The sequence below is a fragment of the Bacillota bacterium genome (assembly GCA_013178415.1).
Lineage (GTDB): Bacteria > Bacillota > SHA-98 > Ch115 > Ch115 > Ch115.
Genome location: JABLXA010000017.1, coordinates 1 through 115,343 on the forward strand (window position 1 = coordinate 1; position 115,343 = coordinate 115,343).

At 50.9% G+C, this 115,343-nt stretch carries 103 protein-coding genes, 1 tRNA gene, 1 pseudogene and 1 riboswitch (1 of these 106 running past the window's edge); of the genes and pseudogenes, 48 read left to right on the forward strand and 57 right to left on the reverse strand.

Going from position 1 to position 115,343, the window contains the following annotated elements:
• Positions 1–91: 91 nt before the first annotated feature.
• The 6 genes and pseudogenes from HPY52_12530 to HPY52_12555 all read left to right on the forward strand — a co-directional run bounded on the left by HPY52_12530 (position 92) and on the right by HPY52_12555 (position 5,139).
• Positions 92–1,719 (forward strand): annotated as a pseudogene (locus HPY52_12530) (polysaccharide biosynthesis protein).
• A 244-nt stretch (positions 1,720–1,963) separates the two neighbouring features.
• Positions 1,964–2,221 (forward strand): hypothetical protein, encoded by a 258-nt coding sequence (locus tag HPY52_12535; protein ID NPV81075.1) that lies wholly within the window; start codon positions 1,964–1,966, stop codon positions 2,219–2,221.
• A 171-nt stretch (positions 2,222–2,392) separates the two neighbouring features.
• Positions 2,393–2,845 carry a hypothetical protein gene (locus HPY52_12540; GenBank protein ID NPV81076.1) on the forward strand — a complete coding sequence of 151 codons (453 nt, stop codon included), beginning with the start codon at positions 2,393–2,395 and terminating at the stop codon, positions 2,843–2,845.
• Between the two features lie 757 nt (positions 2,846–3,602).
• Positions 3,603–3,842: a DUF4258 domain-containing protein gene (locus HPY52_12545; GenBank protein NPV81077.1), complete on the forward strand. Its 240-nt coding sequence runs from the start codon at positions 3,603–3,605 to the stop codon at positions 3,840–3,842.
• Between the two features lie 31 nt (positions 3,843–3,873).
• Positions 3,874–4,356 carry a helix-turn-helix domain-containing protein gene (locus HPY52_12550; protein ID NPV81078.1) on the forward strand — a complete coding sequence of 161 codons (483 nt, stop codon included), beginning with the start codon at positions 3,874–3,876 and terminating at the stop codon, positions 4,354–4,356.
• 12 nt (positions 4,357–4,368) lie between these two features.
• On the forward strand, positions 4,369–5,139 hold the full coding sequence (locus tag HPY52_12555; GenBank protein NPV81079.1) for an ImmA/IrrE family metallo-endopeptidase: 771 nt from the start codon (positions 4,369–4,371) through the stop codon (positions 5,137–5,139).
• Between the two features lie 371 nt (positions 5,140–5,510).
• On the opposite strand, the gene HPY52_12560 is transcribed toward HPY52_12555, so the two are convergent.
• Complete coding sequence (locus HPY52_12560; GenBank protein ID NPV81080.1) at positions 5,511–5,678, reverse strand: hypothetical protein; 168 nt, start codon at positions 5,676–5,678, stop codon at positions 5,511–5,513.
• Positions 5,679–5,869: 191 nt separating this feature from the next.
• Between HPY52_12560 and HPY52_12565 the strand changes: the two genes are divergently transcribed.
• The 4 genes from HPY52_12565 to HPY52_12580 all read left to right on the forward strand — a co-directional run bounded on the left by HPY52_12565 (position 5,870) and on the right by HPY52_12580 (position 9,744).
• Positions 5,870–7,390 carry an ATP-binding protein gene (locus HPY52_12565; protein NPV81081.1) on the forward strand — a complete coding sequence of 507 codons (1,521 nt, stop codon included), beginning with the start codon at positions 5,870–5,872 and terminating at the stop codon, positions 7,388–7,390.
• A 571-nt stretch (positions 7,391–7,961) separates the two neighbouring features.
• Positions 7,962–8,639, forward strand: a complete 678-nt coding sequence (locus tag HPY52_12570; protein ID NPV81082.1) for a DUF4351 domain-containing protein — start codon at positions 7,962–7,964, stop codon at positions 8,637–8,639.
• A 486-nt stretch (positions 8,640–9,125) separates the two neighbouring features.
• Positions 9,126–9,443: a hypothetical protein gene (locus tag HPY52_12575; protein ID NPV81083.1), complete on the forward strand. Its 318-nt coding sequence runs from the start codon at positions 9,126–9,128 to the stop codon at positions 9,441–9,443.
• Between the two features lie 13 nt (positions 9,444–9,456).
• Positions 9,457–9,744 carry a hypothetical protein gene (locus HPY52_12580; protein NPV81084.1) on the forward strand — a complete coding sequence of 96 codons (288 nt, stop codon included), beginning with the start codon at positions 9,457–9,459 and terminating at the stop codon, positions 9,742–9,744.
• A 107-nt stretch (positions 9,745–9,851) separates the two neighbouring features.
• Here HPY52_12580 and splB read toward each other — a convergent pair whose 3' ends face one another.
• A complete protein-coding gene (splB, locus tag HPY52_12585; GenBank protein NPV81085.1) occupies positions 9,852–10,865 on the reverse strand; it encodes a spore photoproduct lyase in 1,014 nt (337 codons plus the stop codon).
• Positions 10,866–11,081: 216 nt separating this feature from the next.
• Here splB and HPY52_12590 point away from each other — a divergent pair, with 216 nt between their 5' ends.
• Entirely contained in the window at positions 11,082–11,282 is a 201-nt protein-coding gene (locus tag HPY52_12590; protein NPV81086.1) for a hypothetical protein, read from the forward strand.
• Between the two features lie 17 nt (positions 11,283–11,299).
• Positions 11,300–12,157, forward strand: a complete 858-nt coding sequence (locus HPY52_12595) for a hypothetical protein (protein NPV81087.1) — start codon at positions 11,300–11,302, stop codon at positions 12,155–12,157.
• Between the two features lie 459 nt (positions 12,158–12,616).
• Here the strand turns inward: HPY52_12595 and HPY52_12600 are convergent, their stop codons facing one another.
• Together HPY52_12600 and HPY52_12605 are read right to left on the reverse strand one after the other, a co-directional pair.
• Positions 12,617–12,859 carry a hypothetical protein gene (locus HPY52_12600; GenBank protein ID NPV81088.1) on the reverse strand — a complete coding sequence of 81 codons (243 nt, stop codon included), beginning with the start codon at positions 12,857–12,859 and terminating at the stop codon, positions 12,617–12,619.
• 766 nt (positions 12,860–13,625) lie between these two features.
• The gene (locus tag HPY52_12605) at positions 13,626–14,546 is read right to left on the reverse strand and encodes a DUF4351 domain-containing protein (protein ID NPV81089.1); all 921 of its coding nucleotides are present in this window, start codon (positions 14,544–14,546) and stop codon (positions 13,626–13,628) included.
• A 528-nt stretch (positions 14,547–15,074) separates the two neighbouring features.
• Between HPY52_12605 and HPY52_12610 the strand changes: the two genes are divergently transcribed.
• The 11 genes from HPY52_12610 (at position 15,075) to HPY52_12660 (ending at position 24,729) form a co-directional block, all read left to right on the forward strand.
• Entirely contained in the window at positions 15,075–15,371 is a 297-nt protein-coding gene (locus HPY52_12610; protein NPV81090.1) for an AbrB/MazE/SpoVT family DNA-binding domain-containing protein, read from the forward strand.
• Complete coding sequence (locus HPY52_12615) at positions 15,368–15,826, forward strand: type II toxin-antitoxin system VapC family toxin (protein ID NPV81091.1); 459 nt, start codon at positions 15,368–15,370, stop codon at positions 15,824–15,826. Before HPY52_12610 ends, HPY52_12615 begins: the two co-directional genes overlap by 4 nt.
• 169 nt (positions 15,827–15,995) lie before the next feature.
• The gene (locus HPY52_12620; protein ID NPV81092.1) at positions 15,996–16,109 is read left to right on the forward strand and encodes a DUF3006 domain-containing protein; all 114 of its coding nucleotides are present in this window, start codon (positions 15,996–15,998) and stop codon (positions 16,107–16,109) included.
• A 914-nt stretch (positions 16,110–17,023) separates the two neighbouring features.
• Positions 17,024–17,467: a hemerythrin family protein gene (locus HPY52_12625; GenBank protein ID NPV81093.1), complete on the forward strand. Its 444-nt coding sequence runs from the start codon at positions 17,024–17,026 to the stop codon at positions 17,465–17,467.
• 1,272 nt (positions 17,468–18,739) lie between these two features.
• Positions 18,740–18,886: a hypothetical protein gene (locus HPY52_12630; GenBank protein ID NPV81094.1), complete on the forward strand. Its 147-nt coding sequence runs from the start codon at positions 18,740–18,742 to the stop codon at positions 18,884–18,886.
• 94 nt (positions 18,887–18,980) lie between these two features.
• Positions 18,981–19,580 (forward strand): hypothetical protein, encoded by a 600-nt coding sequence (locus HPY52_12635; protein NPV81095.1) that lies wholly within the window; start codon positions 18,981–18,983, stop codon positions 19,578–19,580.
• Positions 19,581–19,712: 132 nt separating this feature from the next.
• A complete protein-coding gene (locus HPY52_12640) occupies positions 19,713–20,258 on the forward strand; it encodes a nucleotidyl transferase AbiEii/AbiGii toxin family protein (GenBank protein NPV81096.1) in 546 nt (181 codons plus the stop codon).
• 649 nt (positions 20,259–20,907) lie between these two features.
• Entirely contained in the window at positions 20,908–21,540 is a 633-nt protein-coding gene (locus tag HPY52_12645) for a hypothetical protein (protein ID NPV81097.1), read from the forward strand.
• 25 nt (positions 21,541–21,565) lie between these two features.
• Positions 21,566–21,961, forward strand: a complete 396-nt coding sequence (locus HPY52_12650; GenBank protein ID NPV81098.1) for a PIN domain-containing protein — start codon at positions 21,566–21,568, stop codon at positions 21,959–21,961.
• Positions 21,962–23,179: 1,218 nt separating this feature from the next.
• Positions 23,180–23,782 (forward strand): Abortive infection protein AbiEi, encoded by a 603-nt coding sequence (locus tag HPY52_12655; GenBank protein ID NPV81099.1) that lies wholly within the window; start codon positions 23,180–23,182, stop codon positions 23,780–23,782.
• Positions 23,779–24,729 (forward strand): nucleotidyl transferase AbiEii/AbiGii toxin family protein, encoded by a 951-nt coding sequence (locus tag HPY52_12660; protein NPV81100.1) that lies wholly within the window; start codon positions 23,779–23,781, stop codon positions 24,727–24,729. Before HPY52_12655 ends, HPY52_12660 begins: the two co-directional genes overlap by 4 nt.
• A 1,138-nt stretch (positions 24,730–25,867) precedes the next feature.
• Here HPY52_12660 and arsM read toward each other — a convergent pair.
• Together arsM and HPY52_12670 are read right to left on the reverse strand one after the other, a co-directional pair.
• Complete coding sequence (arsM, locus tag HPY52_12665) at positions 25,868–26,671, reverse strand: arsenite methyltransferase (GenBank protein ID NPV81101.1); 804 nt, start codon at positions 26,669–26,671, stop codon at positions 25,868–25,870.
• Positions 26,668–27,114, reverse strand: coding sequence for a MarR family transcriptional regulator (locus HPY52_12670; GenBank protein ID NPV81102.1), 447 nt, complete (start codon positions 27,112–27,114; stop codon positions 26,668–26,670). The genes arsM and HPY52_12670 overlap by 4 nt, the downstream gene beginning before the upstream one ends.
• 149 nt (positions 27,115–27,263) lie before the next feature.
• Between HPY52_12670 and HPY52_12675 the strand changes: the two genes are divergently transcribed.
• Together HPY52_12675 and HPY52_12680 are read left to right on the forward strand one after the other, a co-directional pair.
• A complete protein-coding gene (locus tag HPY52_12675) occupies positions 27,264–27,437 on the forward strand; it encodes a hypothetical protein (protein NPV81103.1) in 174 nt (57 codons plus the stop codon).
• Positions 27,434–27,958, forward strand: coding sequence for a hypothetical protein (locus tag HPY52_12680; GenBank protein ID NPV81104.1), 525 nt, complete (start codon positions 27,434–27,436; stop codon positions 27,956–27,958). The genes HPY52_12675 and HPY52_12680 overlap by 4 nt, the downstream gene beginning before the upstream one ends.
• On the opposite strand, the gene HPY52_12685 is transcribed toward HPY52_12680, so the two are convergent.
• Entirely contained in the window at positions 27,947–29,236 is a 1,290-nt protein-coding gene (locus tag HPY52_12685; GenBank protein ID NPV81105.1) for a DUF2088 domain-containing protein, read from the reverse strand. The two genes, HPY52_12680 and HPY52_12685, sit on opposite strands and share 12 nt — an antisense overlap.
• Positions 29,237–29,587: 351 nt before the next feature.
• Between HPY52_12685 and HPY52_12690 the strand changes: the two genes are divergently transcribed.
• The 4 genes from HPY52_12690 (at position 29,588) to HPY52_12705 (ending at position 35,187) form a co-directional block, all read left to right on the forward strand.
• A complete protein-coding gene (locus HPY52_12690) occupies positions 29,588–30,406 on the forward strand; it encodes a carbon-phosphorus lyase (protein ID NPV81106.1) in 819 nt (272 codons plus the stop codon).
• Between the two features lie 107 nt (positions 30,407–30,513).
• Positions 30,514–31,749, forward strand: a complete 1,236-nt coding sequence (locus tag HPY52_12695; protein NPV81107.1) for an ROK family transcriptional regulator — start codon at positions 30,514–30,516, stop codon at positions 31,747–31,749.
• Positions 31,750–31,915: 166 nt separating this feature from the next.
• The gene (locus tag HPY52_12700) at positions 31,916–33,832 is read left to right on the forward strand and encodes an ABC transporter substrate-binding protein (GenBank protein ID NPV81108.1); all 1,917 of its coding nucleotides are present in this window, start codon (positions 31,916–31,918) and stop codon (positions 33,830–33,832) included.
• Between the two features lie 152 nt (positions 33,833–33,984).
• Complete coding sequence (locus HPY52_12705; GenBank protein NPV81109.1) at positions 33,985–35,187, forward strand: D-galactonate dehydratase family protein; 1,203 nt, start codon at positions 33,985–33,987, stop codon at positions 35,185–35,187.
• 847 nt (positions 35,188–36,034) lie between these two features.
• On the opposite strand, the gene HPY52_12710 is transcribed toward HPY52_12705, so the two are convergent.
• Positions 36,035–36,190 carry a hypothetical protein gene (locus HPY52_12710; GenBank protein ID NPV81110.1) on the reverse strand — a complete coding sequence of 52 codons (156 nt, stop codon included), beginning with the start codon at positions 36,188–36,190 and terminating at the stop codon, positions 36,035–36,037.
• Positions 36,191–36,464: 274 nt separating this feature from the next.
• Here HPY52_12710 and HPY52_12715 point away from each other — a divergent pair, with 274 nt between their 5' ends.
• From HPY52_12715 to HPY52_12735, 5 genes are all read left to right on the forward strand, one after another.
• Positions 36,465–37,820 carry a sugar ABC transporter substrate-binding protein gene (locus tag HPY52_12715; GenBank protein ID NPV81111.1) on the forward strand — a complete coding sequence of 452 codons (1,356 nt, stop codon included), beginning with the start codon at positions 36,465–36,467 and terminating at the stop codon, positions 37,818–37,820.
• 161 nt (positions 37,821–37,981) lie between these two features.
• Positions 37,982–38,893 carry a sugar ABC transporter permease gene (locus tag HPY52_12720; GenBank protein NPV81112.1) on the forward strand — a complete coding sequence of 304 codons (912 nt, stop codon included), beginning with the start codon at positions 37,982–37,984 and terminating at the stop codon, positions 38,891–38,893.
• Between the two features lie 58 nt (positions 38,894–38,951).
• Entirely contained in the window at positions 38,952–39,818 is an 867-nt protein-coding gene (locus HPY52_12725; GenBank protein ID NPV81113.1) for a carbohydrate ABC transporter permease, read from the forward strand.
• 48 nt (positions 39,819–39,866) lie between these two features.
• A complete protein-coding gene (locus HPY52_12730; GenBank protein ID NPV81114.1) occupies positions 39,867–40,964 on the forward strand; it encodes a uroporphyrinogen-III decarboxylase-like protein in 1,098 nt (365 codons plus the stop codon).
• Between the two features lie 387 nt (positions 40,965–41,351).
• Complete coding sequence (locus HPY52_12735; protein NPV81115.1) at positions 41,352–42,572, forward strand: amidohydrolase family protein; 1,221 nt, start codon at positions 41,352–41,354, stop codon at positions 42,570–42,572.
• Positions 42,573–42,674: 102 nt separating this feature from the next.
• Here the strand turns inward: HPY52_12735 and HPY52_12740 are convergent, their stop codons facing one another.
• Positions 42,675–43,613 (reverse strand): hypothetical protein, encoded by a 939-nt coding sequence (locus HPY52_12740; GenBank protein NPV81116.1) that lies wholly within the window; start codon positions 43,611–43,613, stop codon positions 42,675–42,677.
• A 449-nt stretch (positions 43,614–44,062) separates the two neighbouring features.
• On the opposite strand from HPY52_12740, the gene HPY52_12745 reads away from it, so the two are divergent.
• Positions 44,063–45,064, forward strand: coding sequence for an aldose 1-epimerase (locus HPY52_12745; protein ID NPV81117.1), 1,002 nt, complete (start codon positions 44,063–44,065; stop codon positions 45,062–45,064).
• A gap of 348 nt (positions 45,065–45,412) precedes the next feature.
• Here the strand turns inward: HPY52_12745 and HPY52_12750 are convergent, their stop codons facing one another.
• The gene (locus tag HPY52_12750; GenBank protein NPV81118.1) at positions 45,413–45,967 is read right to left on the reverse strand and encodes a hypothetical protein; all 555 of its coding nucleotides are present in this window, start codon (positions 45,965–45,967) and stop codon (positions 45,413–45,415) included.
• Between the two features lie 290 nt (positions 45,968–46,257).
• Between HPY52_12750 and HPY52_12755 the strand changes: the two genes are divergently transcribed.
• The 4 genes from HPY52_12755 (at position 46,258) to HPY52_12770 (ending at position 49,531) form a co-directional block, all read left to right on the forward strand.
• Positions 46,258–47,256 (forward strand): HD domain-containing protein, encoded by a 999-nt coding sequence (locus tag HPY52_12755; protein ID NPV81119.1) that lies wholly within the window; start codon positions 46,258–46,260, stop codon positions 47,254–47,256.
• 492 nt (positions 47,257–47,748) lie between these two features.
• Positions 47,749–48,120: a hypothetical protein gene (locus HPY52_12760; protein ID NPV81120.1), complete on the forward strand. Its 372-nt coding sequence runs from the start codon at positions 47,749–47,751 to the stop codon at positions 48,118–48,120.
• Positions 48,121–48,990, forward strand: a complete 870-nt coding sequence (locus HPY52_12765; protein ID NPV81121.1) for a CBS domain-containing protein — start codon at positions 48,121–48,123, stop codon at positions 48,988–48,990.
• A 145-nt stretch (positions 48,991–49,135) separates the two neighbouring features.
• Entirely contained in the window at positions 49,136–49,531 is a 396-nt protein-coding gene (locus HPY52_12770) for a tyrosine-type recombinase/integrase (GenBank protein ID NPV81122.1), read from the forward strand.
• Positions 49,532–49,676: 145 nt separating this feature from the next.
• Here the strand turns inward: HPY52_12770 and HPY52_12775 are convergent.
• The 6 genes from HPY52_12775 to HPY52_12800 form a co-directional block, all read right to left on the reverse strand.
• Positions 49,677–49,765 (reverse strand) — tRNA-Leu (locus tag HPY52_12775).
• 1,337 nt (positions 49,766–51,102) lie between these two features.
• A complete protein-coding gene (gene nifU, locus HPY52_12780; GenBank protein ID NPV81123.1) occupies positions 51,103–51,471 on the reverse strand; it encodes a Fe-S cluster assembly scaffold protein NifU in 369 nt (122 codons plus the stop codon).
• A gap of 26 nt (positions 51,472–51,497) precedes the next feature.
• Positions 51,498–52,655 (reverse strand): cysteine desulfurase NifS, encoded by a 1,158-nt coding sequence (nifS, locus tag HPY52_12785; GenBank protein ID NPV81124.1) that lies wholly within the window; start codon positions 52,653–52,655, stop codon positions 51,498–51,500.
• Positions 52,656–53,104: 449 nt separating this feature from the next.
• A complete protein-coding gene (locus HPY52_12790; protein ID NPV81125.1) occupies positions 53,105–54,490 on the reverse strand; it encodes a methanol--corrinoid methyltransferase in 1,386 nt (461 codons plus the stop codon).
• A 42-nt stretch (positions 54,491–54,532) separates the two neighbouring features.
• Positions 54,533–55,462 (reverse strand): cysteine synthase A, encoded by a 930-nt coding sequence (cysK, locus tag HPY52_12795; GenBank protein NPV81126.1) that lies wholly within the window; start codon positions 55,460–55,462, stop codon positions 54,533–54,535.
• Positions 55,452–55,925: an Rrf2 family transcriptional regulator gene (locus HPY52_12800; GenBank protein ID NPV81127.1), complete on the reverse strand. Its 474-nt coding sequence runs from the start codon at positions 55,923–55,925 to the stop codon at positions 55,452–55,454. The genes cysK and HPY52_12800 overlap by 11 nt, the downstream gene beginning before the upstream one ends.
• Positions 55,926–56,206: 281 nt before the next feature.
• Positions 56,207–56,314, forward strand: a riboswitch (SAM riboswitch).
• Positions 56,315–56,642: 328 nt separating this feature from the next.
• On the opposite strand from HPY52_12800, the gene HPY52_12805 reads away from it, so the two are divergent.
• On the forward strand, positions 56,643–57,446 hold the full coding sequence (locus HPY52_12805; GenBank protein NPV81128.1) for a MetQ/NlpA family ABC transporter substrate-binding protein: 804 nt from the start codon (positions 56,643–56,645) through the stop codon (positions 57,444–57,446).
• Between the two features lie 181 nt (positions 57,447–57,627).
• Here HPY52_12805 and HPY52_12810 read toward each other — a convergent pair whose 3' ends face one another.
• The 15 genes from HPY52_12810 to HPY52_12880 form a co-directional block, all read right to left on the reverse strand.
• Positions 57,628–58,881, reverse strand: a complete 1,254-nt coding sequence (locus tag HPY52_12810; protein NPV81129.1) for a glucuronate isomerase — start codon at positions 58,879–58,881, stop codon at positions 57,628–57,630.
• A 77-nt stretch (positions 58,882–58,958) separates the two neighbouring features.
• The gene (locus HPY52_12815; protein ID NPV81130.1) at positions 58,959–60,065 is read right to left on the reverse strand and encodes a Gfo/Idh/MocA family oxidoreductase; all 1,107 of its coding nucleotides are present in this window, start codon (positions 60,063–60,065) and stop codon (positions 58,959–58,961) included.
• A gap of 154 nt (positions 60,066–60,219) precedes the next feature.
• Positions 60,220–61,458 carry an adenosylhomocysteinase gene (locus HPY52_12820; protein NPV81131.1) on the reverse strand — a complete coding sequence of 413 codons (1,239 nt, stop codon included), beginning with the start codon at positions 61,456–61,458 and terminating at the stop codon, positions 60,220–60,222.
• A gap of 96 nt (positions 61,459–61,554) precedes the next feature.
• On the reverse strand, positions 61,555–62,109 hold the full coding sequence (locus HPY52_12825) for an NUDIX hydrolase (protein ID NPV81132.1): 555 nt from the start codon (positions 62,107–62,109) through the stop codon (positions 61,555–61,557).
• A gap of 429 nt (positions 62,110–62,538) precedes the next feature.
• Positions 62,539–65,124 (reverse strand): bifunctional acetaldehyde-CoA/alcohol dehydrogenase, encoded by a 2,586-nt coding sequence (gene adhE / locus HPY52_12830; protein ID NPV81133.1) that lies wholly within the window; start codon positions 65,122–65,124, stop codon positions 62,539–62,541.
• 281 nt (positions 65,125–65,405) lie between these two features.
• On the reverse strand, positions 65,406–66,074 hold the full coding sequence (locus tag HPY52_12835; protein ID NPV81134.1) for a redox-sensing transcriptional repressor Rex: 669 nt from the start codon (positions 66,072–66,074) through the stop codon (positions 65,406–65,408).
• Positions 66,058–67,545: a 4Fe-4S binding protein gene (locus HPY52_12840; protein ID NPV81135.1), complete on the reverse strand. Its 1,488-nt coding sequence runs from the start codon at positions 67,543–67,545 to the stop codon at positions 66,058–66,060. Before HPY52_12840 ends, HPY52_12835 begins: the two co-directional genes overlap by 17 nt.
• A complete protein-coding gene (locus HPY52_12845) occupies positions 67,542–67,805 on the reverse strand; it encodes an NAD(P)H-dependent oxidoreductase subunit E (protein ID NPV81136.1) in 264 nt (87 codons plus the stop codon). Before HPY52_12845 ends, HPY52_12840 begins: the two co-directional genes overlap by 4 nt.
• Positions 67,806–68,009: 204 nt before the next feature.
• Positions 68,010–69,665 carry an IS1634 family transposase gene (locus HPY52_12850; GenBank protein NPV81137.1) on the reverse strand — a complete coding sequence of 552 codons (1,656 nt, stop codon included), beginning with the start codon at positions 69,663–69,665 and terminating at the stop codon, positions 68,010–68,012.
• A 205-nt stretch (positions 69,666–69,870) separates the two neighbouring features.
• Positions 69,871–71,025, reverse strand: coding sequence for a SpoIIE family protein phosphatase (locus HPY52_12855; GenBank protein ID NPV81138.1), 1,155 nt, complete (start codon positions 71,023–71,025; stop codon positions 69,871–69,873).
• On the reverse strand, positions 71,022–72,740 hold the full coding sequence (locus HPY52_12860) for a 4Fe-4S binding protein (GenBank protein NPV81139.1): 1,719 nt from the start codon (positions 72,738–72,740) through the stop codon (positions 71,022–71,024). Before HPY52_12860 ends, HPY52_12855 begins: the two co-directional genes overlap by 4 nt.
• A complete protein-coding gene (locus HPY52_12865; protein NPV81140.1) occupies positions 72,718–72,984 on the reverse strand; it encodes a (2Fe-2S) ferredoxin domain-containing protein in 267 nt (88 codons plus the stop codon). The genes HPY52_12860 and HPY52_12865 overlap by 23 nt, the downstream gene beginning before the upstream one ends.
• Before the next feature lie 556 nt (positions 72,985–73,540).
• A complete protein-coding gene (locus HPY52_12870) occupies positions 73,541–74,467 on the reverse strand; it encodes an ABC transporter substrate-binding protein (GenBank protein ID NPV81141.1) in 927 nt (308 codons plus the stop codon).
• A gap of 240 nt (positions 74,468–74,707) precedes the next feature.
• Positions 74,708–75,697: an ABC transporter permease gene (locus HPY52_12875; protein NPV81142.1), complete on the reverse strand. Its 990-nt coding sequence runs from the start codon at positions 75,695–75,697 to the stop codon at positions 74,708–74,710.
• Between the two features lie 3 nt (positions 75,698–75,700).
• On the reverse strand, positions 75,701–77,248 hold the full coding sequence (locus HPY52_12880; protein NPV81143.1) for a sugar ABC transporter ATP-binding protein: 1,548 nt from the start codon (positions 77,246–77,248) through the stop codon (positions 75,701–75,703).
• Between the two features lie 348 nt (positions 77,249–77,596).
• Here HPY52_12880 and HPY52_12885 point away from each other — a divergent pair, with 348 nt between their 5' ends.
• Positions 77,597–78,067, forward strand: a complete 471-nt coding sequence (locus HPY52_12885) for a hypothetical protein (protein ID NPV81144.1) — start codon at positions 77,597–77,599, stop codon at positions 78,065–78,067.
• 138 nt (positions 78,068–78,205) lie between these two features.
• Here the strand turns inward: HPY52_12885 and HPY52_12890 are convergent, their stop codons facing one another.
• Positions 78,206–78,901 carry a type II toxin-antitoxin system VapC family toxin gene (locus HPY52_12890; GenBank protein ID NPV81145.1) on the reverse strand — a complete coding sequence of 232 codons (696 nt, stop codon included), beginning with the start codon at positions 78,899–78,901 and terminating at the stop codon, positions 78,206–78,208.
• Complete coding sequence (locus HPY52_12895) at positions 78,883–79,275, reverse strand: CopG family transcriptional regulator (protein NPV81146.1); 393 nt, start codon at positions 79,273–79,275, stop codon at positions 78,883–78,885. Before HPY52_12895 ends, HPY52_12890 begins: the two co-directional genes overlap by 19 nt.
• A gap of 229 nt (positions 79,276–79,504) precedes the next feature.
• On the opposite strand from HPY52_12895, the gene HPY52_12900 reads away from it, so the two are divergent.
• Positions 79,505–80,017, forward strand: a complete 513-nt coding sequence (locus HPY52_12900; protein NPV81147.1) for a flavin reductase family protein — start codon at positions 79,505–79,507, stop codon at positions 80,015–80,017.
• A gap of 79 nt (positions 80,018–80,096) precedes the next feature.
• Here HPY52_12900 and HPY52_12905 read toward each other — a convergent pair whose 3' ends face one another.
• The 8 genes from HPY52_12905 to HPY52_12940 form a co-directional block, all read right to left on the reverse strand.
• Entirely contained in the window at positions 80,097–80,711 is a 615-nt protein-coding gene (locus HPY52_12905; GenBank protein ID NPV81148.1) for a class II aldolase/adducin family protein, read from the reverse strand.
• 82 nt (positions 80,712–80,793) lie between these two features.
• Positions 80,794–82,116 carry a pyrimidine-nucleoside phosphorylase gene (locus tag HPY52_12910; protein NPV81149.1) on the reverse strand — a complete coding sequence of 441 codons (1,323 nt, stop codon included), beginning with the start codon at positions 82,114–82,116 and terminating at the stop codon, positions 80,794–80,796.
• 48 nt (positions 82,117–82,164) lie between these two features.
• Positions 82,165–83,214, reverse strand: a complete 1,050-nt coding sequence (gene mtnA, locus HPY52_12915) for an S-methyl-5-thioribose-1-phosphate isomerase (protein NPV81150.1) — start codon at positions 83,212–83,214, stop codon at positions 82,165–82,167.
• 113 nt (positions 83,215–83,327) lie between these two features.
• Complete coding sequence (locus tag HPY52_12920) at positions 83,328–84,251, reverse strand: ABC transporter permease (protein ID NPV81151.1); 924 nt, start codon at positions 84,249–84,251, stop codon at positions 83,328–83,330.
• On the reverse strand, positions 84,244–85,305 hold the full coding sequence (locus HPY52_12925) for an ABC transporter permease (protein NPV81152.1): 1,062 nt from the start codon (positions 85,303–85,305) through the stop codon (positions 84,244–84,246). The genes HPY52_12920 and HPY52_12925 overlap by 8 nt, the downstream gene beginning before the upstream one ends.
• Before the next feature lie 16 nt (positions 85,306–85,321).
• Positions 85,322–86,866 (reverse strand): ABC transporter ATP-binding protein, encoded by a 1,545-nt coding sequence (locus HPY52_12930; protein NPV81153.1) that lies wholly within the window; start codon positions 86,864–86,866, stop codon positions 85,322–85,324.
• Positions 86,867–86,884: 18 nt separating this feature from the next.
• Positions 86,885–87,916 carry a BMP family ABC transporter substrate-binding protein gene (locus tag HPY52_12935; protein NPV81154.1) on the reverse strand — a complete coding sequence of 344 codons (1,032 nt, stop codon included), beginning with the start codon at positions 87,914–87,916 and terminating at the stop codon, positions 86,885–86,887.
• 100 nt (positions 87,917–88,016) lie between these two features.
• Complete coding sequence (locus HPY52_12940; GenBank protein NPV81155.1) at positions 88,017–88,781, reverse strand: DeoR/GlpR transcriptional regulator; 765 nt, start codon at positions 88,779–88,781, stop codon at positions 88,017–88,019.
• Between the two features lie 358 nt (positions 88,782–89,139).
• On the opposite strand from HPY52_12940, the gene HPY52_12945 reads away from it, so the two are divergent.
• Entirely contained in the window at positions 89,140–89,385 is a 246-nt protein-coding gene (locus HPY52_12945; GenBank protein ID NPV81156.1) for a hypothetical protein, read from the forward strand.
• A gap of 386 nt (positions 89,386–89,771) precedes the next feature.
• On the opposite strand, the gene HPY52_12950 is transcribed toward HPY52_12945, so the two are convergent.
• The 11 genes from HPY52_12950 to HPY52_13000 form a co-directional block, all read right to left on the reverse strand.
• On the reverse strand, positions 89,772–90,494 hold the full coding sequence (locus tag HPY52_12950) for a GntR family transcriptional regulator (GenBank protein NPV81157.1): 723 nt from the start codon (positions 90,492–90,494) through the stop codon (positions 89,772–89,774).
• A 56-nt stretch (positions 90,495–90,550) separates the two neighbouring features.
• Positions 90,551–91,783, reverse strand: coding sequence for an SIS domain-containing protein (locus HPY52_12955; protein NPV81158.1), 1,233 nt, complete (start codon positions 91,781–91,783; stop codon positions 90,551–90,553).
• Between the two features lie 170 nt (positions 91,784–91,953).
• Positions 91,954–93,183 carry an MFS transporter gene (locus tag HPY52_12960; protein NPV81159.1) on the reverse strand — a complete coding sequence of 410 codons (1,230 nt, stop codon included), beginning with the start codon at positions 93,181–93,183 and terminating at the stop codon, positions 91,954–91,956.
• 20 nt (positions 93,184–93,203) lie between these two features.
• A complete protein-coding gene (locus HPY52_12965) occupies positions 93,204–94,328 on the reverse strand; it encodes a class I mannose-6-phosphate isomerase (GenBank protein ID NPV81160.1) in 1,125 nt (374 codons plus the stop codon).
• A 32-nt stretch (positions 94,329–94,360) separates the two neighbouring features.
• Positions 94,361–95,974: a xylulokinase gene (gene xylB / locus HPY52_12970; protein ID NPV81161.1), complete on the reverse strand. Its 1,614-nt coding sequence runs from the start codon at positions 95,972–95,974 to the stop codon at positions 94,361–94,363.
• A 563-nt stretch (positions 95,975–96,537) separates the two neighbouring features.
• Positions 96,538–98,067: an ABC transporter substrate-binding protein gene (locus tag HPY52_12975; protein NPV81162.1), complete on the reverse strand. Its 1,530-nt coding sequence runs from the start codon at positions 98,065–98,067 to the stop codon at positions 96,538–96,540.
• 308 nt (positions 98,068–98,375) lie between these two features.
• A complete protein-coding gene (locus HPY52_12980; GenBank protein ID NPV81163.1) occupies positions 98,376–98,570 on the reverse strand; it encodes a hypothetical protein in 195 nt (64 codons plus the stop codon).
• Positions 98,567–99,556 (reverse strand): ABC transporter ATP-binding protein, encoded by a 990-nt coding sequence (locus tag HPY52_12985; protein ID NPV81164.1) that lies wholly within the window; start codon positions 99,554–99,556, stop codon positions 98,567–98,569. The genes HPY52_12980 and HPY52_12985 overlap by 4 nt, the downstream gene beginning before the upstream one ends.
• Entirely contained in the window at positions 99,553–100,566 is a 1,014-nt protein-coding gene (locus HPY52_12990) for an ABC transporter ATP-binding protein (GenBank protein ID NPV81165.1), read from the reverse strand. Before HPY52_12990 ends, HPY52_12985 begins: the two co-directional genes overlap by 4 nt.
• A 28-nt stretch (positions 100,567–100,594) precedes the next feature.
• Complete coding sequence (locus tag HPY52_12995) at positions 100,595–101,461, reverse strand: ABC transporter permease (GenBank protein ID NPV81166.1); 867 nt, start codon at positions 101,459–101,461, stop codon at positions 100,595–100,597.
• Between the two features lie 67 nt (positions 101,462–101,528).
• Positions 101,529–102,620: an ABC transporter permease gene (locus HPY52_13000; GenBank protein NPV81167.1), complete on the reverse strand. Its 1,092-nt coding sequence runs from the start codon at positions 102,618–102,620 to the stop codon at positions 101,529–101,531.
• 361 nt (positions 102,621–102,981) lie between these two features.
• Here HPY52_13000 and HPY52_13005 point away from each other — a divergent pair, with 361 nt between their 5' ends.
• Together HPY52_13005 and HPY52_13010 are read left to right on the forward strand one after the other, a co-directional pair.
• Complete coding sequence (locus HPY52_13005) at positions 102,982–103,242, forward strand: hypothetical protein (GenBank protein ID NPV81168.1); 261 nt, start codon at positions 102,982–102,984, stop codon at positions 103,240–103,242.
• A gap of 72 nt (positions 103,243–103,314) precedes the next feature.
• Positions 103,315–104,319: a Gfo/Idh/MocA family oxidoreductase gene (locus HPY52_13010; protein ID NPV81169.1), complete on the forward strand. Its 1,005-nt coding sequence runs from the start codon at positions 103,315–103,317 to the stop codon at positions 104,317–104,319.
• Positions 104,320–104,370: 51 nt separating this feature from the next.
• Here the strand turns inward: HPY52_13010 and HPY52_13015 are convergent, their stop codons facing one another.
• The 4 genes from HPY52_13015 to HPY52_13030 form a co-directional block, all read right to left on the reverse strand.
• Positions 104,371–105,192, reverse strand: coding sequence for an HAD-IIA family hydrolase (locus HPY52_13015; protein ID NPV81170.1), 822 nt, complete (start codon positions 105,190–105,192; stop codon positions 104,371–104,373).
• Positions 105,193–105,260: 68 nt separating this feature from the next.
• Positions 105,261–107,426 (reverse strand): family 10 glycosylhydrolase, encoded by a 2,166-nt coding sequence (locus HPY52_13020; GenBank protein ID NPV81171.1) that lies wholly within the window; start codon positions 107,424–107,426, stop codon positions 105,261–105,263.
• A 35-nt stretch (positions 107,427–107,461) separates the two neighbouring features.
• Positions 107,462–108,064 (reverse strand): hypothetical protein, encoded by a 603-nt coding sequence (locus HPY52_13025; GenBank protein NPV81172.1) that lies wholly within the window; start codon positions 108,062–108,064, stop codon positions 107,462–107,464.
• A gap of 151 nt (positions 108,065–108,215) precedes the next feature.
• Entirely contained in the window at positions 108,216–110,177 is a 1,962-nt protein-coding gene (locus tag HPY52_13030) for an ADP-ribosylglycohydrolase family protein (GenBank protein NPV81173.1), read from the reverse strand.
• A 328-nt stretch (positions 110,178–110,505) separates the two neighbouring features.
• Between HPY52_13030 and HPY52_13035 the strand changes: the two genes are divergently transcribed.
• The 3 genes from HPY52_13035 to HPY52_13045 all read left to right on the forward strand — a co-directional run bounded on the left by HPY52_13035 (position 110,506) and on the right by HPY52_13045 (position 111,727).
• The gene (locus tag HPY52_13035; protein NPV81174.1) at positions 110,506–110,796 is read left to right on the forward strand and encodes a hypothetical protein; all 291 of its coding nucleotides are present in this window, start codon (positions 110,506–110,508) and stop codon (positions 110,794–110,796) included.
• Positions 110,793–111,332 carry a hypothetical protein gene (locus HPY52_13040; protein NPV81175.1) on the forward strand — a complete coding sequence of 180 codons (540 nt, stop codon included), beginning with the start codon at positions 110,793–110,795 and terminating at the stop codon, positions 111,330–111,332. Before HPY52_13035 ends, HPY52_13040 begins: the two co-directional genes overlap by 4 nt.
• A gap of 155 nt (positions 111,333–111,487) precedes the next feature.
• On the forward strand, positions 111,488–111,727 hold the full coding sequence (locus HPY52_13045; GenBank protein ID NPV81176.1) for a hypothetical protein: 240 nt from the start codon (positions 111,488–111,490) through the stop codon (positions 111,725–111,727).
• A 1,303-nt stretch (positions 111,728–113,030) separates the two neighbouring features.
• On the opposite strand, the gene HPY52_13050 is transcribed toward HPY52_13045, so the two are convergent.
• Positions 113,031–115,343, reverse strand: partial view of an alpha-mannosidase gene (locus tag HPY52_13050; GenBank protein ID NPV81177.1) — the 3' portion only. It continues 1,032 nt past the right edge of the window; 2,313 of the gene's 3,345 nt are visible here — the last part of the coding sequence; its start codon lies beyond the right edge, outside the window; its stop codon occupies positions 113,031–113,033.

Consider the following 115,343-nt stretch of genomic DNA (forward strand, 5'->3'; position numbering starts at 1 on the left):
GCTTGCAGGTTTCAGGTCGGATATATATGTGGTCGTCCGACCGAGCCCGTACCAGCGTGAATGAAGAGATAGAAAATGATTCCGAAGAAAAATAAGTAACATCAGGGGCAGGGGTGCGAAATGTAGGCTTCATTATTTCCAGAGGGCAGGGTTCCCGCGGAGCGTCACCCTTCTCATGTGGGTCTTCAATATTGCCCTTGCCGGTGGGCTCAGGTTCGTTATACGTTACTACCGCGAGTTGTTGTCCAGGAAGGGCCTTTGGCCGGGGCGGGGCGGGGTTCTGGCCCGGGGAGCAAAAGGCTTCCCCACCCTGATAATAGGCGCTGGTGAGGCCGGGAATATGGTGGCCCGGGAACTCCGATCCCACGGAGAGCTCCCTTACAAGCCTGTCGGGTTTATCGATGATGACCCTGCCAAGGTGGGCTACAGAGTGGCGGGTCTTCCTGTATTGGGCGGTAGGAAGGACCTCCCTCAGATTGTAAGGCGTTATTCCATCAAACAGGTCATAATAGCTATGCCTTCAGCACCTGGCACGGTAGTCAGGGAGATCGTGGACTTATGTAAGGGGCTGGATATTAGTCTAAAAACCCTCCCGGGGGTATATGAGCTCATCGATGGCAGGGTGAGCGTGAGGTCTATACGGGATGTCCAGATAGAAGACCTCCTGCGCCGTGAACAGGTGAAGGTGGACCTTGAAAGCATCGCAGGGTATCTGGGAGGCAAACGGGTGCTCATAACAGGGGCAGGGGAGTCTATAGGCTCTGAGCTTTCGAGGCAGGTGGCCAGGTTCAAGCCGGCAGAGCTTCTGCTCTTGGGTCATGGAGAGAATAGTATTACGAGATCGAAATGGAACTCCGGGCGAACCACCCTGATCTCGAGTTGGTCCCGATTATCGCCGATATAAGGGACCAGGACAAGATAGACCGCGTCTTTGAGCGATTCAGGCCGGAGGTGGTGTTCCACGCGGCGGCTCATAAGCATGTGCCGCTCATGGAGGCGAACCCCGACGAGGCCATTACCAATAACATCTTCGGCACCTAGAACGTGGCATCGGCCGCCGACAGATACGGGGCCGAGAGGTTTGTGCTTATCTCCACGGACAAGGCTGTAAACCCTACAAGCGTTATGGGCTCGAGCAAGCGGGCAGCCGAGATCCTGATCCAGGCCCTCAACTGGAGGAGCAAGACCAAGTTCGTTGCCGTAAGGTTCGGGAATGTCCTGGGAAGCCGTGGGAGCGTGATACCCCTTTTCACGAAGCAGATAGCCCGGGGAGGGCCTGTGACCGTGACCCACCCGGAGATGAGGCGATATTTTATGACCATCCCGGAGGCTGTCCAGCTTGTGATACAGGCTGCGGCCCTGGGTGAGGGCGGGGAGATCTTCGTCCTCGATATGGGAAAGCCTATCAGGATCCTGGATATGGCCCGGGACCTCATAAGACTTTCAGGGCTTGAACCGGGTAAGGATATAAAGATTGAGTTCACGGGTATACGCCCGGGGGAAAAGCTCTTCGAGGACCTCTTTACGAGCGATGAGAAGCTTCTTGTAACTAAGCACGAACGGATTTTTGTCGCCAGGGATTCATCTGCTTTCGACGGAGACCTTGAGCAGTTCTTCCGGACCTGCCGGGAGATGGCAGCTGCAGGGGAAAAGGGCGGGAACGCCTTCGTAAACTGGATAAAGGGGCTTTCAAACTATAACGCGAGGCAGGAGAATTAAAAGTAGCGGCTATATCCCAAGGGGGTCGATATGAATGGCGGATCCCGCAAAGGATTTTACTCACTCTATCGATCTTACCCAATATTGCTCTACATTTCAGAACAGTAGCTCCGGTATGGACAGGTGGTGTGAGCCTCAGTAAGGTAGATCGCCTCCACGAGACGGCCATCATCAGCAGTCAGCGCTCATGGCTAGAGGTGTTTGTGCGTGGGGTTGGCGGTCAGGTGAGAGGACCCTACCGGGAATGAACGTAGCGAGCGGCTTCGATAAAGAGAGATACGGGAAGACCGAAGCAACAGATGAACGAGTCCGCCTGTACGAAGCCGGCCTGTGCGATGTCTCCCAGATTTTCGGGGCTACCGGCTGGCGGCGGCGCTTCCGATTGGCTATTCAGGACCGTATGAGCCTTGACACTTCTGTTCCGTCGAGAATTCAGGCCGGGCGTTCCTATACTCCGGATTTCGCAAGGCAATCCAACGAAGTAAGCCTGGTAACGGTTTAGATGAGGTAGCTATTCACCTATTTGGTGAAGGCCATGAGAGAGCAAAAAGTGATAAATAGGACCCTGTTGCCCAGAGATGTGGACGTAATGAGCACTTCATTGCGATTTACGTTGTGAAATACATATGGCGACACGAATGCGGGATTGAAAGAAATGTAGAGGGGTGCGGGTATGGAAAAGTGGGGCCTAGATGAAGTGGTCGATGTATTGCGCGGACTTTATGATAGTGAAATCATCGTTGAGCTGTACTATATAGAGTGGACGGATCATGGGGAGGTGCTTGAGAAGATATTAATTACACGCACATTAATATGCCTTGACGAGGTTGCAATAGACTATAAACCAGGGGAAACTTCAACGGGTAATATTATCGAATTTCCTTACATCACATTGTTTGGCGAGATTATTGAGACCAGTAAAGGAACAACAACTACAGAGATAACTATCCCTATTGATGATGAGGACATGGTTGGAGTGGATATCGACCAGGATGGAGAACTTGATATATCGACAGGCCCTTTTTGGGAGTTTCATATAATCCCTACGCGCGAACCTCTCAGGCATCGCATCAGCGATTTAATCGATAAGGCCAACAAGCTACGGGAGCAAGGATTCGATGCTTAATAGGACATCGTCAAGCTGATCAGGACGAAATGGCAAGAAAGTAGGATCTTACAGCCTGCTAGCGAAGGATCTTTCTAATCTCCTAAAGGATAAGGATTCACTTGTTGGAGGTTTGAGGGGAACGTTGTCCCTTTGTAAAGGTTGAACTGATCCATGTGGGATGAATGATGCCGTGAAAACAGCAAATTAGCTCTAACCGACCTTCCCTGGCAGAAGCATGAACATTCTCATCCCATACACTCTCGTGGGTCTGAATATGAACGTGTCCGCGCCCTCCGCGCTGCTTCGACAACTTGGTGAGTACCTTTCTTGCTATAGAATCTCGACTTCTCATGGGCTGGTGTTCAACCGTATCAGGAGGACGGACAAGGCCTTGGGAGCCTTTTTGAAGGCGAAGGGGGTCTGATTAGCAGGTCGCCGCAAATCCCGTCATATCCGGATCTACGTGAGTGCATTCTCGAGACTGTCAACTGGGTCGAGCATGGTTGTGAGCGGATCGAGTTGGACGTATGGTATGTCGAACATTGGTCGCTATGGCCGGATTTCTATATTTTTAGGAAGAAATCGGCCTTTACTTGGAGATGACATCCAGGGAAGGCCTGGCTGATCTTAATCTTATCTTTTGATAACCTATTGCATATCACATTAACTTATAATATCTTATAAGGGGGCGGCGTGAGTGGGCCTCCGGGATGCCTATCTTCGTAGCGCTGCAAAAAGACGAATCTATACTATCAGCAGTCATGCCTTCCAAAGAATGGGCGAAAGGGCTATAACTGAAGAAGATATAGAAAAATGCGGCCTGGAGGGACAGGTCCTTGAGGAGCAAGATCATGAAGGGGATGTCAAGCTTCTTGTGCAGGGAATTGATAGTGAAGGCGAGTTCTTCTATATGGTGGTTGCCTTAGCTTATCCGCGCCCAGTTATAGTCACTGTCTGTCGTTTCCGAGAGGAAGCATGGGAGGACTTGGGCTCCACCAAAAAGAGAAAACGCTAGGCCATATTGAGATTGAGATGGGGGCGAGCCTATGAAATGCTATGTGTGCGGCGGGGAAATGAGGCGGACAAAGAAAGATGTGGAGGCAAACTGGAAGGGGCGACAGGTAGTCTTTCGTGGTATGGAGCCCTGGGTGTGTCAATCATGCGGTGAGGAGGTATATGAGCCAGATGATGTCCGGCTTATGCAGAGCCTTATCCGCGGCACTATGTCCCTCGAAGATTATCCTCAGATTATGAATGTTGAGGAGGTAGCCGACCTTCTGCGAGTAAGTAGTCAAACCGTTTATAATCTGGCTCGCGCTGGGAAGCTGCCAGCAGTTAAGGTAGGGCGTGAGTGGAGATTCGACCGCGAAAAGGTCCTGGAGGCGCTTAGCCGTAATACCTCTAAGGAGGATGCACCAACCGGAGAAAAAACGGTAGGGCTAGCCGCCCGGGGTGGTAGCCCCAAGGGCATTTCAGAAAGGGACCAGGAGATAATCAGAAAACATCTAGCAGAAATGAGTCTGGGTTAAGGGGGTGGACAAGTGGCTCTATCTCCTTCCCAATATGCCAGGAATCTCCGGTTCGAGCTTAAACTGTCTGGCCCTGTTGATGTTATGGCCGTGGCGAAAAGGCTTGACATCATGGTATTTGAAGAAGATCTCAGCGGTTTTGAGGGTTGCCTACTTCGGGCCAACGGGAACGTCCGAATTCTGGTGAGTTCCTCAGTTTCCTATCAAACCCGCAAGCATTTCACTATAGCTCACGAGTTCGGCCATTTCTATATGCCCCATCACCAGAGGGACATATTCTCATGTAAAGCCGAGGATATTGCCTCTTACCAAGGTAATGCGGAACAAGAGAACGAGGCTAATGAGTTCGCTGCCGAATTCCTTTTGCCGGCGAATGAAATCGAAGGGCACCTGAGATCGAGCCCAGATATGGCCATAATCCGCGAACTCAGTGAAAAATATGGTACTTCCCTGACGGCAACAGCGATACAGGTTGTGAAGACTACCTCTGAGCCTGTAACAGTGGTTCTTTCGGAATTAGGCGAGGTAAGATGGTTTGTGCGCTCTAAGAGCTTCCCGTTTCACATCAGGAGGGGCCGGCTTCACGAATGGACCTATGCATCCGATTATTTTAGCGGTAAAGAGCTCCCTGAAGCAGCACAAGATGTATTGGCGATCGCCTGGTGTGATGGTGTTCCACGAGATAGACTGATCATTGAGGAATCAGTTGCCTTTGGTCATCTGGGAATGGTAATGAGCATACTTCGAATTCCTGTAGATGAAACCATACTCGAAGAGGAATAGTTAAAGCTTCGGGAGTGCGATTTGCACATGTCAAAAGGCTATTTTCTTCCCTCCCGCCCGCAAACCCGCCGCCCGGTCCCCCTACGAGGGTACTCGCTGACAACAGAAGTTTCCACCGGTCGCCGAGAAGCATGCATGCCCCTGCGTTCAGGACGGCGCTGCGATCAATGAGGTTTGCGAGTACCGAGCCTAAGACGGATGTGAATTCGTCGTGCTGATATGTTAGCTGGTGAATGCATAGTGGCGAGCCAGGTAAGTGCGGTCGCCTGCGAGCCACGATACGTAATTGTAGGAATCTTCAACGACCGGTAGATGATCTATCGTAATGGGGATGAAAGGGAAGCGATACACTCCCTAAGCAGCCATAGATCCTATACCATATAGAGTATGGTGCCCTGCGGAAATGTCTTTTCAATCTGGGCGTGAAAGAACTCCTGGAGTTCTGCTGTGTCCAGGACGCAAGAGAGAAGTCGCTTTCTATATCTGGTAGAGGCGGCTATCCCGGACTTCACCAGCGCCGGCCCGTCCGCGACGCTCAACTATATGGGTTAGAACTCGACTTTGCTGTGATTCCAGACCAGTGGTTTAGAAAACTGGCTCCCAGTCCGAGTACCATGCGAGAGCTGTAAACGGTGCCGGCTGCTGCCACCACGGGCGAGGTGCTACCGGCAGGACTTGACAATATTCTATCTTTCGCTATGATAATTGTATACATTTTTATCATCATAATGTGGATACTGTTCATGAGAGTGCAGATTCTAGCGCTGGGGCCGCGCGTTCCCAGGACTTGATTGATCCCGGTGGTGTGTTCGGGAGGTGTATCTCAATGGACCTCTGGAAGAATAATCTCGATGTTTTCCGCGAGCAGAACCCATGGTGGGTGTCGGGAGCGGTTCCTGTTGACCTGGTCGGGTCCGTCCGCAGGTTGTACTATGACCATATCGCAGAGCACCTCGCCACCCAGCGGGAAGTCCTCCTTCTCGAGGGTCCCCGCCGTGTCGGTAAAACCACCCTCATCTACCAGGCAATCGCCCATCTTCTGGCGTCCGCAACACCGCCCAGCCGCATCCTGTATGTGTCCGTAGACGACCCATATCTCAACAGGGGGACTCTTTTCAAGGACATACAAGACTACTTCGAGCACTTCGCGGCGAAGCGGGACCTCCGTGGCGCTGAGGGAACATTCTACGTGTTCCTTGACGAGGTGACAGCCCTGGATGACTGGGAGCTTTATGTAAAGCGCTACTATGACCTGAAGTATCCACTCCGGTTCGTGTGCACGAGCTCGGCTGCGGCGTTCTTGAAAAAGCGCTCACGCGAGAGTCTGGCCGGACGGATATCCGCGGTCCAGGTCTATCCATTCTGCCTGTCTGAGGCCGCCAGTCTGAGGGGAATGGGGTCGAAGCTTGCTGAGGCACATGCATTGATTCGCGAGACCTGGGCGTCGTTTTACAAGCACCTTGATGTAACGCGACTCCATGCCGGACTGCAAGAGGTGGAGAAGGAGTTTGGGACGCTCCTTTTGGATGAGCTGCCGCTGAGGCTCTACCTCCTTGAGGGTGGCTTTCCCGAGTATATACTTGCCAAGTCGCCACGCTACAAGGACCATTACTTCCTGGAGAGTGTTGTGGACAGGACGCTCTTTCATGATATCGGGCCGGTTTTTGGCGCGACGGACTTGCACCTCCTGCAAAGGCTGTTTTTATATGCCAACAACCAGAGCGGCGCCCTCCTGAACGTTTCAGAGGCATCCAGGAACCTGGGAGCACCGTATTCGACAGTAGCCGGCTACCTTCGCTCCTTAAGCTCGGCTGGGCTGCTGTATCTTCTGTCGAAATTCGCAACCTCTGTGGAGGCTGAAGCGCGGTCCATCGAGCGCGTATACGCCATTGACCCGGGGCTTTACCTTTCACTCGCGCGCGTCGAGCCGACCGATCTGGACCAGACGGGTGGGTGGGGACGCCTCGCAGAGATCTGCGTGTTTGGCGAATTCAAGCGTCATGATCTGCGAGACATTCGTTATTGGAGGGACCGGGAGCGCGAGGTTGACTTCGTCGTGGATTGCGCTGGCGCCCTGCTGGCTATTGACGTGAAGTTCAGGGACGATCCCCTCGACCCACGCGGACTTCGCGGTCTCGAACAATTTACCCGCAGGTTCTCGCCGGCAGTCCGTATCATTGTGAGCAAGGATACGCACCGTCTTTGCGATGACCGGACGCTCGTGGTGCCGCTGCGACTTTTCCTGGGCTAGGAGATTGATCGAGAACTCCCTATGGATTTCGATTGCCTCGGTCAGACTCAGAAATCCGAGATATGGATGCAGATATTGTAAGTAATTCGGCATCCTTAAGGATGGGGGCAGTAGTTTAGCGGCCCCGAGTGAGATAGCATATGGTCGCCAGGGACAGTCACGCATCCACAGGTATGCGGACAATAGCATATTCCCGGCTCGCTGAAGATATTGATAGCTATCAGCATTGTCAACGGCGGATAGTGTTGGCCATCGGCATTGTTCGCTGAAGATGATGCTGGCCACCAGCACTGTCTATGGCGGATAGTGCCGGCTATTAGCATTATTCTCCGATGACATTGCTGTCCACCAGCATTGTTTCGGGCAGATAGTGCTGTCCACCAGCACAGTCCTCTCGAGACAATGCTAACCATCGGCATCATCTTTAACGGACAGTGCTAACTGTCAGCATCGTCTTCGGCGAACAGTGCTAATCGGCAGCATTATTTCCGATAAACAGTTCTAACCATCAGCACCGTTAATCTGTCACATGGAGTTTCAAAGCTCGGATGATCCAAGGATACTGTCAAGAATGCTGAGGTATGCGATAGAGATCCGTGATGCCCAGGGGGATTTCCCATATCAGGTTCTCCTTTACCTGGGTGATCGTCCAACCAATATGGAAAGCTGTATTATGTGCAAACGGGGAGATTTTGGAGGGATCGATTACTCACATAGACTGGTGGATATTGGTTTACTCACACGGGAATCACTCAAGTCAGCGGGGGTACCTGAATTATATGGGCTCTTGCCTCTTGCAGAAAGATCGACTCGGATGAAGGAGTCAGAGGGTTTTCTGAAGGATTGTGTAAATGATATTGTTAGCAGCCCTATAAGTGTTGAGGCAAAACAACAGATTCTTGTTCGAGCAGAGATTTTGGCAGGGTTAACGTTTGATGGGGAGACCATTGAGAGGATTTTCAGGGAGGTGGAGACTATGTTCGACATCGAGCGGTCGGCTGGGTACCAGCGGATTCTCAAAAAAGGCATCGAGCAGGGCAAGATAGAGGGCAAAATAGAAGGCAAGATAGAAGGCAAGAAGGAGTTGGCGATAGATGTAGCGATGAAACTGCTCAGGAGGAAATTCAAGCGGATTCCTTCTGGATATCTTGAGAGGATTAAATCTCAGGAATTATCCACTCTTGAGAGGATCACGGAAAACATATTCGACATCGAAAAGCCGGAAGACCTCGATCGGTATCTTTCGTAGAGCTTATCCGAATTCTATAACCTTGGTGAGGGTAGGAGAGTGCCCTGGGGTGCTCCAGGGCGTTTTTTAGGAATCTGGACTCACAGATACCCAAGACCGCAGCGCCGGGGCCGCAGGCGAGCTACCTTGTACAGCTTGCCTGGTCTAGGCTTCCAGCGAGAGGCTCACCGAATCCGCATCCTTCGTGCCATGTGACCGGGCCCCCGATAAGAAAGCAAACCTCAAATCAAGGGGAAGACTGCCACACTGTCTTGACACGTACGTTGTGCGGAACTTGGCTGGAGTGCCTTGGAATATGTGGTATAATAGCAACGGGAGGTTCACCCGGGGAGTGGGGTAAGATAGATCATGGCGCTAAGGTTAGAATTGATTGTTATAAATCCACGCGGGAAAGCCCGTGGTCTTAGCCGCGGGAGGACGTCAGTTTTGTATTTCGAGTCATTTTGTTAGGTTGCCACAAGGGAGTCAGTGCGGAGGTGGGATACCATGGAGCGTATAGAGCTACGTATACCACATGCTCTGAATATGCTGCCTAATAAAGAAAAGGGCATTTTCTCGAGGGCGATAGCATCTTCAGCCAAGCTGAGGATGGCAACCCTGGAGAAGAGGCTGAAGGATGCGCAAACCATGTTGCAGAGATTCGAGAATAAGTATGGCAAGTCTTATCGGGATTTCGAAAGCAGCTTCCCTGACGATGCCGATATGGAGATCCACGAGGATCTTGTGGAATGGGCCTTCTGGGATCGTGTGGCGGAGGATTGCTCTGCGGCCATAAATGGTTATAGACTTCTGACAGGTCGATGAGGGAGACTGCCAGATGGAATCTATTGAGGATTTGCTTACTGAATTTGGCGATATTGTATCGGATATAGATGTTGATTCGATTTCCACTGACAAAGATGACTATAGGCATATTAAAGTCATACTTAGGTTTATTGACGGAAGTAGCCTGAGGATAAGTGAATTTGCCACCCCCGGTAAAAACCCCATTAGGTATAGCTACTATTGGCTAGATAGCTGCAGTAACCTGATTATTGGCTGGGATAATGCGCCTCACCACAGGAGTATCTCGACATTCCCGCATCACCAGCATGTTCGTCACTAGAATAATGTGTCACCATCGGAGAAGCGGAACCTCAAGGATGTTTTGTATGAGATCCGGAGCCGCATAGGGGGAGAGGTCGACGGGTGTTGACGTAGTGCCTACCAATGCTATACCATATAGAGTATGGTGCCCTGCGGAAATGTCTTTTCAATCCGGGCGTGAAAGAACTCCCGGAGCTCCGCCATTAAATCGTCAGGATAGACATATTTACCATACCCGAATTGTCCGTACTTGAATCTGCGTTCCTTTTCGTCCAGCGGAACCTCTGTGCCGGGATATGCTTGCTGAATGATTCCCTTTGATCTTGTGGTGAAACGGTGAGTTATGAGTTCAAAAGTAACGGGGGTATCGCCCGGTATATACTCCTTTACTGTATCCAGCAGTCTTCCGTATTCCTCGCGCCACCCGCGAAACGCAAAGATGGGCCCGATTAGGAACCCGAGGGGGTATCCCGCTTCTAGTACCTTCTTGGCCGCCTCCAGCCTGAATCGGAGCCGCGGCGCTCCGGTTTCGAATCTCTTGATTACGGATTCACAGTTGATGCTAAACCTGATCTCGGTTTTTCCTCTGTGGTCGGCGCCTAACAGGCCGTCGATATCGGTATATTTAGTTACAAACCGGAACCTCGCATCATTCAGGAAAGCAAAGAATTTGACTGCCTTTTGTATGGAGCCCGTCCAGCTTTCCACAGAGATAGGGTCCGACGTAGCAGCGCCTTCAAATATCGTCGTTTCTGGTCGGCGTTCATCTACATACTCCCCGGCCCGATTCAGGATATCGTCGACGTTTACATAGACCTTAATATAGGGCCTTCTTCCAAGATTAGTATTGAGATAGCAGTACTGGCACAATCCAGGGCACCCGGAGGTCAATGGCAATTGGTAATGGGCAGATGGTTTGCAGGTCTGAAACTCCCGTCCCTGCCAGACTAGTACCACTATTGTCCGTTTGGCCGCTAAGAAACCCTCTCTGAATGTTTCATGCGAGGATACAGGGATCCTCTTTTCATAGACCAGCGTTCTTATCCCTCCGGCTTCGAACCGCTTCATGAGTTCGTTTCCCAGAGGATAAGAAAGGGCATTTCTCTGAATTAACGCCAGCTTCGGGATAAAAGGACTCATAACTATCACCCAATATACTATTTTGTCCAGGGCGCAAAGGAGAAATCGCTTCCCGTATTATATGGTGGAATACTAGACCCTTTGCGCCGCGGAAATCACCACAGGTTGCGAACTTCAACGTCACTGAAGGGATGTTCAAGACTATGGGAAATTCGCTGCCAAACTGATCAAACGACAAAGGAAAAGATCCTGGGATGGCGAAGATATAAGAAATTCATGAACCTAAAGGTGGAGGCGGCTATCCTGGACTTCACCAGCGCTGGCCTGTTCATGATGCTCAACTATAAAAATAACGTATCTTCCGGTGGGCAGGCAAACCGGCAGAAGAGAATACTCAGAATTGGCAAGCCAGAAGGGAGGCAGGCGGCTCTCCTCCCCGTCCTTACCGCCGGGGTCTCCAGTCCGCAGATTCCGTGATGAAGAGTCAGATCGAAATGGCATACAATGAGCTGATCCGGAGATTTATTTCCTGGGCCTGTAGCCGTGAGGATATCCGGACCGTTTTTATCGTTGGATCCCGGGCACGGGTAGATCATCCTGCTGACGAATGGTCGGATCTTGACTTAGTTATCGTCACGAGAGATCCAGAATACATTTTGTCCTCATCGGAATGGTTGAAAGAGATAGGCGAATCATGGATATCCTTCATCGAAGGCACTGCTGTGGGAGAAGGTAATGAGCGTCGCGTCCTATTTGAACATGGATTAGATGTAGACTTTGCTGTGATTCCAGACCAGCGGTTTAGAAAACTGGCTTCTAGTCCCGAGGTTGGAGATATATTTCAGCGTGGAATTCATGTGCTGCTGGATAAAGATAACCTCACGGTCGATTCGCCTTCTTCATCCGGAAAGGCTCCGGACATACCTTCATCTTTTCCACCGTCAGAAAGGGACTTCGTTAATCTCATAAACGACTTTTGGTACCACGCGGTGTGGACTGCGAAGAAGTTGTTGCGAGGGGAATTGTGGACGGCGGTATTCTGCCTGAATTGTTATATGCATAGTAAAGTGTTGCGTGTCTTGGAATGCCATGCAAGAGCCGTAAACGGTGCCGGCTATGATACCTGGCACAGGGGGCGTTTTCTTGAGGAGTGGGCGGATAGGCGCGCTCTGGAGGGATTACGGAGTTCTTTTGCCTATTATGATGAAGATGATGCCTGGCGTGCATTGATATCTATTATGGATCTATTCCGGTGGCTGGCTGTTGAGACCGCTGGAAGACTGGGTTTCCACTACCCGGTGTTTGAAGATGAGCGGGCGACGGAGTGGGTAAAAAGTCATTTGTTTCCCTGATAGTTATCGATTCCGGGCCCCGATGGCATCGCTGACACCGGAGAGAGTGGAAACTGGGTAAATGAGATTACCCCGGCCGGAGCCGGGGCAATGATAAGGTGAATCTGATTGGCTCGGATACAATCACGCATCCTCAAGGACGCGGACGCTGGCATACCTTATATGGTTCATGGCAGGGGAGCGACCATGCCTTCATTCTCCGGCGGACAGTGTTAGCTACTAACACTATTCCCGACTCCCGGCGGATAATGCTGGCCACTAGCATTGTCTGCGGTGGATAGTGCTGACCGCCAGCGCTGTTCCCTGGGGATAATGCTGGCCATTAACATCGTCCTCAACGTACAGTGCTAACCGCCAGCATCGTCCCCGGCGAACAGTGCTAACCGTTAACCCTATTCCGGATGGACGATGCTAATCATTAGCATTGTCCCCGTCGGACGGTGCTAAGTATCAGCACCATCATCGCCGCATGGTGCTGGCCACCAGCACTATCCCCGCTGCGTAGTGCTGGCCGCGAGCATTGCCCCGCTGGATAGTGCTGGCTACTGACACCGTTCCTGGCTGAAAGGCTGTGGATGCACTGGAGCTGATGCCGCCCGTTCTATTCCTCAGTTCGAAAGCGGCCGCCATCTCCAACAAGTCGAGGGTGGCCACTATCCCCAGCAAGTTTCTCTCGCCGAGGACCTTCAACATAGCCGACAAATGTGGATTTGACGGAGTATATTTAAGGTAGGCACCCATGCCGGTTTAACCAGCATCACCAGGGGGATGAAAACCGTCGCGCATATTTCAGGTTAGTCCCCCATGCCGGTCTAGCTGGCACCATCAGAGGCACCAGATTTGACGACATGGCGAGGGTCGTGGATATGACGCACTTGTGGACTTATGGATAACCCCTTCAGGGTTACCCACAGGGTCCACAACTGCTTGGACAACGCTTCGCGTTGCCCACATATCCACAACTCCGGAGGCTACATTGGTTTATAGATCTACAATGTCAATCTTAGAAGTTGCCTCGGGCAGGGAGGGCATGCATAAAAGGGCGCGGCCGTAGTATGCCCGGGCATTGCTTCAACTTCGGAGTTGGATATCTATAATTCATGGAGAACGGAGATAGGGCGAGACCGAGAAACCCGGCTTCAAGAGATTGAGATAGGGGTGGAGAGGTTGCTCAAATGGACCAGTGATCTTTCCACCGCGACATCGGAGTAATCAATGATCAGCACAGGGAGCTTTTCAAAAGGGTCAATAGTCTGATCTCATCTGTTGGCCAGGGTAAGGGGAAAGATTGGATAGCCGCGGTAGTTCCCCCATGGCGGTCTCCGGCCGTCGCCATCGAGAGGATGAAAATGGCAGCTGCCGGCTATTGTCAAGGTAGGCTTTCCCAGTGGCTATGTTGTAATGCATTTTGGCACTGATGAGTAGTATATTGGCAGTAGTATATCCCCCATCCATCTGTGGCGCAACATCAAGACAAGTATTGGTCGAGGTCTTCTAGCTTCTCGATCTCGAATATGTTCTCTGCAATCGTCTCAAGGGTAAACACATCCTGAGATTTGATTTTCTCAAGATATTCGGGTGGAAGCTTCTTAAACTTCTTACGAAGCTGCCGCAAAGTGAGTTCAGAAAGAGCTTCCCTCTTGCCTTTCTCTATACCCTTTTCTATACCCTTCTCTATACCTTTCTCTATACCCTCTTCCAGGATCAATTGATATCCGGCAGATTGTCTGATGTCAAACATATCCACTACCTCCCTGAAAATCCTCTCGATAATCACCTTACCAAATGCCAACCCAGCGAAAATCTCCGCCATAACCAGGGTCTTCTGTTTTTCCTCAAGCCCCATGGGACTGTTTATAATGTCATCCACACATTCCTTCAAAAACTCATCCGGCTTTTCCCTGCGAGTCTTCCTTTCAGCCAAAGGCAAGAGCGCATATACCTCTGGTATGCCTGCAGATTTAAGAGATTCCCGGGTTAGTGCACCAATATCCACAATCTTATACCGGTAATTTAGCCCGCCGAGATTTCCCCGGTCGCACGCAATGTTGTCTTTCATATGGGGCGGATAAGACCCAAGGTAGAGTAAAATCTGATACGGGAAGTCCCCGTATGAGTCATAGATTTCAGTCGCATACCGGAGCATCCTCACCTGCATTTTTGGGTCGTCTGTCGTTTGAAACTCCATATGACAAATGGCAGGCTCATTTCCACTTAAGCCCCTCACGACCAGGTCAGAGGACTTCATCTCGATCCGGTTAAACTCCACATTGAGAGGCCGGACATCCTCCAGAGTTATCCCGCCAAAATATTCTATTAATCCTTCCTCGCTGCCTGAGAATAAATTCTTGATGGTTACATCGTATTTCTGTCCCGTCTGTTCCGGCAAATTAACCCCTCCCGACCTGGTTCTAGTTTTAGTTTACCACATTTATGCAGGACTCTCAATCGGCATTGAGTAGCTGGCAGGGTTACATCAAAGCCGCGCCGGGAATCCTAGTGGGACCTTCCTAGTTAGTGCACAGACAAAAGCGAGAATCCAGGTACCGCAAAGGTTTCCGACCTTGTACTCCTGTTACTAACTGGCTAGCCGGTGCATCGCCTCCAGATTGAGAGGTTGGGCAAGCATGCATTATTGCGCCTCATTTTTTGGTCCGAATAAGCGGAAGAAATCAATTACCTTATTATTGCTATCTGTGGCGAGTGAAATTCCAACAAGAGCAACCACATACTGCCGGTAGATGGTTTTGAACCTGATTTTCCATGAGGTCGCCCATATCGTCCACGGGCGCGGAGCCTAGCTCCAGGTGCTGCCGCGTGTCGGCAGATAGGAAAGCCGATAGCATGCTGGATTGTGCCCTTGACTATTTGCTTCTTTTGTCTTACTCTAAAGTAAGAGGATGGGGAGGTGGTCAGCGTGGAAGGCACGTACGTATCATCGAAGGGGCAGGTTGTCATACCAAAGGCGGTCAGAGATGCAGCGGGCCTTAGAGTCGGAACAAGACTCAAAGTTACTCTGAAAGAGGACGGGATATTGCTGACTCCCGTGCGTGCGGAGACTGCCGATGTCCTGTATGGCCGTTTTAGGGGCCAGGATTTAATTGCCGATCTGGAAGCTGAACATCGGGCTGAGGTTCGACGGGATTCCGAGATTGGGGCTCCGCGAAAGGCATCCGGAAGGTCGACCAACACAAAGGGGGCCCGAAAACCTTGACCCTACATCGAGTTACCCTTGATTCCTGGGCCATCCTGGCATGGCTCCAAGGTGAACCTTCAGGCAGCATAGTGAGAGACCTTTTGATGTGGCGCATGGGACATGCCTCAGCTAGTGAGTCCCTTGAATCCATATTCCAGCGGGCCGGTGGGCCTCCAGAGGTATTTCTCAATATCATAAACCTTGGAGAGGTGTTTTATATCCTGGGGAGAAAGCTCGGGGAGCGGACCGCTTTCGAAACAATACGGCAGGTTCAAGCTATGCCTTTAGAGATCGTTCCAGCCGATGATAAGACAGTCTTTGATGCTGCGCGCATAAAGGTCAGAAACCGTGTATCATATGCTGATGCATTCGCCATAGTTACCGCCAAAAAGAAGGGTGCCATACTTTTGACAGGTGATCCTGAAATGCGGGATGTGGCAGATGTCAAGGTTCATTATATGCGGGGAGCGTAAGCAAGGCCACTTAGGCTTCATGTCAAGGATCGTCGAAGGAACACATCGAGACTCATGGAAAGGGTAATTGCGATATTCGTTGAATAATGCTAGTGGCCATGGGTGTAGTGATTGGGCCATGTCTTGCGGAAGGAATTTGCGCATGCCAATGTCCTTTTCGTAGAACATAATGCTTAACCTCCCGCGGGATATTCTTCCCGAAGGGGCCAGGCCAGGCGATGTTCTATCTATTATCGTCAGAGTTGATGAGGCGGCGACAAAGGAGAGGACAAGGCGGTCATAGAGACTCCTTGTACAGCCCGCCTGGTCTAGGCTTCCAGCGAGAGGCTCACCGAATCCGCATCCTTCGTGCCATGTGACCGGGCCCCCAATAGGAAAGCAAACCTCAAATCAAGGGAAAGACTGCCACACTGTTCTTGACACGTACTCCGTTTTTCATTTTGTAAAGCTGGCCGCGCGCAAGTTCTTTGGGCATAAGCCGGTATGGATCGGCGCCGATCAGGTTCAGGTAGCTACCACCGAAAAGCTTCTTGTCGACTGTCTCAATTTTCCCTAGTACGCCAGGGGGATCAGAGAGGTTGCCAAGCTACTGTGGCATGGCAGGCAAACTCACGTCCAGGCGGAAAAGGGCCTACCTGAGCGCTCTGTCGAGCACGACTATTGCCTAAGTAGTAGACAGGATTATCTCGATCCGTGGCGAATGAAATTGTAACAAGAGCAACCACATGCTACCGGTAGATGGTTTTGAAACAGCCTGGGAGAATAAAATATGGTGTGGATATCAAGTTCTCTTGACTATCATAGTCACGCCGAAGAGGATGATTTATGCTTTGGTTAGGTGGTAGCCATGGTTGAGCATGGGTTGCGAATGAGCACAGAAGGCGAAGAAGTAAGAGATGGGGTACCCCTCTCTGGTTGCGAATGTTTTTAAGGGTGTGCAGGAAACCCTCTGTTACATCGCGATGGCAGAGTTACGATATAATGGGCGGAGAAAGGTACGCGTACCGAGCGGGATTCTGGACTAATACCGGTTGATCAGGGTTACGGAACACAACAGCGTCTATACTGCCGATATTGCACCGGCAAGGCCCAGGCACATGCGTTTGCCGCTGGAGCGCCGGATTACCGGTCAGCCAGATCATCGGGTCACCGGCCCACTGGACCACTGGGTCACCAGCCGGGGCTGAGAGATAAGAAATGAGTCGATATAATAGAAATGATAGGGGGACGGGCGATTTGCTCAAATGGACTGAAGATCTTTCTACCGGTGTCGGTGTCATCGATGACCAGCACAAAGAGCTTTTTAAGAGAGTCAACAGCCTGCTTTCATCCATGAGTCAGGGAAAGGGGAAGGAACAGATAGGCGAGGTGCTGGGTTTTCTTAGTGATTACGTGGTGACGCACTTCGGCACTGAAGAAAAATCCATGGAATCCAATGGATATCCGGGGCTTAAAGCGCATAAAGGCGAACACACTTCGTATATCGAGAAGCTTTCAGGCCTCCGGAAGCGGTTCGACCGGGAAGGGCAGAATTCCCTTCTCGCCATTGAATCCCAGCGCCTTCTCGTAGATTGGTGGTTGAATCACATCGGCAAGACCGACAAGGCCCTGGGCGCGTTTTTGAAGGCGAAGGGGATCTGAGGTGCCCAGGTGCACCGATGCCCAGATGCTTGGGCGCCCAGCTACTCGGATGTCCGAGAGGCCTGGATGTCCGGGATGCCTTATTTAGAGTCCTTCTCTAAAAGATTTACACCATGCCATGTTGTATGCTCCCTGTTATACGATATGGTTAAGAAAGAAAGGTTGGAGCGGAAGGTGGGGAAAGGGTTCTACACCTATGGTGCGTGATTGAAGGGGCCGAGATGGCTGGCAGAGTAACCGGGCAGGTTGATGATAGATATCAACCTGCGCCCGGCCGGATCATCGCAAAGACACGGTAATGATAACGGGACCGCCCTAAGCGCAGCCAGCAGTAAACAGTTATCGGCGGCCCCCGTAACATGATGGTAGATGAATACAGAAATAGACCCAGTTATCCCGCAGCGCTAGGAGTCTTGGTCCTGAGTAGCCGCGGCTTCCACAACTGATTCAGATCGTAAACCCATGGCGCCTTCGAAGGCCTTCCTCCATTTTGTCGGCACATCTACTATGTTATTCCACTTACGACAGATTTGATACACATTGAATGGTTTATCATGAGCTGGAGGTTCATATCCTAATGCGTTCTCTAGGCATTCCTCCAGGACAAATATCCTGGAAGGATCGCCCACGCTGGCTACAATGGATTTATTCAATTCATATGCTTTTGTGTCTGAGCGTCCCGGTCGTGTATAACGGTAAAGGGGATATTTAGAGCATCTAGATACCTCGCCAGAGAGATTATAGTGGCTTTGCCCCGTGTACGGATGACTTGTACCGTCGATTTGATCGCGTTACGTTTTTCACACCTAACTCCGATGGGAGGGGGCCATTACATGTTCGCTTGATGAACCAGGGGCTTTTGTGAAGCATTATGTTTGATGGGTGCACGCGATCACGATCATACGCATGCCTTACCTTAAAGCAATGAGAGCATTCAAGACTGTGATCCGGACTTCGGTAGCATCGAGGGTTTCCGTCGGGTACCAAATCAAGGGAAAATCCTGAAGCGCTGACTGCATTCGGTATAGACAATACAGCCTCGCCGTGGAGAATCTGGAGAGAAAAGGGGGCTGATCTCAGTAGAACTCAGTTTATTCGGGTATGAGGCAGAACCAAGCACCATAGATTGGTCGATGTTTTGTGACGAGCGAAAGATTGCCAATAACAAGTATTCGCCGCGTGAGGAATGCATCTGTATCTGCACGATACTACCTATTCCTTACCGGCATTTTGAGGAAGTCCTGCAAAAGCCGCGGAAGGCAAGCGATCGGCATGAATATTAGCATGAGATTGCCTTCAAGAAGGTGGAAAACCCCTCTTGGCGACATCAAGGTGGGCGTATCCATGGATGAGGGGGCGCTAATTCAGCCCTACGCTCAGACGTTTTTTGTGGAGTATTTCGACAGCGTAATCCCGTAGGAGGCTTGCTTTTGAGGATCCGACATGGTATGATTTTGTTAGAATTATCTGCGACGTGATGCATGCCGCAGATATTTATAACAGGGTGGGTCGTATGGGGAAGTATGAAACAGCAAAGCGGATCTTTGAAGCTGGCGACAACATAGCTACAACGGGCGAAATGCTAAAGGAGGGCATTCACACCAGCTATATTGCAAATCTAGTCAAGACGAAACGGATCGCCCGTATCAAGCGTGGTGTATATGAGTGGATTGAAGACGGCCATAAGGATGATATCGAGATCATATTCCGGCTCCTTCCAGAGGCTATCCTCTGCATGGATAGCGCGCTGTATCACTACAGGTACACTGATCGAACTCCTGACAAATGGCACATTGCGGTTGACAAGCGAATCAATAGGCGGAAGGTCAAACTCGAATATCCCCCGATCAAAGCTTATTTCATTGAACCCCGCTGTCTCGAAATTGGCCTTACATGTTCCGAGGTAAATGGTATAAAGGTGCGCATCTATGACAGAGAGAGAACGATCTGCGATGTAATCCGACATTCAGCCAAGCTGGACGCAGAGACTGTGCGCATGGCAATTCAGGCTTACATTAGGGACGGGAGGAAGAATATACCGAAGCTCATGGAATGCGCGAGGATGTTCCGGATCCAAAGGAAGATCCATGATCTGATTGGAGTGTGGCTTTAATGCCGGACATTGCCCAATCGGTGATCGACAGGTTGAGGAGCAAGTCCAGGGCCTCTGGCAGGACCTTTCAACTAACCTTGCAGCTATTCTGCCAGGAGGAGTTTTTGAGGAGGCTGCAACGGTCAAGGCATTATGGCAATCTTATCCTCCAGGGTGGCCTGTTTCTATTACTCGCTGAGCGGCTTTACCGGCAGGCCCACTATGGATGTGGACTTTCTGGCCAAAAGGACGCCCACCGACCCGGTGATGATAGAGGGGATGGTGCGCGAGATAGTTGAGGCCAGCACAGGGTACGACTACATTAGTTTCGAAATCAAAGGCATTGAACCCATCACGGAGTTCAGGGAATATGGTGGAGTCAGGGTGAGTCTTGTCGGCTGTATCAAGAATACAAAAACGCCTTTTCATATCGACATAGGAATTGGGGATGTCATTGTGCCGAAGCCATCGGAAAGGTCCATCCCGACCCAGTTGGATGGATTTGAGGAGCCGATCATCCTGACATACTCGCTGGAGTCGACTGTAGCGGAGAAGCTAGATGCGACCATATCTCGAATGGAGCTAAACAGCAGGATGAAGGATTTCTACGATCTATATTATCTTGCGAGCACGTATAGTTTCGATGCCAGAATCCTCCAGGAGGCTATCTCCCAGCCTTTCGACAGCGCGATGGCGTAAATGGCCTGTTTTCGAGGATCCGATATGGCATAACTATTTCACTGGACGCTACACATAGAGGGGGCTTGATTCAATGTATATCATCGATCGGTTAGAGGGCGATTGGGCGGTTATTGAAGGACCAAAGAACATAATGCTTAACCTTCGGCGGGAGATTCTTTCCAAAGGGGCGAGGTCGAGCCCAGATAGGAGATAGATATCGTCAATCATTCGATACTTACCCAGTGGATGTAATCTCGCATCTATTGGTCATATACTCGGGTCGTCTAGTATAGTAAAATACCAATTGCAGGGACACTTATATCTTAAGAATGATCTGAAGTCCCCAAGTAGGTGATGAGCAGTGTTTGGCGAATCTCTAGGACAATTTAAGGCGCATCTCATTGGATCAGCCGTCCGGGAAGGCCGGATTGATGTCGAGGATCTGTTAGTGTTTGTGTCTTATTTGAAGACTGCCATCGAAAGGGTCGCCATAGTGCTCTCTGGAGCTCAAGCTAGCTTGACACGAGGGCGCCGACCTCAGGAAATCAAAAGGCAATGCCGGCTGCAGTTTTTGGGATTTGAGCCGGGTAGCGTGCAGTTGTCTTTCGGCCTGGCAACGCCGACCCAACTTCCATTTCCATTCTATGATAATTTAGGGGAACACGCTGTGAGAACTCTGCTGGAAGGTTTATCAGCATTCAAGGAAACGAACGATTCCATGCCTTTGGGATACGACATGGGTGTCCTACACGCCTGGATTGGGGTAGGGAAGATATTCAGCAGGGGGATTGACTGTGTGACATTTACCCTTTTGGGGACAGAGGCTCCAATAAGCTACGATTTTGATCCCCAGGTTTTCGAGAAAATCGAGGGCAAGATCCGATGTCCAATTCAAGGACAGGAGACACTTGTCGAGGGAAGATTGTTAATGGCCGATTTTAAGGAGTCCAATACTCGGTGCCGTATACATCCACCCGCGGGTGAACCTATAATGTGCTCTTTTGACGATGAAATCCGAGATGATGTACTGGCAGCATTAACCAAGCACGTTAGGGCAAGAGGTAAGGCCACTCTTGATGCCATAACAGGAAGAATAATGGATTTGGATCTTTCGGGTGTTGAAATAATTGAAGATGATGAAGCGGAGTCTATGGGTTTCTGGACTGTAGAGCCAGTCGAATCTCTTGCCAGAGCGCAGGGCTCTCCACTAAGCCCTCGATTCGATGACTTAAAGGGCCACTTTTGGCCAGAGGATGAGACTGTTGAGGAGTTCATCGAGTTTGTAAGGCATTTGAAATAGCTGGATGTCCGCAATGGAGGGTACTATGGGAAGTGTTGTTGTCGATACCGATGTAGTATCATATTTACTGAAATCGGACTCCCGGGCTGAAAGCTATCGTAAGATCCTCGATGGTCGCACGCTGCTTCTATCATTTATGACAGTGGCCGAGCTCTATCAATGGGCGTATTCACGTAATTGGGGAAGAGAGCGCATATTGAGCATGGAATCTGTGCTCCGGAATTATGTTATTGTGCCGTACAACTACCGAATTTGCCAGATATGGGCTAAGGTGATGACCCAGCGGAGGAAAGCGGGTTCGCAGATAAGCTGCAATGACGCATGGGTCGCGTCAACTGCGTTGCTTTACTCATGTCCTTTGATCACGAATAACAATAACGACTTCCAGGGCATAGACGGCCTTATTGTAATCTCAGCCTGACAAGCCCGTCGCAGGGGGTAGCGGTTCTTCCCATTCACTGGACTCATCTGTCCGAAAGGGCCTGATTGATAATGCCGGGCGTTATCAGATGGGCAGATGGTGCCCTGCACCACTCGCTGGAGGATCCACTTCCCATATCGTCCTTCGATACCGCATGCTCCTACGATCAAAGGCGGCTCAATGAGTAGACATAGAAGTGGTCGTCAAGACAATTATAGGCAAGCTTTGGAAGTCCATCCCAACACTCTATCTCCTCCCCCATGGTCGCGGTTCCTCCGTGGACTCTGACGTCTAGAATAGACCCTCTGCCAAGAACTGATATCTTCTCCATGATTATGACTTTAAACTTACGGAGACCCCAAGTAGGTCATCAAGGTCAGTCTCAAGACGTCGATAAGGTGGAAAGTATAGCGAGGGCATCCCGTACAAAAATTGTTCTGAGTCTTTGGCTACCTCTACTATATTCTAATCGCGCTTGGGGATGTCCATGAGTACCCTTCCCGAAGGTCGGTCCAAAATGGCCTAGTGACAGGCTCATCAGGCAGGCTCGCAGACTCGCCTACTTGTCGGCCACTAGATTGAAGAGATCCCCTTCCAAGCAGATATCTGCATACTCATGTCAAATATGGCATCCTATGGGAATGGCGTCCGTTCGCGCAGGTACCTTCGTAAGGGGAGGTGGGGACTTGATGAAGGCGACTTGCATCATACGACGTTTAGAGAGTGTGCCGGCAAGTTGGTGTGCGGGGTCTATAGGGTAGAGCTGTTGTGGAATCACAGCGACCTAATCAGACGATTTGATGGTATGCGCAGAACTCGTATACAGGAGGTGCAACCGTTGTGGCTCAACTCGAGAAAGAGGTCCTAAAGGGTAGAGTGTCCGAACTCATCGGGTATTGGGACGATGATGATCAGTACGTGGAGAAAGTCAATTCCTACAACCGCATGGACACGGACCTTGACGCCCGGTGATGACCCCCTGCCCGTGGGAGCACGAAGAGAGTTGCCGGTCTCGACCGGTGCCGGAAGGATTCGGCTCGTCAATCCCAGAGAATGGGACGGGCGGCTGGTTCGACCACGCCGCCCTGCTATGTCCTTGCGGTCGGTCCTAAATAAATATCCACCATCCACACTCTCCGCAATTGCCTTCTTCTCCTTGCTACAGATCTACGGTAGTTATATAATAATACCGTAGATTTGTATGTGCGAGGGATCAAAATGCTTTCGTCACAGAAACGTGCAGTAGCTGTGCTGCGTCAACATGCTGGCTTTGCGCAAACGCGTGATTTTGAACAAGCCGGGGTCGGACGATGGGTGCTTCCTGACCTTGTAAGAGCGGGCGTCATTGAGCGAGTCCGGCATGGCTTCTACCGGCTTCCGGACGTTCCTGCGCTGGATCATCGCGACATGGTCGAGGCATGCGCCATGGTACCACACGGGGTGGTCTTTCTTCTGTCAGCCCTTTCGTATTACGACCTGACAACTTACAATCCATGGCGTGTATCTCTCGCTGTTGGGAGTAAGGCTAAGGTAGTTCTGCCGCAATCGCCGCCAATTGAGCTGCACTACCTGAAGTCTCAGTATCATGAGCTTGGTGCGGTGGTTCTCGAACTCCCGGCGGGCCGGATACGAATCTACGACCGGGAGAAAACGGTGTGTGACTGTCTTCGCTATCGCAACCGGATCGGCCTTGATATTACTCTTGAGGGCCTCAAGAACTACCTCAAGTCTCCGTACAGGAATATCGATAAGCTCCTGAGGTACGCAGGGCAATGTCGAATAGAACATATTCTCCTTAGGTATCTGGAGGCCATGCTATGACCAGCGGACATAGGAATAAAGCCGCTTCCGTACGCGCCAGACTGACACGACTCGCGAGGCAGCATGGGCGCGAGGTGGATTCCATCTTTTTGCAGTACATGCAAGAAAGACTTCTCTTTCGGATCAGTAAATCGCAATACTCGAGTCACTTCGTGCTCAAAGGCGGAGTGTTCCTCTTTGCGCTCCACGGATTTGCCGCAAGGCCCACCCGGGACATCGATTTTCTTGCCCGTCACCTTAGTAACGACGACCATCGCCTCGTTGCTATATTTCGGGAGATTGCAGCAATAACGGATGACGACGGCGTCACCTTTGATCCCGAGTCTGTTTCCGATGAACGCATTACCGAGCTTGCAGCATATCCTGGCGTTAGCATCAATCTTGACTGTTCGCTGGAGCAGGCACGCAAGAGAGCACGCGTTGACATTGGATTCGGAGATGCTGTCGTACCAAAGGCGATCCAGATGGACTTCCCTATCTTGCTCGACGGCCAGCCTCCAAGAATATGGGCCTATTCTATTGAATCAGTAATCGCCGAGAAGTTTGAAGCGATGTTACGGTTCTCTACAGTGAATAGTCGGATGAAGGATTTCTACGATGTCTATTGGCTTTCCCTGCGTTATGATCTGGATGGCCGAATCCTGCAGGAGGCAATACAGGAGACCCTGGGTCGGCGAGGAACCCCGGTGGATAGGGAACCAGCTGCTCTATCGGTTTGTTTTGCCGAGGATCCTGGCAGGCTCAGACAGTGGTCAGCCTTTTTATCGCGCATTGGTTGCGCCCACAGCGGTCCCTCTTTAGCAGAGGTCATGGAACGCATTCGGTGTTTTCTCGGACCCGTCTTCGAAGCACTGTGCACGGAAGGAGAATTCTTTAGACTATGGGTCAGCTCGTCCGGCCAATGGGAAGCGTACGGAAAGTCCCGCGAGTTAATGTGTAAGCCCTAATGCTGTTCTCCTCCATTATTTGCCGGGGAGTCCGCGTCTGAAGACATGGCAAGTATTAGGGCCGTGCTTCCCGATCACTTTTGTATTTCTCCATAATCCCTGAGCATAAGGACTGTCGGAAGCTCGCAGATCTTATCGGGACAGATGATGCTGATCGGCGGCAGTGTCGCGGAGGCATTTGGGGTTCGCTCCGAAAAATGAACTTGCCTAAGTATCAAGACCGTCTTTTTATATAGGACGAGTAAGGATGACCAAGTCCAAAATCCACGGACGGGATGCCAGTGGGTGTTGGGCTTGACAACTTTCTTTCAATATGCCTAATGCTACGCTGCCACTTATGCAACTCCTGCCAATTCCGCCGCCCAGGCGCCTGTGCGAGGCTGTTCAAGTACAGACTGGTCCACCACTCGACGAGGGGAAATGGAGTGCTATTGCCTATGTGGCAAAGTAGTACTAATTGTAGGCATAGCCATCGTCAGTAATCCACGGCAACCGCGACGATTTGTTGAAGTCTCTGGTCATGTTCAAACCCTCCCTTTGGGTCCAATGACTTCGCGTATCAGCGGCGCCCGCTACCGGTCCGACTCGAGACACCCACCCTCCTATTGCGTCCGCTGGATACGCTTGTTACTTGTTAGACGGTACCTTCATGTCAACTGATCGGATAATCTCGTCGACGTCCTCTTTACTTCTGATACGCATAATATCCGTTGACCTTCTAGTGAGCTGGAGGACTCGACTCAATCTCAACTGGGAATATCCAAGAATCCTATGCTTAGCGTAGCGAATTAGTGACCGGTCTTTGTTTGGGCCCATCTGCAATCTAATAAAGACATTCTCATAGTTGGCGTATAACACCAATGTGTAGACCATGCCAGAAGTAGTACCAAGACGCGTCTCTGTTCCACCAGTGGCTGTTCGACCCGGACGACGTGGACCCGGAACTAAACGATTCACGAGATCTCTCGCCTCAACTGGCAGCTAGGCCATCATCCAAAACCCCTTCATTCCCGACTTCCGGGAATTTTGTCTGGCAGTCCATGATTTTGCCCCGCTATTCACGGCTGACGGAAAACCACTGAAATCCCAAAAGCAGATTTGGGGTAGCCCCTTATATTTTGTCCTGCCCACTGCGTCCTCACGGACATGACTTTTCAGGTTTGCGTGCCCGGATAAAGGCGCTGGCCAGAGACCCGGTGTAAGATGCCAGTTCTCCTTCCATTTCACTGTTTGAAAATCCCTCTGGCAGATCAGACCGGTCAAAGACACGGACTATCTCCAGTTCCACATCGATAAAACCCGCTTCTTCCAACAGCCGGCGGTATTCTGTCTCCGTCAGGGCGCCGGCAACGCAGCCTGTCCAAAGCTCAATGTTTTGCCGCAGCCGGTCAGGTATCTCTCGCCGCCATGCCATATCGGAAACGGCAAGGCGGCCGCCAGGTTTGAGCACACGGAAAGATTCCTTGAGCACCCTGGCTTTGTCCGCGGCCAGATTGATGACACAGTTCGAGATGACTACGTCCACGTGATTGTCCGGCAGCGGGATGTTTTCCATATCGCCCTTTAAGAACTCCACGTTGGTCAGCCCGCTCTGGCGTCGGTGTTCTTCGGCCAGGGCTAACATTTCGTCGGTCATGTCTAGGCCGTACACCTTCCCCTTTGGGCCTACCCGCCTGGCGCTCAATAAAACGTCCAGCCCAGCGCCACTACCTAGATCCAGGACTACCTCGCCCTTCTTTAAGTCCGCCAGGGCGGTGGGGTTACCGCAACCAAGAGAAGCATGAAGCAGTTCGCGGGGCAGGCCCACCGTTTCCCCCAGGGTATAGTTACAGGCACCGAAGCATCCTTCATAGGCACAGCAGCTTCCTGCCTTGCCCGATTGGACCATCCGGGCCGCCATGGCGTATTTTCCCTTTACGGCTTCTTTCAAAGAATCACTCATGGGCAACAACCTCCCTTTAATTTCCTCGTGGCTTCAACAAGCAGGTCCAGGCCCTCCAGGACGACCTGCCATTTTTCCGTGGGAATCTGCCGCAGAATCTCCTGGACGTACTCATTCATGCCCCGGTTGATAGCCTCAACCAGTTCACGGCCGGTGCTCGTCAAAAACAATGCCAACCGGCGGCGATCCCGGGGATCGACCTCTTTTTTCAAGAGTCCACGACGCACCAGGCCATCGGCCACCCGGCTGACGGTACTCAAATCCAGCTCTAATGCTGTGGTCAGCTCGCTCAGGGATGTCTCTCCTTCCTTTCGGCGGGAAATCTCCAGCAGCAAGTGGCATTGGGAAAGGGTTACCCCGCAGCAACCCACTTCACTTTTTTCCAGCAGCTGCACGGCCCGGACCAGCTCGACCAGCAACCGGCGCAGACAGACGGACGGCAATTCATGTTCCATGTCCTTTCACCCAGAATAATTGTATCATGCATGTGTTGTATCATGCAATTATTGTTGGCGGCGAATATCCTATTGACGTCCGGAGATCTGGTTGGTGTCCTAAATTCGTCTTTCATCGTTCCTTGTCGGAGATTTTCATGAAAGCATTCTATGTTGGTCTCGTGGCGGATGGTTTTGAAGAGCCTGCTTCCCCTGCCGGAGATCAATCAGGCAAAAAAGCCCTTAGATGGAGTGATATGCCGGAGATTCCGCCGGTCCTGGTGGTAAGAATGAGGATAGGCAATGTCAATGAAAGAGGACAGGCAACATGAGAAGTGAAAAGGAAATGCTTGGGCTAATACTCAATATGGCCGAGGAAGACGAGCGCGTGCGGGCGGTGATCATGAATGGCTCGCGGGTAAATCCGAATGCCCCTCGGGATTTTTTCCAGGATTACGACATTGTCTTTATTGTGACTGATGTCAGCCTATTTGTGCGCGACCGCAGTTGGATAAGCCGCTTTGGGGAATTGATGATAATGCAAACGCCCGAGGAGATGGACGATCCCCAGCCAGAGAATGATGGTAGATTCACATATCTAATGCAGTTTGTCGATGGTAACCGTATTGACCTCAGCCTCTATCCCGTCGCCAAAATAAAGGAGATGGAAAGAGATAGTCTGAGCTTGCTGCTTCTAGACAAAGATGGCATCGTAGAGCCATTCCCGCCGCCAAGCGAAATGGATTATATTCCCAAACCTTCAGGCGCAAAGCATTTTGGCTATAGCTACCCTTACAACGACGACGAACGGGTCACAGCCTATTTGAGACATATAAAGATCTTACCATGTTAGCTTCGCATCCCCACTTACTGTAAATGGAATTTCCGTGGGTGGAGACAGTATTTCAAACCTCTCTTTATCTGCCGCCTCTGGAAGCATAGGTTCAGAAATCCAGATTCTCTCTAGATCGAGCGTATTCTTTATCCAGACCACTTTCTGTTTTCCGGGTTCTACGCGAACGCAACTATGAAGAGCCACTCCGACAGCATCGCGATCCGTGGCCATAACCATTGGTATTCTGACAGGCGACAATGCTGTTGATGTGAATGCATTTACATAGCCTTTCAAGACGTCCATCTTTTCAACAACCCGGCGTGATATTACATCAGCCTGGCCGATGCCATTTGCGTTGCCCTGCGTCTCATCAGTAAGATCGAGCACCACTATTTTCTGGACGATGGGACCGCCGCTGGCGAATGGGGTAGGATACCTGCCAGTCACATTTGGGTCCATCCCATCTCCGCTTATATCCTTTCCAATTTCTTGAACGACGAGAACATCGAATGAAGGGAAGTATATCTGGGCCATCAATTCTTTGGCCCTTCTTAATAGTCTCTTTTCCTCAGGTTCGAACTCATCTTTTCCGATAGCCTTGATTATTGCGGGTCGATGCCTTGCATTTTCGACGATGCCGATGCCGAACAAAACCGGCATCCTTGCCAACAAGATCCTCCCCGCCTCAACTACATTGGATTCAAGTTTATCAAAGCCTGTGGAGTGCAAAGACGCTGCGCCTCTTTGTTTCCCGAGGCCTATGGCAAGGATCTTCATGAGCCCGCTTTCGATTTCACCATGAAATGCGGTATGGGGCTTTATTCGGTTGACGGCGATAATTCCATCGGCCTCATAGGCAAACCGGTCAATGAACACTTTGAGACCCCCAGATGTCCTTCCGAGTTCCACTACTTCCATGGTTGCTCGAATCGGGGCACCCATTCTCTCTTCAGTGATCCCCATCTGTTCAAGGACCTGTTTTTGCCCCTCTGCAGTCGCGCCACCATGACTTCCCATCGCCGGCACGATGAATGGATCAGCGCCACGATCTCTAAGGAGGCGAATGAGTGCGAATATCACTTCAGGAAGACCCTTTACGCCCCTGCTTCCTGCCGTAATTGCGATCCTTGCCCCGGGTTTTATTAAAGAACTGAATCGGTCGAACTCCCTTGCGACTTCTTGCGGAATGTCGGATACCTCTGGTAGGGCGAATATCTGTCTTATCTTAGCAAGCTTCGGAAAGATAATCTCGGAAAAGGGTAGGTCGCTGAGACCTATGAATGGAAACTCTCGCATGTCTCCCACCATCCTTATAAAAAAAACAGGCTCATCCGAGCTTGCTTGGTAAGAAGTGTATGTAAGCTTTGGGGATTAATAACTATCTATATGCGCCTTACTTCCACCGTCAGTATACTATAGCCGCTCTGCCGTGTCAATGCACAGGGGAGGAAAAAAGGAAAACATGCGAACGGAGGGGGGTCACGATACTCTACATATATAGTCTCAGGTCGTATATAATCTGAGCAGGCTCGGGTTTATGCCCGGTAGGCCTCAGGTGCTCTTAGATACATTGTCTTAAGTCGCCATCAGGGACTACCACGGTAATGAAAAGGCCATCGGGCTATTTTGGATATGGGGGCGAATGGAATGATAGACATATTGTTTCTTGGGACTGCTGCCGCGGAAGGATGGCCCGGAGTATTTTGTCAATGCGATTATTGTTCCCGTGCGAGAAAATTTAGTGGAAAGGATATACGAACGAGAAGCTCCATAATGATCGGCGATAAATACAAGATAGACTTTCCTCCGGACACCTATATGCACGTGCTCAAGTATGGCCTTGATCTCGGACAGCTTGAGCATCTCCTGATCACTCATTCTCACAGCGATCATTTCTACCCTGCGGACATCGGAATGCGCCTTGCCCCATTTGCCCATCTTAAGCAGGACAGACAGCTTCATATCTATGGCGATACTTATGTGAGAGAAGGCCTGGAAAAGGAAGAAGCGCTCGACCGCGAAGGAAAAGTGGTCTTTCACTTGATGGAGTCATTTGTGCCAGTCCAGATTGGGGAGATGCGGGTGGTTCCCTTAAAGGCGAACCATTTCCCCCGTAGAAATTGTTTCAACTACCTTCTAGAAGCTCAAGATAAGACTATTTTTTATGGCCTAGATACGGGATGGTTCCTGGATGAGACCTGGGATGTGCTCTCAAGAACACGTCTTCGGCTTGCCATTCTTGATTGCACCCTGGGTCCCAATTCAGGCTTTGAATATCATATGGGAATCGATGCAGTAATAGGGACCAAAGAGAAGCTCGTTGAGATGGGGACTGCCAATGAGGACACGATATTTGTTGCCACTCATTTTTCTCACAACGGCGGCCTTACACATTCTCAGCTAGAGGAGGCTTTTTCTGGAGCCGGGATTCTAGTTGCTTACGATGGCATGCAACTATCCATATAAAAAAAGAGGAAAATCTGAAACTATGGCGAAAGTTTTTTTAGGTATAAAAACAAAGAGCTATGTTGCTATGATGATGGCATGTTGTGGAAAGGCAAGGGGACGTGTTGATGAGTAACAGCCGTGATCTAAAGGTGCTTAATCGACTTCTAGTGAGGGACATAATTCGAAAACATGGCCCCATCCCGAGATATGAGGTAGCAAGAAAGGCGGGGTTGACTCCACCCACAGTGACGGTTATTGTCAATGATTTACTTAAAGCTGGTGTTGTCGAAGAGGTCGGCCATGGTGAATCAAGCGGGGGGAGGCGCCCTGTACTTCTTGAGTTGAACCCCCGGGCTGCTTTTGTTTTTGCAGTAAGGATACAGCGCGGTGAGGCCATGACAGCTTTACTGGATCTAGCCGGGAACGTCTTGGGTAGGGAATGTCTTAACCTGGATACATCATTGCCAGATGACGTGATCGAAGAGGTTGGTTCGTCTTTTGATTCCCTTCTCAAGAATTCTGTGGTCAAGAAAAATATGGTCTTGTGGTGCGGGGTTGCGACTCCAGGACTCATTGATTCGCGCCTTGGTGTTGTCACGCGGTCATCAAATCTGAGCTGGCAAGGGGTGCCTTTCAGTGAGATGCTATCCAGGAGGCTTGGAGGCATTCCTGTACATGTGGAAAACATTTCAAATGCTGCGGCGCTGGCCGAAAAGGTCTATGGAAGCGGCCAGGGGCGCCACAACCTGGTATATTTGAACCTCTCCGTTGGTGTAGGCGCTGGTGTCATAATTGATGATAAAGTATATGGCGGCGCCCGCGGTTATGCCGGTGAAATAGGGCATATGATACTAATCCCGGATGGGGGACCTATCTGCTCGTGCGGGCGGCATGGATGTTTTGAGGCAATTTGCGGGGTCAGGGCAGTATTGGAACAGATAAGAGCGTCCGTCCCCAAGGAGGAACTTTCCCGCCGTGGCCTGGAAGGGGCAATCGCCACGATAAATGATGTGACAAAACCACAAATAGCTGCCATTCCCCAGGTCCGGGAGACTCTTGAGCGCGTTGGGTACTTCGTAGGGGTTGCTGTGGCAAATTTGATGAATCTCTTCAATCCAGAAATAGTGATACTAGGCGGTGAATTGGCCAAAACTGGCGACCTATTTTCAGATACAGTTGAGCGGGTAGCCAAGGAGTGTGCGCTGCAGGAAATAGGGGAGGCCGTGCAGATCGTGAAGTCAAGTATGAAAGAAGACCCTCCTTTGATGGGCGCCTACGCACTCGCCCTCGAAAAAGTGTTTGAGATGGATGATTGGGAACGGCCATCCACTACTATTGCCGAAATGCCTGGGGCTATGTAGTGTAGATATCTATATTGAAGTGAAAGGATGTGATGTGGGGCCGCGGTATTTCCATATTTTATAAGCCAATCCATTCTAGATGGGATATTTGCATTGGACTCACACGCGTAGCAATGTTGACCAACTAATGGGGCATCGGACCCTGAAGCTGAAAAGGAGGAAGATTATGGCTCCTTCTCAAAGAGTATCATTCATCGCAATATCTTGTGTTATTGCTCTTATCATCGGCGTTACCTCTTTGTCCTTTGCAGCATCTAAAGTTTACCAGGAGGCTCCTATGCTTACGGAGTTAGTGAAGCAAGGGAAGCTTCCCAGCGTAGAGAAAAGGTTGCCGGATGATCCGATGGTGGTTACCCCTGTCAATGAAATCGGTCAGTATGGTGGAACATGGCGTAGAGCTGCCCTCAGCCCTGTAGATACCATGCTCCATGTCCGCCTTGGATATGAGCCCTTGATAAGGTGGGACAGAGATGGCAAGAGACTGATCCCCAATGTGGCCACATCATGGGATATATCGGATGGTGGGAAGACATTCACCCTTCACCTTAGGAAGGGCATCAAATGGTCAGATGGAGAACCTATGACTGCGGATGATATTGCTTTCTGGTATGAAGATGTGATTTGTAATAAGGAACTGACTCCCGTCTATCCAGACTGGCTGTTGGTAGACGGCAAACCTGCGAGATTTGAGAAGGTCGATGCTTACACTATTCGGTTCAGTTTTGCAAAGCCTCATTCCATGTTTCTGGAATATCTTGCTAGTCCAGATGCAGGACCGTCGGTGTTCAATTATCCTAAGCATTACCTGAAACAGTTCCATCCTAAATACGCCCAGAAGGCTCAGCTTGACGCGAAAGTTAAATCAGCCAAATTTGATAATTGGTACCAGCTATTCGCCGACAGGGCGCAGCCTTTCACCAATCCCGAACTGCCGAGCATAAGGCCCTGGATTCTGAAATCTAATCCCACAGCTACCAGGTTGATAGCAGAAAGAAACCCCTATTACTGGAAGGTGGACACCAAAGGCAATCAGCTGCCTTATATAGACCGGATTGCATGGGATGTGGTTCAGGATGTCCAGATGATCACCATGAAGGCCGTGTCCGGCGAAATCGACATGCAGGCAAGGAACCTGTCTTTCTCCGATTACCCGCTTCTCATGGAGAACAGAGATAAGGGCGGATATGAGGTGTACCTCTGGAATGCGGGGCAGGGTGCCAGCGCCATATTCCCGAATCAGAATTTCCAGGGCGATCAGGTGATACGCGGTCTCATAAGGAACGTCAAATTCAGAAAGGCGCTTTCCATGGCCATCAACAGGGATGAGGTCAACGAACTAAATTACCTTGGCCAGGCCACCCCAGCTTATACTGCGTTCCCATATGATTCTCTTCAGAATGATCCTGGGATACGTAAGCTCTTTGAGTATAACCCCAAGGAGGCAAATAAGCTGCTTGACGAGCTTGGTCTCAATAAACGAGACAAAGATGGATACAGGCTGCGTCCTGATGGCAAACCCCTTACACTGACCATCATGACCAACCTGGGCTATTCTATCCACGCTGATGTCATGCAGGCGATCCAAAGATACTGGAGTGCAGTTGGGATCAGGACAGTCCTGGATACCGTATCAGGAGCGCTCTGGTGGGAACGAATCGATGCGAATAACTACCAGTTCGCAGGATATACCATGGAATTCGGGACAGATTATTATGTTCCTAGCTACTCGCTGATAAGCCTTGTTCCGAAGCAAGGTCGCGTGTACTGGGCTCCTCTTTATGGTCGCTGGTATATAACCGGAGGCAAAGAAGGTGAGAAGCCAACAGGCGCTGTGTTGCAGATAATAGAGGATTACCGCAAGCTTCTGGTAAGCGCGAGTGAAAAGGAGCGGGATAAGCTGACTGAAGATATATTCAGGCTATGGGCTGAAAACCTGTATGGGATACCTGTGCTCGGCGGTTACAACATGCCTGTGGTGGTCAAGAAGAATTTCGAGAATGTGCCGCGCAAAGGCAACCTGGCTTACGCGTATTCCAGCCCTGGTTATCTTATGCCGGAGCAATTCTTTATCAAACAAAAGTAGTCCCTCATGTCACTATCATCGCTTAACCAAGGGATAAAATCATCAGGCAGGAGGGGTGGGCCCCTCCTGTCATATTTCGATGTAGGAAATAGACAGCTCGTGGCGAATTCACCTAGGAAAGGAGTGACAAAAGTCGTTAAGGGGGCATACGAATGGGCAATTTGACTATCACCGATGTGCGTGCCATCCTCACCGCTCCCGCAGGTATTGCGCTAGTAGTGGTGAAGGTCGAGACGTCCGAACCAGGCTTGTATGGGCTGGGGTGTGCTACTTTCACCCAGCGTCCCCTGGCAGTTCGTTCGGTGGTGGAAGATTATGTAAAGCCATTTTTGGTGGGCAAAGACCCTCATAGAATCGAAGATATCTGGCAATCCCTCATGGTCAGCGCTTATTGGCGAAATGGACCAGTATTGAATAATGCTGTTTCTGGGGCGGATATTGCTCTATGGGACATAAAGGGAAAGATTGCGGGGATGCCACTATATCAATTGTTTGGCGGCAAATGCCGGGAAGGGGCTGCTGTCTACCGTCATGCCGATGGGCGCGACGTGAATGAGGTTGAGGATAATGTCCGCGCCTATATGGAACAGGGGTATCGGTATATTCGATGCCAGATGGGCGGCTATGGCGGACCGGCGCACAAGCTCTTTCGTCCAGAGAATTCCCCTCCAGGCGCGTATTTCGATCCCGACGCTTATGCCCGCAGTGTGCCCGTTTTGTTTGAACATTTGCGGGAGAAGATCGGATTTGATGTAGAGCTTCTGCATGATGTCCATGAACGAATAGCGCCCATCGAGGCGGTGCGCCTGGCAAAAGCACTCGAGCCATATCGCCTGTTCTTTCTAGAAGACCCGCTGCCGCCTGAACAGGTTGACTGGTTCCGCATGATCCGCCAACAGAGCGCCACCCCCATCGCTATGGGGGAGCTATTCAATAATCCCAATGAATGGACTTCCCTGATTGCAAATCGACTTATAGACTTCATTCGCATCCATATTAGCCAGATCGGCGGTTTGACCCCTGCCAGGAAGCTGGCAGCTTTTTGTGAACAGTTCGGCATAAGGACAGCCTGGCATGGGCCAGGGGATGTTTCTCCTGTGGGGCATGCCGCGAATGTCCACCTGGATGTCAGCTGCCCCAACTTTGGCATTCAAGAATGGTCTGGGTTTAATGACGAAACCCTGGAGGTTTTCCCTGGATGCCCTGAAATAAGGGACGGCTATGTTTATCCCAATGACAAACCCGGGCTGGGAATTGATATCGATGAAGCCAAGGCAGCGCGGTATCCTTGTTCTAATGAACTGCCAGAGTGGACATTAGCTAGGCTGCCTGATGGTACGTCCGTCCGACCGTAGTGGCCACATGGGGCATCTAACGAAGTGGATTGGCCCCGGCGCCCCGGGGCCCCACATTGCACTTCTCAACCGCCTTTTAATCGATTTCTCCTTCCTTTCTCGAATGCTCATCTTTTTATCTCCCCATGTATTAATCCTGGCATAGTTGGCTCTTGATACAGCCCGATGAATTCAACCGGCCAGGAGCCGCGTTTTGCCCTCAAATGCTACAGATATAACTGGTCATATTTGCTGAGGACACCAATAGCTCTCTCACCGATTGATAGTCTTCTTCCCGTTAATCTGGGTCGACAATTTAAGAGACCTTATTCTCAGATATCGTCACCGACTGGAAATAATCGACAATCTCATTGAGAGTAAAACGAAATCAATAGAACTTTGTAATTCTAGATTGACAATATGTAAATTTAACATTACAATATTTTCAGTGAGCGAATCTTGGGATATCCAGTTTCCGGTCGAGAGTATATGCCCTTTCGTGCCCGGCAGGGTCAAATTACATTTTCAATAGTGTTATATCACGTTTCGTCCCTGACACGGGCAATAGCCTGTCGCCGATGCCCTTACATTACATATACTGCGCCGAATTGGCGTCTTGGTAGAAGAGGGGAGGTGATGGTGTGATGGGAGGCCAGGTGGAAATTACACATGCGGTGAAGAACAGTGGTGATAATACCGGGTAAACTCGGTGAGAGGCTCGTTGTCTACATTCACTCCGAGGAAGAGGTACTCCGTTGAGTTGGGGGTTATTCAATGACAAGACTCCTTCAATCCAAATGGAATACGGAATTCCCGCGTCAGGTTTGAGGGACTGAAGATGTTCGATAGCGGCCATAACGAATCACGATCAGTCGTATCGATTATCGTTGCGGAATCCGGATAGGGTAACCTCATCGATACTGGGTTCTCCATCCATCGTGATGAACACGGGATCCTTTGAGACTTTCCCGAGCCTGATGTTGGAGGTCGCACCAATTACGAGCTCTACGACACCGGCAAACACGAGAGTAGTTGCAGGAATGTCTCTCTTGGTGAATCCATCGCGATCTTTGCACGACGCGTCCCTATATTGGGTAGGATACGTTCTTGTGGTATCCTCGGTTTGGCCATGAGAATCTACCGCCTCCGGTGCTGTTTCTTGGCTAGAACAAGCATACCAGAGGATAGGTTCTCCCGACTATTCTGTTCCTGGGATGATTTGTCCCTCAAACTAAAGAAGTCTTATCACAGGGATAAGGGCGCGGGAGAAATACATTTCATTCAGGGGGTAAGAGAATATGAACAAGTTGTCAAGGCGGCTTGCTTTGGGCTGTATCGTTATGTTATTCGTGGCTTGCTTCTTAGTTACAGGCGTGAGAGCTGCTGAGAACGCTACGATTACTGTCCTTTGGCGGTCAAGCCCTGTGGAAAATCCTATGCTTGACAGGATAATCGCCGAATTTCACAAGAAGCATCCTAATATAGTAGTGAAGCCAATTATAGTAGCTTATGAGCAATATGAGCCCAAACTCCTCTCGATGTTCGCGGCAGGTTCACCTCCAGACATTTTCTGGTGTGCTGGAGACGGCGGGTATATTGACCATGCTGTCCGCGGGATGGATCTTGACCTTACGCCGTATCTGAAGAAGGAACCGGGGTTGGTGAAAGATTTCTATCCCGCAGCTATCCAGGGAAGTACTTTCAGAGGGAGGTTCCTTGGACTATCATGGTGTGAAGCTTACACTGCTGGTTTCTACAATGCAACTTTGTTTGATAGGGCAGGGTTAGGTTATCCCCCCACCGACTGGGCAGATAAGACATGGACGTATGACAAGATGGTGGAGACTGCCCAGAAGCTCACCAAAGATCTTAATGGCGACGGCCGGGTTGATCAATTTGGAGTGATCTGGGATCTTCAGCAGATAATTGAGGACATGTGGATGTGGGGAGGCGACCTCTTTGCCGGTGAGGTGTATGAGAAGACTGGAGTACCGGAAAAGACTGCCCTGGACAATCCCAGGAATCGCGATGCCCTCTTCACGGCCCTCCAAAAGAAGGCGGATTTGATTCACAAATATAAGGTGTCTCCTACCCCTGCGCAAAGCCAGGTGATAGAGCAAATGGGGCCTCCTCTAAAAACTGGAAGAGTGGGTATGGTCTTCAGCGGAAACTGGGCTATAACCCCGCCACTCCCGAAAGACTACAAATGGGGTATTTGCGCTGTACCATTATGTAAGCAAAGAAAAGTCATAATATATTCAAATCCTCTTGAAATCGCAAAGACATCGAAACACCCGGAGGCAGCCTGGGAGTTCTCAAAATACTTTGTGAGCGAAGAAGCTCAGAGGATCATGGTTGAACTTACCCCATGGATGCCATGTGCCGCCTCGCTACGGAAGCTTTATATAGATAATATGCTCAAACATACTATTCTCAATGAAAAGCAGCTTGAGCAGGTACTCAAGGGTGCCTTTGAATATGCACAGGAGTCTCCTAACCATACCCTTTTTGGGTTCCCGAAGATGTTTAATACATGGAATGCGGAACTAGAGGGCCTATGGCTAGGTAAGCTGACGGTAAAAGAAGCTGTCGACGCTCTGCTTCCCAAACTCGACAGAGTCATCCAGGATAATCTCAAACAGAAAGTAGAATGACCTCCGCGTATTGGAGATTTAGGCTGGCGATTAACCTATAATCGATCGTCTACCTCCCTCGGCGAGCTTCTGCTCGACGAGGGAGGTCTAATGGTAGCTTTGTGGCCTTGGGAAGTTAAATGTATCATTGGGAAAATTCGGGAAAAGGAGTATGTGCAGAGATGTCGAGCCGCAGGCTGACCCGTCTAGCGAGGCAAGAGGAAAAGTACATGTATTTGTTCATTTCGCCATGGCTTATTGGATTTATACTATTTGTTGGAGGACCAATAGTAGCATCTCTCTTCTTTAGCTTTTGTAACTATGACGTTGTAAGGCCCCCGATTTGGACGGGACTTAGGAACTATCTCCAGTTGGTTGCGGATCCTCTCTTCTGGCAGTCTCTGAAGGTTACGGCTCTTTATTCTATCGTGAGCGTCCCATTAAACCTCATGGTGTCTCTGGCCATAGCAATCCTACTTAACCAAAATGTTCAGGGATTGACAGTTTTCAGGACCATCTTTTACATGCCTTCAGTGATCTCAGGGGTAGCCGTATCTCTCCTATGGATGTGGATTTTCAATCCTGAGTTCGGGATTTTCAATTCCTTATTGTGGCAGGTATTCCATATCCAAGGGCCTGGTTGGATAATGAGTGAAAAGTGGGTGCTACCTGCGTTCATAATCATGGGACTGTGGGGAATTGGTGGCGGGATTGTCATTTATCTTGCCGGGCTTCAGGGTATACCGACGGAACTCTATGAGGCGGCGGAGATAGACGGAGCTAATCCGTGGTATAGGTTCTGGAGAATCACCCTACCGATGATGAGCCCAGTAATCTTCTTTAATCTGATAATGGGCATAATCAGTTCGTTCCAAATCTTTACCCAAGCCTATGTCATGACAGGTGGGGGCCCACATTATGCTTCTCTCTTTTATGTTCTCTACGTTTATAGGAATGCCTTCTCTTATTTCAACATGGGATATGCTTCTGCTCTGTCATGGATCCTATTCTTGATAATCCTGGGACTAACCTTAATAGTGTTCAAATCGTCACCTCTATGGGTTCACTACGAGGGTACATCACGTGGTAGATGATGTTCTAAGTCCTGTCAAGAGGAGTGGCGGCTGACAGCCAGCGAGTTTATCAAGCTTAATGGAGGTACGGAAGATGGGGCATTTGGCCAGTAAACGTAGGATAAGACTCTTTGCTGCCATATTTGTCTATTCATCCCTAATCGCCATAAGTATAGTCATATTGATACCAGTAGCATGGATGCTCTCAACTGCACTAAAAGAAGACAGTGAGGTATTCCTCTTTCCGCCACAATGGATACCTAGGGTGGTATGCTGGGACAACTTCAAGCGTGCTTTGACGTTTTTGCCATTTGGCCGGTACTTTTTCAACACTGCTACGATTACATTTTCGACCTTGCTGGGCGAACTCCTATCCTCTTCAGTTGTGGCTTATGGTTTTGCAAGGCTTAGAGGACGAGGCCGCGATCTACTTTTTGCTCTTGTTCTATCCACAATGATGGTCCCATCTCAGGTGACAATGATACCTACGTTTGTAATTTTTAAGCTCCTTAACTGGGTGGACACATTTAAACCACTGATTATACCTGCGTTCTTCGGCAGCGCATTTTTCATCTTCTTGCTCCGGCAGTTCTACATGACTATACCGGTAGAAATAGATGACGCGGCCAAGATTGATGGTTGCACCTATTTTGGTATTTACAGTAGGATAATGTTGCCACTGACAAAACCAGCACTTGCGACTGTGGCCATCTTCTCGTTTATGTGGCATTGGAACGATTTCATGACGCCTTTAATATATCTCAATAGCAATGAGAAGCTCACGCTGAGCATTGCTCTCAGCCGGTTCACGGGGATGTACGGGATGACAGCCTGGAATCTACTGATGTGTGCGTCCTTAGTGGTAGCCTTGCCGTGTCTTCTATTGTTCTTCTTTGCTCAGAAATACTTTATCCAGGGTATCGTTGTCACGGGACTTAAGGGCTAGAGACTAGCAGTAGTTACTTTTGAGGCCACAGAAATCGGAGGGAAAGATATGCGGAGTGTTTTGAAGGTACCGTTCTCCAACCCAGCGCCTGACTTTGACGAGTTAACAAGTGTCGTGAAGGGAGAGAAAAAGGCGGAAAGGGTTCATTTCGTCGAATTGGGTATTGATCCTGAGATTGTAAACCATATTCTGGAAGAATTCTTGGATGAGAAGCCAGTCAAATCTCCTCTAGATGAGTTCGAGACCTTCTATAGGCAGAGAATAGAATTCTGGTATAGGATGGGCTATGACTATATAAGAGTTGCCGGAGGGCTAGATTTTCCCCGAGCCAAGCACAAGCAAGCTGAAGACACGGCCCTGCTCTCTCGGGGGGCGCGTAGTTGGATAGATGAGGGTTCGGGGGTTATATCTTCCTGGAAAGATTTTGAGGAATATCCATGGCCCAAGCCCGAAAGTATAGTTTTTTCGCATTATGAGTTTGTCTCCAAGAATCTGCCAGGCGGAATGAAAATGATGGTTTGCCCCTCCAGTGGAGTGTTTGAGATCTGCAGCGAAGAATTGCTCGGTTTTGAGGGGATGAGCTATTTGATCCATGATGACCCCAACCTGGTAGAAGCTGTTTTCAATAGGGTCGGGGAACTAATCTATGAATTCTATAAAAATCTCGTTACTCTTGAAGGGGTAGGGGGGTTTTTCCAGGGAGATGACTTAGGATTTAAGACCTCTACCATAATCTCTCCTGCTCTTCTGCGAAAGCTTGTACTCCCTTGGCATAAGAAGTTTGCGGCACTCGCCCATAAGCATAATAAGATGTACTGGCTTCATTCATGCGGTAACCTAGTAGAGATTGAGAAGGACCTTATAAATGACGTCCAAATCGATGCCCTGCATTCTTTCCAGGATGCCATAATGCCAGTCGTTGAGTTTAAGAAGCGCTGTGGTGATCAGGTGGCAGCCCTCGGCGGAGTCGATATGGACCGGCTCTGCAGGTCGGATGAAGAGGAGCTACGTAGGTACGTTCGCGAAATCCTAAAGAACTGTATGCCTATCAGGTATGCTTTGGGTTCTGGTAATACTGTGGCAAATTATGTCCCCGTCAAGAATTATCTGATAATGCTGGACGAGGGTGCCCGGTGGATCAGATAGCAATGAGTGGGAATGGAAAGCGGGCGTTTGGACAACCGTCTAGGAGGCTGTCAAGGAATTGGAAGGCATACACTAATGCCATAGGATATTCTAGCTTTGATTGCATGTTGAGTGATGATAGGAGGGTAAACCCGGTATTTGTGGAAACTAGGAGCAGAAGAAGGTTGCTGAGCTTTTGAGGGAAGTAAAGGAGTGGGAGATGACGGTGTGGCAGGGGGCGAGGTAGGCCATCCGGCCTTCGGCAATCCTGAAGGAGTCAGTTACTCAATATACCATAAACTAATCGAGGTATTTGAGGGATATGGGCTTTACAGTTGATACAAAGCAGGAGATTTCGATGCTCAGGTGGCCCGGGGCGAGCGACTCTTGCGAGACGGGGGTGTGGATATGAAACTAGGAGGACTTTATGAAGACATCCGGGCTGAGGTTGACTTGCTAGAGATCATCAGTACCCACGAGCACAATCTGGTTCCGGAGCGCGGAGTTCCCGTCACCCTGGAATACATCTTTCAGCATTCCTATGTGGGCTGGTGCGGGGTAAGCCCCGGAGAGACAGGGGAGGAGAGGGAGGCGTTCCTCCACAAGGTCGGGGTTAATTCCTACTACCGGTGGCTTCTCTTTGCCCTCCGGGACCTGTACGGCTTCGAGGGGGAGCTTACCGCGCAGAACTGGGACGAGGTCTCAAGCCGGATCACCAGGGCCCATGAGGACCCGGAATGGTATTTCAAAATAATGGCGGAACATGGAAGGATCAGGCGCGCTATCCTGGATGCCTATTGGGATCCGGGGAGCGATAATGGTCACCCTGAGTACTATTCCCCCGCCTTTCGGATCAATGCCTTTGTCATGAGTTATGGCCCGAAAGCAAGAGACCATAACGGGAATAATGCGTTCGACATTCTCTCCAGGTATGGTATGGAGGTTAAGGACTTTGACGATTACCTGGGGGCCCTTGAGGCTTTATTGAACCTTAAGAAGTTGCAGGGGTGCGTGGCGTTGAAATCCGCCCTGGCCTACGATCGCCCTCTTTACTTTGACGAGGTCCCCCATGAGGTAGCTGAGGGAGTCTTTGCGAAACGGGGATGCAGTGTGAGCCCTGCAGAGGCAAAAGCCTTTGGGGACTACATGTTTTACTTCATTGCGGAGAGGGCCGGAGAGCTGGGCCTTCCCTTGCAGTGCCATGTAGGACTTGGTAGGATCGGTGGCTCGAATCCCATGAACCTTGTACCTGTGATCGAGAAATGTCCGAAAACCAGGTTCGTACTGTTCCATGGAGGATACCCCTGGTTCCACCAGATCGGTGGGCTCCTGCATAATTACGACAATGTTTACGCGGACTTGGTATGGTTGCCCCTTATATCCCCGACCGCCGCGGTAAGCGCCCTTCACGAATGGATCGAAGTTGCGAAGACTTCTGAGAAGCTCACGTGGGGCGGGGATGCGTGGACCCCTGAAGAGGTTTATGGGGGCACTTTATCCATCAGGTATGTGATTTCAAAGGTGCTGGCGGAAAAGTTAGCGGAAGGCTATTTCGATAGGGAAACGGCCTTAAAGCTTGCAAGGCTGATCCTGAGCGAGAATGCGCGAAAGCTCTATAGATTGCAGTAGAGGAAGCAGATTGGGGCTGCGATGAACTTTGCCTGCGGGGCGGAGGGTGGGCCTTTTACCTGGCCGGCCGCCCGGGTTTTGTATGCCCGGCATGGACGATGGCTATGGGGAGCATATCTCTAACCTTTCTCTCAAGAATTGTTCGACAGCATGCCGGTCAGGAATGCCTGAGCGGCCGCCGGGGCGGGTAGCTTTTATGGCAGCGGCGGCCGTTGCCATCAGTATAGCCTGATCGAGCGGTATGTCGCCTTGCGCCAAGCAAGCAGCGTACACTCCATGGAATACATCTCCGCATCCGGTCGTGTCAACGGGTTCGATCTTGAAGGCTGGTTGATGTCGTATGATGCCATCCATCAGAGTATACCAGGTCCCTTTATCGCCGCAGGTAACGGCAGTGCAGGCGCGCCTATTCTGTGCCAGCCATTTGACCATACGTTCCGGGTCCTCAGATCCGCTCAATTTGGCGGCAAGGTGACGTGGTAGAATAAGGTGATCTACCTCCGCCATTAATTCTAGGATTCGCGGGTCCCGAACCGACTCAAAATCAGCTACCACCGGAATACCCAGGGCATGAGCGAGCTGAACCGCGCGCAGCGTCCCTGCGGGTTCAAGTGTATCTATGAATAGCACGCGGCAGCTGCTGATGAGTTCCTTGTTGATTTCTCCAGGGGAGCGGCCGACGACCCCTTTATTCGAGGAGAAAATGGTTCGCGTTTTGTTGGTTTGATCGACGATGATGAAGCCATGGTAAGTGCTGGCCCCAGGCCGTCGTATAACATGGGATATGTCAACCCCCTCCCGCTTGAACTCTTCAAGTGTGAAATTGGAGGCCTCATCATATCCGAGAACGCCGGCGTAGGCTGCTCTTGCGCCGAACCGAGCCGCGGCGACGAGAGCAGTACCTGTCAGCCCTCCCCCCTCGCGTCTAGTATCCGATACTAAGACTTTACTATCGGCAGGCGGGTAGCACTCTACGTAAAGTATTTCGTCAACCGCGACGATCCCGCAGCCAAGAACGTCCCAGCGGGGCTTGGTAGTCATATTAGTTGCCATGGAAGATCGGCGCCCTTTCCTTAATGCATATTTGCAGCCACCATGCATCAATTTTAACCCGAAAGGCAGCGTCTCGCCAAGTGCTTATTGATGAGAATGCAGATCATGCACTAGGCCTATTTCTTACACATCGCGGTATTGCAGCCCCGTCTTTCAACTCCGCGAATCTGGCTATCCCAAGCAGGATTTCGAATGTCTCTGTGGAAGTGAACTATAAAGATTATCAAAAACTTATTCGATCAATTTCACAAAATCTCGCGTGGAAAGCCCATAGCTCCGGCCACTTGGGCGAAGGCGCGGCCCGTCCGTCATTTAAAGGACTGCTGGCAGCGGCGGGGCAGCGTGTTTCCCGAGCCTTGAATCTGGTCATTTATAGGTTCTGGTTCTGTAGATGCTGCGAGGAGGATTCTACATGGTCTAGAAAGGGGATTGATCTCGTGGCAAGGTATCTTATTCGTGAAAGAGTATTTGACTCCGAGCCGGCATATGAGCTTGTAGATGAGGTTTCAGGACTCAGCGCTTTACTCATTTCGGGTTTCGGGAGCAATCTCATTTCATTTCGGGATGTGAGGAAGGGTATTGAATTTATCAAGGGCCCGGAAAATATGTCCCAGCTTCGTGAGCGGCCTACTGGCTTCGGTTTTCCGGTGCTCATGCCCCCCAGCAGAATCGCGGATGGGACTTTTGAATTCATGGGACGCCGCTACCAATTTGAGAAAAATGAGGGCGGGAAGAATCATATTCACGGACTGGTAAGAAATCGGCCCTGGAGGGTCGCGGCCGCTCGGGCCGGCGATGAAGATGGGGCATTTATCCAGACCAGAATATCTTCTGACGATCATCCGGACATGCTGAGATCTCTGCCGCATTCATTTGAATTACGGCTCAGCTTCCGGCTCAAGGATGGCACCCTTTCGATCGAGGTTATGGCAATCAATAACGGGGCCGACCCTATGCCTTTCGGACTCGGATTCCATCCCTATTTCAAGGTTCCCCTTGCCGGAGATAGCTCTAAGGCTTCGTGCTTCATAAAGCTCCCGGCGGCAAAAAGGTGGGAGCTCATAGATCTTCTTCCGACAGGGAAGATCCTGCCTGTAGAGGGCAAGTATGACCTGAGGTCAGGCCGTAGCCTCGATGGACTCATCCTCGATGATGTCTTCACTGATGTCGCGCCGGTGGCCGGCGAGGATGTAATAAGATGCGAATACTGGGATGAGCGTGCCGGAGCAGGCATCATCTTTGAAGCAGGTGTTGAATTTCCTCACTGGGTAGTATATACAGGGCGAACGGCCGATACTGACTTCGTTTGTCTTGAACCATACACCTGGATCCCAAACGCCCCCAACGTAAACTTGCCTGCGGAGCTTACAGGTATGCGCGCTCTAACACAGGGGGAATCCTTCAGAGGGAAGATGGTGTTAAAGCCTCATAATAGATGATCTTGTCACAGGAGACAGAAGCCATGGGGCGAGAGTTTCCGGGGGATGTGCTCCAGGGATATGTTTGGAAGCCCTCTCGAAAGGCCTATATCCCACAATATATTGGGACAATTTCCAGGCATGGCCACAATATATGGAGGTTGCAGGTGTTTTCGAGCAACTTGTGCTAGACGGCAACTGGGAGACCACGCCAGCAATTTTACTTGCCGTCATCTACTCTGCCTCCTCAATTAGGAGCGTATTTCCAACAGTCCATTTGACTAACTCTATCTCGCTTGCCGGTAATGTTGATAAACCAATGCGGTGGCTGCGGTAGTTAGCGCGGACATATGCCCCATGGTGACATAGCTATTCAAACTCCACAATCCTCACTCCTATGCCATGTAGCTGGGCGATCTCATTGATCTCATCCTGCCCCGAGAAAAGACAACCGCTCTCATTTATGACGGCTAGTGCATCCTTTGTGAACCCGCCAGTCGATACAAGCCATATCTTGAGGTCCTGGGCCCTGCGCATCTCCTTTACCACCTCGGCTGCCTTAAGGGCCTTCTCTACCTCCTGGCTGGTCATGGGTTCATTCTTCTGATACTTGCACTCTGCTACCCACAGGTGCTTTGCCCCATCTACCTCATAATCACCATATGCATCAACTTGGTATTCCCCAGAGTTGGGCAGCTTCACAACCATGTCCCCACGTGCCCTGAAGAGAGGAGCTTTGATCACCTCTCCGGGACGGCCAAAGAGTCTCACATCCAGCTCCTCGTTGTTGAACCTGGACATTATGTTCTGGACCACCATCTCGAGAAACTTGCCTTTAACATAGTTAAATAGCCCTTGCTGCTGAAGGTCCACCTTCTCAACATCCTTCACCTCATTCTCATACCGGTACTGAATATAGCGCATGAGCATGATGTCATTGAAGGTGTAATGCCTCCGGCTAGAAGGACGCTTCAGACGTGTTCTTGAAGCTGTCGGAGGAGGCAGGAATTGCGCGAAACGAGTCGAATGGAAACCACTAAAGGTATGAGGGAAGGACTGGTAACGTGCCAGGAGTGTCAGGCCAGCAGACAGATAGCGGGATAGCGGATGGCGGCGGATGTCCGCGGCGGAGAGGCGATTGGGTCGAGCCGGACGAGGGTTGATTTGCGTACACTTGCTTGGCGGTCAGTTAATCCGAAAGGTGGTCGGTAGTGATGGAAGACAAGGCGGAGCTGTTTGAGGCTGTCTTGGCACAGATGCCTGAGGGAATAATCATTATCGGCAAAGACGACCGGATCCTGTTTGTGAACGAGAAGGGTGAGCAGATCAGGCGCATTGCCGCGGCGAATGTCGTGGGTCGCAGTGTTCTCTCATGTCATCCCGACAAGTCACATGAACGCGTGAGGCGCGCACTGGACTACCTGAAGGCCGGAAAGCAGAAGGATTTCACCAGAATGGTCGTTGACCATGTGAACGACAGGTACTACGAGAACACCTACGCTGGCATAAGGAATGCCAGGGGCGAATACATTGGTTCAATCGTAATATCGAGAGACGTCACAGAACGAAGAAAACTCGATGAGGAACGGGCGACATACCTGCGCAACCTGGAGGAAAGACTGGCGGAACTGACCAAGCAACTCGAAGACCTATTCGTTTCATCTATGTCGAGCCTCGTCAACGTCCTTGAGGCAAAGGATCCATATACAGAAGGGCATTCTCTCAGAGTCTGTGAGACAGCGGTAAAGATGGCTGAGCACCGATGGGGGGTCTCGCAGGAGGCGAGGGACGTAGAGCTGGCAGCCAAGCTTCATGACATCGGGAAGATCGCCATCCGAGAGGCTGTGCTAAACAAGCCTGCGCGGCTTACCGATGAGGAATTCGCTCATATAAAGACCCATCCGGTCATCGGCGAGAGGATACTGAGTCCCTTTGGGAAATTGAAGGCCGTCACGCTATACATCAGGCACCACCACGAGAGATTCGATGGCTCTGGGTACCCGGATGGGTTGAGTGGGGAACAGATCCCCGTGGGTGCCAGGATACTTGCCATTGCGGATAGCTACGATGCCATGGTCTCGACTAGGCCGTACCGCGCGGCCATGGAACCAGCGAAGGCAGTCAAGGAGATCGAGTCGGGTGCCGGAACCCAATTCGATCCAGAGTGGTGCGAGGTGTTTCTCGAACTCTTCCGTTCCGGCAGTCTGGGGTGAACAGTCGTGGTCCTGACCCGGCATACGCCGGGGTCATCATTCTTGCTGGAGAGGTGGCCACGGACATCCAGTAATCCTTTCGTCAGCTGCGCATGCCCTTCCTCAGCCCTCCAATAAACGTCCTCTCGATGGTTTTCTTTTCAGACACAAGCCCCGGTCTCCCGTACTTGCAAGAAGGAGAAAGCTTTTTCTTGGCGTAATATATTGCATATTGTAAATATGGTTCGTTAAGGGAAATATGTTGGCTGACTTGATGGGGCGTGGGTCGCTATTGGCAATCGCGGTCCAGACTATCTCCCGTTGAGGCGCGCTCGCGGTGGCGTTCAATTGTCCTACCCGGATCAACCAGGATGATTTCTATGAGATTCCAGACATAGAAGGATATGCTACTATCACGCTTTTAGTATCGCTTGAGAACTGGGAGCCGGGCACAGTTAGAGTGTTTAGGATAGCTAATCTTTGTTCAGATTTCAAGAAGGAGGCGGTTGATATATGTCTTCCAAGGCAGGATCCCATCTACCTGCGTCGGAGCCTCTTCGCAAAGCGGAGATGACCATAAGGTTGTCGGAATTCGAGATCCCGCCCATGCAGGACGCCCTACTTGTAGGGAAAAAGGCCCCCATTGGACCCGAAGCTGTGCGCAGGATGGTGGACGCCCTATCGCCAGAGCAGTATGAAATCATCAGGATCGAGCATCAGGTGTTTGAAGCTGCGGTATTGAAGAGATCTCTCTTGAAGTTGTTACCGGAGGAGAAACTCCTCCCTATCCTCCTGGAGGAGTGCGAACGCGTAGCTGATGAACAGGCGGTTGTAAAAGCTCAGGTGAATATCGTAATTCAGGTAAACCGGGCGGTGGACTTATAAATGCACACCGTAGGAGAGATCATGACTAAAGAGCTTGTGACGGTTAAGCCTGAGGATTCGGTGGCTCGAGTAGCCGAGCTTATGGAGAGGACCAAGATCGGAGGATTTCCGGTTGTAGAAGGCGGGCGGCTTGTGGGGATTATAACCTCACGCGATATAAGAGGTTGTCATCCCAACCGGCTTATAGCGGATGCAATGACCAAGGAAGTGGTGACTGTACCCCACACGTGCTCACTTTGGGAGGCAAAGGAGCTACTTGAGCGACACGGCATCGAGCGGCTCGTGGTGATGGATGGAGACTGTGCGGTTGGGGTGGTGACGAAATCACTCCTTTACGCTGAGTTCGGAAAGTACATAGATGCCCTTACGGGACTGCACAAAGCAGAATTTGTTCAACGGAAAGCCCTGGAACTTCTGCAGGGTGGGAAGGAAATTGCAGTTATCTTCTTGGATCTGGACAACTTCGGGGCAGTTGACAAGGAACTTGGGCACGTGGTGGGCGACGAGATCCTCTATAGGGTGGCGAAGATTCTGGCCGGCGTGGTTGAAGAAGGTTCCGACCATCTATTCCGGTATGCAGGGGATGAATTTGCAGTTGTAACCATGAAACCTCTGGAAGAAGCGAAGAAGCTTGCCTTGCGAATGGTAAATGCGATTTCTGAAGAAGAATGGCCGCTGGGAATCAAAGTAGCAGCTTCTGCAGGTGTGGCCGGGGGCCGGCGGGCTTCTCCTCGGCATGGAGATTCAGAGCTATATGCAGTCAGCTATCTGATCAACATGGCAAGCCTGGCTTCGACCAGGGCAAAGAAGGAAGGGAAGCAGGTAGTTGTAGCAGGGAAGATAGAGTTGAGAGAGGCCGACTGCATGTAATACTGTCCTGAGACGGCATGACCGTGGTTATGTGTTTGCATGAAACTTGACATCACGGACTTCCACTGAAACCCCAGCCCTGCGTCGGTTTTCATCTATGAACGACGTCACCTCATAAAGGCCGCTATAAAGGCCGCTTGCATCATTGGCGGCTATTAAAATTCCGGCATTTGCCGAGATTAAGGAAAGGCTCCTATTCGGCGAGGACTACGTAAACACCGGTTATGTGTTCACGAAGCCGGAAGGCGGTCCGTTGGAGCCTTGCTACGTGACTGGCTACTTTAACAGGATTGTCAAAAAGGCGGGGATAAGGAGCATTAAGTTCCACGCACTAAGGCACACCCGTGCAACTTTGTTAGGAGCAGCAGGGGTGCCGCTCAAATCCGTTTCTGCTCGCCTGGGTCACTCATCTGTTGTAATGACCGGGGACATCTATTCACATGTATACAGCGATATGGACAGGGAAGCTGCTGACACTTTCGAAGAAATACTCAATAAGGCAAAAGTTGGGAAGAAAGATTTTCTCTCTTTGGCAGAGTAATCACTGGACTCGATTATTCCACCAAAAGTTTTGGGGCCCCTCTTGGAATATACTGGAGTAAACATTCCACCAAGAGTCCCACCAAATCCCTAATTTTTAGGAGATGTATCCGGTTTCCAGAAAGCCCTCAACCCCTTGAAATACTTGGTGCCGAAGCGGGGATTTGAACCCCGACGGCCGTTAATGGCCACTAGACCCTGAATCTAGCGCGTCTGCCATTTCCGCCACTTCGGCACAAAAATCAAGAATTTCCTGGCCTCCTGGGCCATTTGTCGTTTGGTCCGGGGATATCCCTGATGTTTTGGTCGCGGCTTCTCCCCCGCGGATTTTAGTTTAACATGTAGGCGAATGGACGTCAATAGGGATCCCAAATTCCCAAATTCGATCCTCTATCGCTGCGTCCCTCTTGGGCCAGCGCTTCATACGGCCGTCCTTATCATCGACTCCAGGAAGGGCCCTCCATTGATAAGATAAATAGGCTGGCGGATGCTGCCAATGTTTCATATTCAAAGGTGAGGTGGCGGGATTTTCGGCACTTGAGGGCAGAGGTTGACGGAATTTCAGCCACTTCTGCATCCAAGCCGACTTAAAGCTCGCCACTCCGAGCCACTATATCCCATAAAATTCCTTATTATGGATAATCATAACCTATAATATTCCAATTTGGGGGCAAGGTGGCGGAAAATTCGCCACTCTTGGCCAGGAACTGGCGAAATCTCGGCCACCCTTGAGCAAAACCTGCCTAAATTTCAACCACCTCAAGGTGAGATCGGCCCAAAATTTGCCAGAATGTTCCCGTCCTGACGGGAAATTCGCCACCCCGGCGAGGAGGCTGACGGATTCTTAGCCACTTTTACGTGGGACCTGCCTGCAATCTCGTCACCCTCGGTCTAAGCTGACGGATTCCCAGCCACTTTCGTAGGGGATCTGCCTACAGTCTCGTCACCCTCGGTCTAGGCTGACGAATTTTCAGCTATTTCGGCGCGCAACTCGCCCAAAAACTTGCCACCCTCGGTCCAGGATGACTGAAAATTCGCCATCCTTGGTCCAGGGTGACCGAAAACTCGTCACCAGCGATTTGGGCTGACTAAAGACTCGCCACCCACCTTAGAGATCTGGCCGAGAGCTTGTCACCCGCGCTTTTAGGTGGAGAGAAGGCAGCCATCCGCCTCAAAGACCCGGCAAAATGCCGCTAGCTGACCCAAGCCCCACCTCTACCGGGAGACCGGGCGTGATAGCATGGCAGACCCCCATACCGCCACAGTGGCACCATCAGAATGATGAAAACCGCAACGTGCATTTTTCGGGGTAGACTCCCATGCCGCTGCGGCGGCACCACCAGAAGCATGAAAACGGCCGGATCTATTTTCGTGGTAGACTCCCATGCCGCTGCGGCACCATCAGATGGATGAAAATTCCTGGACTGCCATCCCGGTATCTTCAGGGTAGGCCCTCATGCTGCTAAGTCAGCACCAGCAGAAGGGAGCCAGCCCCAGTGAACATGCTAGTTATGACATGGCTTGCGCAGCCAAAACCCCATGCCCCCTCATACTGAATATCGACAGCCAGAGTCAGGCTTTCTTGTTCTTGTAATCCTTGATCGCCTCGTGCAGGGCATCGGCAGCCAGGTTAGAACAGTGCATCTTGTTTGCCGGAAGCCCATCGAGGGCTTCCGCGACGGCCCTGTTTGAGATCTCCATGGCTTCCTCAAGGGTCTTGCCCTTAACGAGCTCGGTCACCATGCTGCTTGTAGCTATCGCGGCACCGCAACCGAAAGTCTTGAATCTCGCATCGACTATCCTACCATTCTCGACTTTTATCATAAGCTTCATGACATCCCCACAGATGGGGTTCCCTACCTGCCCTACCCCATCTGCATCAGGCATATCACCAACATTCCTCGGATTCATGAAATGATCCATAACCTTCTGGGAATACATATCCGACTCATCCTCCCCCCGCTTTTCTATACGCCAAATGGTGACATAGCCCTGAGTTTCTCCACGATCTTGGGAAGCACATCTAGAACATACCTCACATCTTCTTCGGTGTTATCTCTTCCAAGAGTCAGCCTCAGGGATCCATGCGCCAGCTCGTGGGGGATTCCCATGGCCAGTAGAACATGCGATGGCTCTAATGCACCTGATGTACAGGCAGATCCTGATGAACCTGCGATGCCCTCAAGGTCTAGATTCAGCAATATTGATTCTCCTTCTATGAATTTGAAGCAGAAGCTAGCATTCCCGGGAAGCCGTTCACCGGGGTGTCCAGTCAGTGTTACCTCAGGAATGGAATTCATGATGCCTTCGATAAGCATATTGCGCAAACTCGTAAGTCTTGCCGCATATTCGGGTTGCTCCTGAGATGCCAGTTCTATTGCCTTTGCAAGGCCCACAATAGCCGGGACGTTCTCAGTTCCAGCCCTCCGGCCACGTTCCTGAGCGCCGCCGGTCATGTATGGGCGGAATCTCACACCCTTGCGAACGTAAAGCGCGCCTATGCCCTTGGGGCCATAGAACTTATGCGCTGAGAGCGAGAGCATATCTACCCCAAGATCCCTGACATTCACCGGGAGATTGCCTATTGTCTGAACGGCATCTGTGTGGAAATATATCCCTGCTTCCCGGGCGATCTTCGCGATCTCATCAATAGGTTCTATCGTCCCGACCTCGTTATTGGCGTGCATCACGGAGATCAGGATCGTCTTGTCGGTTATGGCCTTCTTTACATCCTCGGGATTCACCATCCCATAGGAATCTACTGGCAGCAAAGTCACCTCGAATCCTGATTTCCTCAGGTCTTCACAGCTATTCAGCACGGCATGGTGCTCCACTGAAGATGTTATGATGTGGTTTCCCTTCTTCTGATTTGCCAAAGCGACTCCCTTGATTGCAGTATTGTCCGATTCAGTGCCTCCGGAAGTGAATATCACCTCAGAAGGATCCGCTCCGATCGCACTGGCCACTTTGTCTCGTGATTCGTCAAGCGCATTTCTCGTCTCCCTGCCGAAGGCGTGTATACTTGACGGATTGCCGAACTTCTCCGCAAGATACGGCATCATGGCTTCAATAACCTCTTTCCGACAGGACGTAGTCGCCGCGTGGTCCAAATATACCTTCCGCATTCAAACAGCCCCTCTTTCATAGAAAATCATAAGTAAACTGCTCAGGATTATCTCTTCAAAGCTCCTATATATTATTCCGTGAGATGGCCCTTTCAAAGCTCCTGCACGTTACCCCGCAAGGTGGCCCCTCAAAACTCCTGTATATTACTCTGGAGGACGGCCCCTCCTTGAGTGCGGTTCAATAATCAATCAATGCACCAAGGAAGGGCAAGATCTCCTGGACCACAGATCTCTGGACCACAGATCTATAGATGACCAAGCTCAAATTTCGAAATATGAGCTGGTCGTGTGCGGTGCGCCTGGCAGCCGCGTAGTGACATACATAGCTGGGTTATCTTCCCGCCAATGACGCCAGTGACTGGCTTGCCCCCTCACGTGGTGACATACATAGCTGGGCCATCTTTCCAACTCTGGATCTGGCGATCAATATCATAGATTGTCGTCATATATCAGGCCAGGCCGTAATCCTCAAGCACGACCTTATTGAGGTCGATCCTCTCTTTTACGACCCTCCATGCTTCATCCTCGGTGTCTGGCATCGCGTCCAGATCCTTTTGCATTTTCTCCAGCCACGGTCTCTCGCGATCCGATATTATGACGCGGCCTTCTCTACCTGCGGCTTTAAGAGCCTCAATTGTCGCTTGCGCAGCAGCCCTGGCCTGGTCGTAGTGTGTCGATTCTCGTAAAATTTCCTTGCTTATCATCAAGACGACATCGGGCCTTAACACATAAGCCTGTGGATCCAGACGGCTATCCGAACCAACGAACCAGTCGCGAAGCTTGAGTGCTGATTCCCGCCCATCCTGGCTTGCCGTATTCATCAATCGGCAGTCATATGCTAGTTGTTCTATTGAAACAGTGGGAGCCATGCCCGCAAGGAGTTTCACGTTTTGGACGGATTCGTTGCTCCAAAGATCCGCCACAGCAGCCGCGATGTTCCCCAATGGACTAAAATGTGCGCAAGCAGCTGATTTCCCTTCCATAGCAATGGGGTATCCCGTGATCGCCTTAATATATGGCCCTTCATATGCACAGTCTTTGCTCGGCCCTATCGCCCCGGCTTCATACGCGACAAGACTCCTGACTGCGCTTACGACCCTTACGACGGCTGCAAACACCCGAGGTATATAACCCTTTTCTGCCAGCATCATGGCCGTGTTCCCGAAGCCGCAGGCTGTATCACCTGACGGGATGCTTCCCGTCTCGTTAGCAATGGATACTATCGCTTTCCAAAGTCTTTCCATGTCCCGTGCAGCCATAACACCCAGAGAGAAGATGACAGCCTGCAGATCACAAGTTAAAAGCGCGTCATCGTGGACCTCCTTTCCACCCGTCGACTCGATGGCCAAAAACTCCGCCCCGGCTTGGGCGCACCCCCGGAATGTCTCAAGCATCGCGTCAAGCATCGGACCTTCCGACATCCGAGGAGGCCTTATCATATCCCGGACGTCATTTGGTGTAATCCTCATTACGCTCTTGAGTCCATGCCTGGATTCATACTCGCGCATCGCGTCCCTGACTATATTCGTGATCTCGATGCCCCATTCGGGGTGAATAGTCGTAGGGGGAAGGAGCTCAACCTCGACTACCAGGCCTGGTACAGTAAGCTCGCTGGCACGCGTCAGGATGCCGTCGATCATCTCTCTATACTGCCGTTTGACTTCTTCCATAGTCTTTTCATTAATATCCATTGGAGGCAGCGTGAAATTGATTTCCGGGTAGACGATCCCACCACCTATGATCATCCCATTTGCCAGTTTAATAGGCTTTGGAGATATTCCATATATGAAATCCCCCACATCGCTTATGGCCAATTTCTCAAATCGCCCTGTCATATCTGTCAACCCTCCCCAAGATAGTCTGATCCTGGCCGCCGTTTAATCAAATACCCCTGTAGATAGGTACCTCTCTCCGGTATCCGGGAGTATCGCGACAATGAGCTTACCGTGATTCTCCTCCCGCAGCGCTACCTGCACGGCGGCCCACGCGGCCGCGCCAGATGATATCCCTGCGAGTATCCCCTCTTCTCTGGCAAGGCGCTGTGCCATATTTATGGCCTCCTGCTGAGGAACCTGGATTATCTCATCGATCAATTCGCGTTTGAATACTTCGGGGACAAACCCCGCGCCGATTCCCTGTATCTTGTGAGGCCCCGGAGAGCCGCCAGAAAGCACGGGAGATTCCGCCGGTTCAACAGCGATTGCCTTGAAGCCTGGCTTTAAGTTTTTGATCACACTAGCGATGCCGGTGATAGTACCCCCAGTGCCTACGCCAGCCACGACTATGTCGACCTCACCGCAGGTGTCCTGCCAGATCTCTACCGCGGTGGTTTTAATATGAATCTCCGGATTTGCGGGATTTTTGAATTGCTGTGGTATAAATGAGCCAGGGATGGAGGCAGCGAGTTCTTCTGCCTTGCGAACGGCTCCGCTCATCCCCTCGGAACCCGGAGTAAGGACTATTTCTGCCCCGAAAGCGGCAAGGAGCTTCCTCCGCTCAATCGACATCGTCTCTGGCATTGTAAGTATCAGATGATATCCTCTTGCTGCGGCCACAAATGCTAAGGCGATGCCGGTGTTTCCACTAGTGGGTTCAATTATGGTGGACCCGGGTTTAAGTATCCCCGCCTTCTCCGCTGCATTGACCATAGATACACCTATACGGTCTTTGATACTCCCGCATGGATTGAATGATTCCAGTTTGGCGGCTACAGTTGCTCGAGCGCTTCCGGTCACCCTATTCAGCCGGACCAATGGTGTACCGCCAATCAGCTGTGTTATATCTCCTGCGATCTTGCTATTCTGCATATTGCGTCCCTCCTGCTATGTCCGGATATTCGTCTTGATCCTCCATTTTCACAAGTGATGCTATGGTAATAGCATCTAGGGCCTGCTCGATCTGTAATTGAAGGCGCAGCCATGCTGGTCTGCTCAGACAATGCTGTTTCCTTTTACAGCGGCTTGCGGCGCTCCTGCCAGGTGGACCAAGGCAATCAACGGGCGCTATGGGCCCCTCCAATGCGCGGATTACAGAAGCTACTGTTATATCTCCAGGGTTCTTCGCCAATCTAAATCCACCATTTATTCCTCTTTCTGCCTCCACAAGCCCCGATTGCCTGAGTTTATGGAAAATCAAGGCAAGATAGCCCTTTGAGATACCCTCTCGTTCCGAGATGTGGGCTAACGCAACAGGTTTGCCGTCTTTGGACATGAGGGCTAGAGCACACATCGCCCGGACGCCATACCTTGCCCTTGTGGAAAGCTTCATCATGATGTGCCTATCACCCCCCTAAAAAAGATTAGCAATTTGATTATCTTTTACTTGAATAGACTATATCACTTACGAAAGGATGCGTCAATCATGTCTCTCCCATTTCGGGCGCATAACTACCCAGGAGATCTGTCCATCTCGTAGACAGATGGAATGCTCTCTGGAAGAAGGAAGGCATGTGCCCATCTGGAAATCCAGAAAACTCTTCTTGACAGTCCAAAAGAATCCAGAATATAATAGCGGCAATAAAGCTTTCGCAGAGAAAGATTCAAGAATTGAACCTCGCATCGAGAGCGGCGGAGGGACTGGCCCAATGAAGCCCGGCAACCGGCAGCCTTGGTGCTCCAGTGGTGCCAAATCCTGCAGGGCGAGGTCTGGTGGGATCCAGATGAAATCCCGCAGACGTGGAACCTGGGAGATGGGAGGAGGGTGTCAGATGAGCATGCGCATGACGGCCTCTCCTGATTTCGGGAGAGGCCAAAAAGTTCCATGGGGGTGAACGCGGAGATTCTGCAGCGAGAGCAGAAATCCTGCAACTAGATAGGGTAACTGATATTCCCGTTCGGAGATTATGCCGGTGACCGCAGTGGGGCTATCTTCAATGCACAAGCGATTCAAATGGCTGAAGGCTGGATATCACATGGCTGAAGGCTAGATATCGCATAGATGTAAGCCCGAAAGATGGACCGGGCAGATTCATAGATAGGAGGAATTTCTGTGCAGAGTTATCTTAAGTCTCGGATACTATTGGCGATTTTACTTGTGGCAGCAAGTCTGGTCGTCGTGTTACCTTGTTATGCAGCAACCGTCATCAGAGTAGGGGCAACCCCCGTACCTCATGCGGAAATCTTGGAAGTCATAAAGCCTATCCTCGAAAAGCAAGGCATTACGCTCAAGGTTATAGAGTTCTCTGATTATGTTAGGCCAAACCTGGCGGTGGCTGATGGCGAACTGGACGCCAACTTTTTCCAGCATATTCCCTACCTGGAGAGCTTTTCACGAGACCATAAACTGGATCTCACCTGGATTGCGAAGGTGCATATCGAACCCATGGGCATCTATTCTAAGAAGATCAAGAACCTCTCGGAGTTGAGGGAGAAGGCAGTCGTCGGGATCCCCAATGATGAAACCAACGGCGGCAGAGCGCTCCTCTTGCTGCAATCAGCAGGCCTCATAGAGCTCAGGAAGGGCGTAGGTGCCAAGGGCACACCCCTCGATATCGTCAAGAACCCCAAAGGGCTCTTGATCCGTGAATTGGAGGCTGCGCAGCTCCCCAGAGCCCTTGATGATCTTGATATTGCAGTTATTAATGGAAATTTCGCTCTGCAGGCAGGAATGACACCCACTAAGGATGCACTGAAACTGGAAGGCGCAGAATCGCCTTATGTGAATGTGCTGGTCGTGAGGACCAAAGACAAGAACAATCCCGCGCTGCTCAAACTCGCCAGGGCGCTGAACAGCAAAGAAGTCAAGGATTTCATCCTTGGAAAATACGCCGGAGGGGTTGTGCCCGTATTCTAGGTCTTGATCTTATGTATCATGCTTTTATGGGCCGCTGTTCCTGTCCTATCTGGTCTTAATTGCCGACATGGCCGGCATGCCCGTGTAAATGAGAGGGACGGTGTCGCCGAGGATGCCGTCCCCCCATTGAAGAAGACGCCTATGCTCCCGGGATATACTCCCCAAACAAGTCAGATCCTAGCTATATTTCGGTCCGCAAGGCGAAATCCCGGAAATTATCCCCGAAAAGCCTCGCTGCGTCACGCTCAATCTCTTCCTCTTCTGGGACCCAGCCTGTTTCGAGCAAGTCAAGATACTTATCTTGTAAGACTTTTGCTATGGTCGCTTTTGAGTGTTCCCACTTATATATGAGCTGGTCAAACACGCGAGCATCGGAATGCTGAGGTATGAAGCTGGTTCCCAGAAGCTCGACACGCATACGGGTTATCTCTTCCACGAGGCTCGGATTATTCAAAAACCACCAGCACCCAAATATCATAAGGTTGCGGAACTTGCGGGCCATCACGGACAGTTCATGCTGATTTTCTCTCGAAAGCAACGTGACCATAAATTTGTTTTCAGGATACCTGGCTGCAAGGTATTTTATGACCCTGATGTTCATCCGCCCGACCGCGTCGCCGGCGTCCCCGAGGCCAGGGTTGACTTGCCGGTCGACCCCGATCATCATGGCAAATGGCACACCCAGCTCGCGTGAGACGGGGATTACACAATCCTCGATGAACCTCGCGCGGGGCGAATCCTCAGGGATATTGAAATCATAAGGAAGTGAAACCGCCATGTAGACAGCCTTCATCCGCCCTATCCAGTCCTCCAGAAATCGCCTTACGCCTTTGAGGGTATCGGCTGATAGATCCTCTGAGACATCATAGCCCCATTCGCGGAGACGCTGGCATGCCACAGGCCACGAATTCAAGAGCACATCAAGGCGAAGAGCGGCAAGGAAGCGCTCATCGCGCCGTTTGCCATCCAGCCACATCTTTCTTTCGCGCGGATTGAAGGGATCATTGGTCATCACAATCTTGTCGATGCCCTCAAGCTCGAAAACGCGATCCACATAGTCTTCAACAGTGATGTCCCGGAAAAACTGCCGGTAGGATTCAAGATCGCGGGATTTGACATCGAGGCCGAGCCTTGACAGGACAGTGAGGACACCACGGCATGCTTCACTGCAAGGGGTCCGCTCGATGAAAAGGGCCTTCCAGATCAAGTCAGCTTGTTCGCGCTTGGACATAGCCCAAAATCTGGAGTATGGTATATCCACGACCCTCATAGTCTCAGCTACAAGGTAATGGTATGTAAGGAGTTCATCAATCCCCCAAAGGAAAAGGTCGCCGAATGTCGGCGGGAAGATGTGGGTATGCACGTCCGTAATTCGGGCCTTGCTGACGGCATTGGACACAACCTCACGAAGTCGCGCAGGATCTTCTATATGCATCGCATGTACCTCCGTAGAATTTGATAAAATGGGACAGGCGCGAATCACGCCGCAAAAAATAGGTATGCCTCCTACGGCTATTCGTCCAGTCTCCCGGGCATCAGGCCCAAAGGCAATGGGGCAGGACGCTCGCACGTGCTCTGGATCTCGATATGTTTACCTTCCCTCGCTGCATCATGGAAGGCATGCATTATGTCCAGGACGTGATAGGCGAGTTCTCCATTCGCCCGATGGGGCCTTCCAGACCGGAGAGCATAGGCCATGTCTGCCGCTCCGATGCCCCTGCTGTTCTGAGAATACCCATGCGTCAATGGAATCTCGCTCCACTCACTCGCGCCAGCCCTCTTTATGCGGACCGGTCCTCCGAAGGTATTCGGATCAGGCACACTCAGGGTTCCCTCAGTCCCGTAGACCTCGATTCGCGGAAGCTCAGCTCCCCAGACATCAAAACTAGTGATTATGGTCCCGATGGCGCCGCTGGCGAAGTCCAAAATGCCTGCCACATGTGTGGGGACATCGACCTTGATCTTTGTGCCATATTTGGGCTTGCTGGTAATGATCCTTTCCGGGAAAGTGATTCTGGTTGAACCGGTCACGCGGCGAACTGGCCCCAGGAGGTTTATGAGAGCGGTGAGATAATAGGGCCCCATGTCAAACATCGGACCGCCGCCAATTTTGTAGTAGAATTCGGGATCCGGATGCCAGCTCTCAGGCCCGTGACCCATCATGAAAGCGGTCGCTCCCACGGGTTCGCCAATCCAGCCATCATCAATGAGCTTCCTGCAGGTCTGAAGCCCGCCACCCAAAAATGTATCCGGCGCGCATCCGACCCTTAGCCCCTTTGCCGCTGCCGTCTCAAGTATCTCTTTTCCCTCTTCGCGCGTAATGGCCAGAGGCTTCTCATTGTGGACAGATTTTCCTGCGTTCAAGGCCGCCATCGCTACCTGGTAATGAGCTCTCGGAACGGTAAGGTTGATCACGATCTTTATATCCGGGTCCGCCAGGAGTTCCTCTACAGTGCATGCCTTGGCTCCAAATTCGGCAGCCTTGGCCTGCGCCCTCCCCATATCGAGGTCTGCGCAAGCGACGATATCGAGTATCTCAAATGTCTTGCCTGCCGAGAAATAGATGCCACTAATAGTGCCGCATCCGATTATGCCCACCTTCGTTGGTTCAATGCTCATACTCATAGATGATCCCCTCACCTTCCTTGAATTGGATATCGCTTCCCACAACGAAATTCCCACCCAGGGCATATCGACAAATAATTCGAGATCGACACCCTATTTCCCTATGGTTCACCGCTGTTAACTGAATGATAACTTCAGGTAGCAAGTCTTAATTGATGTATCTCCACTGGGAAAGATAGGACTCCTGTTCATCAGTCAAATGATCTATCTGAATCCCGGCGGTCTGGAGCTTTATGTGCGCAATCTGCTGGTCTATCTTGCCAGGTACAGGGATAAGACCCACAGGAAGTTCCCTCGCACTGCGGGCGCACCATTCAAGGGCCAATGCCTGTACAGCGAATGAAAGATCCATGATCTCCACTGGATGGCCGTCGCCTGCGGCGAGGTTGATCAGTCTGCCCTGAGCTATCAAATAGATCTTCTTACCGTCGGAAAATGAGAACTCCTCGATGTTATTGCGGACAATTCTCGAAGAAGCCATTCGCCGCAGGGCTCTCACATCGACCTCAACATCAAAATGCCCGGCATTGGCCAAGATTGCTCCATCCTTCATGAGGTTGAAATGCTCTTCCCCGATGACCCCGCAGTTTCCCGTGGCGGTGAGGAAGACGTCGCCTACCTTTGCGGCCTCTTTCATCGGCATTACTTCAAAACCATCGAAAACGGCCTCAAGAGCCCTGACCGGGTCTACCTCAGTAATAACCACCCTGCCACGCATTCCTCTGATCTTTTCAGCGATACCACGCCCGACCCAGCCGTAACCAGCAACAACAAAGATCTTCGATGACACCACCAGGTTCGTCGCCCGCAAGAAACCCGCGAGGGCCGATTCACCAGTCCCATAGCGGTTGTCAAATAGATGCTTCATTCTAGCATCGTTTACCGCTACAATGGGAAATGGGAGGACTCCGTCCTTTTCCATAGCCTTTGCGCGGTTGATGCCAGTAGTCGTCTCCTCACAAGCTGCAAGGGTTTTACTCTTCAGTTTCGGAAACTCCTGCACAAGGGTCGCAGTGAGGTCTAGTCCGTCGTCCAATAAGAGATCCGGCGAATACTCAAGGACGCGTCGCAGGTTTCCTGCATGCTCTTCATCGCTCTCACCATACCAGGCGTAAACATGCGCTCCCATTTGAGCCAAAGCATGAGCCACGTCGTCCTGAGTAGACAGAGGATTGCTTCCCGTGATGGCGACATCCGCTCCACCTTCCATAAGGCACAATGCCAGTCTAGCCGTCTTTGCCTCCAGGTGGATCGACATGCCTATTGTCATTCCATCAAAAGGCTTGTTTTGACGGAAATTCTGTTCGATCTCCGCCAACACAGGCATATGAGTTCGCGCCCATTCGATTTTGGCGGCCCCTTCATCCATGTCTCTATTTACCCCCATCCTGATGATCACCTGTCTTTTAGAGTTTCGTAAAACTCAGGCATTGAAAAGATATGCAGAAAGCCGGCATGAATTAGCTGGCAAAACCTGCAGCCTTTATTCCCCTCGGATCTTCAAGAATAACAGAGCAGCTGTTGTCTTTGCATCACAGATCACGCCATTTTCTACCATGCGAATTGCCTCATCGAGAGTGACGGTCTCAGTCTGGATGAACTCATCTTCATCGGGGTGCGCGGCCGTCCGTGACAAGCCTCTCGCAATGAAAATATGGATGATCTCGTCGGAAAACCCAGGCGTTGTATAAAAACTCAGTATCTTCTGGAAGGAAGCTCCGACATAACCGGTTTCTTCTTCAAGCTCTCGTCGCGCGCACTCCATTATCTCCTCATCCCTATCAACCTTGCCGGCAGGTATCTCAAGAGTCACCCTTCCTATTGGGTAGCGATATTGCCTTACCATTACGATCCTGTTCTGATCAAGAAGCGGTATTATTGCCACCGCCGCGGAATGCTCCACGACTTCCCTGGTGGAAGTCCGGCCATCAGGGAGCTTCACCGTATCTACCCGTAGGTTTACGATCTTTCCCTCATAAATTCTCTTTGTGTCAACTGTATCCTCCTGGATCTTACTTGCATCGAAGACCAAATTCAAAGCCAAAACCCCCTGTCTGTAAGACCTAAGACATGTTTGACTGAAGCTAACGCGCGGCTATGTCCTCTGCGATCCTCATTCGCGCCGCTAAGATGAGCGGAATCTCGGGCACACTATGCGATGCTGGCGCCCTCTGATTTTCGAACATGTGAGGAGGCGCCTCCTGTCGGATGGCGCCACCCCACCCTGCTTATCCATTCTCCATCAATCTCTATGAAAGAGCAAGACCTCGACCTTGGCCAAGACCTTGAATCTGGCAAATATGACCGAGCTGACAAGATTCTCGCCAGCTGACCCAAGTCCCACCATCCCCTGCCGGGAAACCGTGCGCGGTAATATAGCGGCATTGTCTTCCTTTCAAATCTGAATTTGGCCATCCTTAGACACTGGAAAAGGAAAATGCGACCCGGCATAATCAGAAAGATCTTGTCAGCTGACCTTTCGATCATAGGATGACCGGAGGATCTCCTTTAGCTCTTCGATCAGTGGCAGCCTTGGATTGGTGACTGTACACTGGTCGGCAAAGGCCTGATTGGCTAGTTTGTCCACTGCCTGTTCGAATTGCTTTTCCGGAACCCCGCACTCTTTGATCGATAAAGGCATCCCCACTTCTTCCATTAGGCGTAGGATCGCTGCAATCAGACTGTTGACGCCTTCTTCTGGAGTCTCTGCCTGTAGACCCAGCATTCGTGCGACCCTGGCATATCGTTCCGGGGCCTGATAAGTGTTGTATTTGGGGTATGGCATGAGCTTGGTCGGCCGACTTCCATTGTATTTGATTACCGCCGGCATTAACACTGCATTAGCCCTCCCATGCGGAATGTGAAATTCGCCACCTAAAGCATGAGCAAGACTGTGGTTTATGCCCAGGAATGCGTTCGTGAAAGCCATGCCTGCCAAGCATGAGGCATTATGCATCTTTTCCCTCGCCAGCCGGTCTGATCCGTTCTTATAAGCCTTGGGCAGGTATTCGAATACGATTTCAATTGCCTTGAGAGCCAGGGCATCCGTATAATCGCTCGCCATGATGGAGACATAGGCTTCCAAAGCGTGAACTAGGACGTCGAGACCGGTGTCTGCTGTGACTTTGGGCGGAATGGTCATGGTGAAATCAGGGTCAATTATTGCTACATGGGGCGTCACTGCGTAGTCAGTTATCGGATATTTTATGTTATTCGTCCGATCCGTGATGACAGTGAAAGCAGTGACTTCAGATCCTGTGCCGCTAGTGGTCGGGATTGCAACAAACTCGGCCTTCAATTGTGGGAAGAGAAATGCTCGCTTGCGAATGTCTTGAAATCTCAGTTTCAAATTCTGGAATGTGATATCTGGATACTCATAGAACAGCCACATGCATTTGCCTGCGTCTATGGCTGAGCCTCCGCCGATGGCAATAATGGTATCAGGTTCAAATTGTCGCATTTCACTAACTCCGCGCATAACCGTTTCCACCGAAGGATCAGGTTCGACGTCGCTGAAGATCTTATACTGTATTCCGGCTTCATCTAACCATCTAGTTGCCTTATCCACATAGCCGAGACTGACCATCATCTTATCTGTGACGATCTGCGCGCGCTTCCCCTTCAACTGGGCAAGATAGCGAATAGAACCGGGCTCAAAGTAGATCCGGGGCGGCACTCGAAACCATTTTTCATCGATCTTACGGTCAGCTCTCCGCTTAATGGAGATGAGGTGTTTGATTCCAACGTTATCGGCGGTGGAATTGCCGCCCGCTGAGCCACAGCCCAGGGTAAATGAAGGCGGCAAGTAGTTATAGCTATCGCCGACGCCACCCAGTGCGCTCGGGCTATTTATCAACAGACGCCCAACTTTGACTTCATGGCAGAATCTATCGATTACTGTCTGGTCTGTTGAATGAATAACTGCAGAATGTCCCAAACCGCCGAACTCCGTCATTTCTATGGCACGCTTGATGCCCTCAGATGGCCCTTTCACTTCATAATAGGCGATAATGGGGCTCAGCTTTTCCCGAGAAAGCGGGTATTTCTCACCTACACCCTTGAGAGGAGCAATGAGGAGGCGCGTTCCTGCCGGTACTCTGATCCCGGCTAAACGGGCGATGGTCTCTGCACTCTGCCCAACCACCTGGGGGCTCATTCCACCCCGCTTGGCATCGATGGCTATTTCTTCTACTTTCTTGGTCTCAAGATCATTGAGGAAATATCCGCCGAGTTTTATCAGTTCGGCCTTTACTTGAGAGGCGATATCTTCGTCAACTATGATGGCTTGCTCAGATGCACAAATGGTTCCGTTATCAAAGGTCTTGCTTAAGACAATATCGTGGACTGCCTGGGGGATATTAGCCGTCTTCTCGATATAGGCAGGCACATTTCCGGGGCCTACGCCCAAAGCTGGTTTTCCGCTGCTATATGCTGCCTTCACCAATCCCGACCCGCCAGTCGCGAGTATGAGGTCGACCCCCGGATGGGTCATTAAGAGGTTAGTGGCTTCGATAGATGGTTCCTCAATCCAACTGATGCAACCTTCCGGAGCTCCCGCTTCGATCGCCGCTTGCAGCATGATTTTGGCAGCTGCTGCACTGCAGTTTTGAGCTTTCGGGTGGAAGGCGAAGATGATCGGGTTTCGAGTTTTCATCGCGATTAGTGATTTAAACATAGTTGTAGATGTCGGGTTTGTCACCGGAGTAACGCCAGCGATCACCCCTATTGGCTCGGCATATTCGGTAATTCCTAATTGCTCGTCCCGATGCAGGACACCAACGGTCTTTACGTTACGGATGTGATTGAAGACGTACTCTGTCGCTACAAGGTTTTTGATTGCTTTATCTTCGCAAATGCCCATCTTTGTTTCTTCCACGGCCATATGGGCTAAGCGCAAATACGCATCGACACCGGCTAACGCCATAGATTCAACGATTTTGTCTACTTGCTCTTGCGAAAACTTCGCCAGTTCAACCTTCGCCTTTACCGCCTTGCCGACCAGGGCATCGATTTTCTGCCCTATTTCCTTATCATGCTGCAGCGACACTGACATACATATTACCTCCTCACATTAGAGAAACTCGCTCCATAGATTGTAACTTTTTTTACGATCTATGCTTGTGAAAATAATAACAATCTCAAAGAGATTTGTCAATGGGCCATCAGAAATTTCTCGTGGGCGCATAACACTAGGGATGGATCTATCAATTAAGCCGCTACCCAAGCGTCGGAAGTGAATCCACTCCGCTCATCTTGCACCTTATGCACACTTCGGGAATTTCCACATGGCCACATACAGAGGATATCCTCTCTATATGAGTCATTCGATTGAACCTATCTGCGCCCCGGCTGGATCCTGAAAGAAAGGGCCATCAGGCTCTCACTTATATGAACGTTCTCGACAGCTACCCCGTCAGGCGTCTTTAGCGATACCGGCGCGAAATTCCATATTCCCTTCACTCCTCCCTTAACGAGGATATCAGCGATTTCCTGGGCAGCCTCTTTAGGAGTGGTGATTATGCCAATCTTAACGGGATTTTCAAGCAGGTATTGTTCAAGTTCCCTTACATCCTGGACATAAACTCCTCCCACAATTTCACCAATTACCTCAGGGGCATTATCGAATATGGCCTTGATGAAAAAGCCCCTCTGCCTAAAGCCTGGATAGTTGGCTATTGCCCTGCCAAGATGGCCGGCGCCGACCAGCACCATTTCTGTCTTTTGATCTAAGCCCAAAATCCGTCCAATTGCTCTTAGCAGTTCATCAACTCTATAGCCATATCCCTCTTGACCGAAGTTTCCAAACCAGCTCAGATCCTGTCTTATCTGAGATGGGTTGCTCCCGATCTTAGCGGCTAATTCTCTTGAAGATATTCTCTCGACTTCCCTCTTTGAAAGATTTTCAAGATAACGGTAATATACAGGCAACCGCCTAATGGTAGCAAATGGGATACCATCACACCCTTTTGTCCTGACCTTCTCTTTATCAGTGGCCACTTGCATCCTCTCCCTTCGCCTTGAACAATTTTTGCAAGGCCCTGGCGCTGACATCCGCATCTACGAGTGTCCCCGGACCGCCAATGCATCCTCTTTCGCAAGCCATGCCCTCTACGAAATCAGCTTTTAAGCCGCCTTTTGAAACTTGCCTTAACGCCTTCATGCAATTCTCCACGCCAGATAATGATAACATCTCAGGTGGAGTGTCTGAAGCAGAGAAAGCAGTGCATTTTTTGACTGCGCTCGCTACTCCGCCTGCGCTGCAGAAGCCCATTCCATCGAGTGACGCTCCCTGACAAGATGAGAGCGCGTCCCCGCCTATCTGGGCAAGATTTATCCCGGCGGCAACCAGGATGGCAGCCAGCTCCTCAAATGTAAGCACCGCATCAACCAATCCTTGGCCCTCTCTGATTGCCTCAGACTTCTTCGCTACGCACGGTCCGATAAACACACATTTGATATCCTGCCCTGCACCATGAGTATTTCTCGCCAGCCTGGCGGCAGTAAGCATTGGAGATGGCGTTTTTGATACCTTTTCGCTGAGGCATGGGAAGTGCAGATCTATAAGTCGCACAAATGCGGGGCAGCAGGAGTTGAACATTATGTCGTTACCTCCCGCCATTCGCTCTGCCAGCTCCCGGCCCTCTTCCCTGGCTACGACATCCGCGGCGACTGCAACAGGAAACACCTCGGCGAAGCCAATATGCACGAGTCCTTTCTCCAGAGCGTCCCAACCCGCCATAGGGCCAAACTGTCCAACCACAGAGGGCGCGACAAGTGCTATAACCACGGTATCTTTGGATTTCAGCATGGTAATGACGCGCAGTATATCAGAGGTATCTGATATGGCTCCAAACGGACAGGCAGTGATGCACGCTCCGCATTCTATACACTTACTGTAGTCTATTTCAGCGCTGCTGTCCCGGCCTGGCTTTATTGCTCCGGCAGCGCAAGCCCTGCTGCATGGCCGTTCACGTTCGATTATTGCGCCAAACTGACATGCCTTGACACATAATCCGCATTCAACACATCTTTCACGGTCTATATGGGCCCGATTCCCTACAATCTCAATGGCTCTTTTACGGCACGCATTGACACAATAATGCGCAACGCAATTACGGCAAGCGTCAGTCACGACTATCCTGTCTATCGGACAGCGGTCACATGCCTTTTCGATTATGTTTATCAGGGATCTCCCAGGCTCTGGAGCCGCAGCCCCCCTGTCCAGCGCTCTCTTTGCCGCCGCAAGCAGACGCTCATCATCGTTCGAAGATCTTAGATCGATGCCAAGCGTTAGTTTTATGCGATCTGCAAGGATTGCTCTTTCTTTGAACTCACAGCACCTATAGTTTGTTATACCCTCCCGAGTCAGCTTTCTGGGCAGGAATTCTATTTCATCTTCGAGTTTGTCTTCAAAAGCCAGAGCCGCTATTTCAGTCCAGACTTTTCTCTTTATCTTGGCAACCTCGGATATCACTCGACTTCCCTTCCCTCTGACTGCGCTATGCTCTTCTTTATTGCTTCCATTACCTTTTCAGAAGTAGCATTGTATAAAACGATATCTCCTACATTTACCCTGGGCCCCTTCTTGCATTCGTTGAAACAAGAAACGAGATTTACATCGATGTGCCTTTTTATCTCCTCGGGCAAGTTTTCCAGGTAATTAAGAATCCGGGAATTCCCCATCAGGTGACACGACGTGCCAACGCAAATTTCAACGCGGATCTTGCCACACATAGACTCTTGCCTCCTAAAATCGCTGAATTTCAACTTCTTTCCCCATACTGCTCAAGAGGGCCTTCAAATGTTCTACCGCTTCGGATCTAGCCCAACTTCCGCACTCAGAGCACTGGAACCCTTACGGTACCTATGTTCTTTGTCAAATTACGTCACTATCTTACGACCATGTCTTCACCGGCTTGATCATCCGGGGCGATATGCCTAGCGCCTCATAGATAGCAAGATGCTCAGGATCCGGTTTGGCAGCCTTCCTAATCCGCAACTGCGACCATCTGAGGTCGGCAATACCACTGTCACAATCTGATGGTTGGAAAGCGTCTCCCGCACGGTTGCCCAGCTCGTGTAATGCCCTCTGTCTTGTAGCGTCTTCTCTATGGCAACGAGCAGGTGATATGCAAGCACGCACAAGAAGATGTGAGTCTCTACCCGGTTTTTCAACTGATGAAAGATCGGTCTCTCAGCAAGGGGGCTCTTCATGGCCCGAAATGCTGACTCTGCCCGTGTCAGGAGAGAATACACACGCCAGATCTCTTCAGCGTCTATGTCCTTGCGATCTGTCCTAAGTAGATATCCACCATCCAGGCTCTCCGCAATCGCCTTCTTCTCCTTGTTCTCTTCCCAATATACTTTCCCATCTTCTAATCCGATCGTGTAATACCTAGCGACTCGTGGATAGCGCTCCTTCAGCCTTCCGATCCTCTCGTAGATCTTGTCCTCCGCCTTCAGCTTGCCGGCCTCAACCCTCTTTGCCAGCTTCCCCAGATCAATAAGAAGCCGAGCCTCGTGTTTCTCCCGAATGGCACGATCCTTCGCCGCCCGCTCCTCGCTTAAACAAAGCACATATGTATCCCCGCATTCCCCTTCCTTTACACGCACCTTCGTCTTCTTTTGAGCCGGATTGTTTGGAGAAGGCTCCCGTACCACCTCACGCCAGCCATCAGTCTCAAATTCGTCCAACCATTTATTCCTCTCCGATTGACGCGTTGCAACAATGTAGTGATATCCAGCGCCCCGGATGGCTTCCAAGTCCTCTTCATAAGCCATGCCCCGATCAACGACCACTGTCGCGCCTTCCTTTTTCCCAACCCGTGCCTCAAGAACCTCTAACATTGGGGTTACCGTCTTTTCATCCTTTTCATTTCCTTTGAACACTTCATGGGCTATAGGAAATCCATCCCGGTTTACCACCAATCCTACAACCACCTGCTTGCAGTCAGGACGCTTGTCGCGGGAATAACCCCGCAGCGCCATTGGGTTTCCTTCGCATTTTCCTTCAAAATAGGTTGAAGTGAGATCATATAGGTAGATGGTTGTATCCAGATTGAATAGGTCCCTCTCTTTCTCTACTAAACCCTTCTCGATCTCACCCCGGCGTGGCCAGAGCTGATCGAGATTGCGGTAAAGCGTATCATCATTCAGCTGAGAGAGGTCAACCCCGAGAAGATCCTGAAGAGCGGTGCGGTTGACCCAATCAGGCATGGCATGTTCTGAGGCAGGCGATATCAATCGGTTGAGCGTCATCACCCGCGTCAAGAGACGCTCCCTCTCTGATAACCCTGCCCTCTGTAGCACATCATCAATCTCAAGCCGATTCCAGAATTCGTTACCCACATGCACTGTCCCGGCTTCCCGCCCTTGTTCCACCTCTATGCGATCAGGGTATACAGAGATAGGCCCATCCTCTACTTGCTTAGGATGCTGCGCTTTTGGCCGGCGCTCTCTGACTTTAGCCACAATGTCAGCTACCAGAGGATCAGTAGGGGCCATGTCAATTGAAAGCTGCCCCAGCAACGCCTGCTCCACCTGCCGAGCGAGTGCAAGCCATTCCTTGGCAGGTCGCGGCTTCAGGTTACCCAAAGAACAGATGACCTTCTGTCTGGGTCCCTTCGGAGTCATCACAGACTCTACAAGGAGGTAATTTTCGTATGTCTTGCCGTTTTTGGCATGTCGAGTTGTTTTACGTATATACATGCCACTATCATATCATGTATCTAAGAATTGTCAAGCGAAAATCGTATCACTTGTCGTCACTATTTTGAGCTTATGCAGATGGACAATGTGTCTAGCTGGGCTTTTGCCTTACTCGACACCCCAAAATGATCGAAAAATAGGCCTGGGTTGCGGAAGTTGGGCTAGGCATCAACTGAACAGATCGCATGAGCTCCTCATGGGCGGGGTTGAGGGCCTTCCCAACCAAAAAGGTGACTTTGTCTGCTTTCAAAAGCTCTCCTGCGAGGAGGGTAGCCCCGTCCCGAGATTCCCTCAGCGGCCCGCCGGCCATTGTGTTTTCTAGCTTCTCAATACACTTGTTAAGGGTCAGAATTCCTTCTGTTACCATATCTACCCCTTCGATGCTGGCAATCGGAGGAACACTTGGATCCTCATATTCCAAACTGGTCCTCAATGGCCGATTCATCTCCCTGGCCACCATATTGGCTGTAGCTCCCCCGCAGATGATCCTCTTGGCATCTCGAGCTCCCAATAACTTGGAGACGACAGCATGATCCAATCTTGCGTCTTCGGGCGGTCCCGTTAACAAGATAATGACCCTTGGAGTCCTCGCCTTTGCTATCACAACAGTTGAATCATCCCCCAGCGTGGACAGGTAGCACGCGTCCACCAGGTCCATAACCTTTTCAGCTATTTTTGCAGCATCTTCCTGAATCAGGTCCCTACTGATGATGTTATCCGCCAATCCCTCGTCGCCAATGCCGAGTTTGAATAGGCCTCCCCCAACGCCTGCATTTGTTATCCCATCGCTGGCAAGGATCAGGAGATCTCCTGGCTTCACCTGGAAGAAGGCTTCAGCGACGTCTTTCCCAGCTATTTGCCTGGTCCTTCCTTCTACCGGCGCAACCCTGTTGTTGCTCAGCAGGATCAACGGAGGGTTATCATACTCTATCAAATGGGCACTGCCATCCTCCGACACCCGCAATACAGATAGGGTTGAATATGCAATGCCCCTGACTTTGCAGACCGGCAAGGTATCAGCTATCGTCTCAAACACCTGATCTAGTCCGATCTTCCTCTGCAATAAGCGGGAGGCGATTCTAGTCGTGAGAATTGATAGGATACTGGCTTTGATACCACTACCCATGCCATCGGATAAAATCACTGTCGTGGCGTCAGCCGTCTTTATCACTTCGGTTGAATCACCGCACACCTCTTCCCCCTGCTTAGACAGGCTGGCTACACTTACGTCAAGTTTTATGCTCATCCTGTCTTCCCCTCGCTTCTTTCCATTATCTCTATAAGCTCTAAAAGTGTCGCCTTTGTGTCTGCAGTGCTTTCACCTAGCAGCCCAGCGATCTCCTGGGCGATCCTCATCTGCTCTCTGATGACCTTTGACGCGCGGGTAAGAGCTTCACGGCGCATATTGGCCAGCTCTTGCTCTTGCGCCTCCTCGGAGGAGATGTCGGTAATCACCCCTATCACCACCCCATATTTGGGCAAGGGATATAACATCTGACGCGTTACCAGGCCATACTGCTCGTACTGTTTGCGCAGATTGACCATGATCTTCTGCTCATCCCAGACTTTCTTGAAATCTGTGGGGTCGATAAAGGCGCTGAGATGCTTGCCCTTTGGCGGTATCTTTTTCCGGTTGAACATCCTGTTTGCCGCCTGATTGAATTCTTGTATCACCATATCTTTATCAACCACAATAATGGCGTTTAGACTTGTATCTACGACGATGTTAGACAGAGATTCGGCCTTTTCTCGCATATGGGTGACGCACATCTCCGGTTCCGCCAACCCCCGATATACAGCTATCGCCTTTTCCCTGCATGTCGAATAGCCACAGCCGCCGCAGTTCTTTTCGTCTTCGGGAGAAAACTTGCCTGTTAGCGCCAGTATTTTGCGTATTTCTTCCTCTGTAGGCATAGCCTCATCGAGGGGTGTCGCAGAATGCTCTCTTGACAGGCTGACCTGCGGGATCATATGCACCTCTTGGGCTTTCGCCGCTGAATCAATCTCTCTGGAGAACTTGAGAAGCCGTTTTTGTCTAGCGGATATCCCGAGATTATTAGCCATCGCGGGGCCACCGATACATCCACCAGCACATCCAAAAGCCTCAACAAATCGAGGGGACAGATGCCCCTCCTCCATGTCCTTAAATGTCTCCATACACTCCTCGACTCCGCTGATGACTGGCATGTCATCATAAGGTATCCCCTCTAGACCCGAAGCTTTCAAAATCCCGTATCTGAGCGGGTAGGTCCTGGCATGCGTTGAAATCCTATCGGGATATACATCTTCCAGCGTCTCCGGGGCGATTCCGTTCAGTGAGAAATATCCCAGTAACTCCTCAAACGTAATTACCGCATCGAGCGCATCCTCAGCGTCACCCAACCCGGGCTCCGCTTTTTTGGCGAAACATGGCCCCACGAAGACTACCCTTACGTCTTCTCCTCTTTCTTTCTTTATCATCCGGGCATGGGCCGCCATCGGAGACATAAGACGCGCCAGGGAACCCACAAGACGTGGGAAATACTTTTCTATGAGGTTGACTACTACCGGACAGCAGCTCGTTATGATGGTGGAATTTCCTTGAGAGTTGAAAAGCCTGGCGTATTGCTCTGCGATAGCCTCGGCAGCTACGGCGGTCTCTTCTATGCGATCGACTCCCAACTGGCGTAAGGCGGCGGTGAACTTCCATGGAGTGGAATACTCTGTAGCCGCTAGATAGGAAGGGGCCAGGCTCACAATGACCTTTTCGCCCGCCTTCAGGAAGTCGTCGAGCTTCGATATCTGGGAAACAGTGCTTTTTGCCTTCTGTGGGCAGACATTCACACACCGCCCGCAGAAAAGACAGTTTTCCTCCACCACATGCGCCTGTGAATCTTTGATGGCAATAGCCTTGACTGGGCAATGACGCACGCACTTATAGCAATCCCGGCATTTTGCCTCACTCGTTACAATCGTGCTCATGCTTTTCGGCCTCCAACATCTTATCGTGGAACAATTCCGCGATATTATCTTTGTTGACGCCTGTAACGATCTCATCACCAAACTTGACTACGACGCCCTCAGTGCACCGCCCTTGACAAAAGCAGGCCTCCAGCTCTATCTCCGCATCTTTTCCGCTTTCATGGATGAGGTCTTGCAGGATCTTTATTATCCCTCTCGACCCTTTAACATGGCAGCCGCTCCCTATACAAACGGTGATTATCATGGTTTGCGCCTCCTGTCTCCCCATTTATGTCCCATTTTCCGCGGCCCTGAGAGGATATAACCGGTTGGGCAAGTTATTATCGTTAGTTGAGTAACAATGTTTGTTAAAAATATAACGATCTTCGGCAACAGTATATATCTTTGATATCGTTCTTGTAAAGAGGGGAAAATGTGTTTTTGCCTGCGTCGAGATATGCCAGCGCGGGAACGTCTCTGAGCTCGATGGGCGACGTTGTTTTCACATTTAAGTGCACAGGTGAGAACGGTATCTCTAAAGCCGGCATTGGTTCTGTGTGTGGAGCTTTAGCCATGGGAGGATGTCAGATGGGATTGGACGGGGAAGAGGGCCTAAGCCCTCCTCCCCGCCGCCTTGCGTTTGTTAGCCGCATCGCTTACCATTAGATCACCGATCAAGCTCGAACTCGGCTATCTGTCGGGTATGGATATCTAGCTTCGAAGTCATAGCAATGTCCAGGTATATTGAGGTCACGCTCTCTGTGTACACCCTTCATATCGCGCGCATCTTCTAAAATCGAGCTTGTGTATCCATGGAAGGATCAGTCGTACAATAAGGGCTTGATCTGGAGGGAATCGATGTTGGTCTTATCATACCAGTAGAATCCAGTATCGATGACTTTTGGCAGCTTCTGTCCCTTTATGGCCATAACAGCAGCCTTAACAGCCTCATAGCCAATGCCAATAGGGTTCTGAGTTATCGCGCCGGCCATTAATCCTGAACGAATGGCAGCCATTTGCTGCTTACCCGAGTCATAGCCTATGACGACAATCTTGCCTTTCATGTTCATTTCGGCCACAGCGTTGATCACACCGATGGCGGAACCCTCATTGGCTCCAAAAAAGCCCTTGAGGTTTGGATGGGCCATGATAATTGCCTTCGCGAGGTCAGTAGATTTAAGATGGTCGCCGCCGCCATATTGTACATCAACGATCTTGATCCTAGGATATTTCTGTTTGATGCGGTTAACAAAGCCATCACGGCGGTCAATTCCGGTACGGCTGGTCTGGTCGTGCACGATGACAGCAACCTCGCCCTCATAACCGATAAGCTCCGCCATTTTATCAGCGGCAAGAGCGGCAGCAGCAACATTGTTTGTAGCGGCAGTCGTGACTGGGATATCGCTGTCTACGCCGGAGTCAAAGCCAATAACAGGGATGCCGGCAGCCTTAGCCTGCTCAAGCAACGGAATAACCGCCTTGCTGTCCAGCGCGGCCAAGGCGATAGCCTTGGGGTGTTTGCTGAGAGCAGCCTGAAGCATATCAATCTGCTTATCAACCTGAGATTCACTTTCAGGGCCTTCGAATGTGATCTCAACATCAAATTCTTTAGCAGCCTTTTCAGCGCCCAATTTGACTGCCTGCCAGAATTGATGCTGAAACCCCTTGGAGATAAGAGGGATATAGATCTTCTCTTTAGCCTGGCCAAGACCGCTGAAAAGTCCTATGAAAAATAGCAAACTCAGCATTACAGCAAGAACTACCCTTGCCTTACGCACACAAGATCCCTCCTTGATAATCTTACCTTACTCGCATTTTGGGGCAAGTCTGACGGTCTGGTGCATCCCTACGAGGAAGCCCATAGATCTTCCCTCTTCTCGCTCGAAATTCGCTATTCCCTTCACCTCCTGCATTATATTCCCCTTTCCTTATGCCTCTCGCATAATATGAGAGCCAGCCCAAGTGATACAGAGGGTCTCAGATGATGTCTACCTCTGGCGCCGGCGAATGATGTCTGCATATACTGCCGCTATAACGATAACGCCGATAACGACCGTTTGCCACTCCTGGGGGATCGAGAGGATACGGAGGCCATTTGTTAACACGCTCATGATGAATGCGCCGATTACCGTCCCCAATATGGTACCCTCCCCCCCGCTAAGGGATGTGCCACCGATAACAACTGCTGCAATGGCTTCCAATTCGTAGCCTTGACCTAGAGCCGGCTGTGCCGAATTTAGACGAGAGGCCATCATGACACCAGCTAGGCCACTGAACATTCCACCGATCGTGTAGACAATGATCTTCCAGGCATCGACATTGATACCTGAAAGGCGGGCCGCTTCTTCGTTGCTACCGAGGGCGAAAGTATATCTTCCTATCACTGTCTTAGTTAGCATGAAACCCGCGATCAGGGCCGCCCCGAAGAAGATCAGCACAGCATTAGGGATACTCAGGAATGAGCCCATGGAAATCTTGCGGAAGACAGGTGTGTCTATAAAATAGATGGGTTTTGTGCCGGAAATCACGAGGGAAAGCCCCTTCGCGATCATCATCATACCCAGCGTAGCTATAAACGGCGGGATCTTCACCTTGGCTGTCAGCGAACCACTGATAAATCCACATAGGGCTCCTGAGGCAATTCCACCTATTACCCCTATGATAACAGGTAATCTCCAGAACGTGATAAAAACGCCAGTCATAACTGCCGCGAAGGTCATAACAGTGCCCACAGACAAATCGATGCCACCGGTGATTATCACAAATGTAACCCCTACCGCTAATACGCCATTTACGGCGGTGGCAAGCAAGATACCGATTATGTTGTTGAACTTCGCGAAGTTTGGTGAAGCAAGCGAAAAGACGAGGAACATCACGATCAGGCTTGCGAAGGCAAGGAGTTTTTGCGTGGCATCGGAACGGAATAAAGACTTTCTGGGCACGCGCTTATCCCTTATGACCGCAAGTCTGCCTTCCATATCTTAGACCCCCAATATTGGCCCTTCCGGGATCAGCGGATATCGAGCGCCATTTTCGCGCATTGTAGCATACTGCATGATACGTTCCTCTGTAGCCTCTGAAGCGCCAAATTCACCAGTTATTCGGCCTTCACACATTACGATGATACGATGGCTCATGCGCAAGATCTCGGGCAACTCCGAGGAAATCATGATGATGGATTTCCCGCTTGCCGCCAGGTCATTAAGGAGCTTATAGATCTCGTTCTTCGCGCCCACGTCAAGACCGCGGGTAGGCTCATCGAATATCAAAATATCGCAATTTCGAATCAGCCACTTAGCAATAACTACTTTTTGCTGGTTGCCTCCGGAAAGATATTTGACCTTCTGTTGCAGACTTGGTGTCTTGATATTGAGTTCATCTACATGCGCTTGCGCCTCGGTCCGGATCTTGGCCCTATTCACGTACCCAAGGAAACCCAGAAACCTCTCGAGTGTGGCTATCACGATATTGGTTTCTACATCTATACCTAGCATCAGTCCATAGCGTTTACGGTCTTCGGATAGATAACCTATGCCATGCCTAACAGCATCCCTGGGGCTCTTGATATCGATCTTCCGACCTCTCACGTAGACTTCGCCAGAATCGATAGGATCTGCGCCGAAAACCGCACGAGCCACCTCTGTGCGCCCAGCACCCATAAGTCCAGCGAAACCGAGGATCTCGCCTTTCCTGAGTCTAAAGCTTACGTCCTTGATCACACGGCCCCGATTCAGGTTCCTTACCTCAAGTACAACTTCCTGGCCGCCGCTTTCCAAGTCTGCGCGGGACGTCGCATAGATCTCACGCCCCACCATCATGCTGATGATCTTATCAATGGTGGCATCTTGAGTATTGACCGTACCTATATACCGACCATCGCGCATTACAGTGACGCGATCAGAGATCTGTTTCAGTTCCTCCAATCGATGGGAGATATAGATAATTCCTACGCCTTGGTCACGGAGCCGGCGGATGATCCGAAAGAGCTCTTGCGTTTCCGCTTCACTTAGAGCTGATGTAGGCTCATCCATGATGAGCACTTCTGAATTATACGATAAGGCCTTGGCAATCTCGACCATCTGCTGTTTGGCGACTGTAAGATCCGAAACCCTGGTTCGCGGGTCTAGTTCAAGGTGCATCATATCAAGCAGCTGTCTGGCCTTTTGATTGAGCTTCTTTTCATCTAAGAGAAACCCGATGCCCCTACGCGGCTCTCGGCCAATGAAGATATTCTGCGCTACAGTCAAGTGCGGCATAAGGTTCAATTCCTGATGGATCATGCTGATGCCTAATTCTTGTGCCGCCCTCGGGTTTGGGATCTCAACCTCCCTCCCTTTGAAAAGAATACGCCCTCCGTCTTTCTGATAAGCGCCGGTGAGCACCTTCATGAGCGTAGTTTTACCGGCGCCATTTTCGCCGACCAATGCATGCACCTCGCCAGCGCGGAGCTCAAACTGACATTGGTTGAGAGCATGCACACCCGGGAAGGTTTTTTCTATTCCCTCCATCAAGATTAGAACTTCGCCCATCTGTTATCTCCCCAAACTCGTCATATGCCATTTCAGACAGGTCCGCAACGCTCTATTCTCATCTATGCATACAGGGCATACAGGCTGGTACCCTCTGCTTTTTTAATCCGCAGCGCATAGGGGAGTCAAAGGTAATATTCAAAATTGACTATACTTTAGATAATCTGAATCTCTATTTAGACTAATACACCATCTAACCGGGAATTCCTCCTTAGACGAAGGGGGCCTCAAGCCTCCTCCCCACTGCCCTGCGGCTACCAGACGCATCGCTTATCATCATATTGACCTGCTGCTACATTTTCATATCTTTTGGCCGCTCTGGGAGTCAGCCAAACTACGAGATTCGGCATGAGCTTCTTCGTTGGTCTTGGCAACAAGGCTGATGTGGACTTCTCCGAATTCATGGCGTATGCAGGCAAGAAAGAGGCTGGAGCAATAAGAGCAAGGACATGGGAAGACTTCCTTGACAGCGCCTTAGCCCTAGGTCATATGCCGCCGCTTCGCAGCGAAAATATCGTGATGGTCACAAATGGTGGAGGCTCAGGACTCCTTGCATCAGATGAATTTGAGAGAAGGGGTATTCCGCTTCGTGAACTCAAGGACATTTCACCTGAACTCTCCTCAGGGATTAAGGCATATTATAAGTCCCTGAATAAAGCCGTAGTATCGGAATTTCAGGGTGGAGCTGAATGCGACGATGCCATCAAGAAATTGCGGGATGCAGGTATACCAGCGTATCCAACACCTGAGAGGGCTGTTACGGCTCTGGTAGCGCTGAGAGAATATGCGAAAATAAAGGAAGAATTCCGCGCTAAATAATGACTGCGCTTATGTCAATTTCATCCTAAAGGTGTCAATGCGCGGCATTCAAAAAGCACCCTCATGCTGCTGCGACAGCGTCGCCAAAGGGATGAAAATGGTAGTGGTTCGTTTTTGGGGCACTATGGGGCGGTCTGCTCAATCGCGAGCAGGCTGCTCCTGGCTGCCCCTGCAGTCGATCTCGCCCTCATTGTCTACTTGCCTCTGTTTTCTCTGTGATGCGGGATGATGCTCACCCCAAGAACGGCCGAATGCCTCCGCTGTTTCCATAAGTACGCTCCCGAATAACTGCTTAAGAGTAAGCACAGGGGTAAATCCGGCGCATGCGGCAGCAAGTTGGCGATCCTCAGTGATCAAAGGAACGCCATATTTCATGCTGAGCATCACATAGACGGCATCATACACGGTAAGGCCTATCTTGCGAGATAATGCTCCAAGAATAGGGATGCTACCGGGAGGCAGGTCAATACATTGTATCGGGCACGCATCTAATGCCTCAAGATCGCGAAAGAAATCAGCATCCTGTTCAGGAGACCATCGAAGGACATTCGTCACCTCATACCAGAACAGAGAGGGCGCGATAAGTCGCCTGTAACCTTTATACGCCTCGATGAGAAGTCGCGTCGCGAGCTCCGATCCATCTTCATCTAGAAACCATTTTACCCCTATACAGGCGTCAATGACATAGACCGGCGCAATTGATGATCTCACCGGGAAAGCGCCGATTTCATCAGGAATGCTTTCCTTTGGGTCCATAGACGGAAGTCCGATATCCGCATCCGAATCACCTGCCGGCCCCGCCAAATAGCCTTTGCTCACTGCCTTTCCCGCCACCTTCGTATCTCCGCAATTCCGTCGAACCCTTTAAGCCTTTTCGCGGCCCCTCGAGCCACTTCAAGAGCTTCCTCAAAGGTAATGGACACAGGAATCGATTCAACTACAGGGAATCCTATTCCCCGGTGCCCAGGCTCATCATTCATGGCTCGCGAGATGATGCGACGCAACATGGCGCTGCGGGAAAGGCCTTCTGCCTGAGCCATATCATCGAGAGCGGCCAGGTCTTCTCTAGAAAGCATCACGTTTACCCGGACCAAATCCTTCTCTTGCGACATGGGAATTGCGGTAGGAACGCCAGGCCTTGACCTGACGAAATATACCGCCCACCTCCTTTTATGTATGGAATTGGTTCGCGCTTCTCCTGGCATCATATTTCCAAGTATGCATTTATTATACAATACCCCATTGAAGTGTGTCAATAAGAACACACTCTAATGTGTAATAGAATGTACCGGCGAATTCGGCACGACTCTGCCGCGGCGACAATGAAGCAAAATATGAATCCGAATCTGCAGGAGATTCTATGTATCATATCGTATATTGTAATTCATCACAGGAGTGAGGCCGGATTCCGACATATCGAGATATCGAGGTGTAATTATGGATCGCAAATCAGTTCCCATCCATGACTTCGTCACTCGTCCCTACCATTTATTCGATCAGCAGTGGCTGCTGCTAACCAGCGGCGATTTCCACAAGGGCCATTTCAACGCCATGACCATATCATGGGGCGCTATCGGGTTCATGTGGGACAGGCCACTCATTGTTACTGTCGTGCGTCCTACCCGTTACACCTACGAATTTATCAACCGTTATGATACATTCACCGTGTGCGCTTTTCCAGAATCTTGCCGTGACGCGCTTGCTCTGCTCGGCAGTAAATCAGGCCGGGACGGCGATAAAATAACCGAATCAGGATTGACACCTGTCGCCTCGCAGATAGTGGCCGCGCCTAGCTTCGCGGAGGCGGAACTTGTGGTGGAATGCCGCAAAATATACTGGCAAGATATAGATCCAGGCAATTTTCTAGACCCGTCAATAGAAAAGTCTTACCCTCAGCAGGATTATCACCGCGCCTATTTTGGCGAGGTAGTGGGGATTTTCAAAGCCTAGGGCGCAGCCGCGTCGCCGCGCCCTTTATGGAGGGGCGGCGAAAATACCATCAAGGGGTATTCTCGCCGCCCGTTATCACCTATGCCGCCGGGAAATCCCGCTGGCCATACTGGTTTAGGTAATAGCTTCTCATAAAATCGATGTCTTCCTGAGATAGGGATTTTAACCCCCCCACCAATCCGCCGAGCACTGTCATCTGGGCTGCCTTCTCTACTATAAGGCAGATCTTAAGTGCTTCCGCCAGCGAGGAGGCGAACCCCACGACGCCATGATTGGCGAGGAGAACCGCGTTGCGTCCCTCCGCCGCTTCCAGGGCATACCTGCCGAGTTCGGGCGTCCCCGGGAGGGCGTATGATGCGACCTTCACCCCTCCCCCGACTATCTGAACCAATTCTTCAACGACGGGCGGAATTCCCCGATGCGCACACGCCAGGATGGTTGCCCAGGTACTATGTGTATGGACTACCGCCCTCGCCTCCGGCCTGCCCTTATAGACAGCTAAGTGGAGAGGAACTTCTGTAGAGGGCTTCCTTTTGCCATCAACCACATTCCCTTCCAGGTCTATTATCACGATATCTTCCTGCATTATCTCGTCGTAAGGTATTCCGCTCGGAGTGATTGCTACATAACCCGAATCTGCTACCCTGGCACTCAGGTTGCCCCATGTGCCTATCACAAGATTGGACCCGAGCATTACCTTGCCTGCTTTTACTACTTGATTACGTACCTCCTGGATATCTGCTGAAACACCTGACAAATCAATTCCCCCTCGCAAGTCAGCGGGTTATCCCCTCAGCTGTCACCATTCCGTGAATCAATGGGGTCGGCGAAACCGGTTCCTTACTGATGCTAAATGAGCTCTTGATTTGATCCACTGCCCTTTCTGCCTTTCCCCTGTCATTGGCGTGAACTACTGCTATAGGTTCGCCGCTTGCCACCCGGTCGCCCATCTTTTTCAATAGAACGACTCCTACCGAATAGTCGATGGCATCCTCTTTCTTCTCGCGACCCGCCCCCAACATCATAGAAGCCCTACCGATCTCTTCAGCATCGATAGCCTTCACAAAGCCAGATCTATCGCTGGTGACGGGTACCTTGAGCGCGGCATCTGGAAGCATCTCTGGATTGTCAGCCACGGTCGGATTCGCTCCCTGGGCCTCGAGAAGCTCTCTGAGTTTATCAAGCGCCCTGCCGCTTGTTACCGCTTCTTTGATCTTTGCTCTCCCATCCTCGAAATCCGCTGTCTTGCCCGCCAGGGTAAGCATATGGCCTCCCAGCGTTACGCATAACTCGTAGAAATCACCCGGCCCCTCACCTTTCAGCGTTGCGATTGCTTCTTTGACTTCTAGCGCATTGCCAACGGCATATCCAAGCGGTTGCGACATATCAGTGATCACAGCTACAACCTTACGGCCCACCTCGGTTCCTATGGCCACCATGGTGGATGCCAGGTTGAATGCGTCATCAAGCGATTTCATGAACGAACCTTTCCCTGTCTTGACGTCAAGGACAATGGCATCAGCCCCAGAGGCGATCTTCTTTGACATGATGCTAGCTGCGATCAAGGGGACGCTGTCGATAGTCGCCGTCACATCCCGCAAAGCATAGATCTTCTTATCCGCGGGAGCCAGATTACCAGTCTGGCCGGATAGTGCGATGCCAATCCTGTTGACATTAGCAACGAATTGTTCCATGCTCAATGCAACATTGAACCCGGGTATTGACTCTAGTTTATCTATGGTCCCACCAGCAAAGCCCAGAGCCCGCCCTGACATCTTGGCGACTGGGGCTCCGCATGCCGCCACCATGGGCCCAAGCGCAATAGTCGTCTTGTCTCCCACGCCGCCTGTGCTGTGCTTATCCACCTTGATACCCTTGATGGCGCTGAGATCGATCTGATCGCCGGATTTTGCCATGCACAATGTGAGTTCAGATGTCTCCTTTGGAGACATGCCGCGGATGAAAACTGCCATAAGAAAAGCCGCCATCTGATAATCAGGAATATCGCCTGCTACAAATCCATTGACGATGAACTTGATCTCATCACCGGACAACTCATGCCCATCCCGTTTCTTAGCGATGATATCATATGCCCTCATTCATCTCAGCCCCTTCTCGCCCCTGTGCCCTGGGGCGTCTCTTATATTTTACTTGTCCTTGGACTGCCTTTCGAAAGCCGCCTTGATGGAGATCTCAAATGGGGGGCGGAGGATTCCAACCTCAGTTATGATCCCATCAAGATATCTATGCGGGGTCACGTCGAAAGCAGGATTGAATACCTTGATCCCATCAGGTGCCACCTGTACCCCTCCGAAATGCGTCACTTCCTCTGGATTTCTTTCCTCAATGGGAATTTCCTCTCCTGTCTTTATGGACGGATCAATTGTTGAAAGCGGGGCAGCCGTAAAGACTGGAATGCCATTTTCTTTCGCCAGGACTGCCACGCTATAAGACCCGATTTTGTTGGCTGTATCTCCGTTGGCTGCGATCCTATCAGCCCCGAATATGACGAGATCCACGTATCCCTTGTGCAAGACATAGCCAGCCATATTATCCGTTATCAAAGTGACCGGGATACCATCTTGCATGAGTTCCCAGGCAGTAAGCCGTGCCCCCTGCAGTAGCGGTCTGGTCTCATCTGCAAACACCTGAATATCTTTCCCTGCCTCATGCGCTGCGCGCACCACGCCCAGGACCGTGCCATAACCTGCTGTGGCAAGTGCCCCGGCATTGCAATGTGTCAGGATACGCGCGCCCTGAGGCACAATTTCATTTCCATTGCGGCCTATTTTCCTGTTAGTCTCCAGATCTTCCTCGTGAATCTTCTGAGCTTCCTCTAGAAGACTCTTTCTTATTATTCCAATATCAGAGGTGCTGCAGTTCTCTAGCTTATTCTTCATGCGCCGCAGCGCCCAGAAAAGGTTCACAGCCGTGGGTCTGGTCGCGCCCAGGGTCTCAGATACTTCTTCCATGTGGCTCAGGAAACCCGCCCTGTCTGTGCCCCTATATTCGTTTGCCCCCAGCACGATCCCGTATGCAGCCGCGACTCCGATGGCCGGCGCGCCGCGCACCACCAATTTCTTTATAGCGCTTGCCAGCGTCTGATGATCTTTACAATGAACATATTCAACAGATAATGGCAATTTAGTTTGATCAAGAAGAATGAGCGTATCATTCTCCCATCTTATAGCCTCCATCTAGCTCTAACCTCCCAAAATCTATACGGAAAACAATCCGCTGTCGATTTCTATCTTTCTCCGGCGCCATCCAGGAGCCGGTATGGTAGATTGCGGGCAAATTCAACGTCAATCTAATCCTCTTCATATGGCTTGTTTATGGCGGAAGGCGCCCTGGACTTTCCCACAACTCCGGCCAGCGCGATTATGGTAACCAGATAGGGGACCATCTGGATAAACTGCACGGGCAAGGAAGCCATCTGCAGTCGCATCTGTAAGGCATCGGCAAAACCGAAGAAGATGGCGGCAGCCAGAACGCCCAGCGGTTTCCATTTGCCGAGGATAAGCGCGGCCAGGGCGATGTAACCGCGACCCGCAGTCATGTCCCTCCTGAATGTGTCGACCAACCCGATTGAGAGGTAAGCTCCGGCAAGCCCCGCCAGCAAGCCGCTTATTATCACCCCTATATATCTCAACCTGTTTACCCGAATACCAGCCGTCGCAACCGCTTCTGGCAATTCCCCTGCAGCCCTTATCCGCAGGCCAAATGCCGTATGGTAGACCACCCACCGGGCCATGAACGGAAGAACAAGCGCCAGGTAGACTACCCAAAGCTGCCCATTCAGCACCGGGCCGATTACTGGTATTTTGGAAAGAAGGGGTACATTCACGGCGGAAATCCTGACACTGACCGCCTTTGAGTTTCCTACTGAGCCGAATACAAGGGCCAGCAGATATTGCGTAATGCCGGACGCAAAGATATTGATGGCGATGCCGGTCACAATTTGATCCGCCTTGTATCGAACGCTAAATAGAGCATGAACGCCAGCCATAAGTCCACCGGCGACAATTGCGGCGAGAATCCCTAGCGACACGTTTTGAGTCAAGTAGGTTATCACCGAACCGGCGAATGCCCCACACAACATCATGCCCTCGATCCCCAGGTTGGTAACCCCAGATAATTCGGAAAACATCGCCCCAGTAGAAGCAAGGATGAGGGGGGTTGCCATCCGCAGGGTCGCGGCAAAAAGGTAGACACTTTGGACCCCTTCAAACATGTTCTGGTTCTCCTCTTTTCGTCAATGATTTATGCTCCATGAGCTTGTGGAGGCCAAAGTCAGCCGTCACCATAAAGATAATGGTAGCCTGCAATATGGTGATCAGGTCCACCGGGATATTGGTAGCCAGATTCATCTGGAAACCGCCACTATTTAGAGCGCCAAAGAGGAGTGCGGCTGCAACGACTCCCAAAGGATGGGTGCGGCCCAATAGAGCTACCGCGATACCCTCAAAACCATAGCCAGGTGAAAATGCATTGTAGAAAGAGCCGTAAACGCCCAGAACCCTTTCAATGCCTGCGAGGGCCGCCAGGGCTCCACTCAACCCCATTGCCGCCACTATAATACGGTCTATTCTAATTCCGCCATATCGAGCAGCGTTGGGATTCTTGCCAACCGCCCTTATCCTATAGCCCAAAATAGTATGCCATAGCAGAACATAAACAGCCAGAGTTGTAAGTAGCGCTAGGATTAGACCGTAGTTCAGGCGCGAATATGGAACCAGGGTTCCCAGCCTGGCTGTAGTTAACACGTCAGGGGTCTTGGGCGTACCTCCGGGCGCTTTCCAGGGTCCAACGACCAGGTAATTGGTCAATGAATAGGAAATGTAATTCATCATGATAGTAGTCACGACTTCATGTGCCCCGAATTTCGCCTTGAGCAACCCCGGGATTAATCCCCACACACCTCCGCCAAGCATTCCGGCCAGAATTGCGAGGGGCAAGTGCAGAAAACCCGGCAGTCCATGAATAGAGAATCCAACCCAGGCCGCCATGATCCCGCCCACATAAAGCTGGCCCTCTGCCCCGATATTGAAGACTCCGGCCCGCATCGCTAGACTGACAGCTAACCCTGTAAAGATCAAGGGAGATGAATACATCAGTGTGTCCGCGATTTTTCTAGAATTTCCGAAGGCTCCTTTCAGGAGCGCTCCATATCCTGTGAGGGGACTTACCCCGGCCACCATCATAAGTAGCGATCCCAGCAATGCTGCCAGCAATACGGCTATCAAGGTGGGGGCAATCGCCAACACCTTTTCTTCTTTTTCCGACATCCAGGACACTCCTTCATCAAGCCCCTGCTTCCGCGTCAGCTCGAATTTCTGGATCAACCCTTGCGCCTGTCATATAGAGCCCGAGGATATTCTGATCCACCTGATCTGAGCCGAACTCGGCCACTATTTTCCCTTCATACATTACCTCAATACAATCTGCCAGACTTGTTATTTCATCTAGATCAGCTGAGACAAGCAGGATAGCCTTGCCGCTATCCCTCATCTTCAGGATCTGCCGATGAATGAACTCTATTGCGCCGACATCAACGCCTCGTGTTGGCTGGGAGATGATCAAAAGACACGGATCGCAGCTCAACTCTCGCGAGAGCACGATCTTTTGCTGATTCCCGCCAGATAACGTGCTGACCGGTATTGAAATCGATGATGCGCGCACATCAAATGTTGATGTGAGTCTTTTTGCCATTTCATCGATGGACGCCAGGTCAAGGAACGGCCCGCGGTGATATTTGCGATCCCCTTCAAAGCCTAAGAGCACATTCTCTGATATGCTAAAATCAAGTATCAGCCCGTGCTTGTGCCGGTCCTCTGGAACGAATGCAACCCCGGCTTTTCGAATCTGGTCCGGTCCTAACCGCGTTGTTTCACGGCCATTCAGTCTGATATTTCCTCTAACCGGGCGCCGCATCCCGGCGATGGCTTCAAACAATTCGGTCTGCCCGTTTCCTTCTACGCCCGCAATGCCGACAATCTCCCCGGCTCGGACCTTCAAAGAGATCCCTTTCACCGCCGGCAGGCCGCGGTCATTTTGCACATATAGATTATTTATGTCTAGCACCACCGGACCCGGTGACGCAGGTTTCTTTTCGAGAGTGAGTATGACCCTGCGTCCCACCATCATTTCCGCCAGCTCTTCCGTGCCTGTCTCATCCTTCTTGACGGTGGCGATCACTCGACCTTTTCTCATGACAGTGATGCGATCACACAAGGCCATCACTTCCTTAAGCTTATGGGTAATGAAGATGATGGTCTTGCCTGCTTCCTTTAGGGTGCGTACGATCTCGAAAAAGCCCTCTGTCTCCTGCGGAGTCAGCACAGCAGTAGGTTCATCAAAGATAAGTATGTCGCCCCCTCTGTAGAGGACCTTGATGATCTCTACCCTCTGCTGCATCCCGGCGCTTATGTCCTCGACCTTTGCGTCTAGGTCGACAGAAAGGGAATATTCTTCTGAGATGCGACGGATCTCACCGCTCGCAGATCCCAAATCCAGTTTCAAGCCCTTCACAGGCTCCTTCCCCAGGACGATATTCTCCAAAACCGTGAGGGTGGGCACCAGCATGAAATGCTGGTGTACCATCCCAATACCAGCGTGCATGGCCTGAATTGGACTATGAAACCTCACCGGCTTCCCCCTCAGGAAGATCTCACCATCATCAGGTGAGAGCAGGCCGTACAGGATCTTCATGAGAGTCGTCTTGCCAGCGCCATTTTCACCTATAAGGGCATGGATCTCGCCTTGCTCCACAGAGAAGGTCACATGATCATTTGCCACAACCGGACCAAACCGTTTCGTTATATCCTGAACTTCTAATATCGGCGTCAAAGCCCTCGCTCCCCTGCTCTATTGTTCCATGGGATCTGTGACCTTGATATCTCCATCAATGATCTTCTGGCGTATTTCTGCCAGTTTGTCTTTCACTTCCTGGGGAACCTTGTCGGCTGTGTATTCGAAGTCCGCCAGCCCGACTCCGTTCTCAGCGAGGCCATATATATTGATGCCTGCTTTGAAATTGCCCTCTGAGTATGCCTTGATGGTATCATACACTGCCACATCCACCTTTTTCATCATGCTGGTCAAGACGATTCCCGGGGCGACGCTGTTCTGATTTACATCCTCGCCTATCATCCATGTTTTAGTCTCCTTGGCTCCCTCTATCACGCCCAGGCCAGTAGGTCCAGCGGCATGGAACAGCACATCCGCGCCATGCTGGACCTGAGCCAGCGCCAATTCCTTACCGGCCGCAGGATTGTTAAATGCAGATGGATCGGTGCCAGCGTAATTTGTAATTACCGTCACGTTAGGATTTACATACTGAGCCCCTTCTTTATATCCCACTTCAAAGCGCTCGATCAAAGGCATCTTGAGAGCTCCAACAAAGCCTATCTTATTGCTCTTAGTCATCATGCCAGCCAGGGCGCCAGCCAGGAATGAACCTTCATGTTCCTTGAATGCAATAGAAGCTACATTAGGTAGATCCACAGGAACATCCACCATCACAAACTTGCTGTTAGGAAACTCTTTGGCTACTTTTTCCAATGATTCTTTCATCATAAAGCCAATTCCTATGGTTAGATCATAGTTATTCTCGGCTAGATACCGCAGGCTTTCCTCATCTGAAGCCATTTGTTTGGGCTCGATGATCTTTATTTCGGCCCCGAGTTCTTTCTCCGCCCGCTCAACAGCGGCTATTGCCATATCATTGAATCCGTTGTCGCCCCTGCCTCCCACAGACAGAACCAATCCGATCCTTAGCTTATGATCTTGCTCACCGGCTACCGGACCGCCAGGTTTCCTATTCCCCTGATAGACGACGGCCGAAATAGCTGCAAGCACTACGACAATTAAAGCAACCACTATCCAACGCTTACCCATTTTGTCTCCTCCCCTTCAAAAGTCCCTTGATCGGATTTGCCAGATCAAGACGCAAAATCCAGATGAACACTTGAGCTGAGCAGTTGATGACGTCTCATTTCTATGGTGCAATGATTACCTTGACTCCAACTTCCTGTAACCTCTCTACCTCCTCCTCTGGCGCGCCCGCTGTGGTGATCAAAACATCGATTCTTTCGATAGGGCAGACCTGCATGAAGGCTACCCGACCAAATTTGCTTGGGTCTACCAGCGCGATCACCTGCTGCGCTATATCCATCATGGCCTTCTTCATCTCTGTTTCTTCCGGAGAAGCATCAGTAAGGCCGTTTTCACAAGAGAACGCATTTGCAGAGATAAATGCCTTGTTCACCCGATAAGCGAGAAGTGATTTGACAGCTGCAGGCCCCACCAGGGACATGGCCCTCGACCTGATATTACCGCCGGTCAAATGGGTAGACACTCCGGTCCGCCTCCCTAGCTCCAGGGCAATCATGAGATTGTTAGTTACAACGGTAAGACCGGAAAATCCCTTTAATCTTTTGGCAAGTTCCAGGGCGCTGGTGCTAGCATCCAGGGCAATAGCTTCATGGTTCTGAATCAACTCCGTCGCCGCAGCTGCCATTTTGATCTTTTCGCTCAGGTTTTCTATTTTGCGTATCTCCAATGGCAGGTCAATTATCGTGCCATCACACGCCACGGCTCCGCCATGGACACGTGTAAGCTGTCCTGATTCCTCCAGGGCCTTCAGGTCTCGTCGTATGGTCATTTCGGACAAGCCAAGGGTTTTGCTGAGGGAACTGACCTCCACCCTTCCTGTGGTCCTCAGGATTTCTATGATGCGCTCATGGCGCTCCACCGTACGCATGAAACCTCCCCCGCTGTTCTGTGACATTTCAGTTTCTGTCTTATTCAAACAGTTTTTCGAGGAAACGCTGTTCTGTTTATGTTCTAATATATTCTTTTTGAACATTTATCTGCTTCGACGTATCCTTCCGAAATCCTGCTAGTATAGGCCCGTTGGTGAGGAAGAATTTCAACCTGAGATAGGAAACTCTGGAGCAGGCGGGCGGACATAGAAGAAATGGTCGATTATAGAAGGGAATCTTGAAAGGAATATCCCGACTCCTGGCGAAATATTTTTGGGTATTATCGTGAGGGACAGGCCTATATGGCGCTACTGGCCCTACAGATGCCTGTGCACCGAGAAAGAGGAGTGACGAGAGATGTTGAAGCTTTTTTCCCGCGATCCCCTCAAGAAGTATGATGATATGTTCAAGACATCGCTCAAGATTGGACAGAGTGTCGAGACTGCGCTCCGCCAGGCCGTAGACGCGGCTCACGCGGACGGCAAATTCGGAAGTAAGAAAGAGGCGTTAGACGCGATCGTCGAGCGAGCGAAAGGACTAGTTGACCCTGACCGCCTCCCAGAGCTTCAGAAGCAGCATAAGCGGCTCAGGGAGTTGATGTAACCCGCGCGGCATGGCCCGGAGATCCAGTGCGACCTGCGCGACAATGTCGGAAGATCTAGCGTGGCCCGCGCGACATGAATGGCCGACAAAATACCTTGAATGGTGAGATTGCGGAATGGACTATGCCATACCCTTGGTCAATCTCACCATTCCCGCCTGTGCAATCCATACCTCAGCATCTCCACATATTCCACCATCTCATTCAGAGCTTCTGAAAGGCCGGTCAATCCCTTACATGAGTTGGTTAGCCAATCTAGCATAACGGGCCTCTATCTCAGCTTTTATGTCTTCCGGGACATCCTCAGTTGAAGACGGCCGGGCCCACAGATCGGGACTGCTTAACAGCGCCATCTACTCCATTCACTCAGCGCCAATTGAGAGCATCTCTAGGTTAGCTTTACATAATAACGGCATTTGTCACCTCTGACAATGCCTTTGCATACCTCTACGGGGCGTCCTGATTCGCTGTAAGCAATCCTATGAAGAAGCAGCGCCGGTGATCCTTCCTTGACTCCTAACATCTCAGACTCATAATCGTCAACGCACACTGGCTCAAAATATTCCTCGGCCCTGACAGGCCGGATCCCATATATCTTTTCCATCAGGTCATAGAGCGAGTTTTTTTCCAACGCCTCAAGCGTCAGACCCGGGAACAGGTCCGCTGGCAACCATGAAGTCTCAAGAATCACTGGCTCGCTTTTGACCAATCTCAGCCTCTGAATCTCAAACACATTAGCGCCTTCACTCAATTGGAGCTGAGTTCTTATTTTGGCATTGGGCGCCACTTCCTTGAGGTGCAGCACTTCAGTCCCGGGATTCAGCCCTTTCGTCTCCATGTCCTTGCTGAAGCTATAAAACCGCTCCAGACCTTGCTCTATTTTAGGAGAATTTACAAATGTTCCCTTACCTTGCTTCCGATAGAATAGCCCTTCTCTCGTCAGATCCTCGATGGCGCGCCGGGCGGTGGCCCTGCTTACACCATACTCCATGGCAAGGCGCGGCTCTGAAGGGATCAACTGATGAGGCCTCCATTCCCCGGATTCAACCTTTTCTCTGAGAATTTCTTTCAGCTGATGGTATAATGGTATGATGCTGCTGGGGTCAATCATAATAACACCTTCAGTTACTAAATATGGTGAAATCCATTCGTAAACCAGGCAACTCGTCAGTCGGTCTCATATATCTTCACACCTTGAACTACTCTGCTGATAACGCCATCCTCACTCGGGTTATCCGGCCTAAGTCCCAGGTTGATAGAGGCAAACAATCCCAGAAGCTGACCGAAGACCACATATCCCAGACCTTGGACACTGTCCGTGATATCTGGGGTCTGCAAATCTATCACTATATCACAGACCTGAGATAACCGCTCGGACCAGTTCTCGCCGCACAGCGCCACCCTCCTGCCACCCAAACCCTTCATCTTGATCTCTGACATAAGATCCAGTTGATAATTCCTCAGATACGAACTGTTTGAAGTCAAATAGACCACGAGGGTCTCGTCGTCTATCACCGCCATTGGCCCATGTCGCAATCCAAGCGTAGTTTCGGCTTTGCATATGGTCTTCCCACTGCTCATCTCCTGCAGTTTGAGACTGCACTCAAGCGCAATCCCGTATAGATCTCCATCCCCAATGAATACCGCCCTTCTTAAGCCCCTTTGAGCCAAATCAGAAGCATACCCGGCCAGAATCTCAATATCCCTCTCAATTGACCTTGAGATAGTATCCAGCATGCCCGGGTACCCCTCCGGGTTGCCCGTAGCCAGATATGCAAATTGCTGAGCCGCGACCACCATACTGGAGAAAGAACTGGTCATCGCCAGCCCCTGGTCATTAGTCAGCTCAGGCAATGTCAACACCATATGCCCGCTGTCACCCTCGGCGAGCCTGGCCAGACGTCCCTTCGGATTGCAGGTAATCGTCATGGCACGCATGCCCTGCCTTGCCTTCTTACATGCCTTGTATGCCGCAACACTCTCAGGACTATCACCTGACCTTGCAAAAGACACCAAGATGATGTCCCCTAAAGGGAGAGACCAGCTTGGATCCGTGACAATATCAGTGCTGGGAACGGATCTTGTATCCACACCGAATGGGGAAAATGCCATCTTGAAAAATCGCTCGACCGCCCGTCCTGCAAATTCCGAGCTTCCTGCTCCGGAGAGGACAAAAGTTACCTTTGGACCATCTATAGCTCGGCTAACTGAGATGATATCACTCAGAAAGGCTCGTATCTCCTCCGATTTATCTTTCAGGAGCCTTGATGTCTCCATCCAAAGACCGGGCTGTTGGGCAATCTCCTTCGGAGTAAAGAGCAAACCTCTCTGGGCTTTCTCTTGAGGGGACATCGTCAATAGTGCTTGAAGCTGGCCAGTCATGTAACGCACCTCCGCCATACGCAACCCTATTCTCCCGCTATCGCATCGCATGGGCATATATACTAGTGAATATGAGGATGGAAAACACAAACTGATCATAACACTGTTGTCCGTACAACCGTTCATTAGATATGATTCTACATTTCCTGAAAAACTCCTTCTTTTACTGCAAGAGTCATAAATCTCATTCAGAATCGTATGGATACTGATTTTGGCCTTCGCTGCCTTACCATTCTTCGGGAAAATGCTACAACGAGCAAGAAACCAGCAATGGCCATCGATATCGCGTTCATGAGCATGCCAGATCTGAGGCCGAAATTATCTGCCACTATTCCCATAAGCCATGGCAGCGCCACAGCTCCAGCTGAAGCTGACCCATAGATGAAGCCGGTGACCATTCCACTTCTGGCAGGGAAGAGACCTGTGGCATAGGATGTGATAACGGGGAATATCCCGGCGCTGGCCAGGCCAAAGCCTGCTATTGCGATAAACCCCATGAACTGAGAGCGGATCCAGGCTATAGGCGTTAGCGCCGCTGCAGCACCCGTCATATATACAGTAAGGAGCAGGAGATTATCTTTCGAATCGCTCATCTTGGCGGAGATCAATCGTCCTATCACAATAGCGCCAAAAAGCGTAAATAAGGCTAGAGATCCAATCACCTGGGTGGCTCCCAGTATATCTTTGAAATACATTACCATCCAAACAGCCAGGTTGCGGTATACACCGGAATAAAAGAACATCGCTATAGTAGGTATCAGGAGATCAAATGTCCACGTCGTTGGATGATCGCTGTGAGAAGAAAGAGAATTCCCCTGAGCGGCACCACCTATTCCCTGGCCGGGTTTCTCTTGCACCCGGCATCGAAAGAAGACGACGGTAACGCCAAACACCAGGGAAGCTAAGGCAAGAAGCGAGAACCGCCAACTCATTCCCTTCGCGAGGGCAAAAGCTATGAGCACAGGGAAGATGGCAGCCCCAAGACCATAGGCTGCATGGAGCAGGCTCAAATATTTCCCCTTTTCCCGGCCTCCGCCTTCGACTAAAACTGCATTTGTCATGGGATCGATGAATCCAAAAGCAATGCCCAAGACAGCTATACTGACCACAAGGAGGATGTATGAAGAGGCCGCCGCCATAAATAAAGGGCAGGCGATCAGCAGTATAAGGCCTATCAGTAAGACCCTGACGGGTCCCAGATGATCCGACATAAACCCCGCCAGAAAGATTATAGGCGGACCTGTGAGGCTTTGAACGGCGCTGATCACCCCTACCTGGCTAAGGGTGAGGTTGAACCCATCGACAAGATTAGGCAATATGGTACCTATGACATTCGAAGCCGCCGCGAAAACCATCTGGATTGCATAAACCGCCCAAACAGAAGGGGGAATAGAGCCAAATCCCATCTTGATCTTCATCATCTTATCTCCCAAATACTTCATTCCGGCGGATGACACCTCACTATAGCCAGTTCCTCGCCTGGCGTGGCTTGAATGCGGAAACTGCGAAGGCTGGCAGGGAGGAAGATCAACCCTGCTTTTCTTAGCTCAGTCTCCTGGCCATCTACTATGATTCTCCCGGAACCAGAGAGCACTATGAGGGTTGAAAAGCATCCATCGGCTTGAAGTTCAAGAGAATCGCTGATCTCCAGCTTTGTGAGACGGAATTTGTCTGTGTCGGCATACCCTATCAACTCGTATTCCGACCCGCCTGTCTCCTCGCGGATCGTCCTGGGCTGAAGCCGCCATCGTTTCAAGGTCTCCTCATAAGAATAGGAATCATAATGGAAGCAGTCAAACATCTTTTCAAAGCCGACACCTTGATGATAATAGGATTCAGCGATAGGACGGCCATTTAACATCTTCCGTTCGACCCTGATGGTGTAGTCTGTCGGCTCCTGGATCTCGATGAGGAAACACCCCGGACCGATGGCATGCGGCATCCCTCCCTCGATAAGCAGCACCTGGCCGGGTACTACTGGGAAACGATGCAGGCTGTTAATCATACCATGGATATCTTGTTTCTCAAATAGCTCTTTCCACTTTTCTCGGGTCATTCCAGGCTTGAACCCGAACAGGAGATATGGGTCTTCTCCATCTACCTGCCTTCCGCCCAGCACATACCAGGCCTCGGTCTTTCCAAACTGGGAGGCGAGCACGTTGCGCGCGAACTCCCTGTCTGGATGTACCTGAATCGGCAACCGGCTCTTGGAATCCAGCACCTTGGCGAGCACTGCCGTGTTGGCCCCATACTTCTTCACATGTTCTTCTCCAAGAAAAGCCACAGGATCTGATTCGATCATCTCTTTCAATGTAGCGGACCGGCGGCCCAAATCAACCATGCTAAGCCCTTCTACGATATGTTCCCGACCTGGGTTACGCGCCGTTACAATTGACGCCACCCATACCTCCGGGAACTCGCCGTCCCGTGGGTCCGGAAGTCCCTGCCACTCCTCGATTTTCATCCCGCCAGTATATGAGCGCCAGACTCTGGGGCTGCTGAGCACCATGGGGCGCCTGCTAAAAAGAATAAGATCATTTCCTGTCACATACTTCTCCTCCATCTGATAAGCGTCTGTTAAGATAATTCCGCCATCTACAGTTCCGGAAATATATCCCTTAACCGCGGATAGAGACTCCTATATACCTCGAAAAGCGCTCGATATCGAGCGCACGCATTGGCAGACAGCGCCCAAGGATCCTCTACATGGGGCTGCTCTACAGGAGACGGCTCCCTTTGAGATTGTACCATCTGAACTTGATTTGCCTGAGTCCATTCATCCTGAGGCCGGACGGTGTCTGTGTATTGCACCCTCCCATCGCATGCCTCTTCGATGTCGCGGTATATACCCGCGCCCACACCTGCAAGAAGGGCGCATCCATAGACAGAATGTTCCTCATTACCTACGATGGTAACTGGCATGTCATAGATATCCGCTTGTATCTGCCGCCATAATCGGCTCCTGGCTCCGCCACCCGAGCATAGGATTTTGTCAACCGACACGCCAAGCTCCCTAAATATCTCCAGCGATTCCTTCATGGCAAAGCTCACACCTTCCATGATGGCGCGGATCATGTGTCCCCTGCCATGCCGGAGTGTAAGCCCAACGAATGCGCCACGAGCCTGGGGGTCCATATGGGGCGTGCGCTCGCCGGACAGGTACGGCAGGAATATCAGGCCATCAGAACCCGCCGGGACCTTTGCCGCTTCCCTGGAGAGAATCTCATACGGGTCAATGCCGGTAAGCTCGCCTGCTAGTTTTTCCGCATAGCCAAACTTATCTCTGAACCACCTCAGAGAGAGTCCCGCCGCCAATATGGCGCCCATCAGGAGCCATTTCCCGGGAACCGCGTGGCATAAGGTATGCAGCCGCCGCTTCGGGTCGAGAACCGGCCTGGATACGCAGGTAATCAATTGGCCTCCAGTTCCAATTGTTGAAGCTGCGATCCCATCCTTTATGACTCCGCTCCCGATGGCGCCCATGGCCTGATCTCCGCCTCCAGCTATGACTGGAGTCCCCATGGCAAGCCCTGTCTCCTTCGCCGCTTGCGAAGTTATCTCACCTGCTATAGCAGAGGACTCCAGGAGATTTGGCAGGATATCTGGCGGAATCCCAACCGCCTTTACGACCTCCCCAGACCATGCTCTTTTCGTAATGTCTAAGAGAAGCGTGCCTGTGGCATCTGTCAGGTCTGTGGCTACCTTCCCTGTAAGTCTGAGTCGAACATAATCCTTGGGGAGAAGGAGTTTTGAGGTTTTCCTGAGGATATCTGGCTCATTATGCTTGACCCATAGGAGCGATGTCGCCATAAATCCCGTCGCGACGGGAAGCCCGGAGATCTCATACAATCGCTTCGGGCCCACCGCATCGGCAAGCTCCTGGCATTCACGAGCACTTCTTTTATCAGGCCATATAATGGCTGGCCGGAGGCAATTCCCCTCCCGATCGACAAACACCGTGCCATGCATCTGGCCAGAGAGCCCGATACCCTTTATACTTCGGGAATCAACGCCTGACTTGGACAGCACCTGCCTTATAGTATCCTTTGCTGCATCCCACCAGGTTTCAGGATCCTGCTCGGCCCAGTCCGGCATTGGGATCGATATGGGATATTCCTTGCTTGCCAGGCCAAGGATATTCCCATCTGTATCTATCAAAATAGTCCGCGCGCTTGAAGTTCCTATGTCAATGCCGAGCAAGTATTGCATTTGCATTTTCCCTCATACACACCTCCAGAGAATTAAATTTGCCATACTTAGCCCTATACCTGCCAATCTGAGGATATATGCATACAAGCCAAACCGAAAAGTTGCGCCTAATACGCAAGGCGTCCAACATCCACGGCCAATAAGCCGTCATCGCATGACGGTTAGCATAGCACATAGATGGTCATCCCATGACAATCACCCGTGGCGAATAGACTATCACCATATGACGGTCATCATCGCAGATAGATCGTCATCCCGTGACAATCATCCCCTGCGAACAAACTGTCACCATATGATGGTTGGAATGGCAAATAGATCGTCATCCCGTGACAATAACCAGTGGTGAAGAGACTGTATGATATCCATTGCGAACAAATTGCCGCCGCGTTATAAACCAATTATCCCAAATAAATAGCCTGCACCTGGAAGGCCCCAAATGAAGGAATCCCAGATGCAGGCTAAGCATATTGATACCGATGTCACTCAGATAACAAATCTAAAAACGTTCGGTTAACGAAATTCGGTCTGCCAGCGCCAGGTTGCAATTCGCGACTTCCATAGCATTATTGAGCCGGCTTGAGCCTACCATCACGAATCATCAGCACCACGAAGGAGTCTGCATAGGCACTGTTCCGGTAAATAGGATCCTCATCGCCGGGCCAGCCTGTAACTCTGACTTTATCGAGGGCCGGGTTGTTGCCATAGCGCTCCCAGAGTGGCACGATCGGCAAGAGTTCGTTGAAGACCTTCGCGATCTTTGTCACCATGGCCTTCTGCTTAGCCTCGTCAAGGCCCTTGGCGCACTCAATAGTCAGCTCCTCGAGATCGACCTTGCCAAGCGAGGTTTCCTGCACCATTGGGAAGTTCATCCCGGGTCCCGGAGCCTGAACATAGTTATAGGCGAATAGGTCGGCTACATATGAGAAGTGCGGATGCGGGTTGGCGGCACCCCAGCCCATTATGGCAATCTGGAATCTCTGATTGTATACATCGATTGAATGCTGGCTGTATGTTATTCCGCGGACAGTTGTCTTGATGCCAAATCGCGTCATCTGTTGGGCCGCATTCTCCGCCGCGGCGGCCCAGTCTGCATATTCGGCAGGAACCCGGAGCTCAAACTCCATCCGCTCGCCCTTATCGGTGACCCAGACCCCATCCTTGCCTTTCTTGAAACCTATGCTCGTGAGGAGCTTTTCAGCCTTCGCGGGGTCATACGGATATTCATTCAATTTGGCCAGATCTTCTTTGGAGATCCAGAGCGGCGCCAGATTGTCACTGAATCCTGTCATATACTTCTGCCTGCGAGCCGAGTTCCCAAGGGAAACCATGGCATTCTCGTCGCGGTTGATGACATAAGCGATAGCCTGCCGGACTTCTTTCCGATTCAGCGGGTAGATATCATTATTGAATACTAGCGCCGGGCCGGAATAAAGCGGTGGCCTCAAGATCCTTATGCCGGCGGAGATAAATGCCTTTTCAGTGGCCGGCGGGAAACCATGTGTCGCATAATCAACCTGCTTTGCAAGGCAAAGAGGCGTGACGACAGGTGTCTCACCATTATACAGGAGAATCTTATCGAATTTGACCTTAGATGCAGCCCATGAAGTATTAACCTTCTTGAGAGTCAATTGAGCCTCAGTAATGCTGTTCCTATCAATCTCATATGGCCCTGTGCCCACCATACGCTCAGGCCGGAACTGCTCAAACTCCATGCGTAGGGCCTTAACTTCTTCCGAATCTTGATCCTTGCCAGCCGCTTTGAGCTTCATGGCCTTCTCCGCATATTGGCCATAGACTGAATGCGCGCGGATCTGGGTGCGCAGAACATATCTTACAATTGTGCTGGTTGGGGTCTTCATATGAAAAACAACCGTATATTTGTCGGGAGTTTCAATTCTATCAAGATATTTCCACACAACCCAGTTCATGAGGTAACCAACATTAAAGGTCGTTGCAACATCCTTAGAAGTGAACTCGCTCCCATCATTGAATTTTACCCCTTGGCGCAGTTTCACCTCAAATTTGTCTGGAGGAATCAGTTTCCATGATGTGGCCAATATGGGCACCCACGTCCCATCAGCCCATTTGTACATCGCCAGGGGTTCTTCCATCAAGTCATAATAGATCCCGAGGGAAAGGTTGTTAATCACATATGTGTTGTAATGACCTACCGGGGGAAGAAGGTATGGCATGGCTCCGTTGAACTGCCCGCTGGCAAATGCCACAGAAACCAGGCTCATAGCGAACAGGCTCACCAAAATGAGGGTCACGAACAAATACTTGCACCTCATATTTCACTGCCTCCTCATTCAAAATTCTAAAATTCCGCTCCTGACTCTGATCTCCCTTACCCCTCTCCAATTTCCCCACTCTCGCGCACATCTACCGGTCAATTATCAACTTATCTCACGCCACCACCTCCACTGCGCCTTACCATGATCACTACAACAGTGAGAAACAAGGCACCGATTATCACCGTGAGCAGCGTCACCCCAAACTCGGGAGTGCTTCTCCTCTGGAACGGCAGAAGCAAGAGTGAGACAAATGTGACATAAAAAGCTATTCTAAATGCGAGTCTCCCCATTTCGGGGCTCATGAGACCCGCCCCCTGATTGCCATGTGACATGATACCTGGTGTCCGTCCTCAATTTCGACCAACTCTGGTTCTTTGGTATTGCACAAGCCTTCCTCATAATAAGGGCACCTTGGGTGGAATGTACAACCCGGTGGAAGATTCAAGAGACTTGGGATATCTAAACTTCGAAGCTCTACCCGCTGTTTGCTGCGAGTCATTTCCGGATCTGCTTCAGGAATCGCAGAGATGAGAGCGGAGGTATAGGGATGCAGCGGCTTTTCAATTAAATCGGGCGTAGTGGCTATTTCGACCAGCTGGCCCAGGTACATCACGCCAATCCTGCCCTCCCAGGCAAAATACTTGGCCAGGGCCAGATCATGTGTAATGAAAAGGAAGGTGACTCCCATCTCACGCTTTAACTGCGTGAGCAGGTTGAGCAAACTTACTCTTATGGAGACATCTACCATTGAAACAGCCTCATCAGCGACTATAAATCGCGGCTGGACGGTGAGCGCCCTCGCCACCGACACTCGCTGTCGTTGCCCCCCACTGAGCTGATGGGGATATTTGTTGAGAAATTCCTCAGGGGGAGTAAGCCCTACGGTTTCGAGAAGTCTCTGGACCTCTGCGAGGGCTTCTTTATGGTTCTTGACGATCCGGTGGCGAAGAAGCGGCGCGCTCAATATTCTATAAATCGTATGAACGGGATTTAGGGAAGCATAAGGGTCCTGGTGGATGATCTGTACCGACTTACGATATCTCCTGAATTCATCTTTTTTCATCGACCAGACTTCCTTGCCTTCAAAAAGCAACCTCCCTGCACTGGGCGGCAGAAGGCCAGCGGTCATCTTACCAGTCGTAGTCTTGCCGCACCCACTCTCTCCTACGAGACAGACGATCTCTCCCTCGGAAATCGAAAAAGAGACGTTATTGACGGCGCGTACCTCCCGGCCCCGCCACCTGAAATATTTGCTTACGTGCTCTACTTCTATCAAAGGTGTATTCATGCGTGCGACGCCTCCCTGGCACTTACAGCTTGCTCCCATTCAAAGCAGGTGACGTAATGCCTGCCGTCGATCATTATAGGATCAGGCTCTTTTTCCTGACATCTCTCTGTCGCAATGGAACAGCGCTCCCTAAACTTGCATCCCTGAGGCAGGTTTACCAGGTCCGGAGGAAAACCAGGGATCGAGGAGATGTCTTTGAACCCGCCCGACACTGTAGGGACGGCTCTTATCAGGCCAATGGTGTAAGGATGATGCGGATGATAAAAGATGTCGCCCACATTGCCTACCTCTACGATCTTCCCGGCATACATGGTCGCTACTCTATCCGCCAGTTCTGCCGCGAGGGAGAGATCATGAGATATAAAAATCATGGAAAACCCAAGCTCGCTCTTCAGCCGCCTGAGCAGGTCGATGATGGCCCTTTGGGTAAGAATGTCCAGGGCGGTTGTTGGCTCATCAAGCAGGAGGATCTGCGGGTCAAGCAAAAGGCTCATGGCGATCAGTACCCGTTGCCTCATCCCACCGCTCAATTCATGAGGATACGCATTGAACACCCTCTGGGGGTCGAGCTGCACCATTTTAAGAAGCTCGATGGCGCGGCCCCTCACAGCTCTCATGTCGGAAAGCCCGTGCGCCTTTGAAGTATCATAGAAGTGTTCTGATATGCGAAGTACCGGGTTGAAAGCATTGAGCGCCGACTGAAATACCATGGCGCACTCTTTCCAGCGGAATCTTCTGAGTTCTTCTGGATCAAGAGAAAGCACATCAATGCTCTTAGAATCTCGCCGGTAGAGGACCCGGCCGCCTTTAATGTGAGCGGCTTTAGGAAGCAACCTTATAAGAGCTGTCCCGAGGGTCGTCTTGCCTGAACCGCTCTCTCCGATAATAGCGAGGGTTTCGCCCTTCTTGAGTTCGAAACTCACTCCTCTTACGGCTTTCACGGCTCCGCGTCTCGAGGTGTACTCTACCTGCAAATCTTGGATTTCAAATATGGTCTCTTCCGGCATCATCCCGAACTCCTCTCCATGAGCAGAAAACTCAATGGCTGCCTCTGAGCCTTGGATTGAATACCTCCTCCAGGGACCTGGTGAGGGAAACTAGCGACAACTGAAATAGCGCGATCATGGCAACCGGTGACAAGATATACCACAGACTATCCTTAAAGAAGATAGCTCCGCGCACCCAGGCCAGATTGATCATCACGCCCCAGTTGTTTGTGGCGAGGGGCACCAGGCCCAGGAGCACAAGGCCGACTTGGTCATAAATGGCATATGTTACAGCCAGGGTAAAACTGATAATGATATAGGTCATCATATTGGGAAGGACTTCAGCAAATAGTATATGTGCGGTCCCGAGATCTAGAGCCCTTGCAGCTTCTACATAATCGCGCTGTTTCAGGGACAGAACCTGGGCGCGAACCGCTCTGAGGAGCGTTGGCCAGGCTAGAAGCCCCAAGAGAAGCGAAAGGAATATTGGGTTATTCAGCTTTATAAAGCCAGCCAGCACCAAGAGTAGCGGAAATCGAGGTATGGTAAGAAATAGGTCTGTCACACTCATAATGAGCGAATCAAATAGACCCCCTGCAAATGCTGTAAGCGAGCCAAATGTGATGGCGATGAAGGTAGATATGGCAGCTGCTATGAAAGCTACGGTGAGCAACTCCCTCCCGCCATGAACGATCTGAGAAAAGATGTCCCTGCCCTGGTGGTCGGTCCCGAGCGGGTGAGCAAGGGAAGGCGGATGATATATCATCCCGATATCGGCCGATGTGTCCAGTGGGATGAAATAAGGGCCTATATAACTGAAAAGGATGAAGAAAACGACCATTAGAAATCCCAGGAATCCCACCCGGTTTCTCGAAAGCAGCTTCAATATTTGAAATATGCCGCCAAACAGGTCCTTTATCCAAGAGATGATGGTGACATAGATTACGCTACCATTAGCGTTTGTGGCTTCGGCTGACTTCAAAGTTTCATTCACCTCCACCGAGCTGAATACGCGGGTCAAGCTTGCTGTAAAGGAAATCTGCCAGGAGGTTCGCGACTACAACTGACATTGTGATGATCATAAATACCCCCTGCATTACCGGATAATCTCTCTGGGCAATACTGTTGGCCAGCACCGCGCCAATTCCTTGATAGACGAAGATGCTCTCGATCAGCGCAGAACCGCCAACGATAAACCCGATGGAAACCGCTAGCTGGGTGAATAGGGGCAAGGAAGCGTTCCGGCCCACATATGCTGTAGTTATCCTGCCGGTCTTGAGACCCCGTGCATGGGCGACTGTCACATAATCTTCCTCCATGGTAGATAAAGTGCTTCCCTTCATGGCCAACATCCATCCCCCTGTGGTAGTCAGCACATAGGTCAAAATCGGCAGGAAAGCATGGAAGAGCACATCTTTAATAAACGCCAGGCTGAAACTGGGTTTCATCCCGGGAGAAAGCGAGCCCCTCATTGAATGAATAGGCAAGATTCCCCATTGAACTCCAAGAAAGACCACGATCAAAATGGCTATAAGATAATTGGGAATCGAGCTAAAGGCAGATGCAATCCCTGTCAGGACATGATCCATCATACTTTCCCTTCGGTAGGCTATCATCATCCCCAAGAATACACCCAGCATAAAGCTTATGCAGAGGGATATTCCTACACTGAAAAGGGTCCATGGGAGGAACTTCTTTATGATAGAAACCACGGGAGTGCCCTTTGAGAGGAAGGATTCGCCAAGGTCCCCTCTTATGAGGGCTCCGAGGAAATCAAAATACTGCAAGTATAGAGGAGCGTCAAGGTCGATGGAAAAAAGCGCCGCAGCCTGGTTTTTCGCGTCCTCATATGGAATGCCATATTGAGCTACAAGCTGGTTGATATAGATTTGAACAGGATTCCCGGGCATGAGTCGAATCAGAAAGAATGTCAGAGAGATTATGACAAAGATCGTGATGATCGCCTTGCCGAGCCGCCTGAGGAGATATGTGGAATACCTCCTCCTGGCTGGTCTCAATTTGACAACAAAATTACTAGCTCCGCCTGTTGCCGTTCCAGAAACTCCGGTCCTGCTCATCGCGCACCCGATCCTTTCAATATGTTTCCTATAATTTACTTTTGACTATGTATCCATATGCCACAAAGATGCCAATTTCACGTCAGGGGAATTTCCCTCCAGGCTCTCTAGGGAAAAATTGTTCTCCGAGTGTAGACTGAAGAAGGAGTTTCCTTACACTATTAAAGAGATTCCTCATATGTTTAAGAATTCCTGCTAAGAATCAAACTTTTTTCCCAAGACAATTGTGGCATGAAACAATGTGCAGACTTGCAGAGTACGATCAGAAAATCTGCAATTTAGATCCGCACATCATCTGGGCGAAAACCTGCTCATTCTTTATCGCGGGAGAGTTGTAGAACGAGGTGAGACAGCCGATATCTTGAAGTCTCCTGCTCATCCTTACAAGAAATTGCTCATAAAAGCGCTTTTGCCCCCTTACCCAGACAGGAAAGTCCTGATTTCAGGAGAATTAAATCTTCGTGTGCCAAGTGAAGCCCTGGGTGGCGCAGACCATTCCTGTCCCTTTGCGGCTAGATGCCCGGAGGCTATGGATATACGCAAAACCAGGGCGCCGGGCACGATCACATTGCGGGGCGAGCATGAGGTAAGCTGTTTCTTGTGCGAAGAGAAAGTCTCATAGCATAACGAGAGAATCAGTTCCAAAAGGCGTATGCCGCCCGGCAGAGACACCAATAGAAAGGAGTCTTCGTCTATGGTGGGTATCGCAATGTTGAGTTTCGCTCATGTGCATGCTCCTGGATATGCCAAGCAGGTGCTCGAACAACCTGACGCAAAGTTGGTGGCCATATGGGATGAGGAGGAAGAACGCGGCCGGCAAGCAGCGGAGAGGTATGATGTGCCCTTCGAGCCAGATCTCGACAAGGTGCTCAGCAGGCCGGAGGTAGATGCTGTGGTCGTCGACACCCCAACATCGATGCACCCTGATGTGATCATCGCTGCGGCAGAGGCAAAAAAGCATATCTTCACAGAGAAAGCGCTGGCCATTACAGTCAGGGAAGCTGACAGAATCGTAGAGGCTGTCAAAAGATCGGGAGTCAAATTCATGATATCCCTGCCCAACCGGTGCCGGCCAGATCGTATCTTCGCCAAGAGGGTCGTAGATGAGAAATTGATCGGAGATATCACCATGGCTCGCCTTCGTGTAGCGCATTCAGCAGCTCTTGACTACTGGTGGAAGCCTGGTAACTGGTTCCGCGACCCCGCAAGGGCAGGAGGAGGAGCATTCATCGACCTTGGCTGCCATACCTTGGATCTTGCGCTGTGGCTTCTTGGGCGGCCTAAGTCTGCCATGGCAAGACTCTCTAACTTCCTGGGGAACTATGAAGTAGATGACAATTCGGTGGCGATGATCGAATTCGAAAACAAGGCCATTGCCATGCTGGATGTCTCATGGGTGCACCGGGCCGGGACCAACACTATCGAGCTCTTTGGAACAGAAGGCTCCCTCGTTATTGGGTCTCCGGGAAACGAAGTCCAGATCATCAGCACAAAGCTGGCTCCTCAGGGGATCCAGGGATGGATAAATCCCACAAAACTGCCTGATCCAACGCCGCTTCCCATGCGACAGTGGCTCGATGCCATAACCAAGGATACGCCAACCCTTATCACTATAGAAGATGGCCGAAATCTTACGGAAATCATCGAGGCATGCGCTATCTCATCTAGGGAGGGGCGCGCGGTAACGCTGCCACTTTAGCGGAGCAGTGACGCTACCTCTGGCTATAGTCCGGGATGCGACGGCCCCTGGTCAGCACCCTGTCTTCTTGGGAACCAGATCTGCAACGCTATCCAGAACGAAATCCGGCCGGATATTGGAATGCTCGAGATCAGCCCTGGTGGTAACGCCAGTAAGCACCAGGGCTGTTTTCATTCCTGCATTTATGCCCATGACCATATCCGTTTCCAGGCGATCGCCCACCATGAGACAATCAGAGGCAGCGAGGCCCAGGCGTTTCAGGGCGATTTCCACCGTGATCTTTGATGGTTTCCCTATCACAACCTCAACCTTCCTCCCGGTGGTCCCCTCAATCGCCCCGATCATGCCGGCCGCGTCCGGTATCTCGCCGCCCTCAACGGGACAGCTCCGATCGGCGTTGGTGGCAACGAAGTGCGCCCCTCGTTTGATCGCCTGAAAAGCGCAATTGAGTTTGGTATAGTCAAAAGTCCGGTCGAAGGCCGCAACCACATAATCTACCGCGTATCCTACAGCGGCTGGGTCATCAACCACAATAAGGCCGGCCTTCTTGAGTTCCCTAATAAGGGGCGGTTCTCCGATGGCGTATACCCTGCACCCCGGGGAAATTCCGGAAAGGTAGGAAGCCATGACATAGGACGAATTTATGACATCCGCCGGGTCCGTCGGGATGCCCAGCCGGGTGAGTTTCGCCGCGTAGTCCTCCCTGTTTTCGAGAGGTTTATTTGATAGGAAGACGAGCCGCCGACCAAGGCCACGCAAAAACGCAATTGTATCTGAAGCGCCTGGAATGAGCTTGTCCCCGCGATAGATGGTCCCGTCTAGGTCAAATATGTATCCATCGAACAGGCAAATTTCAGTTTCAGAATCACGCATGAAATGATCCCCTCTCTGTGCTTAGAAAGATGCCGCGAGGCTGCCGATAAGAATATGGAAATCTGATCCTATCTAGATTCGGCGTCAAATATCAAATCCCCGAAAAATGATGGAGCATGGAAGGTTCCGGGGGTGAAGGACCAGCCGCTGAATTCTCCAGATCGGATGGCGCTCCTGTTGAAATTGACCCCCCAGATATCCCCGGGCTTGGGAAACCTGCGCGAGATCTCCCGAATTGGCACGGCAATCTCAACACTCCAACCTTCGGCAGTTTTTGCGGCCGCCGCTCTCCAGTCGCCATTCCATGCCGGGCCAAGCCTTGAATAGCTGTCGTATTGCGTGCCAAGGGAGTTGACGGCGAAATGATAGTAGAAGCTATGATCATGCCCGGGATCCAAAAATAGCTCAACAGAATCATCATAGAATACAGGACCATCTCTTTTGATAACAGAAGCGATAGTGGATCCTGGCGCCGATTCCCTGACATCATAGGCTACATAGAGATTATCATCATCATAGGATACGGCTATCCGGGTCTCCTCCTCAGCCCTCCCCTCTCCTGTAATGACTTCAAATCCACCCTGCCAATCGGCGCCGTTCCAGGCCAAATCATCGAGGTCCCCATCGATAATAGGCGGCATTTGGGTATATACCGCCCTGATAATCCGTGGGGTCCCGCATTTGCGAAACGATGAAGATGTGGCGAGAGTCATGACCGATCCCTCCCCGCAGGGCTCCGACCCAGCAAATCCAGCCTCAGCAGATTCCGCCCTGGCAGGCTCAGCCTGGCCGGACCGAACCCCGGCAATCCCGGCTCTGGCTATCCTGTCTTCACTCCCGCGAGCAGGGGCGCGCGTGGCAAAAGGCCCTGTTTTGAGGGCTTGGAGATATAAATCTGTCAAATATGGATACGCGAAAATAACTACCCCGGAGATATTAGAATTGGATCCGCGACCCAACTGAGAGGCGCTGGAGCCGGTTTGTTGCTCTATCTTCGAGACGTGGGCGCCGATCCTCCGGATCTCCTCAATCTGCTGGACTAGCGCATCAGCCCCCGGCAGATTGAACCCTTGAAGCCCTATATACATCGGGATACCGCCTTGCGCGAAGTATCTCGTCCAAACCAGCAAACCTTTCATCTCGCTTACCCGCGAGCTGTATGCCATGGGGATCAAGGCGTCTATATAACCCGCCCGCACCCATTCCGGCCAATCCTGCAAAAATCCCGGGTTCAACTCCAGCGGCATTCCTCGAGGCATCACAGCGCAAGTAAGCTCAACATCTGGCCTTATATTGCGCACTCGTTCTGAAATAGCCCTGACAACGCCGGTTACAGAATCAGCGCGCAGCTTATTCCAGGCCCTGAACTCTTCTGGGTTAAAAAGTGGATCCAGATCCAGCGGATCGATCCCATATTCCTTTTGAAATTCCTCCCGATGCGCCAGGCTGTAGCAGGTATCAGCGGCGGCAGGGTCAGGGAAACGAATGTAATCAAGGTGAATCCCATCAACGTCGTATTTCTCCACGGCCTCTCCTATGAGGTCAGCGTAAAACTCGGGGACTCCAGGATGCATCGGGCAGACCCAGAAGAACCGGTTCGCGCCCTGCTTGTACCCCTGCTCTCCGCTCCTGCTGATGGCCGTCCATTCGGGATATCTGGTCAGTACAGGTCCTGGAGAGTTCAGACCCACATAGAACATGCTGAACCAAGCATGAATCTCCATGGAGCGGCTATGGGCCAGCCGCAGGAATTCTTTTAGAGGATCGAAGCCTTTAAAGGTAGGCATCTGCGCCGGCATTCCACGCGAACGCAGGATGGCTGATGGATAAATAGTCTGCCCCTGGTAAAACGCCTCCACAAAGATGGCGTTAAAACCTGCATCGTGAAGCCGTTCAACGAGGGTCTGAATTCCAGCGGAGTCACCGGGAATGCTTTTTGCGTTGACCCACACGCCCCGAAGCTCTGGAAGGACGCTGGCGCCGCAGGAATCCGGGAGGCTATGGCTATCATGCCGCGCGGGAAAGCTACCATTCAGCCCTTGATTGACACCCCTCGAATCGGGATGGTGTTTGGGAACAGAAGTATCAGAAAGCTCGGAATGATCAGGAGGATCCGCAAATCCATGAGCGAAGAACCGGGCAGACGTGCTAATAGGTGGAAATAAGATCAGCAAGGCTGAAATCATAGTATATACCAAGAATTTACCACGGGACCAATGGGAAATCTGCTTCAAATCGCTACCCCCTCCCCGGTCATGGCTCTTTCTGTTCAGGCCGCCGACGGCACGGATGAATAATCTATTCCCAGGGCTCTTGCAAGGGGCACGAAGTGATCAGCAAACGCCGAATATGGCACATATGAGGGCGAACTGGAAAGAGTAGCCATAGTCGGGGTAATGTTAAAGATAGGCAACTCTGCGAATGGTCTCATCTCCAGAGGAAGCCCCCGGTACATTCCGCCCGCGACAGACCTAAAAGCATCTTCGGCTGTCGGATGATGAGGATTATCATAGAACCACGATGGCACTACCCAGATTACTCTCCCTACAAGTCCCTGCTTGATAGCTTTCAAAAGGAAATTCCCGCAATGAACGATCTCAGGCAGGCTATGGTAACAATCAGAATGCGCATCGAAATGTAACACTGTGGCTCTTCGAAGGCCTGCCTTCTTCCAGCAAAAGTATGCCTCCCTATGGTCGGCCATCCCCACCGCTGCAAGCGGAGGCAGCTCGATTTTGGCTGCGGAAAGCCTTGACAAGAAATCCTGAGGCGATATCCATGCCTTAAACTGCCCGGGGTTGAGTACCCCACGATGGTAGATAGGCGGCCCGTAAAAGAAATCTACGTCAACGTCTACGAGAAGATCAAACATATCTTGATCACTCGCTTAGCATTGCAAGCCACTGCCTCTAGGTGTGGCATGGCTGACCGTAAGACTTCTAGCGGCTATCTCCTTCGTCCGGCACGACTTCTTGCTTCCCAACAAAATACCGGTATCTCAGATGATTACAAAAATTAGTATATCATATCTCCCATGGGAATTTACACCCTATCAAATCAGACAGTCCATGGTGAAATCTGTCTCCGGTGGATATCACAAAGTGAGCTTCCACTGGCTTTTGAGTCCTCGCTATCTTTACAAAGAACTGATTCCAGCCTTCCCTCAGGGTCGCGTCTGCATAACTCCTCCCGTCGCCGCCATAGTTGGGCCTCAGAATCCCCTCACCCCTTGCCTCGCAAATCAGGTTCCCGTTTAGCCACAGCTTGAAGGGGCATGTGGAAGGCAGACCTACCCAGACCGGCCTAGAAGATGGACTATGAACATAATGTCTCAAGTATATTACGCCAGGTTCATTCTTGAAGAGACCTTCAATCTTGAGCTCATTTTCAGGGAAATTAACCTCGATCCACCCTTCCCCGACCCCGGAAGGTTCGGCATTCTCTTCTGCAGGGAGAATCGTATCTATATCCCCGTCAAACCTTTCGGAAACCAGCCACTTGTTAGCTCCCACGAAAACTATGGGCACATCTTCCACTTGTGGTCGCTGCGCCGGCCTTATTCTAACGCTTCCACGGTTGGATATATCGAGTGCTCTCGCAGTGCAGACCCTTATAGCAAAACTGCGCCTGGCCTCCTGGTTTGGCTCTAAAAGAACTCGCTGCACAAGTGGGGAAACCTCCCACCCCTCTGGGAATAGGAGCGATACCTCGGCTTCAAACATAGTGAGCGTGGCATTCCTCAAGATTATATCAACCTTCCTGACTTCTTTTGTCGAAATGGCCGGTCCTTCCACGTAATCTATCGAAACGGTCAGCGTCCCAAGGTCGAAATCCACGCGAGTGGGAGGAGCAGACCAAAGCATCCTCGTCCGTTCCCCGGGCTCTAGAGTTAAGGCCATATCTCCATGCAGGACTATCGAATTCCCATTCAGACGCGTCAACTCCGCCTGGCAGGCTTGGCCGGCTATTGAATTCCCATGGAGAGCCATTATCTGTTTTCCGATACGACATACCCTTTTTGTAAGCTCATCCAGGTCTCGAGGTTCCCTTACATTCTTGATTCCCTCCCAGGAGGAATTGGTGGCAATCCTATCACTCAAAGGTTCGACCCACTTCTTGGGGATGCCGTCCTTACCTAGGATGATTCCGAGCAGGGCCCCAACCGTCGCCCCCGTGCAATCAGTGTCATAGCCGCAATTCACTGCCTTGCAGATTGCGTCCCCGAAATCCTCTCCATAGAGCAGACCTATTGTCTGGAACCCCAGATTCACAGGTGAATACTGAGCAATAGGGCTATAAGACTCTTTTAAGACGAAGTTCCTTGCGTCTTTCCAATTCAGCCCATCTTTATATGCCTTGATAGCATTTCTGATTGCTTTTGCAGTCTCGCAATTCTCTGGAATAAAGGACAGGCCTATCTCCAGGAGCTTCTCCTTGTCACTTGTCACAAACGCCGCAGACTGCATCGCCGCATTGAACATCTCGCCATAGACTGATTCTCCGCCGGCATGATCAACTATAGCATCCTCGTAGGCATAAGAGGCTGCCACATCCGGCAATCCCGGCGCTATGCACGCCCATATCTCAGAGCGTATTGGGCTCCCCATGCAATGCTTGAACCAATTGTTGAAATATCCTGAGATCGGCGGCAAAAGGCCTTTCCTGAGGTTGGTCTTGTGAAGGCCGTATTCATCGAAGTTATACTGGATGCAGTCCAGCCAGTAACGGGCGAGATCCCGCGCCTTGATATCGAGCCCTCTATCTTCTAGCGCCTGGAGCCAGATGAGCTGAAGCTCCAGGTCGTCATTGGGGATCCCACCTTCTACTATCCTCGGATACCACCATACATCGAAAAGCTCTTCTTTCCCCCACATACCCTCAAGCGGAGTTCCAAGCGTACCCCCGCAATTCTTGCCTAGCCAGCAGCCATAGACTTTGTCGTAGTATTCGTCTTCGTTCAGGAACATCTCCCTCACTCCCCTCACTCAGTTTCATTCGCTATGAGCATGCGACTTCCTGCATTGCACAAAGGATGATGTTGTAGCTCAAAATAGCCGCCCGGCATAGACTGTATAGGCGACCTAGATTCTGAAGTCATGGGGCAAGGACTTCAGCTTTCTTGGTTCATATTGCTGTAGATGACCAAGCTCGAATTTAAAAATATGAGCTGATTGTGCGCGGCTAACCCGGCAACCGCGTGGTACATAGCTTGGTTATCTTCCAACTCTAGACTCAACTCTAGACTTGGCAGTCTATAACCGCCTGTAGAGATGATTTGGGTATCATGAACTCCAGATTAAGAGAGGTGATCCCATGCTCGAAATCTTGAAAAAATGGGGAATTTGGCCTCTGGTCCTCTTGACGGTTTTTGGCATCATATTCGCGGTTGTCAGAGGATACCAATATGAACGCGCCCTTCGCGAAGCCCTGGAGGCAAAACAAAGGGCTGACGAAGCCTTATCGGCCATATCTAATCTAGAAAAACAGCTTCAGCACATCATCGAGGAGACAAAAAGGCTTGATGAAGAACAGGCAAAGCTGGACGCAAGGGTGCGTGAGCGCGATAAAAGATTACAGGAACTTGAAAGGATGATTGTGAAATGAGACGACTGCGCCTGATTCGAGGTCTGATCTTGATCTTGATAATAGTAGCAATATCGGTGGCACTATTTGATATGCCGACCTGCGCCCAAGAAACAGGATCGATCCCTGGTGCGGATTCGGCCATTGCGGCGACCAGCGCATCAAATGGGGAACCCACCGGAATTCCTGAATCTTACGCAGATTTGAAGGCGCTATATGTGGCAACCCTCCAACGCCTTGTAGAACTCGAAAAGGCCTATCAGGAGGCTCTCGATCTCGCCAGGGGTTACCGATCAGATTGGGAAGACCAGCGAGCAATTGCTGAGGCCAGGAAATCGCAGGTGGAGGAGATGACCCGCATCAATGAAACCTTGATGGGAATCATCAAGGAACTAAGGGATACCATAAATAAACAGCATGAGGTTATCATGAAGCTCACCGAGAAGAGATCGCCGATCGGTTTTAGCGCAGGGCTCTCCCTTCAGCCGCGGATGACAGATGATGGAGGGATCTCGTTCCACCCGGGCTTTACCTTTGGTGTACTATTAGTGCCATAGAGTTTGCGCGTTTGAAAATAGGATTCTGTCGCCCGTCTGTCCAACACGAGGCAGGCGGCATAGTTCCCGGCTCCCAGGAGAAAATAGTCCTAAAGGCGTAGAAAGGAGGACATGTGGCGCGCACTCCAATTGCGAATATGTCGCGCCGCGAGAATATGCTTTCAGCAGAAGTGTCCCTCTACCCGATGGAGACTATGGACTCAGATGATATAATCAACTCATCACTCAAAGCACTATCTGATCATGACCTCAATTACGAGGTAGGACCACTTAGCACTCGACTCTCGGGACCGGATGAATCTGTATGGAGGGGATTGCGGACCCTCTATGATCGTGCAAAGAATCACGGAATAGAGGTCGCCATGGTGGTGACTGTGGCAAACTCAAAGAGATAGATCCTCGAGCCGTCATTGGAGAGCGAGGTCACCATGGTGGTGACTGTAGCAAACTCGAAGAGATAGGTTCCTAGGCCATCATCGGAGAGCAAGGATACATTTCCTTGGCTGGCTGGAGCATTGTCACCCCGAACCAGTATATACCATAAAATTCCTTATTATGAGTGACCAGAGCCTATGCTTTTCCAGTCCAAAGGCGAGGTGGCAGGATTTTCGGCACTTGAGAGCAGAAGCTGACGAAATCTCAGCCACCTCTGCGTCCAAGCCGGCCTAAATCTCGCCACCCCTTGCCACTATATCCCATAAGATTCCTTATTATGGATAATTATAACCTATAATCTTCCAATTGAAGGGGAAGGTAGCGAGAAATCTGCCACCCTAGCCCCGGGGCTGGCGAAATCTTGGCCACATTTGAGCAAAACCTGCCTAAATTCCGGCCACCTCAAGGTGAGATCGGCCCAGAATCTACCAAAATGTTCCCGACCTGACGAGAATATTGCCAACCTGGCGAGGAGGCTGACGGATTCTTAGCCACTTTTACGTGGGACCTGCCTGCAATCTCGTCACCCTCGGTCTAAGCTGACGAATTCTCAGTCACCTCCGCGCGTAACCTGCCTAGAAATTCGCCACCCTCAGTAACTACTAATATCGCCTCCGCGTATAATTTCTGACATTATTTTCACCCAACAGTGTTAATGGTTAGCACTATCCCCACCAGATAGTACTAACTATTAGCACCGTTCCCTCCGGATAGTTCAAACCATTAGCACTATCCCCACCGGATAGTTTAAACCTCTAGCACTATTCCCACCCAACAGTGTTAATGGTCAGCACCATTTCCACCAGATAGTGCTAACCATTAGCATTGTTCCCGGCGGATAGTTTAAACCATTTACACTATCCCCACCGGATGGTATCAACTATTTATTGATTAGGGTGCATGTGATATCGGCCAGAAGGCCTTGATCCGAGGTCGACAGGCCTGGGATTGGGGTACTCCTCTTCCCGGTGGCATCTCCCCAGGAAGCCATTACTTGGGTATGGAGACACTGTCCTGGCGGCGTTGGTCCGGGGACTTACTACGACCAATGGGGCGGCTATCTGGGCATGCATGATACCGTCCCAGCGGCTCTGATCCGAGGTCGGCAGATCCGGGCGAAACGTATTTGTCACACAAGCTCCTAGGTCGATATCACCCACACCCGGACAATCGGTCCCTCGATTGTAGTATTGCCCTCGGACCAACCGGTGAAACCTGGTCCCCGGGCCAAGTGCTTTCCTCTAAAGCTTAGGGCACTTTTCTCTAAAACTTAACGAGGAAAGTCTTTATCTCATAGGGTTTGATAAAGAAGTCCAGGTTTCGTCCGTCGAATCTGGCCGGGCTCTCATTGCGCTCAACAAGGTTGCATTCCTTGGCATCCTTGATAGGAAATCCGAACGTGAGAGTCACCGGACCTCGCCTGTTTCCGTACTCATAGACTCTGACCACGATGGCGTCGCTATCTTCGGCCTTCTTCACTGTCTCCACTATTACATTCTGGGCGTTTGAACTGGCAAAGGAGAAGGTGTCAGGAAGCGTGCCCTGCTTTCTTCCAGAACCAAGCGCGCTGCTGGCTCCATACCCCACACAGGCGCCCACATAGACTGCGGCCAGAGGGTAATTGAGACTATAGGCTTCATTCACTGTGCGCCCCCTATACCAATCCTCAGCGTGCGGATAGAGACTGTAAGTAAAGACATGGTGACATTTATCCGCCTTCGGATCCGGACTTATAGCCGACTTGAGCAATGTGAGGCGAATGACATTATCCTTGACATCATGACCATACTTACAATCATTCAGAAGGGAAACGCCATAGCCACCCTCTGACATATCAACCCATTTATGGCCACAAGTCTCAAACTTGGCGAAATCCCAAGATGTATTCCAATGAGTCGGACGTTCCACATTCCCGAATTGAATCTCGAATGTCGCCTTTGTAGCCCGTATATCAACGGGGAAAGCAGCCTTCAGGAGCATCTGGCTTTCCCGCCAATCTACCTCAGTCCTGAAATCAACCCTCGCAATGGAGCGATAGATGGTCATCCGCTGAGTGATCACGGAATCCATGAATCTCCATACCAGCCTCAATACCCCGCGCTCAGGCCCTTCCTCTTCTACAGTCACTTCCGCGAGATCAGTGACCTCCCACATTTTCTCCTTGTAGAATATGTCAATGTCCCAGGCATCAAATCTGAGGGGTTTGTCCTCGAACACCTGGAGGACATTCGCGCGTTCGCCTGGCGCCAGGACTTCCCTATCGCGGATCTTATCCCATACAGATTTTATCTGCCCTGAGCTATTCAGCGTGATAGTGAAAAAACTATTCTCCAGTTTCGCCGGCGTCACGCTGATCTCACATTCTCCGCAGCTGCATTCTGAGGAGCTAGAAGCCGGGCTCTGGCAATCTGGCACAACGGAATCTGCATCCCGGCGGCACGAAGGCGAGCCATCATCTGCATCCTGGCGGCACGAAGGCGAGTCATCCTCAAGATATATAGCCTTATAGCCTAGAGCAGGAACGCCCTCGACGAATAGAAGTAGTTCCTTGCAGGTATCTGATGAAGCGCCTGCGCCACAAGCAGATTCCACTACCTGGCTCCGGACCTTCCTGCCTTCAGAGTCTACGAAGACTTTACCTTCAAAGGCAGGATTCCATGGGACGACTACCACATCAGAACGTTCCCATGATAATGAATTGAACACAACAATTGCTTCCTTCTTCAATTCCATGTCCTTGACGATGTGATCAAGAGCCGCCCTGAGGGTCCCATGTCCAATATTCATGATCTCCTCATACTGCTTCTCACTGTCCTCATAAACCTCGCGAATAGAGGATCCTGGGATGATATCATGGAACTGATTCAGCAGGATAAGCTCCCACCCGTGATTTAGATCTTTCTGCGGGTAAGAAAACCTTCGCCCCATTACATGAGCAAGGGAAGAAAATGCCTCGGCATCATGGTAGAGAATCTCTGACCGCCTGTTGGCCCGTTTATTCTGGCCTTGGGATGTATATGTTCCGCGATGATACTCTAGGTAGAGTTCACCATCCCATACAGGTAAGTGGGGCTCTCCCTTCACCCTTTCAGCCAGTCGATCAAAGAAAGGCTCAGCCTTGCCCAATTCCACCTCTGGCATTCCAGGTATCTCCTTGAAGGCCTTAGCCGTCTCTATCATCGAACGTGTCGGGCCTCCGCCACCATCACCATGGCCGAATGATAGAAGAAGCTCGTCGTTCAGCCGCTTTTCGCGATAGCTATCCCAGATCCCCTTTATCGTCTTTGGTGATATGTCCCCATTATATGTATAAAACCATACATCATCGTTTGCAGGGGTGGTGATGAAATGGGTCAATACCTCGGTGCCATCTATCCCACGCCAGCTGAAGGTGTCATATTGTGGCCTGTTATACTGGCTCCAGCTGATCTTCGTGGTCATGAAATACTCAAGTCCACTTTTCTTGATTATCTGAGGCAGCGCCCAACTATAGCCGAATACATCTGGAAGCCATAATACTTTGCATTCTTTGCCAAATTCTTCCCGGAAAAAGCGCGTGCCGAACAGGAATTGCCG

Excerpts from the sequence above, each read along its gene's own strand:
- splB (NPV81085.1), bottom strand. The coding sequence starts at position 10,865 with ATGAGTCCTTTTATCCCGAAGCTGGCGTTAATTCAGAGAAATGCCCTT.
- HPY52_13010 (NPV81169.1), top strand. The coding sequence starts at position 103,315 with ATGGTGGGTATCGCAATGTTGAGTTTCGCTCATGTGCATGCTCCTGGA.
- HPY52_12975 (NPV81162.1), bottom strand. The coding sequence starts at position 98,067 with ATGTACAAATGGGCTGATGGGACGTGGGTGCCCATATTGGCCACATCA.
- HPY52_12730 (NPV81114.1), top strand. The coding sequence starts at position 39,867 with ATGCGGAGTGTTTTGAAGGTACCGTTCTCCAACCCAGCGCCTGACTTT.
- HPY52_12765 (NPV81121.1), top strand. The coding sequence starts at position 48,121 with ATGCACACCGTAGGAGAGATCATGACTAAAGAGCTTGTGACGGTTAAG.
- HPY52_12545 (NPV81077.1), top strand. The coding sequence starts at position 3,603 with ATGGGCGAAAGGGCTATAACTGAAGAAGATATAGAAAAATGCGGCCTG.
- HPY52_12900 (NPV81147.1), top strand. The coding sequence starts at position 79,505 with ATGGATCGCAAATCAGTTCCCATCCATGACTTCGTCACTCGTCCCTAC.
- HPY52_12760 (NPV81120.1), top strand. The coding sequence starts at position 47,749 with ATGTCTTCCAAGGCAGGATCCCATCTACCTGCGTCGGAGCCTCTTCGC.
- arsM (NPV81101.1), bottom strand. The coding sequence starts at position 26,671 with ATGAGTGATTCTTTGAAAGAAGCCGTAAAGGGAAAATACGCCATGGCG.
- HPY52_12965 (NPV81160.1), bottom strand. The coding sequence starts at position 94,328 with ATGGAGGAGAAGTATGTGACAGGAAATGATCTTATTCTTTTTAGCAGG.
- HPY52_12690 (NPV81106.1), top strand. The coding sequence starts at position 29,588 with ATGATAGACATATTGTTTCTTGGGACTGCTGCCGCGGAAGGATGGCCC.
- HPY52_12720 (NPV81112.1), top strand. The coding sequence starts at position 37,982 with ATGTCGAGCCGCAGGCTGACCCGTCTAGCGAGGCAAGAGGAAAAGTAC.
- HPY52_12820 (NPV81131.1), bottom strand. The coding sequence starts at position 61,458 with ATGGGGGTAAATAGAGACATGGATGAAGGGGCCGCCAAAATCGAATGG.
- HPY52_12885 (NPV81144.1), top strand. The coding sequence starts at position 77,597 with ATGAGCTTCTTCGTTGGTCTTGGCAACAAGGCTGATGTGGACTTCTCC.
- HPY52_12570 (NPV81082.1), top strand. The coding sequence starts at position 7,962 with ATGCTGAGGTATGCGATAGAGATCCGTGATGCCCAGGGGGATTTCCCA.
- HPY52_12980 (NPV81163.1), bottom strand. The coding sequence starts at position 98,570 with ATGAGCCCCGAAATGGGGAGACTCGCATTTAGAATAGCTTTTTATGTC.
- HPY52_12835 (NPV81134.1), bottom strand. The coding sequence starts at position 66,074 with ATGCAAGTGGCCACTGATAAAGAGAAGGTCAGGACAAAAGGGTGTGAT.
- HPY52_13015 (NPV81170.1), bottom strand. The coding sequence starts at position 105,192 with ATGCGTGATTCTGAAACTGAAATTTGCCTGTTCGATGGATACATATTT.
- HPY52_12950 (NPV81157.1), bottom strand. The coding sequence starts at position 90,494 with ATGATTGACCCCAGCAGCATCATACCATTATACCATCAGCTGAAAGAA.
- HPY52_12735 (NPV81115.1), top strand. The coding sequence starts at position 41,352 with ATGAAACTAGGAGGACTTTATGAAGACATCCGGGCTGAGGTTGACTTG.
- HPY52_12945 (NPV81156.1), top strand. The coding sequence starts at position 89,140 with ATGTTGAAGCTTTTTTCCCGCGATCCCCTCAAGAAGTATGATGATATG.
- HPY52_12535 (NPV81075.1), top strand. The coding sequence starts at position 1,964 with ATGAACGTAGCGAGCGGCTTCGATAAAGAGAGATACGGGAAGACCGAA.
- HPY52_12940 (NPV81155.1), bottom strand. The coding sequence starts at position 88,781 with ATGCGTACGGTGGAGCGCCATGAGCGCATCATAGAAATCCTGAGGACC.
- HPY52_12895 (NPV81146.1), bottom strand. The coding sequence starts at position 79,275 with ATGATGCCAGGAGAAGCGCGAACCAATTCCATACATAAAAGGAGGTGG.
- HPY52_12755 (NPV81119.1), top strand. The coding sequence starts at position 46,258 with ATGGAAGACAAGGCGGAGCTGTTTGAGGCTGTCTTGGCACAGATGCCT.
- HPY52_12925 (NPV81152.1), bottom strand. The coding sequence starts at position 85,305 with ATGTCGGAAAAAGAAGAAAAGGTGTTGGCGATTGCCCCCACCTTGATA.
- HPY52_12870 (NPV81141.1), bottom strand. The coding sequence starts at position 74,467 with ATGCTGAGTTTGCTATTTTTCATAGGACTTTTCAGCGGTCTTGGCCAG.
- HPY52_12640 (NPV81096.1), top strand. The coding sequence starts at position 19,713 with ATGGCAATCTTATCCTCCAGGGTGGCCTGTTTCTATTACTCGCTGAGC.
- HPY52_12875 (NPV81142.1), bottom strand. The coding sequence starts at position 75,697 with ATGGAAGGCAGACTTGCGGTCATAAGGGATAAGCGCGTGCCCAGAAAG.
- HPY52_12550 (NPV81078.1), top strand. The coding sequence starts at position 3,874 with ATGAAATGCTATGTGTGCGGCGGGGAAATGAGGCGGACAAAGAAAGAT.
- adhE (NPV81133.1), bottom strand. The coding sequence starts at position 65,124 with ATGTCAGTGTCGCTGCAGCATGATAAGGAAATAGGGCAGAAAATCGAT.
- HPY52_12740 (NPV81116.1), bottom strand. The coding sequence starts at position 43,613 with ATGACTACCAAGCCCCGCTGGGACGTTCTTGGCTGCGGGATCGTCGCG.
- HPY52_12905 (NPV81148.1), bottom strand. The coding sequence starts at position 80,711 with ATGCTCGGGTCCAATCTTGTGATAGGCACATGGGGCAACCTGAGTGCC.
- HPY52_12590 (NPV81086.1), top strand. The coding sequence starts at position 11,082 with ATGAACCTAAAGGTGGAGGCGGCTATCCTGGACTTCACCAGCGCTGGC.
- HPY52_12625 (NPV81093.1), top strand. The coding sequence starts at position 17,024 with ATGAGTCGATATAATAGAAATGATAGGGGGACGGGCGATTTGCTCAAA.
- HPY52_12960 (NPV81159.1), bottom strand. The coding sequence starts at position 93,183 with ATGAAGATCAAGATGGGATTTGGCTCTATTCCCCCTTCTGTTTGGGCG.
- cysK (NPV81126.1), bottom strand. The coding sequence starts at position 55,462 with ATGCAGAATAGCAAGATCGCAGGAGATATAACACAGCTGATTGGCGGT.
- HPY52_12580 (NPV81084.1), top strand. The coding sequence starts at position 9,457 with ATGGAATCTATTGAGGATTTGCTTACTGAATTTGGCGATATTGTATCG.
- nifS (NPV81124.1), bottom strand. The coding sequence starts at position 52,655 with ATGCGGAAGGTATATTTGGACCACGCGGCGACTACGTCCTGTCGGAAA.
- HPY52_12910 (NPV81149.1), bottom strand. The coding sequence starts at position 82,116 with ATGAGGGCATATGATATCATCGCTAAGAAACGGGATGGGCATGAGTTG.
- HPY52_12985 (NPV81164.1), bottom strand. The coding sequence starts at position 99,556 with ATGAATACACCTTTGATAGAAGTAGAGCACGTAAGCAAATATTTCAGG.
- HPY52_12680 (NPV81104.1), top strand. The coding sequence starts at position 27,434 with ATGAGAAGTGAAAAGGAAATGCTTGGGCTAATACTCAATATGGCCGAG.
- HPY52_12935 (NPV81154.1), bottom strand. The coding sequence starts at position 87,916 with ATGGGTAAGCGTTGGATAGTGGTTGCTTTAATTGTCGTAGTGCTTGCA.
- xylB (NPV81161.1), bottom strand. The coding sequence starts at position 95,974 with ATGCAATACTTGCTCGGCATTGACATAGGAACTTCAAGCGCGCGGACT.
- HPY52_12790 (NPV81125.1), bottom strand. The coding sequence starts at position 54,490 with ATGACAGGGCGATTTGAGAAATTGGCCATAAGCGATGTGGGGGATTTC.
- HPY52_13000 (NPV81167.1), bottom strand. The coding sequence starts at position 102,620 with ATGAGCAGGACCGGAGTTTCTGGAACGGCAACAGGCGGAGCTAGTAAT.
- HPY52_12880 (NPV81143.1), bottom strand. The coding sequence starts at position 77,248 with ATGGGCGAAGTTCTAATCTTGATGGAGGGAATAGAAAAAACCTTCCCG.
- HPY52_12800 (NPV81127.1), bottom strand. The coding sequence starts at position 55,925 with ATGATGAAGCTTTCCACAAGGGCAAGGTATGGCGTCCGGGCGATGTGT.
- HPY52_12955 (NPV81158.1), bottom strand. The coding sequence starts at position 91,783 with ATGGCGGAGGTGCGTTACATGACTGGCCAGCTTCAAGCACTATTGACG.
- HPY52_12540 (NPV81076.1), top strand. The coding sequence starts at position 2,393 with ATGGAAAAGTGGGGCCTAGATGAAGTGGTCGATGTATTGCGCGGACTT.
- HPY52_12700 (NPV81108.1), top strand. The coding sequence starts at position 31,916 with ATGGCTCCTTCTCAAAGAGTATCATTCATCGCAATATCTTGTGTTATT.
- HPY52_12685 (NPV81105.1), bottom strand. The coding sequence starts at position 29,236 with ATGCGAGAGTTTCCATTCATAGGTCTCAGCGACCTACCCTTTTCCGAG.
- HPY52_12655 (NPV81099.1), top strand. The coding sequence starts at position 23,180 with ATGCTTTCGTCACAGAAACGTGCAGTAGCTGTGCTGCGTCAACATGCT.
- HPY52_12650 (NPV81098.1), top strand. The coding sequence starts at position 21,566 with ATGGGAAGTGTTGTTGTCGATACCGATGTAGTATCATATTTACTGAAA.
- HPY52_12725 (NPV81113.1), top strand. The coding sequence starts at position 38,952 with ATGGAGGTACGGAAGATGGGGCATTTGGCCAGTAAACGTAGGATAAGA.
- HPY52_13035 (NPV81174.1), top strand. The coding sequence starts at position 110,506 with ATGCTCGAAATCTTGAAAAAATGGGGAATTTGGCCTCTGGTCCTCTTG.
- HPY52_13025 (NPV81172.1), bottom strand. The coding sequence starts at position 108,064 with ATGTTTGATCTTCTCGTAGACGTTGACGTAGATTTCTTTTACGGGCCG.
- nifU (NPV81123.1), bottom strand. The coding sequence starts at position 51,471 with ATGTATTCCCAGAAGGTTATGGATCATTTCATGAATCCGAGGAATGTT.
- HPY52_12990 (NPV81165.1), bottom strand. The coding sequence starts at position 100,566 with ATGATGCCGGAAGAGACCATATTTGAAATCCAAGATTTGCAGGTAGAG.
- HPY52_12715 (NPV81111.1), top strand. The coding sequence starts at position 36,465 with ATGAACAAGTTGTCAAGGCGGCTTGCTTTGGGCTGTATCGTTATGTTA.
- HPY52_12595 (NPV81087.1), top strand. The coding sequence starts at position 11,300 with ATGGCATACAATGAGCTGATCCGGAGATTTATTTCCTGGGCCTGTAGC.
- HPY52_12750 (NPV81118.1), bottom strand. The coding sequence starts at position 45,967 with ATGCGCTATATTCAGTACCGGTATGAGAATGAGGTGAAGGATGTTGAG.
- HPY52_12575 (NPV81083.1), top strand. The coding sequence starts at position 9,126 with ATGGAGCGTATAGAGCTACGTATACCACATGCTCTGAATATGCTGCCT.
- HPY52_12845 (NPV81136.1), bottom strand. The coding sequence starts at position 67,805 with ATGTGTGGCAAGATCCGCGTTGAAATTTGCGTTGGCACGTCGTGTCAC.
- HPY52_12855 (NPV81138.1), bottom strand. The coding sequence starts at position 71,025 with ATGAGCATAAAACTTGACGTAAGTGTAGCCAGCCTGTCTAAGCAGGGG.
- HPY52_12620 (NPV81092.1), top strand. The coding sequence starts at position 15,996 with ATGCTTAACCTCCCGCGGGATATTCTTCCCGAAGGGGCCAGGCCAGGC.
- HPY52_12675 (NPV81103.1), top strand. The coding sequence starts at position 27,264 with ATGAAAGCATTCTATGTTGGTCTCGTGGCGGATGGTTTTGAAGAGCCT.
- HPY52_12630 (NPV81094.1), top strand. The coding sequence starts at position 18,740 with ATGAATATTAGCATGAGATTGCCTTCAAGAAGGTGGAAAACCCCTCTT.
- HPY52_13040 (NPV81175.1), top strand. The coding sequence starts at position 110,793 with ATGAGACGACTGCGCCTGATTCGAGGTCTGATCTTGATCTTGATAATA.
- HPY52_12865 (NPV81140.1), bottom strand. The coding sequence starts at position 72,984 with ATGATAATCACCGTTTGTATAGGGAGCGGCTGCCATGTTAAAGGGTCG.
- HPY52_12860 (NPV81139.1), bottom strand. The coding sequence starts at position 72,740 with ATGAGCACGATTGTAACGAGTGAGGCAAAATGCCGGGATTGCTATAAG.
- HPY52_12810 (NPV81129.1), bottom strand. The coding sequence starts at position 58,881 with ATGCATATAGAAGATCCTGCGCGACTTCGTGAGGTTGTGTCCAATGCC.
- HPY52_12920 (NPV81151.1), bottom strand. The coding sequence starts at position 84,251 with ATGTTTGAAGGGGTCCAAAGTGTCTACCTTTTTGCCGCGACCCTGCGG.
- HPY52_12815 (NPV81130.1), bottom strand. The coding sequence starts at position 60,065 with ATGAGCATTGAACCAACGAAGGTGGGCATAATCGGATGCGGCACTATT.
- HPY52_13045 (NPV81176.1), top strand. The coding sequence starts at position 111,488 with ATGCTTTCAGCAGAAGTGTCCCTCTACCCGATGGAGACTATGGACTCA.
- HPY52_12695 (NPV81107.1), top strand. The coding sequence starts at position 30,514 with ATGAGTAACAGCCGTGATCTAAAGGTGCTTAATCGACTTCTAGTGAGG.
- HPY52_12635 (NPV81095.1), top strand. The coding sequence starts at position 18,981 with ATGGGGAAGTATGAAACAGCAAAGCGGATCTTTGAAGCTGGCGACAAC.
- HPY52_12705 (NPV81109.1), top strand. The coding sequence starts at position 33,985 with ATGGGCAATTTGACTATCACCGATGTGCGTGCCATCCTCACCGCTCCC.
- HPY52_12660 (NPV81100.1), top strand. The coding sequence starts at position 23,779 with ATGACCAGCGGACATAGGAATAAAGCCGCTTCCGTACGCGCCAGACTG.
- mtnA (NPV81150.1), bottom strand. The coding sequence starts at position 83,214 with ATGGAGGCTATAAGATGGGAGAATGATACGCTCATTCTTCTTGATCAA.